Origin of the sequence: Actinacidiphila yeochonensis CN732 (assembly GCF_000745345.1) — a bacterium.
GTDB classification, from domain to species: Bacteria; Actinomycetota; Actinomycetes; order Streptomycetales; family Streptomycetaceae; genus Actinacidiphila; species Actinacidiphila yeochonensis.
In genome coordinates this window covers 170,932-286,274 of the sequence record NZ_JQNR01000003.1, presented here as the reverse complement: position 1 = coordinate 286,274, position 115,343 = coordinate 170,932, and the positions used below count along the sequence as shown (strand labels likewise).

The window sequence follows — 115,343 nt, the reverse complement described above, 5'->3', positions numbered from 1 at the left end:
TCCAGCACCGGAACGGCGCCCGTCCCGCCGCGGATCGGCTCCGACAACCTCCGGCCCACCCCGTCGTTCAGCGGCATCGGCAGCGTGCCCGCCGCCCCTGTCGAGCGCGACCCCGAACCGGCCGCCGAGAACCGCGGCACCCAGGTCCCGCCGCCGATCGTGCCCCCCGCCCGCCCCTACCCGGAGTCCGTCGAAGAGCTCGACGTACCCGACTTCCTGAAGTGACCGCCCGGCAGTGATAGGGCACCGCACTTCTCTGGACGGCGCGCACTTCGCCTTCACCGACCGGTGGGGCGGGGTGAGCGCCGTTCCGTACGCCAGTCTCAACCTCGGCGGTGCGGTGGGCGACGATCCCGCCGCCGTGCTCGCCAACCGCGAGCGCGCCGCCCGCGCACTCGGCCGCGACCCCGGCCGGGTGGTGTGGATGCGCCAGGTCCACGGCCGCGAGGTGGCCCCGGTCGACGGCCCCTGGGGCGACCGCCCGGTGCCGAAGGCCGACGCGCTGGTCACCCGCCGTCCGGACGTCACCCTCGCCGTGCTCACCGCCGACTGCGTGCCGGTGCTGCTGGCCGACCCCGTCGCCGGGGTGGCCGCCGCCGCGCACGCCGGACGGCCCGGACTGGTCGCGGGCGTGGTGCCCGCGGCGGTGGCCGCGATGGAGGCGGCCGGCGCGGACCCGGCGCGGACCACCGCCGTCATCGGCCCCTCCGTCTGCGGCAAGTGCTACGAGGTCCCCGAGGCCATGCGGGCCGAGGTGGCCGCCGTGGTGCCCGAGGCGTACGCGGAGACCCGGCAGGGCACCCCGGCGGTCGACGTGGCTGCCGGAGTGCGGGCGCAACTCGCGCGCTGCGGCGTCCGGGTGGCCGAGGCGCCGACGGTGTGCACGCTGGAGTCGCACGACCACTTCTCGTACCGCCGTGAGCAGACCACCGGCCGGCTGGCCGGCTACGTGTGGCTGGACCCCCGGCCGGACGCGGAGCCCGACGGCGGGCCGGGAGCCGGCGCCGCCGGCCCCGCGGACGAGGGAGGCGACGCGTGACCGGGCCCTCCCACGCCCCGTCCGGCGCCGCGCCGGACCCGGAGCGGGCCGCCGAGCTGGCGGCCAACCTGGCCAGGGTCGAGGAGCGGATCGCCGCCGCCTGCGCGGCGGCGGGCCGCCCCCGCGAGGAGGTCACCCTGGTCGTGGTGACCAAGACCTACCCGGCCGAGGACGTCCGCGCGCTGGCCGCCCTGGGCGTGCGGCAGGTCGCCGAGAACCGCGACCAGGAGGCCGCGGCCAAGGCAGAGGCGTGCGCCGATCTCCCGCTCAGCTGGCACTTCGTGGGCCAGTTGCAGACGAACAAGGCCCGCCACGTGGTCCGTTACGCCGACCACGTGCACTCCGTCGACCGGGACCGGCTGGTCACCGCGCTGTCCGCGGCGGCGACCGCGGCCGGCCGCACGCTGGGCTGCCTCGTCCAAGTCGCCTTCGACGCCGAAGCCGCGGGCCGTGGAGAGCGCGGCGGCGTCGCCCCCGAAAGGGTCGGCGCGCTGGCCGACGCCATCGCGGCCGCCGACGGGCTGCGCATGGACGGCCTGATGACCGTAGCCCCTCTGACCGGGCGGTATGCCGGTCAACCGCGAATGGCATTCGATCGGTTGACGGAAATCTCATCCCGCCTGCGCGAGACACATCCTGCTGCGACCATGGTATCGGCAGGGATGAGCCAGGACCTTGAGGACGCCGTGGCCGCCGGAGCGACACATGTACGCGTCGGAACGGCGGTACTCGGAGTCCGTCCGCGGCTCCGGTAACGTCACCAACAAGTCGGACCACAGCATAAATATGGTGTGGCGGCCGCCAGGAGCGGCGGCCGTGGACCGCAACCCCGCTGAGAGGACGCAGAGCATGGCCGGCGCGATGCGCAAAATGGCGGTCTACCTCGGCCTCGTGGAGGACGACGGATACGACGGCCCGGGGTTCGACCCCGACGACGAGTTCGAGCCCGAGCTGGCCTCGCCGCCCCCTGGCCGGACCGTTCCGGAGCCCGAGCGGGTGGAGCCCCGCCGGCCGCTCGCCCAGCACGTCCCGCCCGGGCGGCTCCAGCCGCCCCAGGACGAGCCGCCCCGGCTCGTCCATGCCCCGGCCCCCCGCGAACCGCGGATCGCGCCAGTGGCATCCATCACACCCGAACGCCAGATTCCGGAGAAGAACGCAGCGGTGATCATGCCCAAGGTCGTGTCAGAACGGGAGCCGTACCGCATCACCACGTTGCACCCTCGGACCTACAACGAGGCCCGTACCATCGGGGAACACTTCCGCGAGGGCACGCCGGTGATCATGAATCTGACGGAGATGGACGACACCGACGCAAAGCGCCTGGTGGACTTCGCCGCCGGACTGGTGTTCGGCCTGCACGGAAGCATCGAGCGGGTGACACAGAAGGTCTTTCTGCTCTCGCCTGCTAACGTCGATGTCACGGCGGAGGACAAGGCCCGGATTGCCGAGGGCGGGTTCTTCAACCAGAGCTAGCCTTATGGCTGGTTCGACGCTGGACCAAGCTTAACAAGTCATACGAAACAGACCGTAAAAGATCGCAATAGACCGAAAACGGACACAGTTGCCGTCGCCGGCACTGGGCAGCCGCACGACAGTTGGACCCGGCCGACAGGCTGCGGGCGGACAGGGGAGAGGGAAGCGCGATGGGTATCGCACTCCAGGTGCTGTACATCGTGCTGTACGTGTTCCTGTTCGTGCTGATTTTCCGATTGGTGATGGACTACGTCTTCCAGTTCGCCCGTTCGTGGCACCCTGGCAAGGCGATGGTGGTCCTCCTGGAGGGCACCTACACTGTCACCGATCCGCCACTTAAGCTTCTGCGGCGTTTCATCCCGCCGCTACGTCTCGGGGGCGTGGCGCTCGACCTGTCCTTCTTCGTATTGATGATCATCGTGTACATCCTGATCTCCGTCGTCGGGGGTTTGATGTGAACGGTGCGGGCTCCCGATATGTCGACGATCACGTTGAGGTGAAGAGATGCCGCTGACTCCCGAGGACGTTCGGAACAAGCAGTTCACGACCGTCCGCCTCCGAGAGGGCTACGACGAGGACGAGGTCGACGCCTTCCTCGACGAGGTGGAGGCGGAACTGACCCGTCTGCACCGCGAGAACGAGGATCTGCGGGCCAAGTTGGCCGCTGCGACCCGTGCCGCGGCACAGAGCCAGCAGCAGCAGAACATGCGCAAGCCCGAGCAGCAGGACCGTCCGGTACCCGCCGCCATATCGGGTCCCCAGCCGGTGCAGCAGCAGATGCCGCAGCAGCAGGTGGGCCCGCCCCAGCTGCCTGGCGGTGCTCCGCAGCTGCCGGCTGGTCCGAGCGCTCAGGGGCAGCACGGCCCCGGCCCGGGCGGCCCCGGCGGCCCGATGGGTCAGCACCCGATGCAGCAGGGCGGCCCCGGCCCCATGGGTATGGGCGGGCAGCACCCGATGCAGCAGGGCGGCCCCGGCCCCATGGGTATGGGCGGGCAGCACCCGATGCAGCAGCAGATGCAGCCGCAGCAGCAACAGCAGCCCCACCACCCCATGCAGCAGCAGGGTCCCGGCGGCGACAGTGCCGCGCGCGTCCTGTCGCTGGCTCAGCAGACCGCCGACCAGGCGATCGCCGAGGCCCGTTCCGAGGCCAACAAGATCGTCGGTGAGGCCCGCAGCCGCGCCGAGGGTCTGGAGCGGGACGCCCGCGCCAAGGCGGACGCGCTGGAGCGGGACGCCCAGGAGAAGCACCGCGTCGCGATGGGCTCCCTGGAGTCCGCCCGCGCGACGCTGGAGCGCAAGGTCGAGGACCTGCGCGGCTTCGAGCGGGAGTACCGCACCCGGCTGCAGGCGTACCTGCGGTCGCAGCTGGACCAGCTGGAGAACCAGGCGAGCGACTCACTCGCCCCGACTCGGGCCTCCGCGTCCACGCCGTCCCTGCCCTCCGGCCCCTCCATGGGCGCCGGGACGATGGGGAGCGGTGCCATGGGCGGCATGGCCGGTATCGGCTCCGGCGCCGGTGCGATGGGCCACGGCTCCTCCGGACCGTCCTACGCGGGCAGCCCGGCCGGCCAGGGTGGTTCGATGGGCAGCGGCCACACGCCCGGCCCGACGTTCGGCGGCCAGCAGCAGATGTCCCCCGCGATGACCCAGCCGATGGCTCCGGTCCGTCCGCAGGGCGGCCCCCAGCCGCTCCAGCAGGCGCCGACGCCGATGCGCGGCTTCCTCATCGACGAGGACGACAACTAGGAACCAGCCCTGGGCAACCAGGCAGGACGCGGAAGCGGCCCCATCCGGCGCCGTCCACCCGCCCGCACGACTGAGGCCGGCCCCCGGAGTTCCGGGGGCCGGCCTCGTTGTGCCGCCTGACGCCCGCGGGCTGACCGGAGGTTCACCCCGGGGCGCGGGAGGCGGGGCCCGAGGTCCGTGGAGCGCCGAGCCCGCCCGCGCGCTGCTCCCGGACCGGCGCGGCGGCGAGAAGCGCGGGGCGGGTGGCCGCCGAAGCCGGCGGCCACCCGCCCCGGGTGCGTCAGGTCAGACGGTCCTGCGCAGGTGGAAGGTCAGGCCGAGCACCTCGTCGGTGAAGGCCGGGCCGAAGCCGTCCTCCGGGCCGCCCTCCGCGAGGTCGACCGCCAGCACCTCCTCCGCGATCAGCGCGGCATGCACGATGACCGCCTCGGACAGCTCCGGGTCGGTGGCGCTCCACCGCACGGCGATCCGGTCGCTGACGTCGAACCCGGAGTTCTTGCGGGCCTCCTGGACCAGCCGGACCACGTCCCGGGCCGCACCGGCCCGGCGCAGCTCCGGGGTGATCTCCAGGTCGAGGGCCACGGTCGCGCCCGCGTCGGAGGCCACCGACCAGCCCTCGCGGGGGGTCTCGGTGACGATGACCTCCTCCGGCGCCAGCTCGACCGGCTCCCCGTCCACGGTGACGGACGTGGTGCCCTTCTCCCGCAGCTCCGCCGAGAGCACGGCGGCGTCCGCCGCGGCCACCGCCTTGGCGACCGCCTGCACGCCCTTGCCGAACCGCTTGCCCAGCGCCCGGAAGTTGGCCTTCGCGGTGGTGTCCACCAGCGAACCGCCCACCTCCGTGAGCGAGGCCAGCTCGGCGACGTTCAACTCCTCGGCGACCTGGGCCCGCAGCTCGGGCGACAGCTCCTCGAAGCCCGCGGCGGCGACCAGCGCCCGCGACAGCGGCTGCCGGGTCTTCACCCCGGACTCGGCGCGGGTGGCCCGGCCCAGCTCCACCAGCCGCCGCACCAGCCGCATCCGCTCCGACAGCGCCGGGTCGATCCACGCCTCGTCGGCCACCGGCCACCGCGCCAGGTGCACCGAGTCCGGGGCGTCCGGCGCCACCGGCACCACCAGGTCCTGCCACACCCGCTCGGTGATGAACGGCACCAGCGGCGCCATCAGCCGGGTGAAGGTCTCCAGCACGTCGTGCAGGGTGCGCAGCGCCGCCGCGTCGCCCTGCCAGAAGCGCCGGCGGGAGCGCCGCACGTACCAGTTGGACAGGTCGTCCACGAAGGACGACAGCAGCTTGCCGGCGCGCTGGGTGTCGTAGGACTCCAGCGCCGCGGTGGTGTCGCGCACCAGCGTGTTCAGTTCGCCGAGCAGCCAGCGGTCCAGCAGCGGCCGGTCGGCGGGCGCCGGGTCGGCGGCCGAGGGGGCCCAGTCGGAGGTGCGCGCGTAGAGGGCCTGGAAGGCGACGGTGTTCCAGTAGGTGAGCAGCGTCTTGCGCACCACCTCCTGGATGGTGCCGTGGCCCACCCGGCGGGCCGCCCACGGGGAGCCGCCGGCGGCCATGAACCACCGCACCGCGTCCGCCCCGTGCTGGTCCATCAGCGGGATCGGCTCAAGGATGTTGCCCAGGTGCTTGGACATCTTCCGGCCGTCCTCGGCGAGGATGTGGCCGAGGCAGACGACGTTCTCGTACGCGGACCGGTCGAAGACGAGCGTGCCGACCGCCATCAGCGTGTAGAACCAGCCGCGGGTCTGGTCGATGGCCTCGGAGATGAACTGAGCCGGGTAGCTCCGCTCGAAGACCTCCTTGTTGCGGTACGGGTAGCCCCACTGCGCGAACGGCATCGAGCCGGAGTCGTACCATCCGTCGATCACCTCGGGGACGCGCGTCTTCGTGCCGCCGCACTCGCGGCAGGGGAACACCACGTCGTCCACGTACGGGCGGTGCGGGTCCAGGCCCGACTGGTCCTCACCCGTCAGCTCCGACAGCTCCGCGAGGGAGCCGACGCAGGTCAGGTGGCCCTCCTCGCAGGTCCAGATGGGCAGCGGGGTGCCCCAGTAGCGCTTCCGGGACAGGGCCCAGTCGACGTTGTTGTTCAGCCAGTCGCCGTAGCGGCCGTGCTTGACGCTCGCGGGGTGCCAGGTGGTGCGCTCGTTCTCCCGCAGCAGCTCGTCCTTGACGGCGGTGGTGCGGATGTACCAGGACGGCTGGGCGTAGTACATCAGCGCGGTGTGGCAGCGCCAGCAGTGCGGGTAGCTGTGCTCGTACGGGAGGTGCCGGAACAGCAGCCCGGCCGCGTCCAGTTCGGCCACCAGCGCCTCGTCGGCCTTCTTGAAGAAGACGCCGCCGACCAGCGGCAGGTCCTCCTCGAAGGTGCCGTCCGGGCGGACCGGGTTGACCACCGGCAGGCCGTAGCCGCGGCAGGTCAGCAGGTCGTCCTCGCCGAAGGCGGGGGACTGGTGGACCAGCCCGGTGCCGTCCTCGGTGGTGACGTACCCGGCGTTGACGACGTAGTGGGCGTCGGGGATCTCGACCAGGTCGAAGGGCCGCTTGTAGGTCCAGCGCTCCATCTCACGGCCGGTGAAGGTCTGGCCGGTGGCGTGCCAGCCGCCGCCCTCCTCGCCGTCCGTCCCGTCCTCGCCGCCACCGTTCGCGGCACCACCGTTCGCGGCGCCGAGGGCCTTGGCCAGCAGCGGCTCGGCCACCACCAGCTTCTCCCGGCCGTCGGTGGCCACCACGTAGGTGACGTCCGGGTGGGCGGCGACCGCCGTGTTGGACACCAGCGTCCACGGCGTGGTCGTCCACACCAGCAGCGACGCCTCGCCGGCCAGCGGCCCGGAGGTGAGCGGGAAGCGGACGTAGACCGACGGGTCCACGATCGTCTCGTAGCCCTGGGCCAGCTCGTGGTCGGACAGGCCGGTCTGGTCGCGCGGGCACCAGGGGGCGACGCGGTAGTCCTGCACCAGCAGGCCCTTGTCGAAGATCTGCTTGAGCGACCACCACACCGACTCGACGTACTCCGGGTCCATCGTCCGGTAGGCGTTGTCGAGGTCCACCCAGTAGCCCATACGGGTGGTCAGCTCGGTGAACGCGTCGGTGTGCCGGGTGACGGAGGCGCGGCAGCGGGCGTTGAACTCGGCGATGCCGTACCGCTCGATGTCCTGCTTGCCGGTGAAGCCCAGCTCCTTCTCCACGGCCAGCTCCACGGGCAGGCCGTGGCAGTCCCAGCCGGCCTTGCGGGTCACGTGGTGGCCCTGCATGGTCTTGAAGCGCGGGAAGACGTCCTTGAAGACGCGGGCCTCGATGTGGTGGGCGCCGGGCATGCCGTTGGCGGTGGGCGGGCCCTCGTAGAAGACCCACTCGGGGCGCCCCTCGGACTGCCGCACCGAGCGGCCGAACGTGTCGCGCTCCCGCCACAGGTCCAGCACCTCGTGGTCGAGGGTGGGCAGGTCCACCTGCGCGGGTACGGACCGGTACCGCGGCGGGGCGGGCTGGTCGGGCTGGGCTGGCTGGCTCATCAGGGTCTTCCTCCGGCGGACGTTCGGCGCTTTCGCGTACTTCCGTCGGAGGGACGAGAGCGAGCGCTCCCGCGGTACCACCCTCCTTGGCGGTGGACGGCCCGCTGACCGCGCGGGCCCACCGCCCCCTCGTTAGGGCTGCGAGGCCGGTTCTACTGGCCCGACGGGTCCTCCCCGCGGGTGTTCTTCCGACGGCTCCGGGGTGATCTTCACACCGCGCACGCCCCCGGGCTTCCACCGTCCCCGGATCGCTCATGGCTGCGTGCGGCGCTACTCGTCCCATCCACGCCTTTCGCTGCGCCCAGTGTACGGGGCGGGGCGGGTGGCGGCGGCCGGGTTTTCCGCCGCCGGGCGCCGCCGGGCGCCGCCGGGCTGACCCGTATGGCGGCGTCACCGGCACCCGGGGGCATGGCGCGCGGCCCCGTCCGGAATACCTCACGCCGGGCTGGGCACAACCGATGCAGGCCGGTCGCCCGCCGAGGGGGGCACGGGCCGGCCGTGGCAGCACCCCCGGTTGCCGCGGATCGGTGTCCGTTTTACCGTTTCCGGCACGATCCGCGTACGGGATCGCCGAGGTGAAGGGGTCGCGGCCATGGTCGTGAGGAGAGCCGCCGCCGACGAGGCCACGGCGGAGCGGACGCCTGCCGCCGCGACGACGGGGAGTCCGGCGGGCACGGGGAAGACGGTGGGCGCCGGGGGCACGGGGGAGAGGACGGCGAAGACGACGAAGGCGATGAAGGCGACGAAGGCGGCGAGGAAGAAGACGGCCGTGAAGACGGTTGCGAAGACGGCCGCCGTGAAGAAGACGGCCGCCGGGAAGGCCGCGCCCGCCGGGCGCGCGGAGGGCGCGGAGGGCTCGGAGGCCGGGACGGACACGGAGCAGGGCACGGCCGGGACACCGGCCGCAGGGGCGGTGGCCGCAGCGGCCGTCGCGGAGAAGCCGGCCGGGAAGCGCGCGGCTGCGAGGAAGACGGGAGCCCGCACAGTGGGAGCTGAGAAGACCGCGGCCGGCACGGCCGCTCCGGAGCCGGCGTCGGCCGTGCCCGCGGCGAGGAACGGCGTGGAGCCGGAGACGCTCGCGGTGCTGTCGGGGGAGGACCCCTGGACGGCCGAGGAGGTCGAGGAGGCCCGCACCATCCTGCTGACGGACGTCGAGCGGCTGCGGGTGGAGATCGCCTCCTCCGAGGCGGCCGTCGCGGGCCTGCTGCGGGACTCCGGGGACGGCGCGGGGGACGAGGCGGACACCGGCAGCAAGAACATCACCCGGGAGTCGGAGCTCGCGCTCGCGGCGAACACCCGGGAGACCCTGGAGCAGGCCGACCACGCGCTGCGCCGGCTGGACGAGGGCACGTACGGGTTGTGCGAGGTGTGCGGGAAGCCGATCGGGAAGGCGCGGATGCAGGCGTTCCCCCGGGCGACGCTGTGCATCGACGACAAGCAGAAGCAGGAGCGCAGGTAGCGGCCCGGGTTCCGCCGGCCGGGGTGCGCGTTCCCGGGGCGGCAGCCGTCCGCCCTCCCGGGCGCGGCGCCGCGTCGGGGCCGCTCGGTGCCGCTCGGGGGCCGGGGTCCTCGCGCCCCCGGGCGGCGGTCGCGCGGTCGGCCGCCGGCCGGGGAGTGGGGCATCTCGCCTGACTCTCCCGGGGCGGCGTGCCGTACCCTCGTCGGAAGGCCAGGAACCAGCGCTGAGGGACTCACGTGACGGAAGCGGAGCGCACCATCACCACACCGGAGCCGGCGGAGGACGCGAGCGCGTCCACCGAGGGGCGCCCCGACGAGCACGCCGCCGGTACGGAGGCGGAGCCCGCCGCGCCCCGGAGCCGCCGCATCCCCGTGCTCATAGGCTTCGCCGCCCTCGCCTACGTGCTGGACGTGCTGTCCAAGCTGTGGGTCGTGCACAGCCTCGAAGGACACCAGCCGATCGACATCCTCGGCCACTACCTGCGCCTGGACGCGACCCGGAACCCCGGTGCTGCCTTCGGTATGGGCGCCGGTATGACCGTCGTCTTCACCCTGATCGCCGTCGGCGTCGTCGCCGTCATCGCCCGGCTGTCCCGGCGGCTCTACAGCCTGCCCTGGGCCATCGCGCTGGGCCTGCTGCTGGGCGGGGCCGTGGGAAACCTCACGGACCGGGTCCTCCGGTCGCCCGGGAGCTTCCAGGGCCGCGTGGTCGACTTCGTCCACCCCGAGCACTTCGCCATCTTCAACCTCGCGGACTCCGCGATCACCTGCGGCGGCGTGCTGATCGTCCTGCTCACCTTCCTCGGCATCGACCCGGACGGCAGCCGCCACCGCGACTGACCTCCCGGAAGGTGCGCGGTCCGGCGGGCGCGCGGCGTCCGGCATACTCGGACGGGTGAGTACGCTTCCCGAGGTCCGCTCCCTGCCCGTTCCCGATGGGCTCGAAGGTGAGCGCGTCGACGCCGCCATCGCCCGCATGTTCGGTTTCTCGCGGACCAAAGCCGCGGAACTGGCCGCCGCCGGGAAGGTCTCCATCGACGGGGCGGCCGCCGGAAAGTCCGAGCGGGTGCGCGGCGGCGCCTGGCTCGAAGTGGAGATGCCCGCCCCCGCCGCCCCGGTGCGGGTCGTGGCGGAGCCGGTCGAGGGCATGGTGATCGTCCACGACGACGCCGACGTGGTCGTCGTCGTCAAGCCCGTCGGTGTCGCCGCCCACCCCAGCCCCGGCTGGACCGGCACCACCGTGATCGGCGGCCTGGCCGCCGCCGGCTACCGGGTGTCCACCTCCGGCGCCGCCGAGCGCCAGGGCATCGTCCACCGGCTGGACGTCGGCACCTCCGGGCTGATGGTGGTGGCCAAGTCGGAGCGCGCCTACACCTCGCTCAAGCAGCAGTTCCGCGAGCGCACCGTCGAGAAGCGGTACCACGCCCTGGTCCAGGGCCACCCGGACCCGCTCAGCGGCACCATCGACGCGCCCATCGGCCGCCACCCCCAGCACGACTACAAGTGGGCGGTCACCGCCGAGGGCAAGCCCTCCGTCACCCACTACGACCTGGAGGAGGCGTTCCGCTCGGCCAGCCTGCTCGACATCAAGCTGGAGACCGGCCGCACCCACCAGATCCGGGTGCACATGTCCGCGCACCGCCACCCCTGCGTCGGCGACCTCACCTACGGCGCCGACCCGACGCTCGCCCGCCGCCTCGGCCTGACCCGGCAGTGGCTGCACGCCGTCCGCCTCGGCTTCCAGCACCCGGGAGACGGCGAGTGGGTCGAGTTCACCAGCGAGTACCCGGACGATCTCCAGCACGCCCTGGACGCCGTCCGCGAGGAGAGCCGGTGACCGCCGCCGTCCCGCCCTCCTCGACGGTGCGCGTGGTCGACCCCGCCGACGAGGCCGGCATGGCGCAGGTGCACGCCATCCGCCACCGCGTCTTCGTCGTCGAGCAGCGGGTCCCCGCGGAGCTGGAGTTCGACGAGAAGGACGTCCGGGCCGTGCACGTCCTGGCCGAGGGCGCGGGCACCGGGCGGCTGCTGACCGGCGCCGACGCCGCGGCCAAGAACGGCGGCGACCCCGAGCTGGCCGTCCTCGGCCGGCTGGCCGTGCTGCCGGAGGGCCGGCGGAACGGTACCGGCAGCCGGCTGGTGCGCGCCCTGGAGGACGAGGCACGCCGACGGGGCCTGCGCGGCGTCCACCTGGAGGCCCAGACCCACGCGATCCCCTTCTACGAGCGGCTCGGCTACACCGCGCACGGCCCGGAGTTCCTGGACGTCGGTATCCCGCACCAGGCGATGACCCACCGGTTCTGACCGGTTCCGACCGTCTCCGACTCGGCCCTGGTCCCTTCCGGCCCGGTTCCGATCGGGGCTGGTCCGGGCCGGCTGGGCTGGGCTGTGGTGATCGGTACTGATCGGGTGCGGAGCTGCTTCCTGCCCGCCTCCGGCCCGCCCGCCCTGCTGCCGGCCCGCCTCCGCCCCCCGTGCCGTGTTCCCGTCCGCGCGGGGCCCTCCGGCCGCCCGTTCGGACCGGCGGGGGCCGGGGCACCGCCCGCCGTGGCGATCCCCGGGACGGCCGGGATGGTCTGACACCCTGGCGCTTGTGGATCAGCTCGCCTTGTTCTTCGCGCTGCTGCTGGCCGCCATCGTCATGGTGCCGGTGGGCGACCGGATCGGGCTGCCCGCGCCGGTGCTCATGACGATCTTCGGTGCCGTCCTCGCGCTCATCCCGCAGGTGCCGGACATCCAGATCGACCCGGACCTGATCCTTCCGCTGCTCCTGCCGCCGCTGCTGTACGCCGCCGTCCAGCGCACCTCCTGGCGGCAGTTCGCCGCCAACTGGCGGCCGATCTTCCTGCTCGCGGTGGCCCTGGTCTTCGTCACCACCATCGCGGTGGCCTTCGTCGCCCACACGGTCGTACCCGCCGTCACGCTGGCCGCGGCGTTCTCGCTCGGCGCCCTCGTCGCGCCGCCGGACCCGGTCGCCGCCACCGCCGTGGCGGGCAGCCTCGGCCTCCCCCGGCGGATGATCTCCATCCTGGAGGGCGAGGGGCTCTTCAACGACGTCACCGCCATCGTCATCTACCACGTGGCGATCGCCGCCGCCGTCTCCGGGCACTTCTCGGTGCCGCACGCGCTGCTGGAGTTCGTGCTCTCCGCCGTCGTCGCGGTGGCCATCGGACTGCTCCTCGGCTGGGGCGCCAACAAGCTGATGGGCGTGGTCGGCGACGCCACCCTCCAGGTCGGCCTGTCGCTGCTGGTGCCGTTCGCCTCGTACGTCATCGCCGAGGAACTGCACGGCTCCGGCGTGCTCGCGGTGCTCACCTCGGCGCTGTTCCTGGCCGAGCACGCCTTCGAGGCCGACGACGTCACGGCCCGGCTGGCCGGGAACACCTTCTGGGAGATCGTCGACACCCTCGTCACCGGGGTCGCGTTCGGCCTGATCGGCCTGGAGGTGCACACCGTCTTCGACGTCGGCAGCGGCCACTGGGGGGCGATGCTGGGGCACGCCTGGCTGGTGGTCGCCGTGGTCGTCGGGGTGCGGCTGGTCTACCTGCTGCCGGCCGCGTGGGTGGCCCGGCGGCTGCACCGGCTGCGCGACATCGACGAGGACATCCCGATGACGTGGCGGGAGACCGTCACCATGTGGTGGGCCGGGATGCGCGGCGTGGCCTCGGTGGCGCTGGCGCTGGCGATCCCGCTCCACACCGACTCCGGAGCCGACTTCCCGGCCCGCTCCGAGCTCCTCTTCATCGCCTTCGTGGTGGTGCTGGTCACCCTGGTGATACAGGGCCTCACGCTGCCCTGGCTGGTCCTGCGGCTCGGCGTGACCGGCGACACCGACCACGAGCACGCGCAGGAACGGTCCCTCGCGCTGCGGGCGATGAAGGCGGCCCGGCAGCGGCTGCGGGAGATCGAGTCCGAGCAGGAGGTGGACGAGGAGCTGGCCGAGATGCTGCACCTGCGGGCGGTCGACCTCGGCGCGCGCATCTCGCCGGACATCATGGACGACGAGCGGCGGCAGAGCCTGGCCCGGCGCTCCCACCGGCTGAGCGAACTGCGCCGCATCCAGGAGGACATGCTCTCCGCCGCCCGCCACGAGATCCTGTCCGCGCGCAGCGAGCCCGGCGCCGACCCGGAGATCGTCGACCGCGTGCTGCGCCACCTCGACCTGCGCTCCCTGCGCCAGGTGTGAACGCCCTCGGGCGAGCCCCGGGCCCGGGCACCGGAGCGGCCCGCCCCGGGGGAGCCGGTCAGCGGCCGCGCCTCAGCGGCCGCCCGGGTCCCCGGTGGTCAGGCCGTCCGCGCCGGACGCCGTGCCGCCGCCCGCGTGGTGGCCGCGCTGCCCCTGGTGGCTCGCGTGGTGGCCGCGGTGGCCGGGCCCGGGGCCGAGGTGCTGGCGCTGCGGGGGCGCCTGCGGCACCCGGTCGGGTTCCTCGCCCTGGCCGGGCGCCGGCGCGGTGGGGATGCGGGGGAGCGCGTACGGGTGCTCGCAGCGCAGCCAGTCGATCAGCTGCTCCCGGACGATGCAGCGCAGGTTGAAGATGTCCCCGGAGTCCTTGGCGGTGGCCAGCGCGCGCACCTGGATGGTGGTCGGGGTGGAGTCGAACACCACCAGGCCCCACGCCCGGTGGTCCCACTCGCTGCTCTGCTCCAGGATCTCCAGCAGCCGCTTGCGCATCAGGTCCACCGGCGCGGAGTGGTCGAGGTGCAGCAGCACCGTGCCGGTCATCCGCGGATCGCCGCGCGACCAGTTCTCGAACGGCTTGCTGGTGAAGTACGACACCGGCATCGTGATCCGCCGTTCGTCCCAGGTGCGCACGCTCAGGTACGTGAGGGTGATCTCCTCGACCTCGCCCCACTCGCCGTCGACCACGACCGTGTCGCCGATCCGCACCACGTCGCCGAACGCGATCTGGAGCCCCGCGAAGAGGTTGCTGAGGGTGGCCTGGGCGGCCACACCGGCGACGATGCCGATCAGGCCGGCCGAGGCCAGCATCGAGGCGCCCACCGCCCGCATCTCCGGGAAGGTGAAGAGCATGGAGGCGACCGAGATCACCCCGATGATCGCGGTGAACACCCGCTGGATCAGCGTCAGCTGGGTGCGCAGCCGGCGGATCTTCGGCACGCTGTGCGAGGTCGCGGCGTAGCGGGCGTAGGACGAGTCGATGACCGCGGCGGCCACCCGCACCACCAGCCACGCGGACGCGGCGATGAGCACCAGCGTGAGCAGCCGGCCGAGGGCGACCGTGTGCTCGTTCTCGACGTGCGCGGTCCGGTAGGCGCCGCGCAGCAGCGCCGAGCAGAGCACCACCTGTGCGGGCAGCCGGCACCGGCGCAGCTGGTCCCAGAGCGGTGTCTCGGGATGGCGGGCGTCGGCCGAGCGCAGCGTCCGGTCGCCGATCCAGCCGAGGAGGACCGTCAGCAGGACGGAACCGCCGATCACGACAGCCGGACGCAGTACGTCCTCCATGCTCACGCGGACTCCTTCCACTTCCCACTTCCTGGTGACGCCCCGGGCACTCGTCGTGCTCCGGGGCTCTCGTCGCGCATACCCCCGCCCTCTGCCGGGGACGCGTGGCCGGCGCCCGCGCCTGCCACTGCCGCCACGGCGGGGAGCACACGGCGGACGAGGGGCCCGCACGGCCGGCGGGCGCTCCCTGGACGTCCCTGAACTCCCTGGACTCCCCGGGCACCCCTTGGCCGCGTGGCCGCTGGTCCGCCGCTTCCGCTGCGCGGGACCAGCCTTCCAGCCTGGCACCATGGACGGGTAATCCGAGCCCCGCGACCGAAGGCCCACCTGTGACTCTTCCGACAATCCTGCTGCTGCACTCCGCCTACGGCCTGCGGCCCGCCGTGCACTCCGCCGCCGACCGGCTGCGCGGGGCGGGGTACGAGGTGCACGTCCCGGACCTGTACGACGGGCGGACGGCGGAGACCATCGAGGAGGGCCTGGCCATCCGCGAGGAGATCGGGCGGGACGAGCTGCTGCGCCGGGGCGTGACCGCGGCCGCGCCGCACTCCGAGGCGGGGCTGGTCTACGCCGGCTTCTCGCTGGGCGGCTCGATCGCCCAGAACCTGGCCCTGGGCGACGAGAAGGCCCGCGGCCTGCTGCTGCTCCACGGCACGTCGGACATCGCCGACGACGCCGCCACCGAGATCCCCGTCCAGCTGCACGTGGCCGAGCCCGACCCCTTCGAGCCCGACGACTGGCTGAACGCCTGGTACCTGCGGATGCGCAGGGCCGGCGCCGAGGTCGAGGTGCACCGCTACCGCGGCGCCGGGCACCTGTACACCGACCCCGAGCTGCCCGACTACGACGCCCAGGCCGCCGAGCGGACGTGGGCGGTCGCGCTGGACTTCCTCCAGGAGCTGTAGCCCGTGGCACGGCGCGGCCCCTCCCAGGAGCGGGAGGGGCCGCGCCGTTCCGCCGCTACTTCGTGAGGCCGGCCTCGATCGTGGACATGACCGTCGCCGAGGGGACGCTGACGACGCTCAGGTCCTTGCCGTTGAGCTTGACCGTCGGCGTCTGGTTGACGCCGCTGCTGTTGAACGCGTTCGACATGGTCAGCGCCCACTTGTCGAAGGTGCCCTTCTTCACCGCGTCGGAGAACTTGGTGTTCCCCTTCAGCGCGGGCACCTGGTCGGCGACCTTGAGCAGGTAGCTGACGTCGTCGAGCTTGTCGACGTTCTCGTCCGGGTGGTACTTCTTCGAGTAGATCAGCGTGTGGAACTGCTCGAACGCCTCCGTGGAGACGTTGAGCGCCGCACCCGCCGCGCTGAGCGCCTTCTTCGAGCCGTCACCCGGGTTGGCGTCGTCGAGGAAGGTGCCGAGGGTGTAGTCGATCTGGTACTTGCCGTCCTGGGCGCCCTTGAGCACCGCCGCGCCGGACTCCTGCTCGTACGCGGCGCAGACCGGGCAGCGCAGGTCCTCGTACTCGTGGAGGACGTTCTTGTTCTTCGCGTCGCCGACGATGATCGTCGTGCCGTTCTTGCCGGACGCGTGGGCCGGCACCACGAGCTTGTCCTTGGCCGCGGCCGACCAGTAGCTGGGCTTGTTGGCGTTGTTGACGGCCACCGCTATGCCCGCGGCGGCGGCCAGGACCACCACCACGCCGACGCCGACGAACACCTGGCGGCGGACCTTGGCGCGCTTCTGCTCCTTCTCGCGCTGGGCGCGCAGCCGCTCGCGGGCGGCCGCCTTGGCGGTCTTGCTGTTCCTGCTGCTCATGAGGTGGGTCTCCGTGATGGGTACGTGCGCACGCACGTGGTCTGCGGGGGCGGGGGAGGAGCCGCGGCGCCATGGCACGGCCGGGCGGGGGGCGCCGCGAGGCGGCGGCCCGGCGAGCCGGCAGGGGTGTCAGGCGGCGGCGAGCCCCGCGGGCGGCCCGCGGCGTACGACGGAGTGCAGCAGCGGCAGCGCGGCCAGGGCGCCCGCCGCCGGGTGGGCGGTGGCCGGCCGGACCCCGCGGGCGACGCCGTCGAGGGCGGCCCGGGCGGCCGCGGCGGCGAGCAGCAGCGGCCGGAAGGCGACGGCGGCGACGGCCCGCAGCACGCGGTGCAGGGCGGCCTCGCCGCGGCGCAGCCACCAGGAGGCCAGCAGCCCCACCACCACGTGGGCGGCGAGCAGCAGCCACGGCTGGGCGGAGACGGTGGCCTGGGTCACCTGCGCGGTGACGTGCCGGGTCGCGTCCGACGTGGAGAGGGCCGGCAGCCGCCCGCCGACCTGGCCGCCGTGGCAGACCACGGCCTCGTGCAGCGAGCGCCAGGAGCCGGTGACCGGACCGCCGGACGGTCCGTAGCAGGACCGCTGGCCGGAGGTGAAGACGGTGTCCACCGCCAGCTCCGTGGGCACCAGCGTCCCGGCGATGGACCAGAAGCCGCGCTCCCGGCGGCCGCCGAGCGCGTAGGCCACGGCGAACACCGCGACCAGGGCGGTGGCCACCACCGGCAGCGGCAGCGGCCGGTGCGCCATGAGCACGTGGGAGGTGGAGGAGAGCGTGACGCAGACAGCGGCGAACAGGGCGGCGCGCACCGCCCTCAGCCGCGGGCGTATTCCACCCATGCTCTCCATGGGGACAGAGTGTGCCACGAACGGGTGTATCAGTGGGCTAAAGATCCGGCCGGGATATCGCGGGCGCGGGCCGGCGAAACCCTCCCACGTGTCCTTCCCGCCCGTGCGGCGGGCTTCCGGCGACCGGGTCGGCGGGTGCCGTGGGCGGCGGGTGCCGGTGAGGGTCCACCGCACCGCTCCGCAGGGGCTCCGCCTCGCCGCCGGGGGTCGTCCACAGGCTCCAGGCGCAGGTCACGCGCTGTCGGAGCCCGGTCGTAGACTTCACGACGCCGCCCATTCGACCCGAGCAAGCCGGAGGTGTCGCTCCCGTGACCGACCAGCCGTTCGCCCACCTGCACGTCCACACCCAGTACTCGCTGCTGGACGGAGCGGCACGGCTGAAGGACATGTTCAAGGCGTGCAACGAGATGGACATGTCACACGTGGCGATCACCGACCACGGCAACCTGCACGGCTCGTACGACTTCTTCCACCAGGCCAAGGCCGCCGGTGTGACCCCCGTCATGGGCATCGAGGCGTACCTGGCGCCGGAGTCGCGGCGGTACAACAAGCCGGTCAAGTGGGGTGCCCCGCACCAGAAGAACGACGACGTCTCCGGCGCCGGCGCCTACACCCACATGACGATCTGGGCCCGGAACAACACCGGCCTGCACAACCTCTTCCGCGCCCAGTCCCGCGCCTCCTTCGAGGGCTACTTCCGCAAGCCCCGCATGGACCGCGAGCTGCTCAGCGAGTACGCCGAGGGCCTGATGGGCACCACCGGCTGCCCGTCCGGCGAGATCTCCACCCGCATCCGCCTGGGGCAGATGGACGAGGCGCTCAAGGCCGCCTCGGAGTACCAGGACATCTTCGGCAAGGAGAACTTCTTCGTCGAGATCATGGACCACGGCATCGACATCGACCGCCGTGCCCGCGACGGCCTGATGGAGATCTCCCGCAAGCTGGACGCGCCCTTCGTCGTCACCAACGACTCGCACTACACGTACGCGCAGGAGGCGTCGGCGCACGACACCCTGCTGTGCATCCAGACCGGCTCCAACATGTCGGACCCGGACCGGTTCAAGTTCGACGGCTCCGGCTACTACCTGAAGTCGGCCGCCGAGATGTACGCGATCGACTCCTCCGACGCCTGGCAGCAGGGCTGCCGCAACTCCCAGCTGCTGATCGCCGACCGGGTCGACATCTCGGGCATGTTCGAGCCGAAGAACCTGATGCCCAGGTTCGACGTGCCGGAGGGCTACACCGAGATCACCTGGTTCCGCGAGGAGGTCGCCCGCGGCATGGCCTTCCGGTACCCCGGCGGCGTCCCGGAGGACCGGCAGAAGCTCGCCGAGTACGAGATGGACACCATCATCCAGATGGGGTTCCCCGGCTACTTCCTCGTCGTCGCCGACTTCATCAAGTGGGCCAAGGACAACGGCATCGCGGTCGGCCCCGGCCGAGGCTCCGCGGCCGGCTCCATCGTCGCCTACGCGATGCGCATCACCGACCTCGACCCGGTGCCGCACGGCCTGATCTTCGAGCGGTTCCTCAACCCCGAGCGCGTCTCCATGCCCGACGTCGACATCGACTTCGACGAGCGCAGGCGCGGCGAGGTCATCCGGTACGTGACGGAGAAGTACGGCTCCGACAAGGTCGCCCAGATCGCCACCTACGGCACCATCAAGGCCAAGGCCGCGATCAAGGACTCCGCCCGGGTGCTGGGCTACCCGTTCTCCATGGGCGACCGGGTCACCAAGGCCATGCCCGCCGACGTGCTCGGCAAGGGCATCCCGCTGTCCGGCATCACCGACAAGGACCACCCCCGGTACAGCGAGGCCGCCGAGGTCCGGGCGATGTACGAGAACGAGCCGGACGTCACCAAGGTGATCGACTCCGCCCGCGGCATCGAGGGCCTGGTCCGGCAGATGGGCGTGCACGCTGCCGGTGTGATCATGTCCTCGGAGTCGCTCCTGGACCACGTGCCGATCTTCTCGCCGAAGAACGACGGCGCGGTCGTCACGCAGTGGGACTACCCGAGCTGCGAGTCGCTCGGCCTGCTGAAGATGGACTTCCTCGGCCTGCGCAACCTGACGATCATGGACGACGCGGTCAAGTCCATCAAGGCCAACAAGGACATCGACATCGACCTGCTGTCGCTGCCGCTGGACGACCCGGCCACCTACGCGCTGCTCAGCCGCGGCGACACCCTCGGCGTCTTCCAGTTCGACGGCGGCCCGATGCGCTCGCTGCTGCGGATGATGAAGCCCGACAACTTCGAGGACATCTCCGCCGTCTCCGCGCTGTACCGGCCCGGCCCGATGGGCATGAACTCCCACATCAACTACGCGCTGCGCAAGAACAAGCAGCAGGACATCACGCCCATCCACCCGGAGCTGGAGGAGCCGCTCCGGGAGGTCCTGGACATCACCTACGGCCTCATCGTGTACCAGGAGCAGGTGCAGAAGGCCGCCCAGGTGCTCGCCGGCTACTCGCTGGGCCAGGCCGACCTGCTCCGCCGCGCGATGGGCAAGAAGAAGAAGGAGGTCCTGGACAAGGAGTTCATCCCCTTCCAGGCCGGCATGCGCGAGCGCGGCTACTCCGACCAGGCCATCCAGGCCGTGTGGGACGTGCTGGTGCCCTTCGCCGGATACGCCTTCAACAAGGCCCACTCCGCCGCCTACGGCCTGGTCTCCTACTGGACCGCCTACCTCAAGGCCAACTACCCGGCCGAGTACATGGCGGGCCTGCTCACGTCCGTGAAGGACGACAAGGACAAGATGGCGCTCTACCTCAACGAGTGCCGCCGGATGGGCATCAAGGTGCTGCCCCCGGACGTGAACGAGTCCAACGCCAACTTCACCCCGCGCGGCGACGACACGATCGTCTTCGGCCTCACCGCGGTGCGCAACGTCGGCGCCAACGTCGTGGACTCCGTGGTCAAGTGCCGTCGTTCCAAGGGCCGCTACGGCTCCTTCCCGGACTTCCTGGACAAGGTCGAGGTGGTGGTCTGCAACAAGCGGACCGTCGAGTCGCTGATCAAGGCCGGCGCGTTCGACGCGATGAACCACACCCGGCGCGGTCTGACCGAGCACTTCGAGTCGATGATCGACAACGTGGTGCAGGTCAAGCGGAAGGAGGCCGAGGGGCAGTTCGACCTCTTCGGCGGCATGGGCGACGAGGACGCGGACACCCCGGCGTTCGGGATGGACGTGGTCTTCTCCGACATCGAGTGGGACAAGGCGTACCTGCTCGCCCAGGAGCGCGAGATGCTCGGCCTGTACGTCTCCGACCACCCGCTCTTCGGTATCGAGCACATCCTCAACGACAAGGCGGACGCCTCGATCGCGGCGCTCGCCAACGACTACTCCGACGGCTCCATCGTCACCATCGGCGGCATCATCTCCGGCCTCCAGCGCAAGATGACCAAGCAGGGCAACGCCTGGGCCATCGCCACCGTCGAGGACCTGGCGGGTTCGGTGGACTGCATGTTCTTCCCCGCCACCTACCAGCTGGTGTCCACCCAACTCGTCGAGGACGCGGTGGTCTTCGTCAAGGGCCGGCTGGACAAGCGGGAGGACGTGCCGCGGCTGGTCGCGATGGAGCTCCAGGCGCCCGACCTCTCGGACATGGGGGCCAACGCGCCGGTGATGATCTCCATCCCGACGGTGAAGGTCACCCCGCCGCTGGTGGCCCGGCTCGGCGAGGTCCTGGAGAGCCACAAGGGCAACACCGAGGTGCGGGTACGGCTCCAGGGCGCCCGCACCACCACGGTGCTGCGGCTGGACCGGCACCGCGTGAACGCCGACCCGTCCCTCTTCGGCGACCTCAAGGCGCTGCTCGGGCCGGCCTGCCTGGCCACCGCCTCCCAGCAGGCGAGCTGACGGCGTCGGCCGCCTGCCGGCACCGGGGTTCACCGGACGCGCCGGGTTCACCGGAGGCGGTCACCGACCCGCCGCGGTCGCCGTGAACGCGAAGCGGGGGCGCCCCGGAAGGGGCACCCCCGCCTCATGAACCACGCGCGCGGCGCGATCAGTTGTGGCCGAACTTCTTCTGCTGCTTGCGCGTGTGCTGGGTCGCGGACGGCATCACGCGCTCCTCGGCGATCGTGGCGGCGGAGCCGCGCTCGGGGGCCTCCGCGGCCGACTCCGAGCGGCGGTCGCGCTGGTCGCGCTGCTGCTGGCGGTTCTGGTTGCGGTTCTTAGCCACGATCGTGCCTTCCTAGTGGGGGGATTGTTGGCCGATGGGGGCCGAGATCAGAGTTGCACGGGAGGACGAAGCGCGCATTTCGGGCAGTTGGGGAAGTGCCGAGTGCCGGACCGTGAAAGATCGCCACGCCGAAGATCGCGTTCGGAGTCATAAACCCCCGCCCGTTCGGGCACACTCGGGAGGAACTCAGGGGGCGTCCGAGCCGGGGGGCGATCGGAAGAGGTGCATGATGGACCGCTGCGTCGTCCTGGTGGACGCCGGCTACCTGCTGGGCGCAGCGGCGAGCCTGCTCGCGGGTGAACCGTCCCGCTCCCGCATCATCGTCGACCACACCGCCGTGGTCGCCGGCCTGCGCGAACGCGCCGAACGGGAGACGGGCCAGCCGCTGCTGCGGATCTACTGGTTCGACGGAGCCCCCGACCGGGTTCCGCAACCCGAGCACCGCCGGCTGCGGGTGATGCCGAGGGTCACCGTACGGCTCGGCGCCCTCACCCGAACGGACGGCAGGTGGGCGCAGAAGGGCGTCGACGCGGCCATGCACGCCGAGCTGTCCGAGCTCGCCCGCAACCGGGCCTGCTCCGACATCGTGCTCGTCACCGGGGACGGCGACCTGCTGCCCGGGATGATGTCGGCCAAGGAGCACGGCGTCGCCGTCCACCTGTGGGCCGTGCAGGCCGCGGACGGCGACTACAACCAGTCCGAGGACCTGGTGGCCGAGGCCGACGAACGGCGGGTGCTGGACCGGGCCTGGATCACCGCCGCGATCAGCGCCCGGGAGCTGCCGGGGGCCTGCGCCCCGCACGAGCCGAAGCCGGAGATCGCGGCGATCCTCTCCGCCCCGCTGCCCGAACCGGCCGCGGCCGACCGCCCGGCCGCGCCCGACCGTCCCGCCGCGCCCGACCGCCAGGCCGAGCCCGACCGCGGCGACGGCACGGAGCAGCGGGAGCCCGCCGAGCCCGAACCGCACCCCGGCAAGGGGGTGCCCACCCCGAAGGACCTGGCCGACCTCGGCCGCAACCACGCGGTGCCGCCGCCCTCGCCGCCGCCCGCGCCGAGCACCCTGCGGTGGTCCTCCGACAAGGGGTGGAGCGACCGGCCCGGCGCCGACCAGGACGATGTCAGCGGGCTGCCGACGCTGGCCCAGGTCACCACGGCCGAGCAGCGCTGGGCCGACCGCGAGGCCGACATCACGGCCGTCAGCGGGGACCCGTTCGAGGTGGGACAGGTCTTCGCCCGCCGCTGGATCGCCCGGGTCGGCGACTCCGGCCTGCGCCAGCAGCTGTCGGCCCACTACCCGCGGGTGCCGCACCGGATCGACGGCGAGCTGCTGCGGTACGCCGCCCGTTTCGGGCTGCTGGCGCACAAGGACGACCAGATCGACGAGGACGACCGCTACGCCATCCGGGCGGGGTTCTGGCGGGAGTTCAGCTCGGCCCTCTCCGCCGACTGACCCCGGCCGGAAGCCGTGGGAGTCCGCGGGGGAGTCCGGCCGTGGCGGGGCCGGTGGCCGGGTCGGCTCGGGCCCCGGGCCTGCCGCGTACCGGCCGGCCCCGTCGCCGGGCCGCGCCCGCCCCCGCCGGAACCCGCCGGGAGCCCCGCCCGGAACCGCCGGAACCCGCCGTGCCGGACCGCCCGAACGGTCCGTCCCGCGGGCCCGCCCCCGGCCGTGCCCGGAGCAGGCGGGGCCAGCCGGGGAGAGCCAGGCAGGAGGGGTACTCTCAGGGGCTGTGAGTACGGGTAGAGAGGGAAGCGCGGCAACCGCCTGCCGCGTCCGCGGCCTCGTCCGCGCCTACCCCGCCACCCGCGGCCGACGCGGCGCCGGCACCCCGGCGGTCCGCGCCAACGACGGCATCGACCTCGATATCCGCGCCGGCGAGCTCTTCGGCATCCTCGGCCCCAACGGCGCCGGCAAGAGCACCCTGGTCCGCCAGCTCACCGGCCTGCTCCGCCCGGACGCCGGCACCATCGAGCTGCTCGGCCACGACCTCGTCCGCCACCCGGAGCGGGCCGCCCGGCTCATCGGCTACCTCGGCCAGGAGTCCACCGCGCTGGACGAGCTGACCGTCGCCCTCGCCGCCGAGACCACCGGCCTGCTGCGCGGCCTGGACCGGGCCGCCGCCCGCGCCGCCCGCGACGACGTCCTCGACGAGCTGGGCCTGGCCCCCATCGCCGGCCGCCCCCTCAAGCGCCTGTCCGGCGGCCAGCGCCGCCTCGCCTGCTTCGCCGCCGCGCTGACCGGCCCGCGACCGGTGCTCATCCTCGACGAGCCCACCACTGGCATGGACCCGGTGGCCCGCCGCGCGGTGTGGGCCGCCGTCGACCGCCGCCGGGCCGAACAGGGCGCCACCGTCATCCTGGTCACCCACAACGTCATCGAGGCCGAGACCGTGCTGGACCGGGTCGCCGTCCTCGACCGGGGCCGGGTGATCGCCTGCGACACCCCCGTCGGCCTGCGCGCCCTCGTCGCGGACGAGGTGCGGCTGGACCTGGTCTGGCGCGACGAGCCGCCGACCCACCTGCCGGGCATCGCCGCGCTGCGCCCCGACGCCGAGGTCTCCGGGCGCCGCTGGACGCTGCGGCTGCCGCAGGACCGGGCCCGCGCCGCCGTCGCCGAGGTCACCGGCGGCCCGGCCTTCGCCGCGCTGGACGACTTCACGCTGGCGACGCCCAGCCTGGAGGACGTCTACCTGGCACTCGGCGGCAGCGGCGAGGGCCTGGTGAAGGTGTGACCCGCGCGCTCCGCCGGAGCGGCGCCCCCGAGGGCGGTCCGCCCCCGCCCCGCGGTCCGCCCTCGTGCCCGCCACCGTTCCGGTGCCGGCCGGCGGGCCCCCGCGTACGCTGGCGGGGCCGGCATCCCCGGCGCGGACGGCCGGCGCGACCACGGCCGGGACGACCACGACGGGCGCGACCACGGCCGGGACGACCGGCACGGCCACCACGAGGACGACGGGCACAGCAGCCACCATGACCACTGCGAGCACCGCGGGGACCACCGCGAGCGCCGTCGGCGCCGCCGCCCCGACCGCGCCGGCGGCCGGCGCGCACCCCGGCCCGGCCCCGTCGTTCCCGGACCCGGCCGGCCTGTCCGGCCCGTCCGGTCCCGCGAGCCCGTCCGGTCCGGCGGCCCTCGCACCCCGCGCCCGCCTGCGGCCCGCCCTCGGCGCCGTCTACCGGGCGCAGCTCTCCCGGGCCCGGGTGGCCCGCATCCCGCTGCTGTTCGTGGCGACGTTCCAGTCGATCGGCATCATGGTGATGCTGCGCGGTGTGGTGCACGCCGGCGACGGGGAGGCCGCCCGCGCCGTCGTGGCCGGCTCCAGCGTGCTGGTCGTCGCCTTCGTCGCGCTCAACCTGCTCTCCCAGTACTTCGGCCAGCTGCGCGCCTCCGGAGGCCTGGACCACTACGCGACGCTGCCGGTGCCGCCGGCGGCCGTCGTCCTCGGCGCGGCCGGCGCCTACGCGTCCTTCACCGTGCCCGGCACGGTGGTCACGGCCGTCACCGGGTGCGTGCTGTTCCACCTCTCGGTCGCCAACCTGTGGGTGCTCGCGCTCGTGGTGCCGCTGGCCGGCGCGGCCATGTCCGGCCTGGGCGCCGCCATGGGGCTGCTCGCGCCACGCCAGGAGATCGCCACCCTGCTGGGCCAGCTCGGCATGTCCGCCGCGCTGCTGCTCGGCGTCCTCCCGGCCTCCCACATGCCCGCGCCGATCAGCTGGGCCCGGGACGTGCTGCCGTCCACCTACGGCGTCGAGGCGTTCGCCCGTACCTTCGACGGGGGCGGCACGGACTGGGCCGCCGTGGTCGGAGACCTGTCGGTCTGCGCGGCCGTGGGGGTGGCCTCACTCGCCGTCGCCACCTGGGCGTACCGACGGGCCGCCTGCCGCTGAACGGGTCCCCGTCCGGGCCCGATCCCGGGCGGGACCCCGGGCCCGCTCGGGCCTGCCCCGGGGCGCTGTCCGGGGCCCGATCCCGCTCCGATTCCGGTCCGATCCTGGTCCGGACCTGGTCCGATCCCGGTCCGGTTCGCGCCGGCTGCCGTCTCGCGCCCGCAGGCCCCCGGTAGGGCCTTGCCGGTGCCGCGCCTGACAGGGAGACCTGGCACGATGGGCGGGTGACCGCACCCCTGACGCCGCCCGAGCCCTCGCCGCACTCCGGAGCCACGAACGTGCCGCAGTACCCGGCCGCGGGCGCCACGATCTTCCCGGCCCCGCGGGAGGAGCACGCACCGGTCTCCGCGCGCCGGGAGATCCTCCGCGGGCTGCTGGTGTTCGTCCTGGTCGCGGTGGCCGGCGTGGCGCTGGGGCTGCTGTGGCTGTGGCTGTCGCCGCGGGTGCCGCTGGTCTCCGACGGCCAGGCGGTCTACCTCAAGGACACCGAGGGCGAGGAGGCGATCGGCAGCGACGGCACCTTCGTGCTGATCGCGCTGGTGCTGGGCGCGCTCTCGGCCGCGGCCGTCTTCTGGCGGCTTCGCCGCGGCAGCGTGGCCGTGGTGCTCGGGCTGGCGGCGGGCGGCGCGCTCGCGTCGGTGATCGGCTGGCGGATCGGCGTCTGGCTCGGACCGACCACGCACATCGTCGAGCACGCCAAGCAGGTCGGTCCGAAGGTGGTCTTCGACGCCCCGCTCCAGCTGCGGGCCAAGAGCGCGATCGTCGCCTGGCCGGCCGCGGCGATGCTCGTCCACACGGTGCTGACGTACGTGTTCGGCGAGCGTGACGAGGAGCGCGGCGGTGTGCTCGCCGTCGAGAACGGCCGGCAGCCCCAGGGCTGGGCGCCCGGCGCCTACGGGCGGCCCGAGCAGGGCACCACCCCGCCCGGCGGGGAGCAGGCGGCCGGCCAGGACCCGGCCTCCGGCGGGCGGGGCGGAACCGGGCAGCCCGGCACCGGGAGCGCCCCCGGCGGGTCGGGTACGGAGGCCGGGCCGACGCCCCCCGACCTCACCAAGGGACCCCGCGAGCCGGAGGACGGCGGCCCGGGCGGCACGCCCGACGGCGACTGACGGCGACTGCTGGCGACTGACGGCGGGCCGGACGCGGGGGCCGGGCGCCTCCGTACCCGGCCGGGCGCCGCCAACGCGCACTGACCGGCGGCCCGCCGCCGCTGCCACCCGGCGGCCGGCCCGGCAGGCCCGCTGAGCCGCCGGCCCGTTCGCACGGTGCTCCGGCGGCGGACGGCGTGGGCTCCCCGGTCCCCGGGCGCCCCGACTCCGGCCAGCGCACCGGCCGTTGCCGCTGGGGCCCTGCGAACCACCCGCCGGTCGGGCGGGAAGGCCGCGGCGAACGGGCGCGGCCCCTTCACAGCCGGCGTACGGCGCCTCCGACGCCCGCGGCCGGTTCACCGCCGGCCGCCCCGTCCAGCCGCCCCGTCCAGCCGCCGGAGACAACAGCCGGCCGGAGACAGCCGCCGGAGGACGAAGCCGCCTCCCGCCGGTCGCCCGCCGGACCTCCCGTCAGGCCGGGCGGCCCACCGGGGCCGTCACCGCGCGGGTCAGCTCGACCAGTGCCGCCGGGGCGAGTTCCACCTCAAGGCCGCGCTTGCCGGCCGAGACGAAGACCGTGGGGTGCGCGAGAGCCGTGGCGTCCACCACCGTCGGCAGCGCCTTGCGCTGGCCCAGCGGGGAGATGCCGCCGCGCACGTAGCCGGTGGTGCGCTCGGCCGCCGCCGGGTCGGCCATCGCCGCCCGCTTGCCGCCCGCCGCCGTGGCCAGCGCCTTCAGGTCCAGCGAGCCGGAGACGGGCACCACCGCGACGGTCAGCGCCCCGTCGACCTCGGCCACCAGCGTCTTGAACACCCGCCCCTCCACCTCGGCCGGGTCCACGCCCAGTACCGCGCCCAGCGCGGCCGCCGCCTCCAGGCCGTAGGACAGGTCCGAGGCGGCGTCGTGCGCGTAGGCGTGCACGCTGTAGGCCACCCCCGCCCGGTCCAGCGCCACCGTCGCCGGGGTACCGCCCCCGGCCGCCTTGGCCTTGCGCGCCATCTCCGCGCCCTTTCGTCTTCCGCTCCCCGCGGCCCCCGGCCGCCTTCCGTACGTCCTCGGGACGCCCCGGTACACCCCGGGACGCCCTGCGCTCAGGACCCCCACCGCCCCCGGCCGCCCGATCAGGACCGCGCGCCGTGCCTCAGCTCGCGGAGCTCCGCTCGCCGCGCCTCAGTTCACGCAGATCGCCTGCTGCGCCAGCTCGACCGCGGGCAGCGACGGCAGCTTGTCGATCAGCGCCGTCTCCCTGCGCAGCAGCCGCAGCTCCTCCGTGAGCCGGGCCGCCGAGTCGTCGGCCTCCAGCAGCCGCTGCTTGTCCGGCATCTCCATGATCATCGCCGCCGCCACCAGGTACGACATCACCGTCGGGTCGTCCGGGAACTCCTGCGAGGCCAGCGTGCGCTCCCGGGAGCCGGCCAGCTTCTTCTGGTAGGCCCGGAAGGCCCGGGTCACCTCCGGCACCAGCGCCGCGGCGCCCGCGCCCGGCTCGTCCGGCAGCTCCTCGACCTCCCCGGTCAGGTACTCGCCCGAGGCGTCGACCGACAGCAACCGGAAGCGGACCAGCCCGGTCCCCACCATGTCGTACCCGTCCTCGCCGCCCTCCCCGCGCTCGGAGATCCCCGTGGCGTCCGCCACACAGCCGACGCCGTACAGCGCGCCCAGCGGATCGTCGCCGAGCCCGGCGGCCGGACCGGTGTCGCGGCCGTCCTGGCCGGTGGGAGAGACCTCCTGGCCGTTGCGGATCGCCACCACCCCGAACCGCCGCGGCGCGCCCTCCGGCAGCGCCAGCAGGTCCCGGGCGAGGGCGCGGTACCGGTCCTCGAAGACGTTGAGGGGAAGCACCAGCCCCGGGAAGAGCGCCGAACTGAGCGGGAAGAGCGGAAGGCGATCGGTCACAGCCAGCAGCGTAAGGGCATATCGGCCGGGTGCGACGCCGGATGCGGGACACGTTTGCCGGACGGCCCGGCCCGCGCGCCCGCCGCCCGGACCGCCCCGACCCGCCCGGACCGCCCGGAGGCCCTGCCCCGCCCGGCCCGGCCCGAGGTCGCGCCCGCCGCGCCGCCGCCGCGCCGGGCCACGGCAGCCACCAGCAGCGTGTGACGTATCACTGAGTGGAACCGAGCGCCGGTTGCCCGATCCGGGTCTCTACACTTGGCACCGTGATCTCCCGAATCGATCTGCGCGGCGCCGCCTTCCCGGAGGGCGGCATCGACCGCGACCTGCTGCCCCGTGCCGAGTTCGACGTGGAGGCCGCGCTGGAGACGGTGCGGCCCATCTGCGAGGACGTGCGCCATCGCGGCTCGGCGGCGGTCATCGACTACGGGGAGCGGTTCGACGGCGTGCGGCTGGAGCGGCTGCGGGTGCCCGCCCAGGCTCTCAGGGACGCCCTCGCCCAGCTCGACCCGCGGGTCCGCGCCGCCCTGGAGGAGTCCATCCGGCGCGCCCGGGCGGTCCACCGCGACCAGCGCCGCACCGACACCACCACCCGCGTGGTCCCCGGCGGCACCGTCACCGAGCGCTGGGTGCCCGTCCAGCGCGTCGGCCTGTACGTGCCCGGCGGCCTCGCCGCGTACGCGTCCTCCGTGGTGATGAACGTCGTACCCGCCCAGGAGGCGGGCGTCGAGGGCATCGCCGTCGCCTCCCCGGCGCAGAAGGAGAACGGCGGCCTGCCCGCCTCCGCGATCCTCGCCGCCTGCGAGCTGCTCGGCGTCCAGGAGGTCTACGCCGCCGGCGGCGCCCAGGCCATCGCGATGTTCGCCTACGGCACCGACGAGTGCCGCCCGGTGAACCTCGTCACCGGCCCCGGCAACATCTACGTGGCCGCCGCGAAGCGCCTCCTCAAGGGGCGTATCGGCATCGACGCCGAGGCCGGCCCCACCGAGATCGCGATCCTCGCGGACGCCACCGCCGAGCCCGCCTACGTCGCCGCCGACCTGGTCAGCCAGGCCGAGCACGACACGCTCGCCGCAGCCGTCCTGGTCACCACCTCCGTCGAGCTGGCCGACGCCGTCGACCGCGAGCTGGACAAGCAGGTGGGCGCCGCCAAGCACCGGGAGCGGATCACCGCCGCGCTGAGCGGCCGGCAGTCCGCCACCGTCCTCGTGGACACCCTGGAGCAGGGCCTGGCCGTCGTCGACGCCTACGGCGCCGAGCACCTGGAGATCCAGACGGAGGACTCCGCCGGGACCGCCGCCCGGGTGCGCAACGCCGGCGCCGTCTTCGTCGGCCCGCACGCGCCCGTCTCGCTCGGCGACTACTGCGCCGGCTCCAACCACGTGCTGCCCACCGGCGGCTGCGCCTGCCACTCCTCGGGCCTGTCCGTGCAGTCGTTCCTGCGCGGCATCCACGTGATCGACTACGACCGCGACGCCCTCGCCGGGGTCGCCCACCACGTCGTCGCCCTCGCCGAGGCCGAGGACCTGCCCGCTCACGGCACCGCCGTCACCGTCCGCTTCGGGAGCGCCTCGTGACCGCCATCGACGACCTGCCGATCCGCGACGAGCTGCGCGGCCAGTCCCCGTACGGCGCGCCGCAGCTCGACGTGCCGGTCCGGCTGAACACCAACGAGAACCCGTACCCGCTGCCCGAGCCGCTGGTGGCCCGGATCGCGGAACGGGTCGCCGAGGCCGCGCGGAACCTCAACCGCTACCCCGACCGGGACGCCGTCGAGCTGCGCACCCGCCTCGCCGAGTACCTCACCCGCACCGCCGGCCACCGCGTCGGCACCGAGCAGGTGTGGGCGGCCAACGGCTCCAACGAGGTCATCCAGCAGCTGCTGCAGACCTTCGGCGGCCCCGGCCGCACCGCGATCGGCTTCGAGCCCTCGTACTCGATGCACGCGCTGATCTCCCGCGGCACCGGCACCGGCTGGATCTCCGGCCCGCGCAACGACGACTTCACCGTCGACGTCGCCGCCGCCACCCGGGAGATCGCCGAGCGGCGCCCCGACGTGGTCTTCATCTGCTCCCCGAACAACCCGACGGCCACCGCCGTGCCGGCCGGGACCGTGCTCGCGCTGTACGAGGCCGCGCAGGCCGCCCGGCCGTCGATGGTCGTGGTGGACGAGGCGTACGGCGAGTTCTCGCACCAGCCGTCGCTGCTGCCGCTCCTGGAGGGCCGGCCGAACCTCGTCATCACCCGCACGATGTCCAAGGCGTTCGGCGCCGCCGGGCTGCGGCTGGGCTACCTCGCCGCCGACCCGGCCGTGGTCGACGCCGTGCAGCTGGTGCGGCTGCCCTACCACCTCTCCTCGGTCACCCAGGCGACCGCGCTGGCCGCCCTGGAGCACACCGACACCCTCCTCGGCTACGTCGAGCAGCTCAAGGCCGAACGGGACCGGGTGGTCGAGGAGCTGACCGGCTTCGGCTACGAGGTCACCCCGTCCGACGCGAACTTCGTCCAGTTCGGCCGGTTCGCCGACAGCGCGGCCGCCTGGCGCGGCTTCCTCGACCGCGGCGTCCTGATCCGCGACCTCGGCGTCCCCGGCTGGCTGCGGGTGTCGGTCGGCACCCCGGAGGAGAACGCCGCCTTCCTCGACGCGGCCGCCGCGCTCGCCAAGGACCCGGACGTCCTCCTCGACGGCCCGGCCGACCCCGGCAGCACCGGCACCCCCGCACCAGGCAGCACCGCACCAGGCAGTACGAAGGAGTCCGCATGAGCCGCGTCGGCCGCGTGGAGCGCACCACCAAGGAGACATCCACCGTCGTGGAGATCGACCTCGACGGCACCGGGCAGGTCTCCGTGTCGACCGGCGTCGGCTTCTACGACCACATGCTCGACCAGCTCGGCCGGCACGGTCTGTTCGACCTCACCGTGAAGACCGAGGGCGACCTGCACATCGACACCCACCACACGATCGAGGACACCGCGCTCGCCCTGGGCGCGGCGTTCAAGCAGGCCCTCGGCGACAAGGTCGGCATCTACCGGTTCGGCAACTGCACGGTGCCGCTGGACGAGTCGCTGGCCCAGGTGACCGTCGACCTCTCCGGCCGGCCCTACCTCGTGCACACCGAGCCCGAGACCATGGCGCCGATGATCGGCTCGTACGACACCACGATGACCCGGCACATCCTGGAGTCCTTCGTGGCGCAGGCGCAGATCGCCCTGCACGTCCACGTGCCCTACGGCCGCAACGCCCACCACATCGTGGAGTGCCAGTTCAAGGCCCTGGCGCGGGCGCTGCGGTACGCCAGCGAACGCGACCCGAGGGCCGCCGGAATCCTGCCGTCGACGAAGGGCGCGCTGTGAACAAGGGGTCCACCCTCTTCATCCTCCTGGGGCTGTTCCTGGCCGGCGGGGTGTACTCCTTCTGGAAACAGGAGCAGTCCAAGAGCATCATCGCGGTGATCGCGATCGGCTCGGTGATGGCGCTCGCGGCCGGGCTGCTCTCGCTGTGACCCCTGCCCGTCCCGCTGCGACCAGCACCCCGCCCCCGCCGCCGGGCCCGTCCCGGCCGGCCCGCACCGACCGTCCCACCGAGGGCCCGTCCGAGGGATCACCGACATGAGCGGCAGCAAGAGCGTGGTCGTCCTCGACTACGGCTTCGGCAACGTGCGCTCCGCCGAGCGCGCGCTGGCCCGGGCCGGCGCCGAGGTGGAGATCACCGCCGACTACGACCGGGCGATGGCCGCCGACGGACTGCTGGTGCCCGGCGTCGGCGCCTTCGCCGCCTGCATGGAGGGCATCCGCAAGGTCCGCGGCGACTGGATCATCGGGCGCCGGCTGTCCGGCGGGCGCCCGGTCATGGGCATCTGCGTCGGCATGCAGGTGCTCTTCGCCCGCGGCATCGAGCACGGCGTGGAGACCGAGGGCCTCGACGAGTGGCCCGGCACCGTCGGCCCGCTGCGGGCCCCCGTCGTGCCGCACATGGGCTGGAACACCGTCGCCGCGCCCGAGGACTCCAGGCAGTTCGCCGCGCTCGACGCCGACGCGCGGTTCTACTTCGTCCACTCCTACGGGGTGGGCGACTGGGACCTGGAGACGCACAACGCGTCCATCCGCGCCCCGAAGGTCGCCTGGACCACCCACGGCGAGCCGTTCGTCGCCGCCGTGGAGAACGGGGCACTGTGGGCCACACAGTTCCATCCCGAGAAGTCCGGCGACGCGGGCGCGGTCCTGCTGGCCAACTGGCTGGACACGCTCTAGTGCCTCTCCCGGCAGGGTGTGCCCCGCTCGCCGAACTGGCGCGGGCCCTCGCGGCGTCGGCCGAAAGAGCCGCGTAGGCCCACCACGAGGCTTCCCGGCCACCTGGCGAGGGCCCGCGCCAGCGCACCTCGCCACCGGGCAGACCCTGCCGGTCGCGGCACCAGGCCGTCCGGACGCGGCTCCAAGCCGGGGGTTCCGCCTCCCGGCCCCGGTCCGCGCCGCTCCGACGTCTCCACCCGCATCCCGTACCGACCGAACCGACTGAGATCCCGCACCGACCCCGAGGACGCACCCCGATGAGCACGCTCGAACTCCTCCCCGCCGTCGACGTCCGCGACGGCCAGGCCGTCCGCCTCGTACACGGCGAGTCCGGCTCGGAGACGTCCTACGGCGACCCGCTGTCCGCCGCCCTGGCCTGGCAGCAGGCGGGAGCCGAGTGGCTGCACCTGGTCGACCTCGACGCGGCCTTCGGCACCGGCGACAACCGCACCCTCATCGCGGGCGTGGCGCGCAGCATGGACATCAAGGTCGAGCTCTCCGGCGGCATCCGCGACGACGACACCCTCGCCGCGGCCCTCGCCACCGGCTGCACCCGCGTCAACCTCGGCACCGCCGCGCTGGAGAGCCCGGAGTGGGTGGCGAAGGTGATCGGCCAGTACGGCGACCGCATCGCCGTCGGCTTGGACGTGCGCGGCACCACCCTGCGCGGCCGCGGCTGGACCCGCGACGGCGGCGACCTGTACGAGACGCTGGCCCGGCTGGACTCCGAGGGCTGCGCCCGCTACGTGGTCACCGACATCGCCAAGGACGGCACCCTCCAGGGCCCCAACCTGGAGCTGCTGAAGAACGTCTGCGCCGCCACCGACAAGCCCGTCGTGGCCTCCGGCGGCGTCTCCAGCCTCGACGACCTGCGCGCCATCGCCGGTCTGGTCCCCGAGGGTGTGGAAGGGGCCATTGTCGGTAAGGCGCTCTATGCGAAGGCTTTCACTCTTGAAGAGGCCCTGGCGGCCGTGAGGGGATGAATGGCGCGATGACGTCCGGAGCCGAGGTACGGCGGGAACTGTCCGGCACCCCCTGGGAGGAGGCGACCGGCTCGGCCGGCGCGGTCGCCGTCGGCGGCCTGGTCCTGGTCTCGGGCCGGATGCCGGTCCCCGAGGAAGGGGCCGTGGCCGGGGCCGGCGAGCCCTACGAGCAGACCGCGGGCGCCCTGCGCGACGCGGTGGCCGCGCTCGAACCGTTCGGGCTGGCCGCGGAGGACGTGGTCCGCACCCGCGTGTACCTCAGCCACGCCCGGGACGCCGACGAGGCCGGCCGGGCCCACCGCGAGGTCCTCGGCCACGTCCGCCCGGCGCTGACCATGGTCGTGGTGGCCGGCTTCACCGACTCCAGGGTGCTGGTGGAGGTCGAGATCGAGGCCCACGCGGGCGGCCGTGACGCCCGGGTGCACACCGCTCCCGCCGCGTCCGACGCCGCGGACTCCGACCAGTCGGACCAGCACACCCAGCCAGACCAGCCCGCAGCCGCCTCAGATCCAGCGGGTCCCGCGGACGCCGCGGATCCCGCAGCGCCAGGAGAGCCAGGAGCCCCCGCATGACCCTCGCAGTCCGAGTCATCCCCTGCCTCGACGTGGACGCCGGGCGGGTGGTCAAGGGCGTCAACTTCGAGAACCTGCGGGACGCCGGCGACCCGGTGGAGCTGGCCAAGCTCTACGACGCGGAAGGCGCCGACGAGCTGACCTTCCTCGACATCACCGCCTCCTCCGGCAACCGCGAGACCACCTACGACGTGGTGCGGCGCACCGCCGAGCAGGTCTTCATCCCGCTGACCGTCGGCGGCGGGGTGCGCAGCGCGGAGGACGTGGACCGGCTGCTGCGGGCCGGCGCCGACAAGGTCGGCGTGAACACCGCGGCCATCGACCGGCCCGAGCTGATCCGGGAGATCGCCGAGCGGTTCGGCCGGCAGGTGCTGGTGCTGTCGGTGGACGCCCGGCGCACCCTGTCCGGCTCGTTCGAGGTCACCACGCACGGCGGCCGGCGCGGCACCGGCATCGACGCGGTGGAGTGGGCGCACCGGGCGGCCGAACTGGGTGCCGGCGAGATCCTGCTCAACTCGATGGACGCCGACGGCACCAAGGACGGCTACGACACCGAGATGATCACCGCGGTCCGCAAGCACGTGACCGTGCCGGTGATCGCCTCCGGCGGCGCGGGGCGCGTCGAGGACTTCGCCCCCGCGGTGGACGCCGGCGCCGACGCGGTGCTGGCCGCGTCCGTCTTCCACTTCGGCGACCTGCGCATCGGCGAGGTCAAGTCGGCGCTGCGCGAGGCCGGCCACCCCGTCCGCTGAGCGGTGCCCTCCGGGGGTGCGGGCCGCCCGGCCCGCCCCCGGAGGCCTGACCGGCTCACGGCGCCGTCCGGGAACGGGCGTCGGCCTCGCCGGCCGGTCCGCTGAGCCGTCCGTCGGCCTGTCCGTCGTGGAGACCTGGCACGCGGAGTTGCGGATCGACGACGCCGACAGCGTTGACACCTACCCGCCCGCCTGGCGCACCCCGCGCGAGTCCACCGTCCACGGGGCCGGGGCCCAGCGGGTGGTCAGCGCGGCCCGGCAAGGCCGCCCGGGACGGCGGCTGAACCGCCGCCGTGCCGTCGTCAGGCCCGGCGGGTGGCCAGCAGGACCGCGAGGTCGGGGGCCAGCGGAACCTCCACGGTGCGGAGCAGCGGGTGGTCCAGCCAGTGCAGGCGTGCGCTGTCCGGGCCGCCCCCGAAGGCCGGCGTGCCGCCCCCGGACGGCGCGAAGTCGTCGATCACCAGCAGCCCGCCGGGGCGCAGCAGAGCAACCGGGTCGGCGGGTGCGCCGCCGTCCTTGCCCTGACCGCCGCCGTCGAGGACGAGCAGGTCGAAGGGGCCGTGGCCGCCGATCACGGTCCAGTCCGCGCACTCCACCCGGACCTGCGGCGCGAGGCCGGCGAAGAGAGCCGACGCCGCCTCGGCCCGGTCCGGGTCCCGTTCGACGCTGACCGCCGTGGCGTCCGGCCGCATGCCGGAGACGAGCCAGGCCAGCCCCACACCGCAGCCGGTGCCGGTCTCGCCGATCCGCCGGGCGCCGGCCGCGAGCACGCTGAGCAGGCGCCCCTGCTCGGGCCGGCAGGAGTACGCGAAGTCCAGGTGAAGTGCCGTCCGGGCGGCCCGCTCCACCAGAGGAGGCAGGTCGCCCGGCCCGCTGAGGTGGGCGCTGGTGCCGTTGAGGGACATGCCGGCCATCCTGCCGAGTCCGCCCCGGGGGCGGCGCGACGGTACCCGGATCGGTAGCGGACTGTTAGGAAAGAAAACTGCGCACATCTTATTGTGCAATGTTTCTTTCCTATCTAGCCTCGGAAGGGTGAGCGAACCCCCTGAGACCGGCCCCGAAGCCGACGCGTCCGACGGTGACGGTCGGCCCGCCCAGCAGCGGATCACCGAGCTGGACGCCCTGAAGGTCTTCACCCACCCGTTGCGCATCCGCCTCTACCGAGCGCTGTACACCGCAGGCGAGGCCACGGCTTCCCACCTGGCCGACCAGGTCGACGAGGCCGTCTCACTGGTCAGCTACCACCTGCGCAGACTCGCCGCGCACGGTTTCATCGCCGAGGCCCCCGGCCACGGCCGCGACGGCCGCGAACGCTGGTGGCGGCTCTCGGCGGAGCGCGGCTTCTCCTTCCGCACCACCGACTTCGGCGACCGGCCCGAGAGCCTGGCCGTGCTCTCCCAGGTCACCCGGCAACTGCTCGCCACCCGGTCCGAGCGGTACGAGCAGTACCTGGACGAGCAGGCCGCCTGGTCACGCGCCTGGACCGGCGCGGCCTTCAGCTCCGAGTACCTGCCCCGGCTGACCTCCGACGAGCTGCAAGGGCTCGCCGACGAACTGGCCGCGGTGATGGAGCGGTGGAGCGAGCGTGGCAGGGCCGCTGTCGCGGCGGGCGACACGGAGGGCCGCGAGCACGTATCCGTCCAGATGTACGGGTTCCCCGTCCGCGACTGAGCCCATGCCGCCGACGCGACCCGTGCCGCCCGGCCCGGCCCGGGCCACGTCGCGTACGTCCCGCCGATCCCCGCCAGGAAGGCCGGCCGATGGCCATCGAACCCACCGAGCCCAGGCCCACCGAGCCCACGAAACCCTCCGTACTCGGCGCGACGGCCCACCGCGCCGCCGCAGGTCCGTCAACCCCGCCGATCCCGCCCCAGGAGCGCTGGTCCCGAGGGGGGTTCGCCGAGCCGCCCGCCTACCGGGACCGGAACGCTCTGCGCTGGCTCACCGCCTACACGGCCTCGCTGGTCGGCGACTCGGTCTACTTCCTCGCCCTCGGCTTCGCCGCCGCCCGGACCGTCGGACCCGCGCAGGTCGGGCTGGTGATGGCGGCGGGGGCGGTGCCACGGGCCGTGCTGATGCTCGGCGGGGGAGTGGTCGCCGACCGCTTCGGGCCGCGACGGGTCGTCATCGGCAGCGACGCCACCCGCTGCGTCCTGGTGCTGGCCGCCGCTGCGGTGGTCGCGGTGGACAGTACCGGACTGCGGTTGCTGGTGGTGCTCGCGCTGGCCTTCGGCGTCGTGGACGCGCTCTTCATGCCGGCCGTTGGCGCCCTGCCGCCGCGTCTGGTCGGCGCCGGCCAACTCGCCCGCCTCCAGGGGCTGCGGACCCTGGCGATGCGGCTGGGCGAGGTCGGCGGCCCGCCGCTGGGCGGCCTGGCCATGGGGCTTGGCGGCGCCGGAGCCGCCCTCGGCACGGCCGGCGTCCTGTTCGCGATCTCGGTCCCGCTGCTCGTCACCACCCGCATGGACCGTCCGCCCGCCCGGCCCGCCGATGGGCCCGCTGCGCCGGCCACCGCCTGGCAGGAGCTGTGCGACGGGCTGCGCTACCTGCGGCGCCACCGGCTGCTCGGGGCCCTCGTACTGTCCGGCGCGATCAGCGAACTCGGCATGAACGGCCCGCTCAACGTCGGCCTGGTGCTGCTCTCCCAGTCCCGCGGCTGGGGGGCGGCCGGGTACGGCTGGATCGTCGCCGCGTTCGGCGCCGGCTCCACGTGCGGCGCGCTGCTGCTGACGGTACGCGGCCGGATGGAGCGGGCGGGGGCGGTGCAGATCGGCACGCTTTTCTCAAGCGGCGCCCTGCTCGGCGTGCTGCCCTTCCTGCCGGGCCTGTCGGGCGCCGTGCTGGCGGGGCTGACCGCGGGGGCGGTCTGCGGCCTCTGCGGAGGGCTCGCCAACTCGCTGATCCAGACCGCCGCCGACCCCGCCTACCTCGGCCGGGTGACGGCGGTCATGAGCCTGACGGGGGTCGGCCTGTCCCCGCTGGCCTACCCGCTCTTCGGCGCCGCCGTCGCCGCCTGGGGGGCGCCCTCCGTCTTCGTGGGCTCCGCCTGCCTTCCACGTTCGGCGGGGTCGTGGGCCTGGCCTCCCCGGCGGTGCGCGCTGCCCGCCTGGGGACGCCGCCGGTCCCGAGCCAGGGGCCGAAGCGGGCCCATGAGCCGCCCGGCCGCCCCGACACGGCCTGAGCCATCGCCGCCGACCGCCTCAACCGCCTTGCGGATAGGGCGCCTGGCGGTCCGTCAGACGCCGAGCTTCGCGCCGTACAGCTTCGCCACCGCGTCGTCGTCGCCATCGGCCTCCACCTTCGCGGCGGCCTGGCGGCCGAAGGTGAACATCACCAGCTCGGCCGGCTCCCCGGTCACCGTGACGACGGGCGCGCCCTTGCGGGCCACCGCCGTGCGGCCGTCCGGGAGACGCAGCACCAGGCCCACCGGCGAGCGGCGGCCCACCACGCGCGCCATCCGCTCCAGGCGGCTCCACAGGGCCTCGGCGAAGACCGGGTCGACCGGACGCGGCGTCCAGTCGTCGGCCGCCCGCCGGACATCCTCGGCGTGCACGTAGAACTCGACGGTGTTGGACACCTCGTCGAGCTGCTTGAGGGCGAACGGCGACAGCTTCGGCGGACCCGTGCGGATCAGCCGGATCAGCTCCTCGTACGGGCGGGCCGCGTACTCGGCCTGGACCCGGTCCAGGCGGTCGGCCAGCCGGGGGATGACGAGGCCGGCCGCCGCGTCGCCGCGCCGCTCCCTGACCACCACGTGCGCGGCAAGGTCCCGGGTGCTCCAGCCGGCGCAGAGCGTCGGGGCGTCCGGACCGGCGTTCTCCAGCAGGTCGGCGAGGAGGAGACGTTCACGCTGTGCATGGGTCGTCATACCGCCAGGCTAGCGCCGAGTGTCCCGCCGGGAGCCGTCGGCGCGCGCCCGGCGCATCCGGCGTACCCGGTTCGGGCCACGAAGTGGGACGTTCCGGTCGGCGGGAAGGCGGCCGCGGGCGTCCGGTGGGCGGTACGCGTTTCCCCGGGCCGTGCACCCGGCGGCAGAATGGGGGCATGTCCTCGCTCGATCCCGCCATCGCCGCCCGCCTCAAGCGCACCCCCGACGGGCTCGTCCCGGCCGTCGCCCAGCAGTACGACACCGGCGAGGTGCTCATGCTCGGCTGGATGGACGACGAGGCGCTGCACCGCACCCTCACCACCGGCCGCTGCACCTACTGGAGCCGCAGCCGCCAGGAGTACTGGGTCAAGGGCGACACCTCCGGCCACTTCCAGCACGTGAAGTCCGTCGCCCTGGACTGCGACGGCGACACCCTGCTGGTCCGCGTCGACCAGGTGGGCGCGGCCTGCCACACCGGAGCCCGCACCTGCTTCGACGAGGACGTCCTGCTCGGCTGAGCGTCCCCGGCCGGGTGCCCGGGTGTCCCGCTTCGCGGTCAAACCGTCGCGCCCGGCCCCCGTCCCGCTAGTCTCTGCGGCCATGAACGCCATGGACCTCCCCACCTTCCGCAAGCTGGCCGCCGATCGCCGGGTCATCCCCGTCTCCCGCAGGCTGCTCGCGGACGGTGACACGCCCGTCGGGCTGTACCGCAAGCTCGCCGGGGAGCGCGCGGGCACCTTCCTGCTGGAGTCCGCCGACATGGGCTCCGGCGAGGGCGGACGGTCGTGGTCCCGGTACTCCTTCGTCGGCGTCCGCTCCGCCGCCGCGCTCACCGAACGCGACGGCCAGGCCCACTGGCTCGGCGAACCGCCGGTCGGCGTGCCCGTCGACGGCGACCCGCTGGCCGCGCTGCGGGCCACCGTCCAGGCCCTGCACACCCCGCGCGACCTCGGCTCCGGGATGCCCCCCTTCACCGGCGGCATGGTCGGCTACCTCGGCTACGACGTCGTCCGCCGGCTGGAGCGGGTCGGCGACCACAGCGCCGACGAGCTCGGCCTGCCCGACCTGACGATGCTGCTCACCTCCGACCTCGCCGTGCTGGACCACTGGGACGGCTCCGTCCTGCTGATCGCCAACGCGATCAACCACAACGACCAGGACAGCGGCGTCGACGAGGCGTACGCCGACGCCGTGGCGCGGCTCGACGCCATGGAGGCCGACCTGGCCCGGCCGCTGGAGCACCCGCCGGTCACCCTGCCCCCGTCCGAACTGCCCGCGTACACCGAGCGGTGGGGCGGCGAGGCGTTCCGGGGGGCCGTCGAGGACATCAAGGAGCGCATCCGGGCCGGCGAGGCGTTCCAGGTGGTGCCCTCGCAGCGGTTCAGCACCCCCTGCGCCGCCTCCGCGCTGGACGTCTACCGGGTGCTGCGGGCCACCAACCCGAGCCCGTACATGTACCTGCTGCGCTTCCCCGGCGAGGGAGGCACCACCGAGGGCGGCTTCGACGTCGTGGGCTCCAGCCCCGAGGCGCTGGTGAAGGTCGAGGAGGGCCGGGCCATGGTCCACCCCATCGCCGGCACCCGCCCGCGCGGCACCACCCCGCAGGCCGACGCGGCGCTCGCCGACGAACTGCTGGCCGACCCCAAGGAGCGCGCCGAGCACCTGATGCTCGTCGACCTCGGCCGCAACGACCTGGGCCGGGTGTGCGAGCCGGGCAGCGTCGAGGTGGTCGACTTCATGTCCGTCGAGCGCTACTCGCACGTGATGCACATCGTCTCCACCGTCACCGGGCAGGTAGCGCCGGGCCGTACCGCGTTCGACGTGCTCACCGCCTGCTTCCCGGCCGGCACCCTCTCCGGCGCGCCCAAGCCGCGCGCGCTGCAGATCATCGAGGAGCTGGAGCCGGTCCGGCGCGGCCTGTACGGGGGCTGCGTCGGCTACCTCGACTTCGCCGGCGACTCCGACACCGCCATCGCCATCCGCACCGCGCTGCTGCGGGACGGCACCGCGTACGTGCAGGCCGGCGCCGGCATCGTGGCCGACTCCGACCCGGTCGCGGAGGACGAGGAGTGCCGCAACAAGGCGGCCGCCGTACTGCGGGCCGTCTCGGCGGCCAACCGCATGCACGGCTGACCGCCGCCGGCCGCCCCCGGGTGGGGAGTCCCGGGGCGGCGGCACCGGGTGGGCCGGCGTCCGGCGCGGGCCAGGTACGGGCCGGACGACGCCGCCACCGCGCGGGCCGGGCCCCTCCCGGGTGCGGGTACGGGAGGCACCTGGCACTGCGGCTCTTCGGGGACGGGCTCTTCGGGGGGACGGGTACCGGGACCTGACGACCGTAGATCCGCGGCCGACGCGTCAACAAGGCGGCGGGTGCCGATCTCCGTACGACCTTCACGCGCCCTTCGCGGGGGCCCCGAGGCTCCTGCGGGATCTCCACGGACGTGTGGGTTCCGCCACGGGGACGACGCCGGGACGGGGCCGGGACGGCGCCGGGACGACGGCCGGACGGCGCCGGGAGCGCGGCCTGCCCGGACGGCGGACCACGGCGGGCGACCGGGGCGGAGGGCCTGACGGAGCGGCACGGACGGGGAGGCGGCGGGGGACGGCGGGGGACAGCCGGGGCCGGTCGACGAGGCGGGGCCGGGGATGCGGGGCGGCGCCCCGCGCACCGGGGTCCGCGCCGGGCAGGGGATAGTGGAGGGGTGAACACGTCCCCGGCCGCGCACGAGCAGCCCGCCCCCGCCCCCGCCGCGGAAGCCGGCGTCCTCGCCCCGGAGGCCGCCGCGCCGGACGCGCCCGCCGTCGTCGGCCGCACCGACCCCGGCCGCCGCACCGCCCACCTGGCCCTCGCCGCGGCGCTGGCCTGCGGCGTCGTCGGCTCCACCGTCGTCCTCTACGCGGCGAGCCGGACGTGGTCGCACGGCGTGGCCGTCACCGGCGGCGGCTCCCTCCCGGTGCACGCCACCGGCAGCCAGACCACCGCCCTGCCCGGGGCGCTCGCCCTGGTCGGGCTGGCCGCGCTGGTCGCCGTCTTCGCCGTCCGCCGGATCGGCCGCTACGTCGTCTCCGCCCTCCTCGCGCTCAGCGGCCTCGGCGCGGCCGTCGTGGCCCTGTCGCGGCGCGGCGACCACGGCGCGCTGAACGCCGCCGCGGCCACCGCCACCAGCCTCGCGCACGCCACCGCCGCCCGCACCACCGTGACGTTCTGGCCCGTCGCCGCGGCCGTCGGCGGCCTGCTGCTGCTGGTCGCGGGCGTGCTTGCCCTCGTGTGGGGGTCGCGGTGGCCCGCGATGTCCGGCCGCTACGAGCGCGCGGGCGGCGCGGCGGGACCGCGTGGCCGGGCCCCCAAGCCGATCGACCCGGAGCGGTCCGAGGACCTCTGGAAGGCCCTCGACCGCGGCGAGGACCCCACCGGCGCGTAACCGCCGCCGGGCGGGGCGGGAGCCGCCCCATACCGGTGGCCCGCCCGCAGGGCAGCGGCCCCGCCCCCCGTACCCGTACCCCGTGCCCGCGCGGGTGCCGTCCTGGCCGAGCGGCCCTGCGGCGACCCGCCGGCCATCCGTCGGCGGACGCCGTACGGCCCTTCCCACGGCGCCCCGTACGGCCCTTCCCCTGGTCCGTCGTGGGGCCGTCGGCGGCCCGTCCGGTCCGACACCACCCGCCCGGCACCAACCCCCGTGCGCGAGCCTGCCCAGGTACGCGCAACAATGGGGGACGTAGCGGGAGGCCGAGGACGCCCCCACTGGACACGACAGGGAGCACCCATGGCGGAAGCGCACGGTCACGGACACACTCCGGCCGCGTGGACCGGCGTGATCATCGCCTTCATCGGATTCTGCGTGGGCGGCGCCTTCATGGTCGCCGACAACACCGTGGGATTCTGGGTCGGCATCGCCCTGATCGCCGTGGGCGCGCTGGTCGGCGGGATCATGAAGCTGATGGGTCTGGGCCAGAAGTACGAGCCGATCGAGACCTCGCCCGTTCGGGCCGGCTCCACCGAGGCCCGCGAGCACGCCCGCGCCTGAACCCCCGGTCGGCTCTCCGACCCCACCCGGGCCCCGATCACCTTGGGCAACCCCGTAACGGCACCCCAGCTGGGGTGCCGTTCTGCGTTGGCGCCCGACGGCCAGACCGCTCGCCCCCCGACCCAGGTGGGGGCGGTCCGGGGGCGGCGCGCGCCCGGGAGGCGCAGGATCGGGCCATGAGCAGCCGTAGCCGAGCGGTGGCCGACCCGGCCGGCGGGGTGCCCCCGAGGCCCGGGCCCGAGCCGGCGACCGAGCCCGCGACCGAGCGGAAGCCCCGGCCCGGGGCGGCGCGGCGGCTCGCGGTGCCCCTGGCGGTGCTGGGCGCCGTGGCCGCGGCGTTCGCGTACGTGGGGGCTGTCGACCCCGACCGGCCGGGCCACTACCCGCTGTGCCCGCTGCGGTACTACACCGGCCTGAACTGCCCCGCGTGCGGCGGGCTGCGCGGCGCCCACGCCCTCGTCCACGGGCAGCTGCGGGCCGGCCTCCGGTGCAACGCGCTGGCCGTCGCCGGATACGCCGCGTTCGCGGTGGTGTGGACGGTGTGGGCGGTCCGCTCGGCGCGCGGACTGCCCTACGCGCCGGTGCTGCGGCCGGGCGCCCGGCGGGCGCTGGTGGTGGTCGCGGTGGTCTTCACGGTTGTCCGGAACCTGCCGTTCGGACGGGCCCTGTCGCCCTGAGGAGAGCCCGTCGCGGGGCCGCGGGACAGGGCGGCGGTGGGTGCATACGTCCAGGTAGTGGGACTATGGGAGGTGCGATTCGGGCTCGGCGGGCGCTGCCGGATACCATCGGAGAGCCAGTGGTCCACCGACACTGGCGTGATCATTTCGCTGCTCGGCCGGCCGAAGGGAAGTTCTCGCGTGAGTGTGCTCGACGAGATCATCGACGGAGTACGTGCCGACCTCGCCGAGCGTCAGGCCAGGGTCACCCTCGACGAGCTGAAGGAGCGCGCGGCCCGCGCCCGCGACGCCCGCGACGGCGTCGCCGCGCTGCGCGGCGAGGGCGTCAAGGTGATCTGCGAGGTGAAGCGGTCCAGCCCCTCCAAGGGCCCGCTCGCCGCGATCGCCGACCCGGCCGCGCTGGCCGCCGAGTACGAGGCGGGTGGCGCCGCCGCCATCAGCGTCCTCACCGAGCAGCGCCGGTTCGGCGGCTCGCTCGCCGACCTGGAGGCCGTCCGCGCCAAGGTGGACACCGCGGTGCTGCGCAAGGACTTCGTCGTCACCTCCTACCAGCTGTGGGAGGCGCGCGCCTACGGCGCCGACCTGGTGCTGCTGATCGTGGCCGCGCTGGAGCAGCCGGTGCTGGAGTCGCTGGTGGAGCGGGCCGAGTCCATCGGGCTGACCCCGCTGGTCGAGGTGCACGACGAGGCCGAGGTCCAGCGGGCCGTGGACGCCGGCGCCCGGGTGATCGGCGTCAACGCGCGCAACCTCAAGACCCTTGAGGTCGACCGGGACACCTTCGCCCGGGTCGCCCCGGAGATCCCCGACCACATCGTCAAGGTCGCCGAGTCCGGTGTGCGCGGCCCGCACGACCTGATCGCGTACGCGCACGACGGCGCCGACGCGGTGCTGGTCGGCGAGTCCCTGGTCACCGGGCGGGACCCGCGTACCGCCGTCGCCGACCTGGTGGCCGCCGGCGCGCACCCCGCGCTGCGCAACGGCCGCTGAGGCCGCCGGCCGGCCCCGCCGCCGCTGCGGCCGGCAGTCGGACGTCCCTACGAGTCCCGGACGTCCCGGCGGGTGCCGGACGGCCTGCCGAGTCCCGGCGGCCTTCCCGAGGTCTCCGCGGTGTCTCCTCCGGCGCGCGTGCCCGGGGGAGCGCCCCGCGCGGCGGCGGTGACCTGGTGACCCCGGACGGACTCCGTCGGGCGAGGCACTAGACTGCCCGCATGTCCATCGCCTCCCGCCTGGCCCCCGGCTGCCGCCCCCGCGGCTGCCGCGCGCCCGCGCGCAAGGTGCTGGGCCGCCGGGTGCGGTACGTGATCGGCTGCGAACCCGGCCAGGTGAACGGAAGGCGATGGCGCCGCGGCTGAGGCCCCGGCTCCTGCCCGAGCACGCCCGTACGACGGCCCGCGGTACCTTCCGCCCGGCCGTCGGGAGGGCTCCCCGGACGCGGACCGCGTGGCTTCGGCCCGCCAGCATGCCGTGACGGCGCGTGTCCGCGCCGGTCTTCCACCACCTCACACGCACCGAGGTCCTGTCATGCCAGAACACGACGTGTCCCCCGACTCCGCCGACGCGGGGCGCTTCTTCCTGCCCGACCCGGAGGGCGCGCAGCCGTCCACGGAGGGCTACTTCGGGCCCTTCGGGGGGAAGTTCATCCCCGAGGCCCTGGTCGCCGCGGTCGACGAGGTCGCCACGGAGTACGAGAAGGCCAAGGCCGACCCGGCGTTCGCCGCCGAGCTCGACGGCCTGCTCGCCCACTACACCGGCCGGCCCAGCCCGCTGACCGAGGTGGCCCGGTTCGCCGAGCACGCCGGCGGCGCCCGGGTCTTCCTCAAGCGGGAGGACCTGAACCACACCGGCTCCCACAAGATCAACAACGTGCTGGGGCAGGCGCTGCTGACCCGCCGGATGGGCAAGACCCGGGTCATCGCCGAGACCGGCGCCGGACAGCACGGCGTGGCCACCGCCACCGCCTGCGCGCTGTTCGGCCTGGAGTGCACCATCTACATGGGTGAGGTCGACACCCGGCGGCAGGCGCTGAACGTCGCCCGGATGCGGATGCTGGGCGCCGAGGTGGTCTCCGTGACCTCCGGCAGCCGCACCCTCAAGGACGCCATCAACGAGGCGTTCCGCGACTGGGTGGCGAACGTCGACTCCACGCACTACCTGTTCGGCACCGTGGCCGGCCCGCACCCGTTCCCCGCGATGGTGCGCGACTTCCACCGGGTGATCGGTGTCGAGGCCCGCCGCCAGGTGCTGGAGCGCACCGGCCGGCTGCCGGACGCCGTGGTCGCCTGCGTCGGCGGCGGCTCCAACGCCATGGGCCTGTTCCACGCCTTCATCCCCGACACCGGGGTGCGGCTGGTGGGCTGCGAGCCGGCCGGCCACGGGGTGGACTCCGGTGAGCACGCGGCCACCCTGACCGTCGGCGAGCCCGGCATACTGCACGGCTCGCGCTCCTACGTCCTCCAGGACGACGAGGGCCAGATCATCGAGCCCTACTCGATCTCCGCCGGCCTCGACTACCCGGGCGTCGGCCCCGAGCACGCGTGGCTGAAGGACACCGGCCGGGCGCAGTACCGGGCGGTGACCGACGACGCGTCGATGCAGGCGCTGCGGCTGCTGTCGCGTACCGAGGGCATCATCCCGGCCATCGAGAGCGCCCACGCCCTCGCCGGCGCCCTGGAGCTCGGCCGCGAGCTGGGCCCGGAGGCGGTCATCGTGATCAACCTCTCCGGGCGCGGCGACAAGGACATGGACACCGCCGCCCGCTACTTCGGCCTCTACGACGGCGCGGACGGCGAGACCGGCGGCGAGAGCGGCAGCACCAGCGGCAACGGCATGCAGACGGGGGCGGGCAAGTGAGCACGAAGACGACGGGCACGACGGGCACGACGGGCGCCACCGGCACGACGGCGGTGGACGCGGGCACCGCGACCGGCACCGGCGCCGGCGAGGAGTTCTTCGGCGGGCAGGTCGCCCTGCTCGACGAGGTGCTGGCCGGCACCAGGAAGCAGGACCGGGCCGCCCTGGTGGCGTACCTGCCCGCCGGCTTCCCGACCCTGGACGGCGCCACCGAGGCGGTCAAGGCGGCCTTCGCGGGCGGCGCCGACATCGTCGAGGTCGGCCTGCCGCACAGCGACCCGGTGCTGGACGGCCCGGTCATCCAGACCGCCGACGACATCGCCCTCAACCACAACCACGTGCGCATCGCCGACGTCCTGCGCACCGTCCGGGAGGCGTTCGCCGCCTACCGCCGGCCGGTGCTGGTGATGACGTACTGGAACCCGGTGGACCGCTACGGCGCGGCGCGCTTCGCCAAGGAGCTGGCCGCGGCGGGCGGCGCCGGATGCATCCTGCCCGACCTGCCGGTGCAGGAGTCCGCGGCCTGGCGGGAGGCGGCCGCCGAGCACGGCCTGGCCACCGTCTTCGTGGTCGCCCCCTCCAGCCGTGACGAACGGCTGGCGGCGATCACCGCGGCCGGCAGCGGCTTCGTCTACGCGGCCTCCGTCATGGGCGTCACCGGCACCCGCACCCAGGTCGGCAGCCAGGCCGCCGACCTGGTGCGCCGCACCCGCGCCACCACGGACCTGCCGGTCTGCGTGGGCCTGGGCGTCTCCAACGCCGCCCAGGCCGCGGAGGTCGCCGCCTTCGCGGACGGCGTGATCGTGGGCTCCGCCTTCGTCAGCCGGCTGCTCCAGCACGAGGGCGACCTCCCGGCGGGCCTGACCGCCGTCAAGGAGCTGGCGGCCGAGCTGGCCGCCGCCGTCACCCGCTGAGGGAACTGCCCGCAGCGTTCCGCCGAGACCTCCGGGGGCCGTGACCGCCGCCCCCGGAGGCCGGCGCTCCCCGGCACGACGGGGGGCACGGGCGGGCGGAAAACTCACTCGGGAGAGGGGTTCGGGTCACTCCGGAGAGGGAAAAACGCGGCGGCGCACCCCACAAGGCGCCGCCGCGGACGTTTGCCGGACGTGATGAGCCACAAGAACCGCGAGGCGAAGCGCACCGCCCGGGAAGAGCTGTACGCCCAGCGGGAGCAAGAGAAGGCCCGCGCCAAACGCAAGCGCACCCTGATCGCGGCCGGCGGGGTCGTCGTCGTCCTCGCCGCGGCGGCCGGCATCGGCGTGGCCGTCGCCGACCACGACAGCGGCGGCGGCAGCGACTCCGCCGGTCCGGTGGTCGCCCCGCGCGGCGCCATCGGCAAGGACAACCTCGTCATCCCGGTCGGCGCCGCGGACGCGCCCTCCACGCTGACCGTCTACGAGGACTTCCGCTGCCCGGCCTGCGACGCCTTCGAGAAGGGCTTCACGCCGACCATCCACAGCCTGGAGGACGACGGCCAGATCCGTACCGAGTACCACCTCGTCACCCTGATCGACGGCAACCTCGGCGGCTCCGGCTCGCTGAACGCCGGGAACGCGGCGGCCTGCGCCCAGGACCAGGGAAAGTTCCGGGCGTTCCACGATGTCCTCTTCTCCAACCAGCCCGACGAGCAGGACGACGCCTTCAGCAAGAACGCCACCCTGCTCACGCTGGCCGCGAAGGTCCCCGGGCTCACGAGCGCCGCCTTCACCTCGTGCGTGGAGCGCGGCACCCACAAGGAGTGGGTGCGCAAGTCCGACGCCGCCTTCAACTCCGCCGGCTTCGACTCCACGCCCACGGTGCTGCTCAACGGCAAGAACATCTACGGCTCCGGCGCCGCGGTGCTGACCCCGGCCTCGCTGAAGAAGATGGTCGCCGACGCGAACAAGGGCAAGCAGCCGGGGACGGTGACCGCCTCGGCCAGCCCGTCCTGAGCGCACCCGTCCTGACCGCACTCCGGTCCTGACCACGGCTCGGTCCTGACCACGTCCTGGTCCCCGACCGTGCCCCGGTCCTGGCCCGCCCGCCGTCCCGTACCGGGCGCGGGGGGCGGATGTTATCCACACGTGGCCGGGCGGATCGCACAAGGATCCGCCCGGCTGCGGTAGCGTCGGCTCTGCCATGGAGCTCGCATACATCCCCAGCCCGTCCCGCGGCGTCGTCCACCTCGGACCGATCCCGCTGCGCGGTTACGCGTTCTGCATCATCCTCGGTGTCTTCGCAGCCGTCTGGCTCGGGAACCGGCGCTGGATCGCGCGCGGCGGCAAGGTCAACACCGTCGCCGACATCGCGGTGTGGGCGGTGCCCTTCGGCCTGGTCGGCGGCCGGCTCTACCACGTCATCACCGACTACGAGCTGTACTTCACCGACGGCAACGACTGGGTGAACGCCTTCAAGGTGTGGGACGGCGGCCTCGGCATCTGGGGCGCCATCGCCCTGGGCGCCCTGGGCGCGTGGATCGGCTGCCGGCGCCGCGGCATCGCGCTGCCCGCCTTCGCCGACGCCATCGCCCCCGGCATCGCCGTCGCCCAGGCCATGGGCCGCTGGGGGAACTGGTTCAACCAGGAGCTGTACGGCAACCCCACCCACCTGCCGTGGGGCCTGAAGATCACCAGCACCGCGGGGGACCGGGTGCCGGGCGTCTACCAGCCCACGTTCCTGTACGAGTGCCTGTGGTGTATCGGTGTCGCTCTCCTGGTGATCTGGGCCGACCGCCGCTTCCGGCTGGGCCACGGCCGTGTCTTCGCGCTCTACGTCGCCGCGTACTGCGTGGGCCGCTTCTGGATCGAGCACATGCGGGTGGACTACGCCCACCACATCCTCGGCCTGCGGCTCAACGACTGGACGGCGCTGATCGTCTTCCTCGGCGCGATCGCCTACATGGTGCTGTCCAGCCGGCTGCGGCCCGGCCGCGAGAGCGTGGTCGAGCCCGACGCCGAGCCGGCCACCGCCTCGGGCGTGGAGCCGGCCGAGAAGGCGGAGCAGGCCGGGCAGGCAGAGAAGGCCGAGAAGGACGAGCAGACCGAGCAGACCGAGAAGGCGGCGGAGCCGGAGAACTCCGGAAGCGCCGAGAGCCCGGAAGGCGCGGAGAGCGCCGGGACGGCCGCGGAGCGGCCCGGTGGCGAGGGCCGTCGGTCCGGCGAGGCGGCGGGCTCGGCGGACGCCCCGGCGGGCGACCCCGCGCGGGACGGCGACGCGGAGCCCGGCCCGGCCGAGAAGGCGGCCGCCGCGGCGGCCGGTGGCGACACCTCCGGCAGCGCCGCCGCCACCTCCTGAGCGCACGCCGAGCCGCCCGTTCCTTTCGGCTGTGCGGCTGGGGCGCCCTTTTCGGGTCCCTACTGGTCCCTTCCGGCTGTTCCCGGCTGTTCCCGGTCGATTTCCGGCCGTTCCCACGCCCGTGACGGCCACCCGGCTCCGCCACCCCTGACGGTGTGGGCACCGCGGGCCTGCGCGAACACCGTCGTGAAAGCGCAGGCCACGGCTCTCCCGGCCAGGGGGCGTCCCGTCGCAGGGGCACCGTCCTGGGCTCATCGCGCGGCGGTGTTTGCGCAGGTCAGGTCAGCCTTCCCTTGCTGGCGAAGCAGGCCGCGGGCCACGTAACGTCAAGGTATGACCACCGCTACCGTCGGCGAGATCGCCCGCCCCGAACAGCCGGACCACACCCACCGTGACGTCAACGGCGGCTGGCTGCGTCCGGCCGTCTTCGGCGCGATGGACGGCCTCGTGTCGAACTTCGCCCTCATGACGGGCGTGGCCGGCGGAGACGTCAGCAGCCGCACCGTGGTGGTCACCGGGCTGGCCGGGCTGGCCGCGGGCGCGTTCTCCATGGCGGCGGGGGAGTACACCTCGGTCGCCTCCCAGCGTGAGCTGGTCGAGGCCGAGCTGGCCGTCGAGCGCGTCGAGCTGCTCCGCAACCCGCAGGCCGAGCTGGACGAGCTGGCCGCGCTGTACGTGGCGCGCGGTGTCGAGCCGGGGCTCGCCCACGAGGTGGCCCGGCAGCTGTCGGCCGACCCGGAGCGGGCGCTGGAGGTGCACGCCCGCGAGGAGCTGGGCATCGACCCCGACGACCTGCCGTCGCCGCTGGTGGCCGCGGCCTCGTCGTTCGTGTCGTTCGCGCTGGGCGCCCTGCTGCCGCTGCTGCCGTACCTGCTGGGTGCCGAGCGGCTGTGGCCGGCGGCGGCGCTCGCGATGGCCGGGCTGTTCGGCTGCGGCGCCGCGGTGGCCCGGGTGACCGCGCGCTCGTGGTGGTTCAGCGGCCTGCGGCAGCTCGCGCTGGGCGCCGCGGCCGCGGGCATCACCTACGTCCTGGGCGACCTGATCGGCTCCGCCGTCGGCTGACCCCGGACCGGTGGAAGGGCCGCGCCGGACGGGTCCGGCGCGGCGGCACCAGAGGGCGCGGCCTTTCCCCAGGTCCGCGTGGTGACGGCGCCGCGTCCGGCGGATTCGGGACGGTTCCGGCAAGGTTCTGTTTCCCGCTCGTTTCAGCCTCCGCCGTACGGGGCATCACTCGGTAACGCACCCGGCGGAGCCCCCCGCTCCGGACGTCCCTGTGCGGCCACTCCGCCCAGGGTCCGGGACCGCGCCACCCCCGCGGTACGACGCTGGCCAGAACCGAACACCCACCCCGAAAAGCCACATCGCGCGTCCACATGCTGGAATCGGGTATCCGCTTCTCGAACACTCATCCATCATGTAACCTGCACGAAATCGCAGAGGGCCAACGTCGTCCCTGTTGCGCATGCCTGCGAACAGGCACTGCATCTCAGCCAAAGACGACGACGGGAGAGCCATGCGTTCGCGTTCCGCGTTCATGGACGGGCGCCCCGCCCCGCAGGGGATGTACGACCCCCGCAACGAGCACGACGCCTGCGGCGTCGGCTTTGTCGCCACCCTCACCGGCGAGGCCAGCCATGGACTCGTGGAGCAGGCGCTGACCGTCCTGCGCAACCTGGAGCACCGCGGCGCCACCGGCTCCGAACCGGACTCCGGCGACGGCGCCGGCATCCTCATGCAGGTCCCCGACGCGCTGCTGCGCGCCGTGGTCGACTTCGAGCTGCCGGCCGCCGGCCACTACGCCGCCGGCCTCGCCTTCCTGCCCGTCCAGGCCGACGACCGCGTCAAGGCCGTCGACGCCATCGAGCGGATCGCCGCCGAGGAGGGCCTCACGGTCCTGGGCTGGCGCGAGGTGCCGGTCGACCCGAGCACCCTCGGCGCCACCGCCCGCTCCACCATGCCGTTCTTCTCCCAGCTCTTCGTCGCCGACGCCGCCGCTGGCGACGCCGCCGGCCGCGCCGGCATCGAGCTGGACCGCCCCGCCTTCGTGCTGCGCAAGCGCGCCGAGCGCGAGGCCGAGGTCTACTTCCCGTCGCTGTCCGCGCGGACGATCGTCTACAAGGGCATGCTCACCACCGAGCAGCTGGAGCCGTTCTTCCCGGACCTGTCCGACCCGCGGATCGCCACCGCCATCGCGCTGGTCCACTCCCGGTTCTCCACCAACACCTTCCCGAGCTGGCCGCTGGCGCACCCGTACCGGTTCGTCGCCCACAACGGCGAGATCAACACCGTCAAGGGCAACCGCAACTGGATGCGTGCCCGCGAGTCGCAGCTGGCCAGCGAGGTCTTCGGCGGCGACATGGAGCGGATCTTCCCGATCTGCACCCCCGGCGCCTCCGACACCGCCTCCTTCGACGAGGTGCTGGAGCTGCTCCACCTCGGCGGCCGGTCGCTGCCGCACAGCGTGCTGATGATGATCCCCGAGGCGTGGGAGAACCACGACTCGATGGACCCCGCCCGGCGCGCGTTCTACCAGTACCACTCCACCCTCATGGAGCCCTGGGACGGCCCGGCCTGCGTCACCTTCAGCGACGGCTCCGTGGTCGGCGCCGTGCTCGACCGCAACGGTCTGCGCCCGGGCCGCTACTGGGTCACCGACGACGGCCTGGTGGTGCTCGCCTCCGAGTCCGGCGTGCTGGACTTCCCGCCGCAGAAGGTCGTCCGCAAGGGCCGCCTGCAGCCCGGCAAGATGTTTCTGGTCGACACCGTCTCCCACCGCATCGTGGAGGACGACGAGATCAAGGCCGGCATGGCCGCGCAGAACCCGTACGGCGAGTGGCTGGACGCCGGCCTGATCCACCTGGCCGACCTGCCCGAGCGCGAGCACATCGTGCACACCCACGCCTCCGTCACCCGCCGCCAGCAGACCTTCGGCTACACCGAGGAGGAGCTGCGGGTCCTGCTCGCGCCGATGGCGCGCACCGGCGCCGAGCCGATCGGCTCGATGGGCACCGACTCGCCGATCGCCGCCCTCTCCGACCGGCCGCGGCTGCTGTTCGACTACTTCACCCAGCTGTTCGCGCAGGTCACCAACCCGCCGCTGGACGCCATCCGCGAGGAGCTCGTCACCTCGCTGATCTCCACCATCGGTCCCTCCGGGAACCTGCTGGAGCCCAGCCCGGCGTCCTGCCGCAACATCACCCTGCCGTTCCCGGTCATCGACAACGACGACCTGGCCAAGCTCATCCACGTCAACGCCGACGGCGACCTGCCGGGCCTCAAGGCCGCGACGCTGTCCGGCCTGTACCGGGTGGCCGGCGGCGGCCAGGCGCTGGCCGCGCGGCTGACCGAGATCTGCGCCGAGGCCGACGCCGCCATAGAGGACGGCGCCCGGCTGATCGTGCTGTCCGACCGGCACTCCGACGCCGAGCACGCGCCGATCCCGTCGCTGCTGCTCACCTCCGCCGTGCACCACCACCTCATCCGCACCAAGCAGCGCACCCAGGTGGGCCTGCTGGTCGAGGCCGGCGACGTGCGCGAGGTCCACCACGTGGCGCTGCTGATCGGCTACGGCGCCGCCGCGGTCAACCCCTACCTGGCCATGGAGTCCGTGGAGGACCTGGCCCGGGCCGGCACGTTCCTGTCCGGCGTCGAGGCCGAGACCGCCATGCGGAACCTCATCAAGGCGCTCGGCAAGGGCGTCCTGAAGGTCATGTCCAAGATGGGCATCTCCACCGTGGCCTCCTACCGCGGTGCCCAGGTCTTCGAGGCCGTCGGCCTGGACGCCGAGTTCGTCGACACCTACTTCCACCTCACCGACACCAAGATCGGCGGCGCCGGCATCGACGTCGTGGCGAAGGAGGTCGCGGCCCGGCACGCCAAGGCGTACCCGGCGTCCGGCATCCCCGCCGCGCACCGCCGGCTGGAGATCGGCGGCGAGTACCAGTGGCGCCGTGAGGGCGAGCCGCACCTGTTCGACCCGGAGACCGTCTTCCGGCTCCAGCACTCCACCCGCACCCGCCGCTACGACGTCTTCAAGCAGTACACCTCCCGGGTGAACGAGCAGTCCGAGCGGCTGATGACGCTGCGCGGCCTCTTCGGCCTGAAGAGCGACCGGCCCGCGGTGCCGCTGGACGAGGTCGAGTCGGTCGGTGAGATCGTCAAGCGGTTCTCCACCGGCGCGATGTCGTACGGCTCGATCTCCCGCGAGGCGCACGAGACGCTCGCCATCGCGATGAACCAGCTCGGCGGCAAGTCCAACACCGGCGAGGGCGGCGAGGACCCGGAGCGGCTGTACGACCCGGCCCGGCGCAGCGCGATCAAGCAGGTCGCGTCCGGCCGGTTCGGCGTCACCTCCGAGTACCTGGTCAACGCCGACGACATCCAGATCAAGATGGCGCAGGGTGCCAAGCCCGGCGAGGGCGGCCAGCTGCCCGGCCACAAGGTCTACCCGTGGATCGCCGGCACCCGGCACTCCACCGCGGGCGTCGGCCTGATCTCCCCGCCGCCGCACCACGACATCTACTCCATCGAGGACCTCGCCCAGCTCATCCACGACCTGAAGAACGCCAACCCCAGGGCGCGGGTGCACGTGAAGCTGGTCTCCGAGGTCGGCGTCGGCACCGTCGCCGCGGGCGTGTCCAAGGCGCACGCGGACGTGGTGCTGATCTCCGGCCACGACGGCGGCACCGGCGCGTCCCCGCTGACCTCGCTCAAGCACGCGGGCGGCCCCTGGGAGCTGGGCCTGGCCGAGACGCAGCAGACGCTGCTGCTCAACGGGCTGCGCGACCGGATCGTGGTGCAGACCGACGGCCAGCTCAAGACCGGCCGCGACGTGGTGATCGCCGCGCTGCTCGGCGCCGAGGAGTTCGGCTTCGCCACCGCGCCGCTGGTGGTCTCCGGCTGCGTGATGATGCGCGTCTGCCACCTGGACACCTGTCCGGTCGGCGTCGCCACCCAGAACCCGGTGCTGCGCGACCGCTTCAACGGCAAGCCCGAGTTCGTCGTCAACTTCTTCGAGTTCATCGCCGAGGAGGTCCGCGAGCTCCTCGCCGAGCTGGGCTTCCGCTCCATCGACGAGGCCGTCGGCCACGCCGAGGTCATCGACGCCGGCCGCGCCGTGGACCACTGGAAGGCCCAGGGCCTGGACCTCGCGCCGCTGCTGTACGTGCCGGAGCTGCCCGAGGGCGCGGCCCTGCGCCGCACCACCGACCAGGACCACGGCCTGGAGAAGGCGCTCGACAACGAGCTGATCCGGCTCGCCGCCGACGCGCTGGAGACCGGCGCCCCGGTCCGCGCGCAGGTGCCGATCCGCAACGTCAACCGCACGGTGGGCACCATGCTCGGCCACGAGGTGACGAAGAAGTACGGCGGCGAGGGCCTGCCCGAGGGCACCATCGACATCACCTTCACCGGCTCCGCCGGCCAGTCGTTCGGCGCGTTCCTGCCCAAGGGCGTCACGCTGCGGCTGGAGGGCGACGCCAACGACTACGTCGGCAAGGGCCTGTCCGGCGGCCGGATCGTGGTCCGCCCGGACCGCGGCGCCGACCACCTCGCCGACGACTCGACCATCGCCGGCAACACCATCGCCTACGGCGCCACCGGCGGCGAGCTGTTCCTGCGCGGTCTGACCGGCGAGCGGTTCTGCGTCCGCAACTCCGGCGCCACCGTGGTCGCCGAGGGCGTCGGCGACCACGGCTGCGAGTACATGACCGGCGGCCGGGCCGTGGTGCTCGGCTCCACCGGACGGAACTTCGCGGCCGGTATGTCGGGCGGCATCGCCTTCGTCCTGGACCTGGACCCGAAGGCCGTCAACCCGGGCATGGTCGAGGTCGAGGCGCTCACCGCCGACGACATCGCGTGGCTGCACGACGTGGTGCGCCGCCACTTCGAGGAGACCGGCTCCACCGTCGCCGAGCGGCTGCTCGCCGACTGGGGCAGCGCCCTCACCCGCTTCGGCAAGGTCATGCCGAGGGACTACAAGGCAGTGCTCGCCGCCAAGAACGCCGCCGAGCAGGCCGGGCTCTCCGAGTCCGAGACCACCGCGAAGATGATGGAGGCGGCAAATGGCTGACCCCAAGGGCTTCCTCACCACCCCGCGTGAGAACAACCCCACCCGGGCGGTCGAGGAGCGCAAGCAGGACTGGCGCGAGGTGTACGTCCCCGGCGGCCTGCTGCCGATCATCACCAAGCAGGCCGGCCGCTGCATGGACTGCGGTATCCCGTTCTGCCACAACGGCTGTCCGCTCGGGAACCTCATCCCCGAGTGGAACGACTACGCCTACCGCGAGGACTGGACCGCCGCCTCCGAGCGGCTGCACGCCACCAACAACTTCCCGGAGTTCACCGGGCGGCTGTGCCCGGCGCCGTGCGAGTCCGCCTGCGTGCTCGGCATCAACCAGCCGGCGGTGACCATCAAGAACGTCGAGGTCACCATCATCGACCGGGCGTGGGACAGCGGTGACGTCCGCCCGCAGCCGCCGGAGCGGCTGTCCGGCAAGACCGTCGCCGTCATCGGCTCGGGCCCCGCCGGCCTGGCCGCCGCCCAGCAGCTCACCCGGGCCGGCCACACCGTCGCCGTCTACGAGCGGGCCGACCGCATCGGCGGCCTGCTGCGGTACGGCATCCCCGAGTTCAAGATGGAGAAGCGCCACATCAACCGCCGCATCGAGCAGATGCGCGCGGAGGGCACCAAGTTCCGCACCGGCGTGCAGATCGGCACCGACCTGGACGCGGCGAAGCTCGCCCAGCGCTACGACGCCGTCGTCATCGCGGCCGGCGCCACCACGGCCCGCGACCTGCCGGTCGAGGGCCGCGAGCTCAACGGCGTCTACCAGGCGATGGAGTACCTGCCGCTGGCCAACAAGGTGCAGGAGGGCGACTACGTCACCCCGCCGGTCAGCGCCGAGGGCAAGCACGTCGTGGTCATCGGCGGCGGCGACACCGGCGCGGACTGCGTCGGCACCGCGCACCGGCAGGGCGCGCTCTCCGTCACCCAGCTGGAGATCATGCCGCGCCCGACCGAGGAGCGCCCGGCGCACCAGCCGTGGCCGACCATGCCCATGGTCTACAAGGTCACCTCCGCCCACGAGGAGGGCGGCGAGCGGCTGTACGCGGTCAACACGATGCGGTTCACCGGCGACGAGGACGGCAACGTCCGCGAACTGCACCTGGTCGAGGTGGTCTTCGAGGACGGCAGGTTCGTCCCGCAGGAGGGCACCGAGCGGATCATCCCCGCCGACCTCGTCACCCTCGCGATGGGCTTCACCGGCACCGACCAGAAGAACGGCATGGTCGAGCAGCTCGGCCTGGAGCTGGACGCGCGCGGCAACATCGCGCGCAACCGCGACTACAAGACGAACGTCGAGGGCGTCTTCGCCGCCGGCGACGCCGGCCGCGGCCAGTCCCTCATCGTCTGGGCCATCGCCGAGGGCCGCTCGGCCGCGAAGGCGGTCGACGCCTACCTGACGGGCACCGCCTCGGCCCTGCCCGCGCCGATCCGGCCCACCGACCGGCCCCTCACCGTCTGACCCCCGGTCGGCCCGGCCCACCCCGGCCGGGCCGCCCGGTAGACGTCCCGCACAACGGAGTGCGGAACGCGCAACACCGCAGCGCTCGCCATTCCCCGACCAGGAGGCGAGCGCTGCGCCGTATCCCCGGACCGCTCACGGGTCGCAGGCGTGGACGGTGTGGCACAGGCCGCAGCGGGCGCGCAGGGGGCTGCCGCAGGGGACGCGGAGGCGCTGGAAGCACGTCGGGCAGGGGAAGGTGACGCGCCGGGCGGCGGCCGGGCCGTCGAAGGCGCGGTCCGGGCCGGAGACGCCCTGGTCCCGGTGGCGGGCGTACCGACGCCGGGCCGTCCAGGGCGCCGCGGCCAGCGGTGGCCGCCGCAGGTCCCGGCGGGCCAGCTCCAGCCCCGTCCGGTAGGCGTCGCGCGCGTACGGGCTGGTGAACCACGGCTCGATGTCGTCCCCGAGCGCCAGCGCCCGCTTGGCCAGCACGTACCCGTACTCCTGCGGCGTCAGGTAGCCCAGCGTGTACGCGGCCATGGTGATCCGCTCCCCGCGCATCGCCGGCTCGTGCCGGTACGCGTCCAGCAGCAGCCAGCCCACCCCCAGGTACGCCGCCACCGTGTCCGTGAGGATCTCGTCCTCCCACACCTCCGGCCCGCGCAGCCCCAGCCGGTGCAGGTACACGTGCGTCACCTCGTGGGCCAGCGCCGCGCCCACGTCCCGGCGGTCCTCCCTGAACCGGGAGTGCAGCTCCACGAAGTACTCCGGGCCCGCCGCCAGCTCCACCCGGCCCGCGTACGGCATGTCGCGGTACGACACCACCATCCGCGCGTCCGGCAGCCCCAGGTGCGCCACGATAGCCCCGGCGATCCGCTGCGCGCCCAGGTACGGGTCCTCGTCGCCCGGGAACTCCACGACCTCCGGCCGCACACTTGCCGCGAACCGGGCCACCCCGTCCCCCGACAGCCGCCGGTACAGCGTGGTCAACGCCCCCCGTACCGCCTCCAGATGCGGAAACCAGCCCGCGCCGCTCCCGTCACCCCCGCCGCCCCCGTCGTCCCGCACCGGCCGCGCCATGGGCACCTCCCGGTGGCCGAGTGTAGCCCCGCGCGCTCACGCGGCGGGTTGTCCGACAGACCGTCAAGAAGTCCCGAACACGCGGATGTTCCTCCGTCCGCACCGTCCCCGAACGGCTGGCACCCCTTCCGGCGCCGGCCGATCCCGGCCGTCCCGCCGACGGCACCCCACGCGGGAACTGCGACGTCCGTGGACGACTGCGGCCCAAGGGGCACCCACCGGATCCGGCCAACTCCCCACGCGACCTTGTCGAAGGGTTGACCGGCCCGTTCACCACCCGTACAAAGTGGTCTTGACCAATCTGCGCGAGTGGTCAAGACCACTCGGTTCGCCCACGGGCACAGTGGCCACCTCGCCGGTCCACCGGCTCAGTGAGGTGCCGCACATCGCAACACTCCTCTCATCCTTGGAGAGTTCATGCGAGTCGGAAATCGGATTCTGAGCAAGGCTCTCGTCGCCGGCTCGGCGCTCGGGCTGACGGTCGGCGGCCTGGCGTTCGCGGTGGCCGCGGCGCCCACCGCGCAGGCGGCCACCACATGCGCCGCGGCGTGGAGTTCCGGCACCGTCTACACAGCCGGCCAGCAGGCGAGCGAGAACGGCACCAACTACACCGCCAACTACTGGACCCAGGGCAACGACCCGGCGACCAGCAACGGCGGGAGCGGTTCCGGGCAGCCCTGGACGTCCAACGGCGCCTGTACCGGCGGCGGATCGTCGGGAGGGGGGACCGGCGGCACCGGCGGGACCGGCGGCACCGGCGGCACCGGTACGGGTTCGGTGAGCGGTCTGCTCTTCAGCCCGTACAAGGACGTCACGATCAACATGAACTGGAACACCTACCAGATGCAGTCGGCCGTGAGCGGGTCGACCCTGCCCGTGGTCGGCTCCGGCAGCGTGGTGTCGGGCTACGTGCCGAAGCTGCCCGCGCTCACCCTCGCGTTCGCCACCGGAGCCTGCGGCAGCGAGAACTGGGGCGGCGTCTCGGGCGCCAACTGGGCCGCCGAGAACGTGCCCCAGCTCCACTCCGCCAACCTCAACTACGTGGTGTCGACCGGCGGTGCGGCCGGAAGCTTCACCTGCGGCTCGACGGCCGGCATGGAATCGTTCATCGCCCGCTACGCCAGCCCGAACCTGGTCGGCATCGACTTCGACATCGAAGGCGGCCAGAGCCAGTCGGACATCCAGAACCTGGTCGCCGCGGCGGCGGGAGCACAGGCGCAGTACCCGAACCTGCAGTTCTCGTTCACCCTCGCCACGCTGGGAGCGTCCGACGGCTCTTACGGCGGCGTGAACTCGCTCGGCAACGAGGTCGTGCAGGCAGTGCTCGGGTCCAGCCTGAAGAAGTACGTCGTCAACCTGATGACCATGGACTACGGCAACGCGTCCAGCAGCGTGTGCGTCGTCTCCTCCGGCAGCTGCCAGATGGCGCAGTCGGCGATCCAGGCGGTGAAGAACCTGGAGCACACCTACGGGATCCCGGCGAGCAAGATCGCCGTCACCCCGATGATCGGCATGAACGACGCCACCAGCGAGACCTTCACCACCGCGGACGTGGACACGCTGACGTCCTACGCGGTCAGCAACGGCCTGGCCGGGCTGCACCACTGGTCACTTGACCGTGACACGCCCTGCTCGTACACGTACGCGTCCCCCACCTGCAACTCGGTCTCCAGCACGACACCGCTGCAGTACACCAAGAAGTTCCTGACCGACCTCGGGGACTGACACAGAACCCGGAGCGGGCCGCGCACCCACCACCGTGCGCGGCCCGCCCTCTGCGCGCGGGGGCGCGCTCGCGCCGCAACCCCCGCCGGCGCCCTTGCCTCACTACGCTGTCGGGGCGGACCATCCACGAGGAGCCGGGGAGACGATGACGCCCAGCAGCGACGGCATCCGCCAACTGCTGGAAGACGGTGTCCGCGACAAGGTGTATCCGGGCGCCGTCTGGGGCCTCGGCACCGCCGACGGCGCCCTGGCCGGCGGTGCCGTCGGCTGCCCCGACCCCGACCGGCCCGAGCAGAAGACGCGGCTCGACACCGTCTTCGACACCGCCTCCCTCACCAAGATCCTCGCCGTGTGGTCGTCGGTCGGCGCCCTGTGGACCGACGGCACGCTCCCCCTCGACGAACCCCTCGGCAGCTTCTGGCCCGAGGTGGAAGGCCACCCTCTCGGCCTGGTCACCGTCCGCAACCTGCTCACCCACACCGCCGGACTTCCCCTGCGGGCCCAGTTGCGGAACCTCTACGGCACCGACCCGGCCGCCGTCCGCGCCGGCGTGCTCCACGAGGCCCTGCACCGGCCGCCCGGCGAAGCCGTCGAGTACACCGACCGGGCCGCCCTCATCCTCGGCTACCTCGCCGAACACCTCTCCGGCCAACCACTGGACCGGCTTGCGCTGACCCGGACCTGGGGACCGCTCGGCATGACCGGCACCCGCTTCGGACCGCTGCCCGCCGACCTCGCCGCCCGATCCGCCCCCACCGAACTGGACGATGACACCGGCGTCCACCTCCAGGGCACCGCGCACGACTTCTCCGCCCGTCTTCTGGGCGGTGTGTGCGGCATCGCCGGTGTCTTCTCCGTCCTGGACGACCTCGCCGTCTTCCTCCGCTGCCTCCTCGACCCCGCCGCCTGCCGTCCCGGCTTCGGCCCCGCGTGGACGCGAGAGTCCCTGACCGTCCAGACCGGCGAACTGGAGCCCGTTCGCGGCCTGTTCTGGCACCCCGCCCCCGGCACCGACCCGGCCGAACAGGTCTGGGTGCACTACGGCTTCACCGGCACGGGCATGTGGCTTTCACCCCGGAGCGGGACGTGGGCCGTGCTCCTGACGAACAAGCTCTACTTCACCCGCGACCGCGAACCCCTCACCACGATCCGCAACCGCTTCCGCGAACTCGCCTTCGGCCGGTGAGTCGGGGCGAGGGGACCAGATTCGAGCTCGAGGAAGTGAGGCAGCCGGATGACGGGGTCGGTGTCAACCGGCTGTGATCGACTCTTTCGGGAGCGGCCTTCGGATCTGCGCCACAGGTTGGGGCTCCTGGGAGGGTTGCGGCGAACCCGTTTCCAAAGGAAGTGACCAGTCTGGTGTTTGGCGAGTGCGAAGTGCGATCTGATCGCTACAGTCTTCGCAAGCTCGTGAATTCGCGGTGGGGAGGTGGAGTTGGTTCGGAGATTCTTCATAGCGTTGGGGGACGGTCGATACCGCCACCTCCCCGAGGACGATCAGCTACGCTCTGTGCCCTCTGACGTTCGCGAGACGAGAGATCTTTTCGCTGGATTCGGGTACGAGTCGGTGCTGCCCGGGCTCGGCGAATACGACGGAGCCGAGCAAATCCGGCAAAAACTGTCGCATTGGTCGGAAGACGCCGCTCTCACCAGTGACGACGTGGTGGTCGTTTACTTCGCGGGCCACGGTTCGGTGGAAGAGCGTGACCGGCACTATCTGCTGTGCTGGGACTCACGTGACGGAGACCTCGCGACCACTGCGCTGGCCACCGAGGATCTGGTGCGTATCTTGTGCCGGGGCAACCTCCGGCACCTCCTGCTGATTCTCGACACCTGCGCTGGCAGTGTGGGGGGTGCGGAGGCATCGGCGGTCGCGCTGCGGACGATCGCCTATCGGAACGCGGATGCTGGCTCAACGGGCCTGTGGTTTCTTGCGTCCGCCCGAAGGAAGGACGTTGCCGAGGACGGCGCGTTCGTAGCAGCACTGACTGAGGCCGTTGAGACGACCACAGGGCGTACTGGCCAGCGGCAGCGGTATCTCGATCTCACAGAACTGGTCAAGGCGGTCAACGAGCGGTTCGAGGCCGATGGGCTGGGTCAGCGTGCGGAGTTAGCCTGCGGTCTGGTGACCGGCCTGGCGCCGTTTCTGCCGAACGGCGGGTACACGGATGAACTGCCGGCGATCGGAACCGACCTGGAAGTGCAGCGGAGGGTTGCCTTAAAAGACCTGACGGAGCACTTTGGGCCGCGCTCGCGTGGCGTCGAGTTCGAGTCGGAGCAGGGGCTTTACTTCAGCGGGCGGCTCCGAGTGCTGTCAGAACTGGTGGCCTGGCTGACCGCTGACGGTGGAGATGGCAGAGGCAGAGTCGTCACCGGAAGTCCCGGCTGCGGGAAGTCGGCAGTCCTGGGAAGGATCGTCGCACTGTCGGACAACTGGTACCGGGACCGCCTCGACCTTGCTGGCGTCGACCCCGCAACCGTGGTGCCTGCGGGGTGTGTCACGGCTTCAGTGCACGCCCGTCACAAGCGGCTCGAAGAGGTGGTGGAACGTCTCGCCACCGCTCTTGAGGTCGAAGCCGATGGTGCCGCTGCACTACTTCAGGAGTTGACCAAGAAGGGGCGCCAGGGGGTGCCGCTTGTCATCGTCGTGGATGCGGTGGACGAAGCGGGCTCGGATACCGCTGCGGATGCCGGCGGTCACGGCGAGCCCAGGCGGATCACCCGGGAACTGCTCCGCCCCATGTCGGAGATCCAGGGCGTACGGCTTCTGGTCGGAACCCGCCATGAGCTCGTCGGCCCCCTGGGGCCGACCTTTGTCTGCCTCGACCTGGACCAGCCCCAGTACCGCGCCAGCGTGGACGATGTGGCGGGCTACGTCACACGGGTTCTTCTCGCGAGCGAGGAGGCTGAGGTGCGCACTCCGTACCGTGGCCAGCGCGCTCTTGCACGGACGGTCGCCTGCGGAGTCGCAGAGAAGGCGGCCGGCGTCTACCTTTACGCAAGGACGACCGCGCGTACCCTGCGGTCGGATGTGACGCCTGTGGACGTCAGCCAACCCCGTTGGGCGGACAAACTCCCGAGTGAGGTCGGCGAGGCGTTTGACGACTACCTCGCGCGTTTCGGGCCGGACGAGCCACGGGTCCGCCGCATGCTGATCGCCCTCGCTTTTTCAGAAGGGAAGGGCCTGCCTCGCGGCCGGACGTGGACGGCGATGAGTACGGTCATCTCCGGCGTGCCCTGTACGGAGGAAGATGTCTCCTGGGCCTTGGACGTCGCGGAAGCGTACATCGCCGAAGTTCTTGACGAAGACCGGCGTTCGGCCTATCGGCTCTACCACAAAGCACTGGCCGAGCACCTGCGCGCGACGGCCGACCGACCCTCCGAGGAGATCCAGCGGTCGGTTGTCGAGGCACTGATGTCTCTCGTCCCCACCGTGCCCGGGGAGCGACTGGGGTGGTTCACTGCTGTCCCCTACGTCCGTCAGCATTTGTCCACCCACGCAGCGGCGGCCAGAGTGCTGACCGCTCTCATTGAGGACCCAGGATTCCTGCTCGCCAGCGAGCCGCTGGCCCTTTTAAGGGCGTTAGCCTCGATTGAAGGCGAAGGTCCCAGGCGGATACGCAGCTCCTACGAACAGGTCGCGCACCACCTCACGAGTGATCGCGCCGTCGGGGACCGGGCGGCCGACCTGCAACTGTCGGCCCGCCGTTGCGAGGCCAACGAACTCGCCGACCGAATCGACGTACTCGGGGTCAACCTTCCGTGGTCTGCTCGGTGGGCGTGGTGGTCAACCAGCGGAGTGCACCGACTGCTCCACGGTCACACGAAAAAGGTCGGATGTGTCGCGGTCGGGGAGCTCGACGGTCGTCCCATCGCGGTGACGGGAAGCACGGACGAAACGGCCCGCGTCTGGGACCTTGCCTCGCAGCGCCAAATCGGCGAACCATTAACCGTAGGCACGTCAGTGAGCGCTGTCGCCATAGGTGAACTGGGTGACTACACAGTGGTCCTCACCGGTGCGGCTGACGGCACGGTAAAGGTGTGGGATCTTTCAGCCGGTCAAGAGTACGGGGATGCCCTGACGGGTCACACCAACCGGGTTGAGAGCATCGCAATCGGAGCCTTTAACGGGCGGCCTGTCGTGTTGACCGCGAGTGCGGACGGCACCGCGCGCATCTGGGACCTTGACGGACGGAAGCAGCTCGGCGCGGAGTTGGCCGCTCACAAACGTACGGTGCGCGATGCCGACCTCGGACAGCTCGAAGGGCGCCCTGTCGCCATCACCGGAGGAGACGACAAGGCTGTCTACATCTGGGACCTGACTGACGTATTCAACGGCGGAGATGCCCGACTCGACGGGAGCCCTCTTATTGGGCCGGCCGACGCGGTCACCGCAGTGTGCGCAGCCCAACTCGACGGTCGAACCGTTGCTCTGGTTGGGGACGCAGCAGGGATGCTCAGCCGATGGGACCTCACCGACCGTCGGCAGATCGGCGAACCAGTTATGGCACATGTCTATTGGAGCAGCAGCGGTGTCCGCTCTGCTGTCACGGGTTGGCTGAAGGGCCGCCCAGTGGCGCTGACCTGCGGGCGGAACGAGGCACGGCTTTGGGATTTGCGAACGTTGCAGCAACTCGCTTCCCCGCTCCGAGGCCATGTGGAAGAGATCCGGGCAGCGACGCTCACTGGTGGTGACAGCTCCATCGGCGTCACGGTCAGCCATGACCGAACCGCCCGCATCTGGGACCTGACCGCTGACCAGCCGGACGAAGGTCATAGCCGGCCGGTGGGAAGTACGGCGGTTTGCGAGGATCGCGGCCGTACACTGCTGGTCACGGGGGGACAGGATACGACGGCCCGGCTGTGGGATCTGCGGACTCGTGTACAAGTCGGCGAACCGATGAAAGGACATTCTGGCGAGATCTCTGCCGTCGCCATAGCGGTTCTGGACGGACAGACAGTTGTTGCGACCGGTGGGGCCGACACCGAGGTAAGGCTTTGGGAGCCGTTTACGGGCTCGTTGTTGAAGCCGCCCTTGCTGGGGCATACGAATGCCGTGCGGTGTGCGGCCTTCTGCGTGCTCGGCGCCGTGTCGGTACTGGTTACCGGTGGCGAAGACGGGACTGTCCGGGTCTGGGATGTCGCCAGGGGAGCCGCGGCTGGTCCCCCTCTCGTCGGCCATATCGGCGGTATTGAGCAACTTGCCGTACGGTCTTTGGGACGCGGCGTAGAGATCATCCTCGCTACCTCGCTCGACCATGCCTACGTGTGGCAGGTGGATCTGACCGAGGGGAGTCAATGGCCAAGTACGCCTCGCGCACACTTCGACGCAGCGGAGCTTACGCAGTCCGCGCGGACGGTCGGAGTGGCGTTCCATGGCGGGCGGGCAGTCGCGGTGGTCACGTTCAAGGGCAACGAGATCTACGTCCACGATGTACTCGACGCCTCAAGGGTCGGGGGCCCGTACACCGGCCATACGGATATCGTGATTTCAGGCATGCTGGGCCGAATCAACTCAGCGACGGTCGTAGCGACCGCTTCCTTGGACAGTACCGTTCGCATCTGGGACTTGGAGACAGCAGTATCCGTGGGGCCACCGTTGGAGGGATACAACCGGTCTTGGGATGTGCTGAGATGTGCTGCTCCGGTGTTGACACACATCGACGGTGTTGCTCTGGCAGTGGTCGCCTCTTGGCGTGATGTGCGGGTCTGGGATGTTGCTTCGATGCGGCCAATTGGGGAGCCGTTGGGCGACTCGGCACGCGGGTTGGTCTCTGCCGATATCCTGCGCCCACCTGACGGCAAGGCAGTCGTCGTTACTGGCGCCATGGACGGTGTGGTGAGGACGCACGATCTAGGGACCGGACAGCAAGTTGCGGCTCATCTGACCACTACTTCGCAAGTGACATTCGGGATTGCTGCAGCCCAACTGGGCGGGGAGGGTGTGGTGGTTCGCAGCAGTTGGATGGACACGCGGGCATGGAGTTTGTCGTCTCGCAGGCAGATCGGCAAGCGTACTGGGACGTCCTATCGGTCGTGTTTGCTGATAACGAACAGCGGCGAAGTGGTGGTGGTGTCGATTGGGCCGGACTACACCCTCGAAGTCTGGGGCCTCCACAGCCAGGCGCCCGTCTGCGCACCGATGTCCGGCCACACGGCCGAGGTGATGGGGCTGTGTGCTGGGACGGTCGGCCGCATGCGAGTAGTGGCGAGTGCCTCAGCAGACGGCACGGTACGGCTCTGGGATCCGAGCCGGGGTGATCAGCTGGGGGAACCTCTTGGTGGCCACACCGAGGGGGCGTACGCCGTGGAAATCGCGCGTTGGGGCGGGCGTAGCTCGGTGATCACAGGGGCGGGCGATGGACGGCTCCGGGTCTGGGGCATGGAGAGCCGCCAGGACACCAGCGTCGATCTCGAACCGTTCCCATCCGCTGTGCGGGCTATTTGTGCCGCTGAGATTGACGGTGTTCCTCTTCTACTGGCGGCCGACCGGTATGGGCTCATGCGGGTCTGGGCGATGGACGGCCAATTGCGGACCGCGGAACTCGACATCGGTAGCGGTATCAATGGAATCGCGATCGATACGGGCGGACAGGTCTGCGTGGCAACAGACATGGGCGTGATCGCGTTGCGGCTCAATCTCGCCACCCATTGGGGCGGATCATGACCCGTGTTGTTCTCGTCCACGGCATCGCCCAGCAGAACAAAGGACCGCAGACATTGCTCGCCGACTGGTATCCGTCGTTGAAAGACGGTCTCATACTGGCGGCCGGTGTGGATCTTGCGCAGGACGAAGTCTCCATGGCTTTCTACGGCGATCTTTTCCGCCCCGCTGGACACCGTGCTCTTGGTGAGCCGGAACTCGACGCCTCCGACATACAGGAGGGCATCGAGCGTGATCTGCTCCACCAGTGGTGGATGTCCGCTGCTGAGCAGGAGAGGCGAGTTGCCGGCCCGGGCACAGCGACGCGGCTTCGGACACCCCTCCTGGTCCAGCGGGCCCTGGACGCGCTCAGCCACTCAGCTTTCTTCGCGGGTCTTAGTGAACGCGCCGTGATCGGCAGCGCCCGCCAGGTGCGGCGTTACTTCACCGAGCCGGAAATACGTACTGGTGTACAGTCCCGTCTGGCCCGTGCCATAAGCCAGGACACCGAAGTGATCGTCGCCCACTCCTTGGGCACTGTCGTTGCGTACGAGGTGCTGTGCGCCCATGCGGAGTGGTCCGATCTCACGCTGATCACCATGGGCTCCCCGCTTGCCGTTCGCAACCTTGTCTTCGAGCGTCTCACGCCTTCACCAGTCGTTGGTCACGCGAGATGGCCGGCTCCGGTGAAGCGCTGGACCAACATCGCCGACGCGGGTGATGTCGTCGCTCTGACCAAGGAACTGGCGCCATCCTTCGGGGACGATATCCGCGATCTCCTGGTTCACAATGGCGCCAAAGCACATGATGTACGCCCCTATCTCACTGCGAGAGAAACCGGCATGGCCATGGCCGAAGCGCTTCGCGACGGCGACACCGCTGGTTGGTGAGGCGCTACACGATGAACCTCCGTGGACCAACCCTTGGAGCAGCGGCGTGTCGGCCTGGTGTGGTGGGAACACGGTTTCAGCTACAGGAATGTTCGAATTTACCGAAGGAAGTGGGACTGAGCTGGGACTCGAGGAATGACTCGAGCCCGGCCTCATCCTGGCCGGGTCCCACCTCGCGCTCCTTGAGCCGGTGCCGCGGGTACGGGCTGCCCCCACCGCGCTTGCGCAAGCGTGCGGGCGGGTCCCGGGGCTGTGCCCCGGGACCCGCCCGCCCTACAGCCCGCCCGTCAGCTCACCGTCGCGGCGAACAGGTGCAGCCCTGGTACGTTCGGGAGGGTGAGGTAGGCGATCTGCTTGCCTGTCGTGACGGGTACTGAGGTCACGTAGAGGCTGACGTCGTGCGGGCCGGTGCCGTTGGGGCCCTGGTTCCAGTTGGTCGTGTTGACGAGGGTGGTGCCCGGGAGGGCGGAGTTGGCCCACCAGTCGTTGAGGGTGACGGTGGCCGTCGACGTGGTGCCGTCGGTGTAGGTGACGGTGACGTCGCCGCTCTGGCTGCCGGGGGCGCCGGCGCCGAGGACGTCGAGCGTGGTGCCGCTGCCGGAGAAGGGGATGACCTGGCCGGCGGTGGCGATGTTGTCGGCCTGGCCGGAGGGTACGTCAGGCCAGGTGAAGGTGGCGCCGCCCGCGGTGACGGTGCCGCCGGGGGTGATGCCCGCCGCGGCCAGGTTCTGCGCCGAGAAGGTGTACCCGGAGCCGTCGAAGTCGCCGACGGCCGGGGAGGCGTTGTCGGTGACCCCGATGTTGTTGAAGGCCGCCGTGAAGCTCGGGTAGGGGGTGCTGACGTTCTGGCTCGCCTGCGCGACCTTCGCCGTGCCCACGCCCTGTTCACGGAAGGTGGCGTCCAGGGTGACGGTCTGGGTGCCCGGTGTCGGGACGCTCGGCGGGGTCAGGGTGTACGTGACCGTGGTCCGCGCGTGCGGGCCCACCGCCTTGACCTCGGCGACCGCCGGGCTGACCTTCCAGCCGGCGGGCACGGTCGGCGTGACGGCCACGTCGGTGACCGGCACGTCCGCGTCGTTGATGAACGTCCCGGTGATCTTCGTGGGCCCGCTCGGCAGCACCGAGGGCGCCTTGAGGGTCACGCCCTGCGGCCCGTAGTCGCGCGTCACCCGCACCGAGCCCTGGAGCGGCAGGCGGTCGGAGGAGTCGCCGACCATCAGCTTGTACGTGCCGTCGGCGACCTTCCACGCCTGCGTGGTGGTGTCCCAGGTCTGGAACGCCGTCGCCGGCACCGTCAGGGTGACGTGCTTCGTCTGGCCGGGCTTGAGGGCGACCTTCTGGAACCCCTTCAGCTGCGAGGCGGGCTCCCCGGTGGACGCGGGGTCGCCGACGTAGAGCTGCACCACGTCGGAGCCGGCGCGCCTGCCGGTGTTCGTGACGTCGACGCCGACCTTCACACCGCCGAGCGAGGTCGTCGTCGGCGACGACACCTTCAGGTGGCTGAAGCCGAACGTCGTGTACGACAGCCCCGATCCGAACGCGAACTGCGGGGTGACGCCCTTCGCGTCGTACCACCGGTAGCCGACGTCCAGCCCCTCGGAGTAGTCGACCTTGCCGTCGACGCCGGGGAACTGCTGCGCGGTCGCGGCCGGCACGTCGGCCAGGCTCTTGGGGAAGGTCACCGGCAGTTTGCCCGACGGGTTCACGTCGCCGAACAGCAGCGAGGCGATCGCGGTGCCGTCGTCCTGCCCCGGGTACCACGCCTCCAGGACGCCCTTGACCGAGTCCAGCCACGGCGTCGTCACCGCGGAGCCGCTGTTGAGGACGACGATCGTGTTGGGGTTGGCCGCGGCGACCGCCTCGATCAGCGCGTTCTCGTCTGCGGGCAGGTCGATGTCCGACAGGTCGCTGCCCTCGCTCTCGGACTTGGCCGCGAAGACGATCGCGGTGTCGGACGCCTTGGCCGCGGCCACCGCCGCGTCGAGCGCGGTCGCCGGACCGCCCGGCGGCTGCCAGCCGAGCTGGAGCAGGGAGCCGCCGCCGTTCTGGTAGTAGTCCACCTCGATGGCGGCCTTCTGCCCGGCGGTCAGGGTGACGGTGCCGGTGGCGGCGGTGGTGCCGCCCTGGTCGGACCAGTTGCCGATGACCTGCCGGCCGTCGACGAACAGCCGGCTGCCGTCGTCGCTGTTGAGGGAGAAGGTGTACGTGCCGGTGCTCGGCGCCGTCAGGGTGCCGGTGTACTTCGCCGACCAGCCGGTGCCGGGCACCCCGGCCACCGGGGAGCCGCCGTTCCAGTTGAACGCCAGCTGCTCGGCGCTGCCCGTCGCGACCGGTGAGCCGGACAGGTCCATGCCGTCGTAGTACTGCGCGGTGAGTCCGGTGCCCGTGCCGGAGTCGGGGGTGAGCACGTTCGAAGGCACCAGCGGCAGGCCGCCGTTGGCGCTGTTGCCCTGGGAGTAGGTGACCGTGACGTCCTTGCCGGCGCGCTTGGCGATGCCCTCGTACGGTGTGACGACCGAGTCGGCCCGCACCGCCGCCGAACCGCCGCCCGCGGTCAGCGCGCCCGCGCCCGCGTCGTCGCCGATGACGGCGATCGAGGACTTCCCGGCCGACGAGAGCGGGAGGACGCCGCCGGCGTTCTTCAGCAGCACCGTCCCGTCCTCGGCGACCTGCCGCCCCACCGCCTGGTGCGCGGACGTGGTGACCACCGAGTCCGCGGTGCCGGTCGGCACCTTCGTGAACAGGCCGAAGCGGAACATCTGCGTCAGCACCGGACGCAGCAGGCCGTCGAGGTCGGCCTCGGTCACCTGCCCGTCGGCCACCGCCTGTGCCAGCGCGGCACCGTAGTACTGGCCGCTCGGCATCTCCATGTCCATACCGGCCTTGACCGACGGCACGGTGGAGTGGTTGGCACCCCAGTCGGAGGTGGTGTAGCCGTCGTAGCCCCACTGCTTCCGCAGCACCTGCTGCATGATGTACGGGTCCTGGCAGGCGGGTTGGCCGTTGATGAAGCTGTAGGAGCACATCACCGAGGCCGGTGCCGACTCCTTGATGATGTCGGCGAACTGCGACAGGTAGATCTCCTGCTCGGTCCGCTGGTCGATGATCGCGTCGTCGGAGGAGTTGTTGCGGTTGGTCTCCTGGTTGTAGACGGCGAAGTGCTTCACCTGCGCCATGTCGCCGGTGCTCTGGATGCCGTCGACGTCCGCGGCGCCCATCTTCCCGGTGAGGTAGGGGTCCTCGCCGTACGCCTCGAAGGCGCGGCCCCACCGGGGGTCGCGGACGATGTTGACGGTCGGGCCGAGGTCGACGTCGTCGCCCTTGCCCCACTGCTCGCTGCCGACGACCTTGCCGTACTCGGCGCTGAGGCCGGTGTCCCAGGTGGCGGCGGCGGAGACCGGCGCGGGCAGCTGGGTGACGCCGGACATGCCGTGGCCGACGCCGGCCGGGGAGTCGTCGAGGGTCAGCGCGGGTACGCACAGCTCCGGGATGGCGGGCACGGTACCGGCGTAGGTGCCGCTGCCGTCGCCGTGCGCCTCCTGGAGCTTCTGCGCCAGGGTCATCCGGGACAGCAGCTGGTCGACGCGGTCGGCGATCGGCGCGTGGGAGGTGACCCACGGGCACGCCCCGCCGGTCCCGCCGGTCCTGCCGGCCGTCGCGGCGGAGACCGGCGGGCCGGCCGCCAGCGCCGACCCCGCCATGGCGGCCACCGCCACCAGGACCACGGGGAGCGCGCGTGTGCGGCGCGGATGGAGTCGGGACAAGGTGGGTCTCCCTTCGAGGACGGAAGACGGGTGTCTTCCGTGTCCGGAGCCGCGTCAGGCCCTTCACGCCAAGGAGTCGTTCGTGTCCTCCGGGTTATGACAAGGTTGTCGGGGTGTGGCCGGTGCAGGGCCTTCGACGGCGGGGGGAACGGCGCACAGTGTGTTGGCGCGCCGACGCGGCGGTCAAGGCTCGTGCAGGAAGTCACCTGAGCGAACAGGGGGGATTCCGCCGCTCGTCGGAGGCCGCCAGGCCGGGCCGCAGCAAGGCCGGAGGACGGGTCCCGCGAGGCGACACGGGACATCCGCCCCCGGTTCGGCGTACCGCACAGGTGTCCTCATGAGGCAGCATGACCAGCATGCCTGCCCTCAACCGCAAAGAAGCCGAGACCCGCGCCCGCGACATCACCGTCGAGCACTACACGATCGACCTCGACCTGACCCGGGGGGAGGAGGTCTTCGGCTCCACGACCGTGATCCGGTTCACCGCCCAGCGCGCCTGCGACACCTTCGCCGAGGTCAAGCCGGCCGTCCTGCGCCGGGTCCGGCTCGACGGCGCCGACCTCGACCCCGCCGCCCTCGACGACAACCGGCTGCCACTGGCCGGCCTGACCGCCGGCCCGCACGAACTGCGCGTCGAGGCCGACATGCGCTACTCCAGCACCGGCGAGGGCATGCACCGCTTCACCGACCCCGCCGACGGCGAGGTCTACGTCTACACCCAGCTCTTCCTCGACGACGTCCAGCGCATCGCCGCCGCCTTCGACCAGCCGGACCTCAAGGCCCGGTTCGACGTCGCGGTCACCGCGCCCGAGGAGTGGACCGTCCTCAGCAACTCCACCACCACCCGCACCGCCCCCGGCCGCTGGCAGGCGGCCACCACCCCGCCGCTGTCCACCTACGTGATCGCCGTCGCGGCCGGCCCGTTCCACTCGGTCCGCTCCGAGCACGCCGGGCTGCCGTTCGGCCTGCACTGCCGCCGCTCGCTCGCCGAGCACCTCGACCGGGACGCCGAGGAGCTGCTCGCCTTCACCCGCCGCTGCTTCGACCGCTACCACGAGATGTTCGACGAGCCGTACCCGTTCGACTCCTACGACCAGGCGTTCGTCCCGGAGTTCAACGCCGGCGCCATGGAGAACCCCGGACTGGTCACCCTCCGGGACGAGTACGTGTACCGCTCGGCCGCCACGCCCACCCAACTGGTCTGGCGGGCCGTGGTGATCGCGCACGAGATGGCCCACATGTGGTTCGGCGACCTCGTCACCCTGCGGTGGTGGGACGACATATGGCTCAACGAGTCCTTCGCCGAGTACATGGGCTACCGGGTCGCCGCCGAGGACCCCGAGTTCAGCGGCGTGTGGAACGAGTTCGCCATCCACCGCAAGCCCTGGGGCGTCGTCGCCGACCAGCGCCCCTCCACCCACCCCGTCGCCCCGGACCCGGCCGACGTCCCCGACACGGCCTCGGCGCTCAACAACTTCGACGGCATCTCCTACGCCAAGGGCGCCGCGGCCCTGCGCCAGCTCGCCATCTGGCTCGGCGAGGACTTCCTGGCCGGCATCAACACCCACTTCGCCCGGCACCGCTTCGGCAACGCCTCCCTCGCCGACTTCCTCGACTCCCTCTCCTCCGCCACCGACCGCGACGTCCAGGCCTGGGCGGAGGCGTGGCTGCGCACCACCGGCGCCGACACCCTCACCGCCACCGCCTCCCCGGCCCCCAACGGCTGGCGGCTGGAGGTCGGCCACACCGGCGGCCGCCCGCACCGGATCGGCGTCGGCCTCTACGACCGGGCCGCCGACGACCCCGGCGTCCTGGTGCCGCGCGAGCGGATCACCCTGGACCTGACGGCCACCTCCACCGTCGAGCGCCGCGAACTGCCCGGCCCGCGCCCGGACCTGGTGCTGCTCAACGACGGCGACCTCAGCTACGTCAAGACCCGCTTCGACGACCACTCCTGGGAGACCGTCGAGGACACCCTCGGCGGCCTGCCCGACCCGCTCTCGCGTGCCGTGGTGTGGAGCGCCGCCCGCGACCTCGTGCGCGACGCCCGGCTCGCCCCCGCGCGGTACCTCGCGCTGGTCGGCCGCCACCTGCCGGCCGAGACCGACCCGGGCATCGTCGACTCCGTCCTCACCTTCGCCCGCGCCTTCGTCGTCGACCGCTACCTGGCGCCCGAACACCGCCAGGCCGCGCTCACCGGCCTGGCCGCCACCGCCCGCGGCCTGCTCGCCGCCGGCCACGAGCCGAGCCGGCTGACCGCCACCCGCGCGCTGATCGACAACAGCACCGCCGAGGAGGCCGCCGAACTGCGCGGCTGGTACGAGGACGGCGCGATCCCCGGCGGCAGCGAGGCCGATCCGGAGCTGCGCTGGCGGATGCTGCTGCGGCTGTGCGTGCTGGGCGCGGGCACCCCGGCCGACATCGACGCCGAACTCGCCCGCGACACCAGCGCCTTCGGCCTGGAGAGCGCCGCCTCCTGCCGCGCCGCCCGGCCCGACGCGGAGGCGAAGGCGGCCGCCTGGCAGGCGATGTTCGGCGAGGCCGACACCCTCAGCAACTACCTGTTCAAGGCCACCGCCCAGGGGTTCTGGCAGCCCGAGCAGCAGGAGCTGCTGGCCGGCTACCCGGCCCGCTACTACCAGGACGCGGCCGCCATGGCGGCGCGGCGCGGCCCCGCGCTGGCCTCGGCGGCCGGCCAGGGCGCCTTCCCGCACGCCACGGTCACGGCGGAGTCGCTGGCGCTCGGCCGGGCGGCGCTGGAGGCCGACGACATCCAGCCCGCCTTCCGCCGCGACCTGGCCGACGCCGTCGACGACCTCGCCCGCGCCCTCCGGGTCCGCGCCGCCCACGCCTGACCCCCGTCCCTACCCCTCCCCACCCGTCCCCACCCGTCCCCACCGTCCCCACCCGTCCGCCCTCGTGCCGCCTCTCGCGGCCGGGGGCGGACGCGGTCGCGGCGGCCGCCGGTCGAACACGTAGGTGGGTTCAGGCGCCGTCGACCGCGGGGACCACGGCCCACACGGCCTTCCCGACGCCGTCCCGGCCCGCGACGCCCCAGCGGCCCCCGCTCAGGGCGTCCACGAGGGACAGGCCGCGGCCGCCTTCGGCGTCGTCAGGAGCCTCACGGGAGATCGGGACGGAGTCTCCGGCGTCGTGGACCTGGATGCGGACGCCGTCCGGCAGCTGCTCGAAGTGCGTCTCGATCAGGCGGTCCGAAGGGGCTTTCGAGTGCCGCAGGGCATTGGTGAACAGCTCGGAGAGCACCAGTTCGGCGACATCCGCCGAGTCGGCGAGGCCCCAGACCCCCATGCGTTCCCGCAGGGCGTGCCGCGCCTCTCCGGCCGATCGGGGGTCCATGACCCAGCGCTGGACCGAACTCGCCAGCACCTTGGTCTCGAAGATCGGAGAGAGCGTCATCGGCTGTCCCCATTGAAGCTCTGGGACAGCGGTCCCCCGTGAACGGCCTGGGCCGTTGTGATCTCAGCGCTCACCTTGCACCACTCTTCGCAATCCTGTCTGTACGGCCCTCAGCGCATCGGAGTTCAGCTCGACGCAGCGAAGCGCGGTACCCGACTCGGAGCCGGTCGCCAGCCCCACCGTCCGTGGGCTCGCGCTCTCCAAGCCGCGCGCTTCTACCGGCCCGGAGTCCTTGTCCATGGCCGCGGGTCCCTCGTCATGTGTCCCTCGCGTGGGGCTGGCCGGATGTCTCCGGCATCTCCACCATCGTTGAAAGAACGAATCAGGTACACAGTCCGCATGTGACCAAATACCCTCAGTGGACAGGCGCCTGAGAGAGGATCAGCCGGTGGAGCTGGAGCTGGACGACGACGAGATGCCTGCGACGCCTGCGGGGATGCTGGCCAAGCGTGTCAGGCGAGCCCGCAAGAACGCCGACCTGTCGCTACGGGGGCTCGCGGACAAGATGGGATACCCACACACCTACCTCAGCCGGGTGGAGCGGGGAGAGCAGCTGCCGTCCGAAGCTCTCGCGGAAGATCTTGACGACTTCTACGGGACGGACGGGCTCATCGTTGAGCTGCTGGCCGTGGCTGTTGCAGCTGAGGTCCCCACGTATGGGCGGAGGGTGCTGGAGCAGGAGAAACGGGCGGCCCGAATCCAGACGTTCAACAGCAGTGTGGTGCCGGGCTTGCTTCAGACGGAGCCGTACACGTCAGCCCTTTTCATCGAGTCGATGCCGGGCAAGGACGCTGAGAAGGTGGCCCTGCAAGTGGCCACGCGTGTGCACCGCCGGGCCGTTCTGGACTCAGCCGCCCCGCCGCTCTACTGGGCGATCATGGACGAATCGGCCTTGCGTCGTCCTGTGGGTGGTGCGGCGATCATGGCGGAGCAGATCCGTCACATACTCGGCATGATCGAGAACATCAGTGGCGTTCAGGTGCAGGTACTGCCGTTCGCGCGTGGAGTGCACCCTCTGTTGGGCGGTAGCTTGAGCCTGCTCACCCTTCGGGACGGCACGTCCTTCGCGTACGTTGAGTCGTTCGCGTCTGGTGTGTCCGTGGACAGCCCGGTCGACGTCCTGGAACTGACGACGCTTCTGGATATCGTTCGCTCTAAGGCCCTTGACAGTGGGGAGAGCGTGGCCATCTTCCATAAGTACCTGAAAGAGTATGAGAATGACGAAACTGACTCCTGACGCGAACACGCTGTCCCCGGTCTGGGTGAAGAGCAGCTACAGCAACGGCCAGGGCGCCGAGTGCGTGGAGTGGGCACCGGAGTACGCCCGCGCCACTGGTGACGTCCTGGTCCGTGACAGCAAGGACCCGTACGGGCCCAGCCTCACCCTGACTCGTGAGCAGTGGGTCGGACTCGTGGAGTTCGCGAGGACGCACGGCTGAAGCTGGGGCCCGCCCGCGCCGCCCCGATCCCGCTGCCCCGGCGCGGGCCGGTACACCGCCGGCCCGCGCTGGGACGGGGCCCGGTAGGCGGCGGTCGGCGCGTGGCACGCGGCCATCTCCGCCAGGGCGCCCGGGCGTCGGCGCGGGGCGGTGGCTGTGGAATGGCCGAACCGCACGATCCGACGGCCGGTCGGTGTGGGGGATTCCGTTTCCGTCGCGGGCGCCGGAGGTGTCCTGAGGGGAATCGGGGAGGCGGACGGCGGCTCGTGGCGGCCTCATGGGCGGTCAGGCGCGCTGCACCGGCTGGGGCTCAGGTACGGGCTCGGGCTCCCGGCCGGTTGCGGAACGCAGGATGCCGGCGGTCGCGGTGGCGACCGCCAGGAGCAGCGCCGGCAGCAGGAAGGTGTGGTTGAGCGCTGTCAGGCGGGTCATCCAGCCGATCACCGCCGGACCCGCGAGCATCCCGAGGTAGCCGAGGCTGGCGACCCTGGAGACGTTGGTGCCGGCGGCGGCGGGGTCGGCGTGCCCGGCGGCGCTGAACAGCTGGGGGACGCAGCCGGACAGGCCCAGCCCGAACAGCGCCCATCCGGCCAGGGCCGTCCAGATCCACGGCGAGAGGGCCACGACGGTGATTCCGACGGCGCCCGCGGCAGCGCCGTAGCGGAGGACGGCCGCCGATCCGAAGCGCCGGGAGACGCGGTCGGCGAGCAGCCGGCCGGCGGTCATCGTCACCGCGTAGGTGCCGTAGGCGAAGGTGGCGGTACTCGCCGGCGCGCCGAGCACCGTCTTCAGGTCCAGGGTGCTCCAGTCGTTGGCGACCCCCTCGCACAGCATGCACATGAGGGCCAGGGCGGCGAGGACCCAGATCCGGGCCGGCGCTCCGGGCCGCTTCCCGCCGTCGTCCGCCGGGAGCTCCCCGGCGGCGGGGGACGCCAGCTCGGCGGTGACCGGGGAGGTCGGCTCGGCGGTGACCGGGGAGGTCGGCGCCGTCGCCAGCAGGCTGCGGGCCGGCAGCAGGGCGATCACGACGCCCGCGGCTCCGGCGGCACCGAGCGTCGTGGCGGGACTCGCGCCGGCGCCGGTGGCCCTCGCTCCGACGATCGCCGCGATGACCCCGCCGACGGAGAACGTGGCGTGGAAGGCGGACATGACGGGCCTGCCGTAGGCCTTCTCCACGTGCACGGCGTGGGTGTTCATGCTCACGTCGAGGCAGCCGTTGCCGATGCCCAGGACGACCAGCCCGCCTGCCAGCGCCCAGGGATCGCGGGCGAGGCCGGGCAGTACCAGGGCCGCGGCGCACAGCGCGCCGGCGGCGGGGACGACGACGCGGGTGCCGAAACGGTCGGCCAGCCGGCCCGCGACCCGCATGCCGACGAAGGCCCCCAGGCCCAGTACCACCAGCAGGCTTCCCAGCGTCGCGTCGCTGATTCCCACGCGCTGCTTGACGGCGGGGATCTGCACCAGCCACATGCCCATCAGGGTGCCGTTGAGGACGAAGTAGACGAAGGTCGCCGCACGGGCGGCGCGCAGGGAAGAGCTCACGCAAACCACCGTAACGAACATGATTAGTGTTTGAAAAGCTCGTATTCGAACGGCTTGATGGTCCGTTCTGGGTGGTGTTCAATCGCGGTATGAGCAACGCAGACCGGCACCGGCTGATCGCCCAGGCCGTCAGGGAGTCGGGCAGCGCCACGGTCCCGGAACTCGCCGAGCTGACCGGCGCCTCGGAGATGACGATCCGGCGCGACCTGGACGCGCTGGCCGCGCAGGGTGCCCTTGAGCGCGTCCGCGGCGGGGCACGCACCCTGCTGCTCAGGGGCGAGGAGCCGCCCTTCGCGCTGCGGGCCCACGAGGCTCCCGAGGAGAAGCGCCGGATCGCCTCCGAGGTGTCCCGGCTCATCGCCGACGGCGAGACCGTGCTGCTCGACAGCGGCACCACCTGCCTGGAGGTGGCCCGCCTGCTGCGCGGCCGGCACGTGACCGTGATGCCCCTGTCGCTCCAGGCCATCCACGTCCTCAGCGACGCTCCCGGCCCGACCGCGTTGATGGTGCCGGGCGGACGGCCCCGCGCCGCCGAGGGCGCGCTGACCGGCCCCCTCACGCTCGCCTCGCTGGCGGCACTGCGCTTCGACACCGCGATCGTCGGCTGCTGCGGCCTGAGCGCCGCCGAGGGCCTGACCGCCTACGACCTCGACGACGCGGCGGTGAAGAAGGCGGCCATCGCCTCCACGCGCCGCGTCGTCGCCGCCGCCGACGGCGGCAAGCTCGGCCGCACCGCGCACGCCTACGTCGGCCCCGCCGCGCTCGTGCACACCCTCGTCACCGACGCCACCGCGCCCGCCGACGAAGTGGCGGCACTCGAAGGCGGCGGCACGATCGTCGTCACCGCCTGACCCCGATCGGTGCCCCAGGCCGTCCCCAGGCCGTCCCAGGTCGTCCCCGGGCCGGCGGCGTGGCCGTCCTCGGGTCGTCCCCGGGCTGTCCTCGGGGCACCGCTCTGCCGGGAGGGCGGCCCACGAACGCGGCGGCGTCGGTGCGCTGTTGCCCCGGACGCCGGGCGGTCCGGCGGCGGCGTCAGCCCACGGCGTGGCGGGAGCGGCTCATGACGGCGATACCGGCGGTCGCCACCAGGCCGTAGAGGGCCGGGGCGAGGAACACGTGCGGCAGCCCCAGCAGGCCCACGCCGAGGCCGCCGGTCAGCCCGCCGAGGGCGCCGGCGATCGCGGTCGAGCTCATGAAGACGGCCGAGGCGGTCGCGACGGCCTCGGGCAGCAGGCGCTGGGCGACGATGATGCCCAGGCCGGCGAACACCCCCCACACCGCGCCCATCAGAACCTGTCCGGCGAACATGCCCGCCGTGCTGCCGGTCAGCGCGAAGCACAGGTTCGCGCCGACGCCGCAGGCGGCGCCGAGGACCATCAGGCGCATCATCCCGGTCCGGCGCGCGACCACCATCGCCACCGGCATCAGGACCAGCTCGACCAGGGGTTGGATGCCGATGACCGCGCCGCTGACCGCCGTCGGCACGCGCAGGTCGTCGTGCATGTAGATCGTCAGGTAGCCGTACTTGATCGGCTCTCCCGCGTAGACGAGCACGTACAGGCCGGTGAAGGCGAGCAGGGGCAGCATGCGCCGCACCCCCACGCGCGGCCCGGCCGGCGCCCCGGGCGCCTCCTCGGCCCGCGCTCCGGCCGAGCGGGCTCGCGCGAAGCCCATAGGGACGACCTGCGCCAGGGTGCACAGTCCGGTGGCCGCGAGCATCGCGCGCGGTCCGGCGGCGGTGGCCAGCAGCGAGCCCGCCACCGGGCCCACGATCCACCCGGCGGTCAGCGCCATGCGCACGACCGAGACGACGCCGTCGCCGACCGGGCCGGCGGCGGTCTCCAGATCGTCGTGGACCGCGGCGAAAAGCTGGGACCCGGCGCCGCCGGCGAAGGCCAGGACCACGGCGCTGATCACGAACGGCATCCACGCCCGGTCCGCCAGGGCCATGGCGCACCAGCCGAGGAACCCTGCCACGGCGCACAGCCGGAACAGTCCGAGCCGTCTGCCGGTGCGGTCCGAACGGGCACCGATGAGGTATCCGGCGACCGGGGCGGTGACGTTCGTGAGGTAGTACAGCCCGGCCGTGGTCAGTGAGACGTGCAGGTCGTCCACGAGGAACAGGGTGATCTGGGGGGCGGCGGCGGAGGCACCGAGCCCGGACAGGAACAGCGCGACGGTCGCGCCGCGGTACAGCGGCGAGTCCCACACCGTGCGCAGCACGGACGGTGCGGGCGCGGCCTCCGCCGCGGCGAGTACAGGCGACAAGGTGGGCCCCCGGAAGGTCGGACGCAACAGATAGCAAACGTAATATCGAACAAAAAGAACATCAATAGTGTTCGCTATGAGGGCTCTGGAGCGGCACGGATGTTTGGTACGCCGACTGTGGTCGGTACGGGTCGAGGGCACCGAACGGCAGCGGGCGCCGAGCCCTCCTGCGCTCGCCCTCCCCGCCCTCCCCGGCTCCGCGACCGCGTCGCGCCGCGAGGTCACCGACCGCAGCGCGCGGACAGGGGCGGGACATACGCGCCTGCGGCGGAGGCGCGGGGACGGCGCGCGGAACGGCATGGGGACGGCCCGGGGGGACGGCACGGGGAACCCCGATGGTCCGCCGGAGCCGGTCGGCGGGGGAGCCGTCCTCCCGGACGGGGCGCGGAGCGCGAGGTGCGCGCCCCCACGTACCCCTTCGGGGTCACGGTCGTTGAGCAGAGCGTCCGTTTTCGTGAGCGCTGGTCTGTGAGGAACGCCCATGCCGATGCCCGTACTCGCCGCAGGACGTGCGGGCGGCCAGGCGCTGCGGCCGCTGCTGGAGACCGTCTGCGCGGCGCTGGACAGCGGCGGCCGGGAGCGGCGCGGTCCGCTGCCGGCCGGGGGCCGGGAGCGGTCGCCGAGCGGATCGGCGAGGTACTGCCCGAGGTGCTGCCGCGCAGCGGCAGCGGCGACCACGAGGCGCTGTCCACGCTCGTGCACGCCATGGCGGTGGGTTCGGCCGATCCGGCCGAGCCGCTGTGCGCGGCCCACCTGCACTGCCCGCCGCTGGCCGTGGCCGCCGCGGCGGACCTGGCCGCGTCCGCGCTCAACCCGTCGCTGGACTCCTGGGACCAGGCCCCGGCGGCCAGCGCCCTGGAGGCGCGGGTGACGGCCGCGCTCGCCGCCCTCGTCTACCCCGACCTGCCCGCGCCCGACGCGCTGATCACCACCGGCGGCACCGAGTCCAACCAGCTCGCGCTGCTGCTGGCCCGCGAGCGCGCGGCCGGCGGCCCCCGCGTCCAGGTGGTGTGCGGGGCCAACGCCCACCACAGCGTGCTGCGGGCCGCCTGGCTGCTCGGCCTGCCCCAGCCGATCGTGCTCGACACCCCAGGGGGCGTGCTGGACCCGGGCCGGCTGGCCGGCACCCTCGACGGGCTGCCCGGCCGGCCGCTGGTCGTGGCCACCGCGGGCACCACCGACAGCGGCGCGATCGACCCGCTGCTCGCGATCGCGCAGGTCACCGGGGCGCGGGGGGCCGAACTCCACGTCGACGCGGCCTACGGCGGGCCGCTGCTGTTCAGCAGCCGCGAGGCGGCGAAGCTCGACGGCGTGCAGTCGGCCGTCTCCGTCGGCTTCGACCTGCACAAGCTGGGCTGGCAGCCGGTGGCCGCCGGAGTGCTCGCGGTGCCCGACCACACCGCGCTCCGCCCCCTGGAGCACACCGCCGACTACCTCAACGCCGACGACGACACCGACGCCGGGCTGCCCGACCTGCTCGGGCGGTCCCTGCGCACCAGCCGCCGCCCCGACGTGCTGAAGATCGCCGTCACGCTGCGGGCGCTGGGCCGCGACGGGATCGCCGCCCTCGTCGACGCCGTCTGCGACCTGGCCGTCGACCTGGCCGTCCGGGTGGACGCGCACCCGGCGCTGGAGCTGCACGGGCCGCCCACGATCAGCACGGTGCTCTTCCGCCCGGCCGGCGCCACCGACGAGCAGACCGCCGAACTGCGCCGCCGCCTGATGCACGAGGGACGGGCCGTGCTGGGCCGGGCCGGCGCCGGCGGCCGGCTCTGGCTCAAGGCCACCGTGCTCAACCCGCACCTGCGCCCGGACGACCTCGACATGTTGCTGAAGCTCACCACGGAAGGCACCACGTCCCGATGAACGAAGAGCCCCACCCGTACCCGCCGCACCCCGCCGCCGGACCGCTCCAGCCGCAGCCCGCGTACGGGCCGGGTGCCGCTCACCCCGCGCCGCCGCAGCCGCCCGACCCCCGCCTCGCCCCGCCGCAGCCGCCCGACCCCCGCCTTGCCCCGCCGCTGAGCCCGCCGCGGGCCGAGCCGGTGCCCGTACTCGCGCCGGTGCCGGTCCCCGTGCCGGCGGCCGGGCCCATGCCCGTGCCCGTCCCCGTACTCGCGCCCATGCCCGTGCCCGTCCCCGTACTCGCGCCCGTGCCCGTGCCCGCGCTGGGCCCCGGCCCGGGAGCACCTGCGCCCCTCCCGGCCGTCGTCCCGCCCGTGCCGGCCACCCCGCCGTACGTCCCCCCGCCCGCCGCCCTCGTTCCCGCGCAGGGCGGGGCGGTCGCCGAGCTCGCCGCGGCCGTGCCGGAGCCGCAGGCACCGGGAGCCCCGGGGACTCCCGCCACCGGGGCGCCCGCCGCCCGGGTGCCGGGCCCGCGCGACGCCGCCGCACCGGTATCCGCGCCCGGGACGGCCGGGCCAGCGCCCGCCCCCGGCCAGGACGCGCCCCCCGCGCCGGCGGGGGAGGAGCCGTTCGACCTGATCGGGGTCGGCGTCGGGCCGTTCAACCTCTCGCTCGCCGCCCTCGCCGACGGCGTCCCCGGGCTGACGGCCGCCTTCTACGACCAGCGGGCCGCCTTCCACTGGCACCCCGGGCTGCTGGTGGAGGGCGCCACCCTCCAGGTGCCGTTCCTTGCCGACCTGGTCACGCTCGTCGACCCGGCCAGCCCCTGGACGTTCCTGAACTGGCTGAAGTCCCGGGAGCGGCTCTTCCCCTTCTACTTCGCCGAGCGCTTCCACATCCACCGCGCCGAGTACGACGCCTACTGCCGCTGGGTCGCCGAGTCGCTGCCCAGCACCCACTTCGGGCAGCAGGTCGACGCGGTGCGCTGGAACGCCGCGCGCGGCTGCTTCGAGGTCGACCACACCCACGTCGACGCGCACGGCCAGGCCGAGGCGCTGGCCCGCAGCTACGCCCGGAACCTGGTCCTCGGCGTCGGCACCGAACCGTACGTGCCCGAGCCGCTGCGCCCGCTCGCCGAGACGCCGACCGTGCCGGTGGTGCACTCCGCGCACTACCTGGGCGAGCGGGAGCGGCTGCTGGCCGCCGAGCACGTCACCGTCGTCGGCTCCGGACAGTCCGGCGCCGAGGTCTTCCTCGACCTGCTGCGCAACCGCCCGCCCGGCCGGGAGCGGATCACCTGGATCACCCGCAGCCCCGCGTTCGCGCCCATGGAGTACAGCAAGCTCGGCCTGGAGCACTTCACCCCCGACTACACCCGCTACTTCCACGGCCTGGCCGAGCCGGTGCGGGACCGGCTGCTGCCCGCCCAGTGGCAGTTGTACAAGGGGATCGACGCCGAGACCATCGCCGCCGTCCACGACGAGCTCTACCGCCGCACCCTGGACGGAGGCTGGCCCGACGCCGTGCTCACCCCCGGGGTGTCGGTGCGCACCGCCGGGCGGCTGGGCACCCAGAGCATCGAGCTGCACCTGGAGCACGCCGACCAGAGCACCCGTACCCGGCTGACCACCTCCGCGGTGGTGCTGGCCACCGGCTACCGGGAGCGGCCGCTGGACCGGCTGCTCGGCCCGCTCGACACCCTGCTGCGGCGGGACGACGCCGGCCGGCCCCTGGTCGACAGCCGGCACCGGCTGCGGCTGGACCGCTCGGTGACGGGCCGGATCTACGTGCAGAACGCCGAGCGGCACACCCACGGGGTGGGCACCCCCGACCTGGGGCTGGCCGCCTGGCGCTCCGCGGTCGTGCTCAACGACCTGACGGCGGCGCTGACCGGCACGGAGCACTATCCGCTGCCGGCCAGGACCGCCTTCACGACGTTCGGGCTCACCGGCGGCCCCCAGGGGCCGGGCCCCGGGGGAGGCGCCGCCGGCCAGGTCCCTACGCGAACAGCGGAACTCCGTCACGGGTGAGCCGCCACACGTCGCCGCCGAAGGTGGAGGGGTCGATCGTGCCGTGCGCCTGCACCCAGGCGATGATCGTGTTGCGGATCTCGTCGGAGTTGGACCACACCGACTTCGCCGTCGCCACGTGCGGGTAGTTGCTGCCGCCGCTGGACCGGTAGTTGTTCACCGCCAGCACGAACTGCGCGTCCGGGTCGACCGGCTGGCCGCCGTGCGTGAGGTTGGTGATCCGCGAGCCGGCCGGCTGGGCGATGTCGATGTCGTAGGAGACGCCGCTGAGCACGTCGTAGCTGTAGTCCGGCGTGTTGTTCGCGTTGGTGATCGCCGACAGGTCCACCGGGGCGTCCGGCGCGGTCTGGTTGAAGTACGTCGCGGACCACTCCAGGTAGTCCTTGACCTGCGCGCCCGTCAGCAGCTTGGCGTCCAGGGTGTTCTCGTAGACGTACAGGCCCGCCACGTCGCGCAGGCTGACCTGTCCGGCCGGGATGGAGGCGGTACGGGAGAACGGCGACGCCTCGGACAGCACCGGCAGGTCCGCGTACGCGGTGCCGGCCAGCGCGGCGGACACCGTGTCGGACTGCACCAGGTTGAGGAAGTCGATGATCGGGGTGTCCTTGTACGTCGACTCCGCCGCGCTCATCTCCTCCGCGCAGGTGCCGATGACCTGGTTGACGTAGGAGACGACCTTCTGGTGCTCGGTGCGCACCAGGCGGGCGACCTCCGGGTCCTCCGCGACGGTGTTGGCGTTGCGCACGCCCGCCGTGACCGAGGTGACCTCCCAGCGGCCGTGGCGCAGCTCCAGGTCGATGTCGAAGACGCTCAGCCGCATGCCCCACATCAGCGGCTCGGACAGCACCACCGTCTTGCCGGTCTCCTCGTTGACCACCAGCGTCTGCGGGCGCTCGACGTGGGTGTGGCCGACCAGGATCGCGTCGATTCCGGGCACCTGGGCGGCCACCAGGGAGGAGGCGTTCTCCGGGTAGGGGATCGCGTCGCCGTACGAGGTGGAGCCGTCCAGGCCGGAGTGGTCGGTGCAGAAGACCACGTCGCAGCCCATCGCGCGCAGCTTCGGCACGTAGTGCTTCGCCTGCTCGACCAGGCCGGGGAAGGCCAGCTGCCCCTGCACGTTGGCCTTGTCCCACACCGCGATGCCGGGGTTGGTCAGGCCGAGGATGCCGATCTTGACGCTCGGGCCGCCCGGCACCTTCACCTCCTTGACCAGGTAGGGCGGGAAGGCCGGCTTGAGGGTGGTGGCGTCCACCGCGTTGGCGGCCAGCAGCGGGAAGTCGCACTGCTCCTGGAAGGCGCGCAGCAGCGGGATGCCGTAGTTGAACTCGTGGTTGCCCAGGGCCGCCGCGTCGTAGCGCATGTGGTTCATGGCCAGCGCCATCGGGTGCTGCGGGCCGCCGCGGCGGCCGCTGATCGGCTCCACCCGCGCGTAGTAGTAGGAGAGCTGGGTGCCCTGGATGATGTCGCCGGCGTCGACGAGGAGGGTGCGGTCGTGGCCCTTCTCGGCGCGGGCCTGCTCCACCAGAGTGGCGATCTTGGCCAGGCCGACGTCGTTGTGGGTGGCGTCGTCGTACTCGGCGTCGGTGAAGTAGTCCCAGTTCAGAGCGTGTCCGTGCAGGTCCGTGGTGCCCAGCACGCGCAGGCTGAAGGTGGTCGGGCCGTGCTCGTGGCCGTGGCCGCCACCGCGGTGCCGGTCGTCGGCCTGCGCCTGCGGCGCGAGCGCCGCGCCGGCGCCGCCGGCCAGTGCCACGCCGGCGCCGGTGGCCGCCGAGCGGTTGATGAAGTCCCTGCGGTTGAGCGGCATTCCAAACTCCTGGGATCGGTGTCGCGTGTGCCCGTGCATGACAACGCGCGTAGATCATGGCCCAAGAGGGGGGTCCGAGGCCACCCCGGCGGTCGGCGGCGGACCGCGCGGCCTGGTCCGATGGCTCACCTCGGCACCCCCTCCGGCCTGCGGCGGAGCAGTCTGGCGCGGCGTGGCGGGTGCGGCGGGGGCGCCGCGGGGTGCGGCCCGGCGGGGCGCCGCGGGGTCCTTCGGTGGCCGGGTCCGGGCGGGCGGCCGGACGCTGTCCGGGTGGCGCGGAGTCACCCGACCGCGCCGGATGCGCTCATCCGAGCGGATTAGCGCCCACATCTGCGTTTGTCAACAAGCTTTAATCCAGACGTCGTTGGACTGTTGCCGTCATCGCCATCCCTACCAACCGGTAAGTCATACGCTCGACACATGCGCCGAGCCAAAATTGTCTGCACCCTGGGCCCCGCCACCGACTCGTACGACCAGATCAAGGCACTGGTCGAGGCCGGAATGGACGTAGCCCGGCTGAACCTGAGCCATGGCAGCTACGCCGAGCACGAGGACCGCTACCGACGGGTCCGGAAGGCGGCCGACGAGAGCGGCCGCAGCGTCGGGGTGCTCGCGGACCTCCAGGGCCCGAAGATCAGGCTGGGGCACTTCGGCGAGGGCCCCGTACTCCTCGAACGCGGCGACGAGTTCACCATCAGCGTCGACGACATCGAGGGCGACCAGCGCGCCTGCGGCACCACGTACAAGGGCCTGGCCGCCGACGTGGCGCGCGGCGAGCGGATCCTGGTCGACGACGGCCGGGTCACCCTGGAGGTGACCGGCGTCGAGGGCCCCCGGGTCCACACCCTGGTCATCGAGGGCGGCTGGATCTCCGACCACAAGGGCCTCAACCTGCCCGGCGTCGCCGTGTCGGTGCCCGCCCTGTCCGACAAGGACGTGCGCGACCTGCGCTGGGCGCTGCGCACCGGCGCCGACGTGATCGCGCTGTCGTTCGTGCGCAGCGCGCGCGACATGGACGACGTGGTGCGCGTCATGGAGGAGGAGGGCCGCCGGGTCCCGGTCATCGCCAAGGTGGAGAAGCCGCAGGCGGTGGAGAACCTGGAGGAGATCGTCGACGCCTTCGACGGCATCATGGTCGCCCGCGGCGACCTGGGCGTGGAGATGCCGCTGGAGGCCGTGCCGATGGTGCAGAAGCGCGCCGTCGCGCTCGCCCGGCGCAACGCCAAGCCGGTCATCGTCGCCACCCAGATGCTCGACTCGATGATCGACAACTCCCGCCCCACCCGCGCCGAGGCGTCCGACGTGGCCAACGCCGTCATCGACGGCACCGACGCGGTGATGCTCTCCGGTGAGACCAGCGTCGGCAAGCACGCCGTCGAGACGGTCAAGACCATGTCCCGGATCGTCGCCGCGGCGGAGGAGGACGTGCTGGCGGCCGGGCTGCCGCCGCTGACCGAGGACGGCAAGCCGCGCACCCAGGGCGGCGCCGTGGCCCGGGCCGCCGCGGAGATGGGCGACTTCCTCGGCGCCACCTACCTGGTGGCGTTCACCCAGTCCGGTGACACCGCGCGCCGGCTGTCCCGCTACCGCTCGCCGATCCCGGTGCTCGCCTTCACCCCCGAGCCGGCCACCCGCTCGCAGCTCAGCCTCACCTGGGGCGTGGAGACCTTCCTCGGCCCGACCGTGCAGACCACCGACGAGATGGTCCAGCAGGTCGACGAGGAGCTGCTGCGCATCGGCCGCTGCAAGAAGGGCGACATGGTCGTCATCACCGCCGGTTCGCCGCCCGCCATGTCCGGGACCACCAACATGGTGCGTGTCCACCACATCGGCGAGGACGACGCGCCCCGCCCCCGGCGGGACTGACCCGCTCCGCCGCTCCCACCCGAGGGCCCCGTCCGGTATCAGCCGGGCGGGGGCCCTCGGCATGGGACCGCGTTGTCCGGTGTGCCGAACCGCCGGGCGGCGGCCCCCGGTGCTGCCGGGCCCGCCCGGACGCGCCATCGCCGTGCGATGCCCTCGCACCGGGTTCGTGATCACGCATAGGGCCCGGGCCGAGGCGAAGCATCCCGGAAACACGGAATATCCCGAACAACCACATGTCGCGCGCACGCGGCGGCGACGCGACCTCCACAATTAACGCCCCGTAACAAAGGGGCAATATTGCCTCGGGGGTTACTCTCCGAAAACGCGGCCGTCCTCCCGTGGTCCGGCCGGTGTTCCATGAGTGGCTCGAACCCCCCTTGCGCGGAGAGGAGTTGAGCCCACCGGCGGATGCGGGGGCGAGTGCCCGGGCGGCCGGACGGAAGTGCGGATTTCCCTGGATGCGCCGTCCGCCGGGAATCCGCGGAGGACCCGAATCGCGATCACCGCGCGGCCGAACCTCAAATGAAGCTCAAGATTACCCGTTTGGCATAACAAGACAGTCACACTCTTCCTCTGGTCTCTGTCTGGGGCATTGCAACCCCCTTAGAGTCACGGCCAGTCACCGCGCCGCTGGATATCGGCGTTCCGATGAAGCGCGCGGTTCCGGCCCCTCAGCAGATCGGCCGGAACCGGGGAAAGGACAAACCGTGCGACACCGTTCCTTGCTACTGCTGACCACTGCCGTCACCGCAGGAGCCCTCACCCTGAGCGCCTGCGGCTCGCGCAGCGACGACAGCAAGAAGAGCGACGGAGGAAGCAGCGGCGGAGGCAACATCACGCTCACCATCGGCGTCGACGCCCCACTGACCGGTGAGAACTCCGCCACCGGCCTCGGCCTGGAGTACGGCACGAAGATCGCGGTCGACGACGCGAACGCCAAGAAGCTCGTCCCCGGCGTCACCTTCAAGGTGGAGGCCCTCGACGACAAGACGCTGCCGGCCACCGGCCAGCAGAACGCCACCCAGCTCGTCCAGGACGACAACGTCATCGGCGCGATCGGCCCGCTGAACTCCAACGTCGCCACCTCGATGCAGCAGGTGTTCGCCAACGCCAACCTGGTCGAGATCTCCCCGGCCAACACCAACCCGGCCCTGACCCAGGGCAGCGACTGGGCCAGCGGCAAGAAGGTCCGCCCCTTCAAGACCTACTTCCGCACCGCCACCACCGACGCCAACCAGGGCGGCTTCGCGGCGGACTACGCCTTCAACACGCTGAAGAAGGCGACCGCGTTCGTCGTCGACGACAAGCAGTCGTACGGCGCCGGCCTCGCGGGCGTCTTCAAGCAGCGCTACGCCCAGCTCGGCGGCAAGGTCGTCGGCACCGACCACGTCAACACCGCCGACACCGACTTCTCGACCCTGGTCACCAAGATCAAGAACTCGCACGCCGACATGGTGTACTACGGCGGCCAGTACGACGAGGCGGAGCTGATCACCAAGCAGCTCAAGGCGGCCGGCGACCACATCCCGCTGATGGGCGGCGACGGCGTCTTCTCCGACACCTACATCAAGGTGGCCGGCGCCGCGTCCGAGGGCGACCTCGTCACCTCCGTCGGCCAGCCCGTCGCCACCCTCCCCGCGGCCCAGAACTTCATCAAGGAGTACAAGGAGAAGGGCTACCCGGGCGACTACGGCACCTACGGCGGCTACTCCTACGACGCCGCCACCGCCATCATCAACGCCGTCAAGACGGTCATGGACGGCAACGGCGGCAAGCTGCCGGCCATGGCCGACGCCCGCGCCAAGCTCGTCGACGCCGTCCAGAAGGCCGACTTCGACGGCATCGCCGGCCATGTCTCGTTCGACCAGTACGGGGACACCACCAACAAGCAGCTGACGGTGTACCAGGTCAAGGGCGGCAAGTGGACGGCCGTGAAGAGCGGCCTCTACCAGGGCTGATCCGGCCCCCCAGGCCGGATCGGCGCGCTCCCCGGGCCGCGCGGACGGACCACCGACCGCGCGGCCCGCGCGCATCCGGCCCGGGACACGACCGGGACCCGGCACCCCAGCCGGGCCCGGTCCCCGAACCGGTCCCCGAACCACCCATCCGTCCCGCCCACACCCGCCCACACCCGCTCCCCAAAGCGACATGGAGGCCATGCGGTGCACACCCTGCCGCAACAGCTGGCCAACGGGCTGTTCCTCGGCTCGATGTACGGGCTCATCGCCATCGGCTACACGATGGTGTACGGCATCGTCCAGCTCATCAACTTCGCCCATGGCGAGATCTTCATGACCGGCGCGTTCGGCGCGCTCGCCGTCTGGACCAACCTCCCGCACGGCACGTCCATATGGGTCGGCCTGCCCCTGATGCTGGTCGGCGGCGCGCTCGTCTCCGTCCTCATCGCCGTCGGCGCCGAGCGCTTCGCCTACCGGCCGTTGCGCAACGCCCCGCGGCTGGCCCCGCTGATCACCGCGATCGGCATCTCGCTGACCCTCCAGCAGATCGTCTTCGTGGCGTACCCGGGCGCCGACAGCGCCAAGAACTTCCCGCAGCTGGGCACCCACCCGTACCACGTCGGCTCCGTCGACATCCAGCCCAACGACATCTTCCTCGTCGTCGCCGCCGTCGTGTGCATGGTCGGCCTGGCCTTCTTCGTCCGCACCAGCCGCACCGGCCGCGCCATGCAGGCCACCGCGCAGGACCCGGACACCGCGCAGCTGATGGGCATCGACACCAACCGCATCATCGTCGTCGCCTTCGCCATCGGCGGCCTGTTCGCCGCCGTCGCCGGCGTCGCCTCCGGCCTCAAGTACGGCCAGGTCAGCTACAACATGGGCTTCCAGGCCGGCCTCAAGGCGTTCACCGCCGCCGTCCTCGGCGGCATCGGCAACATCTACGGCGCCATGCTCGGCGGCCTCGTCCTCGGCGTCGCCGAATCCTGCGCGTCCGCGTACATCTCCAATATCCCCGGCATGGAGCAGCTCGGCGGCCAGGGATGGTCCAACGTGTGGGCGTTCGTGCTCCTCATCGTCGTGCTGCTGGTCCGGCCCCAGGGCCTGCTCGGCGAGCGCGTCGCGGACAGGGCGTGAGAGCGATGACCGACATCCCCACCACGCCGCTGACCGCCGGACCCGCCCTGGGCACCACCGACCCGTCCGCGCCCCGCAAGGACTCCTTCGTCACCCTGCCGCCGCTCGCCGCCCGGGTGCTCACCCTCCTCGGCGTCGCCGGCACCGTCGCGTCCACCCTCATGTCGTGGACGTACACCGACGCCTTCCCCGGCGACCTGACCGTCTACGGCTACCCCGGCGGCCTCCAGGTCCTCACCCTGGTCGGCGCCCTCCTCACCGGCCTGCTCGCGCTGGGCTGCTTCGGCGTCAGGGGCCTGCGCTGGCTGGTGCCCAACCGGTCCGCCAACCCCGTGATGCTGCTGGCGGCCGGCACCTTCGGCACCACCTGGTACACCGTGCTGGCCATCGCCAAGGAGCTCGGCGGCCTGGCCAACCTCGACCCGGGCGGCTTCGTCGCCGCCGTCGCCTCCCTGCTGCTGCTCGTCGGCACCCTCGCGCTGCCGCTGGACCGCCACCCGCTGGAGGACCCCGAGGCCGAGTACTACGAACTCGGCCGGTTCAGCGAGAACGGCGCCGCCCGCGGCGGCTACCGGACGCTGCGCCAGGCCCGGCTGCGGCACGGCGCGCTGCCGGTGCCCGACCCGCGCGGGCTGCCCGCCGCACTGCAGTACCTGGTGATCGCCGTCGTCGCCGCGGCCGGCCTGAAGGTCCTCACCTACGGCCTGGCCACCGGCTACACCGAGATCTTCGTCGGCTACCTCATCCTCGTCGCCTTCGCCCTGTGGGCGTTCGCCGCGGCCGGCCTGACCCGGCAGTTCTCCCAGCTCACGGCCGACCACCGGCCGTTCGCGATGACGGTGGGCGTCATCGCGGCCATCGCCTACCCCTTCGCGCAGAACAACGAGCACTTCGCGAACCTGGGCGTCAACATCCTCATCTTCGGCACCGTCGCCCTCGGCCTGAACATCGTCGTCGGCCTCACCGGCCTGCTCGACCTCGGCTACGTCGCCTTCCTCGGCGTCGGCGCCTACGCGGCCGCCCTCGTGTCCGGCTCGCCGTACTCCATATGGTCCGGCACCCAGTTCCCGTTCTGGGCCGCCGCGCTGGTCGGCATGGGCGCCTCGCTGGTCTTCGGCGTCCTCATCGGCGCCCCCACGCTGCGGCTGCGCGGCGACTACCTGGCCATCGTCACCCTCGGCTTCGGTGAGATCTTCCGCATCGCCGTCAACAACCTCGACGGTGTCTCCGGCCCGAAGGTCACCGGCGGCCCCAACGGCATCGCGCAGATCCCCGACCTGTCGATCTTCGGCTACAACCTCGGCGACTCGCACGACGTCGGCTCCTTCACCCTGGGCCGGTTCGCCAACTACTACCTGCTGATGCTCGTCATCACCATCATCGTGGTGACGGTCTTCACCCGGGCCGCCGACTCCCGCATCGGCCGGTCCTGGATCGCCATCCGCGAGGACGAGACGGCCGCCACCGCCATGGGCATCAACGGCTTCCGCGTCAAGCTGGTCGCCTTTGCCCTCGGCGCCGCCCTGGCCGGCCTGGCCGGCACCGTCAGCGCCCACGTCACCTACAGCGTGGTGCCCAGCCCCTACCAGTTCTCCGGCGCCGCGCCGCCGAACTCCGCGTTCCTGCTGGCCGCCGTCGTACTGGGCGGCATGGGCACGGTCAGCGGCCCGGTGCTGGGCGCCGCCCTGCTGTACCTGGTGCCGGAGAAGCTCGCCTTCCTCCAGCGCTACGAACTCCTCGCCTTCGGCGTCACCCTGGTGCTGATCATGCGCTTCCGGCCCGAGGGGCTCATCCCCAACCGCCGCCGCCAGCTGGAGTTCCACTCCAAGGACGCCGCCGACGCCCCGGCTGCCGGGGCCGTACCCGCGCCACGTCCGGCAGGCGGGGACGGCGTCGCCGCCACCGGCCAGGCAGGGGCGTGAAGGACACCATGACCACGACCACCACCAGCACGGCCCCGGCCGCGTCCGCCGGGGCCGGCGAGCCCCTGCTCCAGGCCCGCGGCGTCGTCATGCGGTTCGGCGGCCTCACCGCCGTCCGCGACGTCGACCTCACCGTCAACACCGGCGAGATCGTCGGCCTGATCGGCCCCAACGGCGCCGGCAAGACCACCTTCTTCAACTGCCTGACCGGGCTGTACGTCCCCACCGAGGGATCGGTCAGCTACCGCGGCACGGTGCTGCCGCCCAAGCCGCACCTGGTCACCAAGGCCGGCATCGCCCGCACCTTCCAGAACATCCGGCTGTTCTCCAACATGACGGTGCTGGAGAACGTCCTCGTCGGCCGGCACACCCGCACCCGCGAAGGGCTGCTCTCCGCCCTGGTGCGCGGCCCGCGCTACCACCGGGCGGAGGCCCGCTCCCGGGAACGGGCCATGGAGCTGCTGGCGTTCACCGGCCTCGCCGGCAAGGCCGAGCACCTGGCGCGCAACCTGCCCTACGGCGAGCAGCGCAAGCTGGAGATCGCCCGGGCCATGGCCAGCGAACCCGGCCTGCTGCTGCTCGACGAGCCGACCGCCGGCATGAACCCGCAGGAGACCCGGGCCACCGAGGAACTGGTCTTCGCCATCCGCGACCAGGGCATAGCCGTCCTCGTCATCGAGCACGACATGCGCTTCATCTTCAACCTGTCCGACCGGGTGGCCGTCCTGGTGCAGGGCCAGAAGCTCGTCGAGGGGACCTCGGAGGTGGTGCGGGGGGACGACCGCGTCATCGCCGCCTACCTCGGCGAACCCGTCGAGGCGGGCCCGGCCGGGGGAGAGCCCCCCGCGACGGCGCCCACCCCCGAGCCCACTTCCGAGCCCGACGCCGAGCCCGAGCGCACTCCCGAGCCCGAAACCGACGCCGCGCCCGAGTCCGACGCCGACGCCGACGCCGAGTCCGCGGGCGGGCCCGCCGGGAGCACCACCGACGGCGCCACGGACACCACCGGCACCGACGGCACCGACAGCGCCCGCGGGCAGGAGAACGACCGATGACCGCACTGCTCGAAGTCGAGGACCTCCGGGTCGCCTACGGCAAGATCGAGGCCGTCAAGGGCATCTCGTTCACCGTGGAGGCGGGCCAGATCGTCACCCTGGTCGGCACCAACGGCGCCGGCAAGACCACCACCCTGCGCACCCTGTCCGGGCTGCTGCGGCCGGTGGGCGGCCGGATCGTCTTCGACGGCAAACCGCTCACCCGGGTCCCGGCGCACAGGATCGTGTCGCTGGGCCTGGCGCACTCCCCGGAGGGGCGGCACATCTTCCCCCGGCTCACCATCGAGCAGAACCTCCAACTGGGGGCCTACCTGCGCAAGGACGCCGCGGGCATCGCCAAGGACATCCAGCGGGCCTACGACCTCTTCCCGATCCTGGGGGAGCGGCGCAGGCAGGCCGCGGGCACGCTGTCCGGCGGTGAGCAGCAGATGCTCGCCATGGGCCGCGCGCTGATGTCGCAGCCCAAGCTGCTGATGCTCGACGAGCCCTCCATGGGCCTGTCACCGATCATGATGCGGAAGATCATGGAGACCATCAGCGAGCTGAAGGAGCAGGGCACCACCATCCTGCTGGTCGAGCAGAACGCGCAGGCCGCGCTCTCCCTCGCCGACCAGGCCCACGTCATGGAGATCGGCACCATCAGGCTCTCCGGGACCGGCCAGGACCTCCTGCACGACGAAGGTGTCCGCAAGACCTACCTCGGCGAGGACTGAGGACCGGGAAGCGGCGACAGGAGCCCGAACCGGCGGGGCCGGGCTCCACACCGTCGCGGAGAAGGGCCGGGCCCGCGCCCTCCAGGGGGCGCGGGCCCGGCCCTTCGCGCGCCGCCCCGGAGTACGGGGCGGCGCACCCCGGCGGTGTCAGGGCCGCCGGAGAACCGTGAACGAGGCGAGCCGCTGCGCCCCGTCGAGGACCAGGTGCAGGTCGTGCACTCCGGCCGGCACCCCGGCCAGCGGCGCCGTCACCTCCGACCAGGCGTAGCGGTGGCCCGTCGACGGCACGTCCAGCCGGGCCAGCAGGATGCCGTCGCCGGGCGCGCCGGCCCACACCGCGAGCCGCGCCCCGCCCGGTTCGGTGCGCGACACCGACGCGGCGATCGCCACCGCGCCGTCCAGGTCCGCCCGGCGGAAGACCAGCGACGCCGCCCCGCCCCGGACCTCGACCGCGTCACCGCCGGCCGGATCGGCGTCCACCACGTCGACGCCCGCGCAGGCGTCGAAGTCCACTGCCGCCGTGACCCGCCCCACGACCGCGCGCGGCCCCGGCGCCGCCCCGGTGACCTCCAGCCGCGCCACGAGCGGGGTGCGCGCCGAACTCGGGCCGGCCAGCACCTCGTAGCCGCCCGGGTCGACGGCGAACGCCCCCGTCCCGACGTCCCAGTGGGCCAGCCTCTCCGCCGGCACGGTGAAACGCACCTCCCGCTCCTGACCGGGCTCCAGCGCCACCCTCGCGAAGCCGGCCAGCCTCAGCAGCGGCGCGTCGTAGCGGGCGTCCAACGCGCGGGTGTAGAGCTGCACCACCTCGGTGCCGGCCCGCGACCCGGTGTTGGCCACCGTCACCACGGCCTCCACCGTGCCGTCCGGCCCGATCCGCGACCGCGACAGCCGCAGCCCGGTGTGGGCGAACTCCGTGTACGACAGACCGTGCCCGAAGGCGTAGAGCGGCGCCGCCCGGTGGTACTGATAGGTCCAGCCGGCGGAGATGATGTCGTAGTCCAGCGGATCGGGCAGCTCGTCGGCGGCCCGGTACCAGGTCTGGGCCAGCCGGCCGCCGGGCTCGGCCGCGCCGAGCAGCACCGAGGCCAGCGCGTTGCCCGTCTCCTGGCCGGCGTGCGAGGTCCACACCACCGCGGGCAGGTTCGCCTCCGCCCAGTCCACCGCGTACGGGTAGCTGCTCATCACCACCAGCGCGGTGCGCGGCCGGGCCGCGGCGACGGCCCGCAGCAGGTCCTCCTGGGCGGCGGGCAGCGTGACGGCCTCGCGGTCCTGCGTCTCGCGGCCGTTGATGTGCGGGTCGTTGCCGAGGACGACCACGGCCGCGTCGGCGCCGGACGCGGCGGCCACCGCCGCCGCGGTGCCGTCGCGCACCACCCGCCGCTGCCACCGCTCGGCGTCCTCGGGGGCTTCGGCGGTCAGCCGCACCAGGCCGGCGGCGGCGTCCACGGCCGCGTACCGGCCGGTCAGGACGGAGCGCAGCAGCAGCGCCCCGTCCGCCGCCGGCTCCAGCCGGAACGTCTCGTGGACCTCCCAGCCGCCGGGCTGCGCCTGGTCGGCGGCGAGTGAGGCGTCCCCGTCCTTGAGGCTGACGTAGCGGCCGTTCGCGGCGGCGCGCAGGGTCAGCACCCCGCCGCCCCAGTCGAAGACGTCGAAGGCGGAGGCGTCCTCGTCCGCCGCCGACCCCGCCGCCGCGGCCGTGAGCGGCCCGCCGGCCGCGCCGTCCGGCACGGTGAGCAGGCCGCCGGTGGACACGGCCCGCAGCTCGACCCGGTCGACGCCCTCCGCGGTGACGACCTCGCCGCCGAAGGCCGCCAGCGCCTCGCGCAGGCCCGCGGCCACCGTGGAGCGGTAGGGCAGCGAACCGCTGTACCAGTCCTCGAAGAGGCTGTCGGCCAGCGGCCCGACCACCGCGATCCGCCGGGTCCGCGCCCCGTCCAGCGGCAGCATCCCGTCGTTCCCCAGCAGCACCACCTGCGCCGTCGCGGCCCGCCGGGCCAGCGCGCGGTGCTCGGCGCAGTCCACGACCTCCCAGCCCACCGACGCCCACGGGTCCAGATCCGGGTCGAACTCGCCGAGCCGGAAGCGCAGTTCGAGCTGGCGGGCGACGGCCCGGTCCACGTCCGTCTCGTCCAGCAGCCCGCGGGCCAGCGCGTCGGTGATCCGCGCCACCGTCACCGAACTGTCCTCGCCGTGGTCGGTGAAGCTGTCGATACCGGCCCGCAGCGCCGCCGCGTGCGAGACGGCGTGGTCGTCGAAGTACCCCTGCGGGTCGACCAGGTTGGACGGCGCCTCCGCGTCGCTGACCACGAACAGCTCGTGCCCGGTCGGCCGCGCCCATTGCCGCACCTGCGCCTCGATCAGCGGACTGACGTGGCAGGGGCGGCCGTTGACCAGGTTGTACCCGGCCATCACACCGGTCGCCGACCCGGAGGCCAGCGGCGGCCGGAACGGCGCCAGGTCGTACTCGTGCAGCACCCGGGGACGGACCCCCGAAGAGGTGGTGCAGCGGTCGTCCTCGTTGTTGTAGGCCAGGAAGTGCTTCAGCAGCGGAGCCGTGCGCAGGTACACCGGGTGGTCGCCCGCCATGCCGCGGCAGAACGCGTCGCCGAGCCGGCCCGACAGCAGCGGGTCCTCGGAGTAGCCCTCCTCGTTGCGGCCCCAGCGCGGGTCGCGCAGCAGGTTCAGCACCGGCGCCCACGCCTGGAGGCTGATCGGCGCGGTGCCCGGCGGCGTCGCGTGGTGGTGGTGGAAGGCCCGCTGCTCGGTCGCGGTGGCGGTCGCCACCTCGTGCAGCAGCTCCTCGTCCCAGGTCGCGCCCAACCCCACGGCCTGCGGGAACACCGTCGCGGTACCCAGCCAGCCCACGCCGTGCAGCGCCTCGGTGCCGGTCCGGAACGGGCCGAGGCCCAGCCGCGGCACCCCCGGCGCGTACTGGTGCAGCATCGCGACGCGCTCGTCGAGGGTGAGCCGCCGCAGCAGATCCTCGACGCGCTCGCGCAACGGCAGCGCCGGATCGCGGAACGGCAGCCGGTCCACGGGAAGTTCGGCGGGCACAGGCGTGGAGCTCACGTGGCAGACCCCTTGGAGGTGGCAGGGAGAAGGGACGGAGGAGAGCGCGGAGAACGGGGGCCGGCAGGCGGAGCGGAGCAGCGGCAGGAGCGGCGCGGAACAGCGGAGCCTGCCCAACGGGCCTGGCACGGCCGGATGGTGAAGCGCTTCGAAAGTGACACGCGCCCGAAGCCCTGTCAACAGCCGTGCGCACACCGGATTCAGGAGCCCGACCAGCAGCGGCAGGGCCGCCCGCGCGGCGGCGCCAAGCGGTTTGAAGTGTTGCGTTTCAACCTCTTGTCGGATCGGCAACACGCCGTTAATCTCGCCGCATCTTCGAAGCGCTTCGACATGACGGAACGCGTCTCCCAGCGTTCCCTGCTTCCCCCCACATCACCGCCCCGGGGCCCCGGGCAGCGCGGTGACGACGCCCAACTCCCGCATCCCGACGGCGAAGGGGCCGCCCACCATGAGCATCGAGATCAACCGCAGAACCCTCCTCGGCACGGCCGCGGCCGTAGCCGGCACCGTCGCCACGGGCCCGCTGCTGGCCGCGTGCGGCGGCGGCAGCGGGCCGGGCAACGGCGGTGGCGCCAGCACCAAGAAGGGCCTGAAGGCCGCACTGCCCGACTACCTGCCCAGCTCCTCGGTGAAGCCGGACATCCCGTCCGTGAACGGCGCCGCCGACATCCTCACCGACCCCGGGTTCCTCACCTACCCGGCCGGCGGCGCCAGGACCGTCGACGGCGTCCCCGGCAAGGGCGGCACCTACAGCGCGGTCACCCCCCTGTGGGGCACCGTGCCCACCGCCGGCAACTCCTTCTACCAGGCCATGACCAAGGCCCTCGGCGTCAAGCTGACGATGAAGCCCGCCGACGGCAACAACTACGCCACCATCGTGCCCACGATGACCGCGGCCCGGAAGCTGCCCGACTGGATACAGCTGCCCACCTGGTGGAACTCCAACTTCAACGTGGGCCGCCTGGCCGGCACCCAGCTCGCCGACCTCACCCCCTACCTGGCCGGCGACAAGATCAAGCAGTACCCCAACCTCGCCGCCATCCCCAGCGGCGGCTGGCAGGCCGGCGCCTGGGACAACAAGATCTACGGCATCCCCTCGTTCGTCAGCGGCTTCATCGTCGCCGGCACCACCTTCTACCGAGGCGACGTCCTCGACGCCAAGGGCATCACCAAGGACCAGGTCACCTCCGTCGCGGACCTGTTCGCCCTGGGCAAGGAGCTCACCGACGCCAAGCGCGGCGTGTGGGCCTTCGACGACGTGTGGACGTACCTCTACCCCTTCTGGGACGTCCCCAACAAGTGGAAGGTCGTCGACGGCAAGCTCGTCCACAAGTACGAGACGCCCGAACTCCTCGACGCCCTCGACTGGCACTACAAGCTCGCCAAGTCCGGCTACATGCACCCCGACGCGCTCGCCGGGCAGGACGCCGGCGGCCTGACCCGCTTCTACGGCGGCAAGACCCTCATCGCCGGCGGCGGCACCGGCACCTGGAACCTCGCCGACCAGCAGTCCGGCGCCGCGGCCGACAAGAGCTACCGGCGGGAGTCGTTCGACATCTTCGCCGCCGACGGCAAGGCCACCCCCAGCGTCTTCCTCGGCAACTCCACCAGCACCATGAGCTACCTCAACACCAAGCTCAAGCCGGCCCAGATCGAGGAGCTGCTCGCCGTCGCCAACTACCTGGCGGCGCCCTACGGTTCGGCCGAGTACACGTTGGTCAACTTCGGCGTCGAAGGCGTCCACCACACCATGAAGAACGGTGTCCCCACCTTCACCAGCGACGGCCAGAAGTTCGTCCAGGCACAGACCTACCCCTTCCTCGCCTCGCCGGCCACCGTGATCAGCAACCCCGGCGCCGACCAGGTCACCAAGGACTACTCCGCCTGGCAGGCCGCCAACGTCAAGTACCTGTACAAGCCGGTGTTCTGGAACATGAACATCTCCCTGCCGACGTCACTGGCCACCGCCGACGCCGCCCAGCAGGTCGAGGACACCATCAAGGACTGCTACCACGGCAAGCAGAAGGTCTCCGACGTCCAGGCCGCCATCGCCTCCTGGAAGAGCAGCAGCGGCAACCGCCTCAAGCAGTGGATGACCGAGAACGTCCTGCACAAGTACGGCACCGGGCAGTGAACCCGGCACCCGAGGGCCCGGGCGGCACCCCCGCCCGGCCCCGGGGCGGCCCCGACCAGCGCCGACAGCAAGGAGGAGCCGTGGCCGGCGCAGCACCCACCCACACGTCCGACACCCCCGCGGCCCCCGCCGCCGAGGACCGCCGCACCCCGCGCGCCCGGCGGAGGAAGAACAGGGAGCAGGGGCACCCCACCCTCGACTGGCGCACCAGACTGCGCCGCGACAAGACCCTCATTCTGATGACGCTGCCGGCCGTCGCGCTGCTCCTCGTCTTCAACTACGCGCCCCTGGTCGGCCTGGTCACCGCCTTCCAGTACTACGACCCGCTGGACGGCATCCGCAACAGCCAGTGGGCCGGCCTGGCCCAGTTCACCGCGCTCTTCCACGACCCCCTGTTCTGGGGCGCGTTGAAGAACACGCTCGTCCTCAGCTTCGTGCAGCTGATCCTCTTCTTCCCGGTCCCGATCGCGCTGGCCGTACTCCTCAACAGCGTGCTCAGCGAACGGCTGCGCAACCTCATCCAGTCGATCGTCTACCTGCCGCACTTCTTCTCGTGGGTGCTGACCATCACGATCTTCCAGCAGATGCTGGGCGGCGCAGGCGTCCTCAACCAGGCCCTGCGCAGCCACTCCGTCGGCACCTGGGACATCATGACCAACCCGCACACCTTCGCACTGCTGGTCACCGGCCAGGCCGTGTGGAAGGAGGCCGGCTGGGGCATCATCGTCTTCCTCGCCGCGCTGGCCGCCATCGACCCCGCCCTCTACGAGGCCGCCGCCGTCGACGGCTCCGGCCCCTGGCGCCGCATGTGGCACATCACCCTGCCCGGCATGCGCGGCGTGGTCGTCCTCATGCTCGTCCTGCGGCTGGGCAACGCGCTGTCCGTCGGCTTCGAGCAGTTCCTCGTCCAACGTGTCGCCGTCGGCCACAACGCCGCCGACGTCCTCGACACCTTTTCCTTCTACTACGGCATCGCCACCGACAACTACGGCTACGGAGCAGCGGCCGGCCTCTTCAAGAGCGTCATCTCCCTGCTGCTCATCTGGGGCGCCAACAAACTCGCGCACGCCTTCGGGGAGGACGGGCTGTACCGCCGATGACCACCACCACCGTCCCGCTGCCACGGCGCCGCCGCCGCAACCCCAACCGCCCGGTGTGGGCCGAACAGCCCACCGTCCTCGGACAGACCGGCAAGGGCGCCGTCCTCACCCTCGTCGTCGCCGCCGTCGTGGTGCCGCTGTGGATCATCGTCGTCACCAGCTTCTCCACCCAGGCCGCCACCAACCGGGCCGGCGGCATGGTGATCTGGCCCGACGGCCTGACCACCGCCGCCTACCGCGAGATGCTCGGCGACCCCACCGTCCGCACCTCACTGCTGGTCAGCCTCGGGATCACCGTGGTCGGCACCGCGGTGTCCATGGCAGTATCGATCCTGTGCGCCTACGGCCTGTCCCGGTCGCGTTCCCTCGGCCACCGGCTCATCCTCACCCTGCTGGTCGTCACCATGTTCGTCAGCGGCGGCCTCATCCCCACCTTCCTGGTGGTCACCGGCCTCGGCGGCTACGGCAGGTACTGGGCGCTGATCCTGCCCAGCGCCGTGTCGGTCTTCAACATCCTGGTGCTGCGCGCCTTCTACTCCAGCACCGCCGCCGACCTCATCGACGCCGCCCGCATCGACGGCGCCGGCGACTGGCGCACCCTGTGGTCCGTGGTGCTGCCCACCTCCCGCGCCGTCACCGCCGTCATCACCCTCTTCTACGCGGTCAGCTACTGGAACGCGTTCTTCAACGTGATGCTGTACATGCCCACCGACAGCCAGAAGTGGCCCCTGCAGTACGTGCTGCTGACCTACGTCAACCGCGGCAACGGCCTGCCCGGCTCGCTCAACAGCGGATTCGGCAGCGCCCACGCGGAGACAGCGCCACTGGCCCTGCAGATGGCCGTCGTCGTCCTCACCCTCGTACCGCTGCTGCTCGCCTACCCGTTCATGCAGAAGCACTTCAGAACCGGCGTGCTCACCGGCGCCATCAAGGGTTGAGCACGCGCCGGCGGGGGCACCACCCCCGCCGGGCACCACCGCCCGGTGCCCGCGCACACCCGGACCCACCAGCACCAGCACACGACAGACGAGGGGCAGGGCAACACCCATGGCGACCATAGCGGAAGTGGCCAAGCGCGCGGGCGTCTCGTCGAGCACCGTCAGCTACGTCATCAGCGGCAAGCGCTCCATCTCCGCCGCGACCCGGACCCGCGTCGAAGCGGCCATCCGCGACCTCGGCTACCACCCCAACGCCGGAGCCCGCGCGCTGGCCGGCAAACGCAGCTACATCGTGGCCCTCGTCGTCCCCCTGCACACCGACGTCTACGTGCCGATCATGATGGAGATCGCCATCGCCGTCACCATGGCCGCCCGCCAGCACGGCTACGACGTCCTGCTCATCACCAACGACGAGGGCCCCGACGGGGTCCGCCGCGTCGCCGCCAGCGGCCTGGCCGACGGCGTCATCCTCATGGACGTCACCCTCGACGACGACCGCGTCCCCGTCCTGCGCGCCACCGGCGTCCACGCCGCCCTCATCGGGGTCCCCGACGACCCCGCCGGACTCGCCTGCGTCGACCACGACTTCGCCGCCGCCGGCGCGCTGTGCGCCGACCACCTCGCCGACCTCGGCCACCGCGACGTCGCCTTCATCGGCTACAGCTCCCAGGTCTACCGGCGCCACCCCGGATACGCCGAACGCGCCCTCGCCGGCTTCCGCGACCGCGCCGCCGCGCGGGACCTGCGCTTCCTGCACCGCCCCTGCGACGGCACGTACGAGGGCACCGCCGGCGCCGTCGCCCGCGTCTTCGCCGACCGGCCCGAGACCACCGGATTCGTCGTCCAGAACGAGGGCGCCCTCGGCCACCTGCTCAGCGTGCTGCGCAGCACCGGCCGCACCGTCCCCGAGGACGCCTCCGTCATCGCCCTGTGCCCGCCCGCCCTCGCCGAGGAGTACTCGCCCCGGCTCACCGGCGTCAGCGGCCCGGCCGGCGAACTCGGCACCCTCGCCGTCGAGCTGATGATGCGCCGGATCAAGGGCGACACCACCGACGGGGTCCTCCTGCTCGACCCCGTACTCACCGCCCGCGAGAGCACCGGACCCGCGCCGCTGCCGCGTTGAGCCCCCGGCTACCGGCTACCGGCTACCGGCTACCGGCTACCGGCTACCGGCCACCGGCCACGGGCCCGGCCACGGCCCGTCGGCCTGCCCCCGCGACGGCTCCCCGCCCCGTCGGCGGCGGCCGCTCGCCCTCCCCCCACCGGCGGCCGCCCCGCCGTACCCGCCGGCCGCAGCTTCGCACCCGCCGCCGACCCCGGCCCGCTACCGCCCGACACCCGCCCCGACCGTCCGAGGACACCACCATGCCGCAGCACGGCACCCCCAGCACCCCCGCCGGCACCGGCTCCTCAGCCCCACCAGCCCCCCGGCCGCCCTCGCCCGGCGCACCCGACCCCGGACCGCACCCCGCCGCGACCCGGCTCACCCACCGCCTCGGCGGCCTCGCCTACGGCGGCGACTACAACCCCGAGCAGTGGCCCCCGCCCGTCTGGGACGAGGACGAACAGCTCATGCGGCACGCTCGCGTCAACCTCGCCACCCTCGGCGTCTTCTCCTGGGCCCTGCTCGAACCAGAGGAAGGCCGCTACGACTTCACCTGGCTCGACCAGCACCTCGACCGGCTGCACGCCGCCGGCACCGCCGTCGACCTCGCCACCCCCACCGCCTCACCACCCCCTGGTTCACCCTCGCCCACCCCGACGCCATGCCCGTCACCCCCGACGGCACCCGCCTCACCCACGGCAGCCGCGACACCTACTGCCTGGCCGCACCCGCCTACCGCCAGGCCGCCACCCGCATCGCCACCGCCCTCGCCGACCGCTACGGCGACCACCCCGCCGTCGCCCTCTGGCACGTCCACAACGAATACGCCACCGTCTGCCACTGCGACCACGCCGCCACCGCCTTCCGCACCTGGCTGCGCACCCGCCACACCACCCTCGACGCCCTCAACGACGCCTGGGGCACCGCCTTCTGGAGCCAGCACTACACCACCTGGGACCAGATCCAACCGCCCCGCGCCACCCAATGGCACCACAACCCCGCCCACACCCTCGACTACCGCCGCTTCTGGTCCGACGAGGCCCTCGCCGCCTACCGCGAACAACGCGACTCCATCCGCGCCCGCAGCGACCGCCCCGTCACCACCAACCTCATGCTCCCCGACTACCAGGTCCTCGACCTGTGGGCCTTCGGCCGCGAAGTCGACCTCGTCGGTATCGACCACTACCCGGCCGCCCCCGGCCTCGACGCCGCCGCCGACACCGCCTATGGCGCCGACCGCGCCCGCTCCCTCGGCGGCGGCCGCCCCTGGCTCCTCATCGAACAGGGCACCAGCACCGTGTACAGCGCCGGCCGCACCCTGGCCAAGAACCCCGGCGACATGCTCCGCCACACCCTCGGCCACATCGCCCGCGGCTCCGAAGGCGCCCTCTTCTTCCAATGGCGCCAGTCCCGCGCCGGCGCCGAGATGTGGCACTCCGCGATCGTCCCGCACGCCGGACCCGACTCCCGGATCTTCCGCGAAGCCACCGCCACCGGCCACGCCGTCGCCCGCCTCGCCGAACTCGCCGGCTCCACCGTCCACGCCCAGGCCGCCGTCCTGCACGACCCCGACTGCTGGTGGGCCCTGGACAACCAGGGCCTGCCCGCCACCGACCTCGACTACCCCGGCACCCTCCGCCGCGCCCACCGCGCCCTGTGGGACGCCGGCACCACCGCCGACCTCGCCCACCCCGGCCAGGACCTCAGCCGCTACCGGCTCGTCCTCGCCCCCGCCCTGCCCCTGCTGTCCGACGCCGACGCCGAGAACCTCCGCGGCTACGTCGAGAACGGCGGCACCCTCCTCGTCCAGCACTTCGCCGGCGTCATCGACGAACGCCACCACGCCCGCCTCGGCGGCTACCCCGCCACCCCGCTGCGCACCGCCCTCGGCATCCGCGTCGAGGAACACCGGCCGCTCACCCCCGCACAGACCGCACCCCTCTCCGACGGCACCCACGGCACCCGCTGGAGCGAGAGCCTGACCAGCCAGGGCGCCGAACCGATCGCCACCTACACCGACGGCACGCCCGCCGGCCAACCCGCCCTCACCCGCAACCGCCACGGCCGCGGCACCGCCTGGTACCTCTCCACCCGCCTCGACGACACCGGATACGCCGCCCTCACCACCCGGCTGCTCGCCGAATCCGGCACCACCCCCGAACAACCCGGCCTGCCACCCGGCGTCGAAGCCGTCCGCCGACACGCCCCCGACGGCCGCAGCTGGCTGTTCCTCCTCAACCACACCCCACACGAGATCCCCACCACCGCCACCGGCCACGACCTGCTCACCGACACCCCCACCGCCCCCGCCGGACTGCGCCTGCCCCCCGGCGGCGCGGCCGTCCTGCGCGAGCCCTGACCGCACCCCACCTCCCACCCGCACCCAGCGCCCCACCCGCGCCCCGCCCACCGCCGCACCACCCGACCCGCCCGCCCCGACCACCACGGAAGGACCCCATGAAGTTCACCGACGGCTACTGGAAGATGCGGGACGGCGTCACCGCCCACTACGCCACCTCCACCGCCGACCACACCACCGAAGACCACCGCATCACCCTCCACGCCCCCGTCCGCACCGTCCGCCACCGCGGCGACACCCTCAACAGCCCCCTGCTCACCGTCGAATGCTGGTCACCCGCCGAGGACGTCATCGGCATCCGCGTCACCCACCACGCAGGCCACCTCGACCCCGGCCCCCACTTCACCCTCACCACCAGCCCCGACAACCCGGCCAGAACCACCCGCGACGGCACCGTCCTCGAACTCACCTCAGGCGGCCTCACCCTCCGCACCGACACCGCCCAACCCTGGAACCTCGAATTCCGCAACGCCCAACGCACCCTCACCACCATCGGAGCGGGCTCCCTCGGCTTCGCCACCGACGCCGACGGCCGCCACCACATGATCGCCAAACACGCCCTCGGCATCGGCGAACTCGTCTACGGCCTCGGCGAACGCTTCACCCCCCTCACCCGCAACGGCCAGACCGTCGACATCTGGCAGGCCGACGGCGGCACCAGCAGCGAACAGGCCTACAAGAACATCCCCTTCCACCTCACCAACCGCGGCTACGGCGTCCTCGTCGACCACCCCGGACACGTCGCCTACGAAATCGGCTCCGAAGCCGTCAGCCGCCTCCAACTCAGCGTCGAGGACCAGACCCTCCAGTTCTTCGTCATCAACGGCCCCACCCCCAAGGACGTCCTCAACCGCTACACCGCCCTCACCGGCCGCCCCGCCCTGCCCCCCGCCTGGTCCTTCGGCCTGTGGCTGTCCACCTCCTTCACCACCGACTACGACGAAGCCACCGTCACCCGCTTCGTCCAGGGCATGGCCGAACGCGACATCCCACTCAGCGTCTTCCACTTCGACTGCTTCTGGATGCGCGCCTACCAGTGGACCGACTTCCAGTGGGACCCCGACGTCTTCCCCGACCCCCAGGGCATGCTCACCCGCCTCAAAGAACAGGGCCTGCGCATCTGCGTCTGGATCAACCCCTACATCGCCCAGAAATCCCCCCTCTTCGCCGAAGGCGCCCGCCACGGCTACCTCGTCAAACGCACCGACGGCTCCATCTGGCAATGGGACGAGTGGCAGGCCGGCATGGCCCTCGTCGACTTCACCAACCCCGACGCCCGCACCTGGTACGCCGACAAACTCCGCACCCTCCTCGGCCAAGGCGTCGACTGCTTCAAAACCGACTTCGGCGAACGCATCCCCACCGACGTCACCTGGCACGACGGCTCAGACCCCGCCCGCATGCACAACTACTACACCCACCTCTACAACCAGACCGTCTTCGACGTCCTCACCACCGAACGCCCCCCAGGCGACGCCGTCGTCTTCGCCCGCTCCGCCACAACCGGCGGCCAGCGCCTCCCCGTCCACTGGGGCGGCGACTGCGAATCCACCTTCAGCGCCATGGCCGAATCCCTCCGCGGCGGCCTCTCCCTCGGCCTGACCGGCTTCGGCTTCTGGAGCCACGACATCGGCGGCTTCGAAGGCACCCCCACCCCCGCCCTCTTCGCCCGCTGGGCCCAGTTCGGCCTGCTCTCCTCCCACAGCCGGCTCCACGGCAGCCACTCCTACCGCGTCCCCTGGCAGTACGACGACACCGCCGTCGCCGTCACCCGCGACTACACCCGCCTCAAGCACCGCCTCATGCCGTACCTCTACCACGCCGCCCTCCAGGCCCACACCCACGGCACACCCGTCCTGCGCGCCATGCTCCTGGAATTCCCCGACGACCCCGCCTGCCACCAGCTCGACCGCCAGTACATGCTCGGCGACGACCTCCTCGTCGCCCCCGTCCTCAGCGAGGACGGCGACGTCGACTACTACCTCCCCGCCGGCGAATGGACCCACCTCCTCACCGGCGAACGCCTCACCGGCCCCGGCTGGCGCCACGAGAACCACCCCACCACCAGCCTCCCCCTCCTCGCCCGCCCCGGCGCCGTCATCCCCTTCGGAGCCCACGACGACCACCCCGCCCACGACTGGGCCGACGGCGTCACCCTCCGCGTCCACACCCCCGCCGACGGCACCGACACCACCACCGCCGTCCCCGCCCCGACGGCACCACCGCCGCCGTCTTCCGCACCCGCCGCACCGGCGACACCATCACTGTCGAAGCCCAGGAACCCGCCCCCGCGACCTGGCACGTCCTCCTCGTCGGCGCCACCGCGACCGACACCCCCGACGGCGCCACCGCCCACCCCGCACCCGCCACCCCCCACCAGCCCGCCGGCATCCTCCTCACCCCCGACCCCGGCACCACCACCATCACCACCCGCTGGGCCTGACACCCGCAGGACCCTCGCGGCACCCCACGGCCCCGCACGGCCCGCACAGCCCCCACAGCACGACGCCGCCCGCCCGCACCCAGCGGACGGGCGGCGCCCCACAACGGAAGACCCGGACCGGAGCAGCCCCGGAAACCCAGCCGCACAGCGGCCCCCGAAGCCCCGCGGCCCCGCGGCTCAGCCCTCCGCGACCTCCTCGATCACGGCCTGCGCCACCGCCTGCATCGACATCCGCCGATCCATCGACGTCTTCTGAATCCACCGGAACGCCGCCGGCTCCGACAACCCGTACTTCGTCTGCAGCACGCTCTTCGCCCGATCCACCAGCTTGCGCGTCTCCAGCCGCTGCGTCAGATCCGCGACCTCCGCCTCCAACGCCCGCAGCTCCTGGAAACGGCTCACCGCCATCTCGATCGCCGGCACCAGATCCGACTTCGAGAACGGCTTCACCAGATACGCCATCGCACCCGCGTCCCGCGCCCGCTCCACCAGCTCACGCTGGGAGAACGCCGTCAGCATCAGGACCGGCGCCAACTTCCCCCCGACGATCCGCTCCGCCGCGCTGATCCCGTCCAGCACCGGCATCTTCACGTCCAGGATCACCAGATCCGGCGTCAGCTCCTCAGCGAGCTTCACCGCCGTCTCCCCGTCCCCGGCCTCACCGACGACGGCGTACCCCTCCTCCTCCAGCATCTCCTTCAGGTCCAGCCGGATCAGCGCCTCGTCCTCCGCGATGACGACCCGCGTCGTCGTCGGAGACGGCTGCTCGGCCTCCTGCGACGGCTGCTCATCCTGGGGACGCGGTGACTCTTCGGGGGCGCTCACGGTGCGATGCTCCTCGTCTGCGGCGGGATACTGCCCCCACGAGCCTACCCAGCTCCGGTAGAGTTTGAGTACGGCAGAGGTACGCTATCCTCTGAATCGAAGGCCCCGGTAGCCCAACTGGCAGTAGGCAATGGATTCAAAACCCATACAGTGTCGGTTCGAATCCGACCCGGGGCACTCAGCCTTCAAATCAAAAGCCCATGTTGCTTTTGACTGATCACTGGATCGGGTGAAGCGCGTCCGATTCGCCGAATCGGTCGGTCGCGGCGCCGAGAGTCGTCCACATGTACGACATCGAAACCCGCCGCCACGCCCTCCGACTGCTCACCACCGGGCGCAGCCTGAACAGCGTGAGCCGCGAGACCCGTATCTCCCGGTCCGCGCTGCGCGACTGGCGTGACGGCGGCGTCCTTCCCAACCGCCGCGCCACCGAACCCCTGTGCACGGACGGTCCCGCCTACCCCTACCTGCTCGGCCTGTACCTGGGCGACGGCTGCCTCAGCGCCGCCCGGCGCGGTGTCCACGTGCTGCGGATCACCTGCGGCAACGCCTGGCCGGGGCTGGCCGACGCGTGCGAGAAGGCGATACGGCAGGTCCGGCCGCACGGCTCCGTGTACCGCAACCCGCAGCGCGGGTGCGTCCAGGTGACCGCGTCGAGCAAGCGGTGGCCCGAGGTCTTCCCCCAGCACGGCCCCGGCAAGAAGCACGAGCGGAAGATCGCCCTCGAACCCTGGCAGCAGGACATCGTCGACGCGTACCCGTGGGAGTTCGTCCGGGGCCTGGTGCACTCCGACGGCTGCCGGATCACCAACTGGACGGAGAAGACGGTCGGCGGGGTGCGCAAACGCTACGAGTATCCGCGGTACTTCTTCACCAACACCTCCACCGACATTCTCGGCCTCTACACCGCCACCCTGGACGCCCTCGGTATTCCGTGGACGCGCGCCCGCCACGCCAGGGCGTACAACATCTCCGTGGCCCGGCGGGAGTCGGTGGCGCTGATGGACGCGCACGTGGGCGCGAAGTTCTGAGCCCTGGCCGCTGGTCCCGGGAGGGCGCGGGGTCAGGGGGTGGGCGGGGTGGGGGTGGAGGGGCGGAGCACGCAGGTCAGGCGGGCGGTGCAGACGCGCTTGCCGGTGGCGTCGTCGGTGATGGCGACCTCGTAGGTGGCGGAGGAGCGGCCGCGGTGGACGGGGACGGCGGTGCCGGTGACGGTGCCGGAGCGCAGGCCGCGGTGGTGGGTGGCGTTGAGGTCGACGCCGACGGCGATCTTGTTGGGGCCGCCGTGGAGCATGGCGCCGATGGAGGCGAGGGTTTCGGCGAGGACGGCGGAGGCGCCGCCGTGGAGGAGGCCGTAGGGCTGGGTGTTGCCTTCGACGGGCATGGTGCCGACCACCTTCTCGGGGGTCGCCTCCAGGATCTGGATGCCCATGCGTTCGCCGAGGTGGCCGGCGGAGAAGAGGGCGGGCAGGTCGATGCCGAGGCCGGCGTACTGCTCCAGGGTCTCCGGGGAGAAGGTGGTGCTGGTCTGCTCGCCCATGCGGGTCGGCTCCGTTCTCGGGCTGGGGCTGGGGCTGGGGCTGGGGCTGGGGCTGGGGCTGGGGCTGGGACGGGGAGGGGGAGGGGACGGGGATGAGGTGGTGTGTCAGTGGGGCCGCGAGGCGGGTTCGAGGCGGATCAGGACGGACTTGGACGCGGGGGTGTTGCTGGTGTCGGCGGTGTGGTCGAGGGGGACCAGCACGTTCGTCTCGGGATAGTAGGCGGCTGCGCAGCCGCGGGGGGTGGCGTAGTGGACGACGCGGAAGCCTTCGGCGCGGCGTTCGGTGCCGTCGGTCCATTCGCTGACGATGTCGGTGCGGTCGCCGTCGGCGAGGCCCGCGGCGGTGGCGTCGTCGGGGTGCAGGAGGATGACGCGGCGGCCGTTCCTGATGCCGCGGTAGCGGTCGTCGAGGCCGTAGACGGTGGTGTTGTACTGGTCGTGGGAGCGGAGGGTCTGGAGGAGCAGCCGGCCGTCGGGGACGTGGGGGTATTCGACGGGCGCGGCGGTGAAGTTGGCCTTGCCGGTGGCGGTGGGGAAGGTGCGGCTGTCGCGGGGGGCGTGCGGGAGGGTGAAGCCGCCGGGGGCGCGGACGCGGGTGTTGAAGTCGTCGAAGCCGGGGACGACGCGGGCGATGCGGTCGCGGATGAGGTCGTAGTCGGCTTCGAAGCCGGTCCAGGGGATGCCGTGGCGGTCGCCGAGGGTGGCTTGGGCGAGGCGGCAGACGATGGCGGGTTCGGAGAGCAGGTGGGGGGAGGCCGGGGGGAGGTTGCCGCGGGAGGAGTGGACCATGCCCATGGAGTCCTCGACGGTGACGAACTGCCGTCCGGCGGCCTGGTGGTCGCGGTCGGTGCGGCCGAGGGTGGGGAGGATGAGGGCGCGGGCTCCGGTGACGGTGTGGGAGCGGTTGAGCTTGGTGGAGATGTGGACGGTGAGCCGGGCGCGGCGCATGGCGGCTTCGGTGACGGCGGTGTCGGGGGAGGCGGCGACGAAGTTGCCGCCCATGGCGAGGAAGACCTTGGCGTCGCCGTCGCGTAGGGCGCGGATGGCGCGGACGACGTCGTAGCCGTGGTGGCGGGGCGGGTCGAAGCCGAACTCGCCCTGGAGGGCGTCGAGGAAGGCGGGGGCGGGGCGTTCGAAGATGCCCATGGTGCGGTCGCCCTGGACGTTGGAGTGGCCGCGGACGGGGCAGACGCCGGCGCCGGGGCGGCCGATGTTGCCGCCGAGGAGCAGGACGTTGACGACTTCGCGGATGGTGGGGACGGCGTGTTTGTGCTGGGTGAGGCCCATGGCCCAGCAGATGACGATGCTTCCGGCGTCGCGGACGAGGTCGTGGAGGCGTTCGATCTCGGCGCGGGTGAGGCCGGTGGCGTGCTCGGTCTCGGTCCAGTCGGCGGCGCGGGCGGCGGTCTCGTAGCTGTCGAAGCCGTGGGTGTGGCGGGTGATGAAGTCGCGGTCGACGGTGCCGTTTTCGAGCATGAGGCGGCCGAGGGCGCGGAAGAGGGCCTGGTCGCCGCCGAGCCGGACGGGCAGGTGGAGGTCGGACAGGGGGGTGCCGGGGCCGGCGAGGCCGGTGGTGGTCTGGGGGTTCCTGAACCGTTCGGTGCCGGCTTCGGGCAGCGGGTTGATGGTGGCGATGCGGGCGCCGGCCTTCTTGGCCCTCTCCAGGGCGGAGAGCATGCGGGGGTGGTTGGTGCCGGGGTTCTGGCCGGCGACGATGATCAGGTCGGCGCGGTGGAGGTCGTCGAGGAGGACGCTGCCCTTGCCGATGCCGATGGTCTCGGTGAGTGCGGTGCCGGAGGACTCGTGGCACATGTTGGAGCAGTCGGGCAGGTTGTTGGTGCCGTAGGCGCGGGCGAAGAGCTGGAGGAGGAAGGCGGCTTCGTTGCTGGTGCGCCCTGAGGTGTAGAAGACGGCCTGGTCGGGGCTGTCGAGGGCGGTGAGTTCGTCGGCGATGATCTGGAAGGCGCGGTCCCAGGTGACGGGTTCGTAGGTGTCGGAGCCTTCGGCGAGGTGGACGGGCTGGGTGATGCGGCCCTGCTGGCCGAGCCAGTAGCCGCTGCGTTCGGCGAGGGCGCTGACGGGGTGGGCGGCGAAGAAGTCGGGGGTGACGCGGCGCAGGGTGGCTTCTTCGGCGACGGCTTTGGCGCCGTTCTCGCAGAACTCGAAGGTGTGCCGGTGGTCGCCTTCGGGCCAGGCGCAGCCGGGGCAGTCGAAGCCCTTTTTCTGGTTGACGCGCAGGAGGGTGGCGGCGGTGCGGCGCGCGCCCATCTGTTCGTTGGCGATCTTCAGGCTGTGGCCGACGGCGGGTAGTCCCGCGGCGGCGTGCTGCGGCGCGCTGACGTTCGGCGTGTCCTGGACCGGGTCTTCCGCGGGGGGCTTCTTCGCCATGGGTTCCACTGTATTGCCGCTGGTTCGGGTGGTGCCCCTGGTCGCGGTACCTCGGGCCCCGGTGCGGGCGCCGGTGCGGGCGCGGGCCTGGGTGCAGTGGCCTGGGCGCAGTGGCCTGGGTGTGTGCGTGGCCGTGGCCGGCGCGGGTGATCGTGGCCGGCGCGGGTGGCCGGTCCGGGTGCGGCGTGGCGGCGGGGTGTCGGCCGGTTGGCGGCGGTCGACGGGGCTGTCCGTCCCGCGTGGGAGGATCGGGGGGTGGCTGAGAAAGTGACGAAGACGGACTCCGACCGCCCCCGGCTGATGCTGCTCGACGGGCACTCGCTGGCGTACCGGGCGTTCTACGCGCTGCCCGTGGAGAATTTCAGTACGGTCACCGGGCAGCCGACGAACGCGGTGTACGGTTTCACGTCCATGCTGTCGAACACGTTGCGTGACGAGGCGCCCACGCATCTGGCGGTGGCGTTCGACGTGTCGCGCAAGACGTGGCGGTTCGACGAGTTCCCGGAGTACAAGGCGACGCGGTCGAAGACGCCGGACGAGTTCCGTTCGCAGGTGCCGCTGATCGGCGAGCTGCTGGACACGATGCGGGTGCCGCGGTTCGCGGTGGACGGCTTCGAGGCGGACGACGTGATCGCCACGCTGGCCACGCAGGCGGAGGCGCTGGGGTACGAGGTGCTGATCGTCACCGGTGACCGGGACGCCTTCCAGCTGGTGTCGCCGAACGTGACGGTGCTGTATCCGACGAAGGGCGTGTCGGAGCTGACCCGGTACACCCCGGAGAAGGTGGAGGAGCGGTACGGGCTGACACCGCGGCAGTATCCGGACTTCGCGGCGCTGCGCGGCGACCCGTCGGACAACCTGCCGGGGATTCCGGGGGTGGGGGAGAAGACCGCGGCGAAGTGGATCATCCAGTTCGGGTCGTTCGCCGAGCTGTGCGAGCGGGTGGCCGAGGTCAAGGGCAAGGCGGGGGAGAACCTGCGGGCCCATCTGGACGCGGTGAAGCTGAACCGGCGGCTGACGGAGATGGTGCGGGAGGTCCCGCTGCCGGCGGGTGCGGTGGACCTGGGGCGTGAGCCGTACGACCGGGAGGCGCTCGGCACGCTGCTGGATTCGCTGGAGTTCCGCAACCCGAACTTCCGGGAGCGGCTGTTCGCCGCCGACCCGGCGGGCCGGGAGGAGGAGCCGCAGGTCGCCGAGGGCGTGGCGGTGGATGGCGTGGTGCTGGCGGCGGGGAGCTGCCGGGGTGGCTGGCGGCCCGGTCGGGCGTCGAGGTGGCGTTGGCGACGGTGGACACGTGGTCGCTGGGCTCGGGCTCGGTGACGCAGGTGGCGCTGGCGGCTGGGGAGGACGCGGCGTGGTTCGACCCGTCGCGGCTGGACGAGGCGGAGGACGGGGCCTTCGCGGCGTGGCTGGCCGACGAGGCCGCGGTGAAGGTGCTGCACAACGCGAAGAACGTGGAGCGGGTCTTCGCCGAGCAGGGCTGGCGGGTCGCGGGTGTGGCGATGGACACGGCGCTGGCGGCGTACCTGATCAAGCCGGGCCGGCGGTCGTTCGCGCTGGACGTGCTGTCGGTGGAGTACCTGGGCCGGGAGCTGTCGGCGGGCGACACCGCCAGCGGGCAGCTGGCGTTCGGCGAGGAGGAGGACGGCGAGGCGGCCGCGGCGGAGTCGCTGATGGGGCAGGCGCGCACGGTGCTGGACCTGGGCGCGGTGTTCCGGGAGCGGCTGCCGGAGGTGGGGGCGGCGGAGCTGCTGCGGGACGTGGAGCTGCCGGTGTCGTCGCTGCTGGCCCGGATGGAGCGGGCGGGTGTCGCCGCGGACCGGGCGCATCTTGAGGGGCTGGAGGCGCAGTTCGCGGCGGCGGTCGCGCACGCGGTGGGGGAGGCGCACGCCTCGGTGGGGCACGAGTTCAACCTGGGCTCGCCCAAGCAGCTCCAGGAGGTGCTGTTCGGGGAGCTGGGCCTGCCGAAGACGAAGAAGACGAAGACGGGCTACACCACGGACGCGGACGCGCTGGCGTGGCTGGCGGCGCAGACCGAGCACGCGCTGCCGGTGATCATGCTGCGCCACCGGGAGCAGGCGAAGCTGCGGGTGACCGTGGAGGGCCTGGTGAAGTCGGTGGCGCCGGACGGGCGGGTGCACACCACGTTCAGCCAGACCGTGGCGGCCACGGGCCGGCTGTCGTCGACGGACCCGAACCTGCAGAACGTGCCGGTGCGCACGGACGAGGGGCGGGCGATCCGCCGCGGCTTCGTCGTCGGCGAGGGGTACGAGACGCTGCTGACGGCGGACTACAGCCAGATCGAGCTGCGCGTGATGGCGCACCTGTCGGAGGACGAGGGCCTCATCGCGGCGTTCACCTCCGGTGAGGACCTGCACACCACGGTGGGCGCGCAGGTGTTCTCGGTGCCGCGGGAGGGGGTGGACGCGGAGATGCGCCGGAAGATCAAGGCGATGTCGTACGGCCTGGCCTACGGGTTGTCGGCGTTCGGCCTGTCGCAGCAGCTGGGGATCGAGGCGGCCGAGGCGCGGGCGTTGATGGAGACGTACTTCGAGCGGTTCGGCGGAGTGCGGGAGTATCTGCGGCGGGTGGTGGACGAGGCGCGGATCACCGGCTACACGGAGACGCTGCTGGGCCGCCGCCGGTATCTGCCGGACCTGACGAGCGACAACCGGCAGCGGCGGGAGATGGCCGAGCGGATGGCGTTGAACGCGCCGATCCAGGGGTCGGCGGCCGACATCGTCAAGATCGCGATGCTGCGGGTGGACGAGGCGCTGGTGAAGGAGGGGCTGGAGACGCGGATGCTGCTCCAGGTGCACGACGAGATCGTGCTGGAGGTGGCTCCCGGAGAGCGGGAGGCGGTGGAGGCGCTGGTGCGGCGGGAGATGGCCGGCGCCTATCCGCTGCTGGCCCCGCTGGACGTGTCGGTGGGTGTCGGCCGCGACTGGGAGTCGGCGGCGCACTGACGGTCCTCGGACCCGCCCGAGCCCGGCGCCGGCCCGCCCTTCCTTCCGCGGAGGGCGGGCCGGCGTGCGTGCGCCGGGCTGTGCGCGGGGGCGGGGTCGGCGATGAAGCGGGCAAGCGGGCAAGCGGGCAAGCGGGCAAGCGGGCAAGCGGGCAAGCGGGCAGCCGGGAAACGACAAGGCGGTCGGCGGCTATCGGCTAACGGTGAACCGCGAACCGCGAGCCGCTTTACGGAAATCG

At 72.6% G+C, this 115,343-nt stretch carries 80 protein-coding genes, 1 tRNA gene and 5 pseudogenes (1 of these 86 running past the window's edge); 67 read left to right on the top strand and 19 right to left on the bottom strand.

Annotated elements, in window-relative coordinates; genetic code table 11:
- The 6 genes from ftsZ to BS72_RS02845 form a co-directional block, all read left to right on the top strand.
- On the top strand, positions 1-225 hold the 3' portion of the coding sequence (gene ftsZ / locus BS72_RS02870) for a cell division protein FtsZ (protein WP_037906114.1). 1,032 nt of this gene lie to the left of the window's left edge; 225 of the gene's 1,257 nt are visible here — the last part of the coding sequence; its start codon lies off the left edge, out of view; it ends in the stop codon at positions 223-225.
- A 10-nt stretch (positions 226-235) separates the two neighbouring features.
- Positions 236-1,039, top strand: a complete 804-nt coding sequence (pgeF, locus tag BS72_RS02865; protein WP_078900965.1) for a peptidoglycan editing factor PgeF — start codon at positions 236-238, stop codon at positions 1,037-1,039.
- Complete coding sequence (locus BS72_RS02860) at positions 1,036-1,794, top strand: YggS family pyridoxal phosphate-dependent enzyme (RefSeq protein ID WP_051950580.1); 759 nt, start codon at positions 1,036-1,038, stop codon at positions 1,792-1,794. The genes pgeF and BS72_RS02860 overlap by 4 nt, the downstream gene beginning before the upstream one ends.
- A gap of 94 nt (positions 1,795-1,888) precedes the next feature.
- Positions 1,889-2,512 carry a cell division protein SepF gene (locus BS72_RS02855; RefSeq protein ID WP_037907370.1) on the top strand — a complete coding sequence of 208 codons (624 nt, stop codon included), beginning with the start codon at positions 1,889-1,891 and terminating at the stop codon, positions 2,510-2,512.
- A 170-nt stretch (positions 2,513-2,682) separates the two neighbouring features.
- Positions 2,683-2,970: a YggT family protein gene (locus BS72_RS02850; RefSeq protein WP_037906112.1), complete on the top strand. Its 288-nt coding sequence runs from the start codon at positions 2,683-2,685 to the stop codon at positions 2,968-2,970.
- A gap of 46 nt (positions 2,971-3,016) precedes the next feature.
- Positions 3,017-4,258, top strand: a complete 1,242-nt coding sequence (locus BS72_RS02845; RefSeq protein ID WP_037906110.1) for a DivIVA domain-containing protein — start codon at positions 3,017-3,019, stop codon at positions 4,256-4,258.
- Positions 4,259-4,543: 285 nt separating this feature from the next.
- Here BS72_RS02845 and ileS read toward each other — a convergent pair whose 3' ends face one another.
- The gene (gene ileS / locus BS72_RS02840; RefSeq protein WP_037906107.1) at positions 4,544-7,771 is read right to left on the bottom strand and encodes an isoleucine--tRNA ligase; all 3,228 of its coding nucleotides are present in this window, start codon (positions 7,769-7,771) and stop codon (positions 4,544-4,546) included.
- Between the two features lie 592 nt (positions 7,772-8,363).
- Between ileS and BS72_RS02835 the strand changes: the two genes are divergently transcribed.
- The 5 genes from BS72_RS02835 to BS72_RS02815 all read left to right on the top strand — a co-directional run bounded on the left by BS72_RS02835 (position 8,364) and on the right by BS72_RS02815 (position 13,415).
- The gene (locus BS72_RS02835) at positions 8,364-9,230 is read left to right on the top strand and encodes a TraR/DksA family transcriptional regulator (protein WP_078900964.1); all 867 of its coding nucleotides are present in this window, start codon (positions 8,364-8,366) and stop codon (positions 9,228-9,230) included.
- Between the two features lie 236 nt (positions 9,231-9,466).
- Entirely contained in the window at positions 9,467-10,069 is a 603-nt protein-coding gene (lspA, locus tag BS72_RS02830) for a signal peptidase II (RefSeq protein ID WP_037906104.1), read from the top strand.
- Positions 10,070-10,124: 55 nt separating this feature from the next.
- Entirely contained in the window at positions 10,125-11,066 is a 942-nt protein-coding gene (locus BS72_RS02825) for an RluA family pseudouridine synthase (RefSeq protein ID WP_037906102.1), read from the top strand.
- On the top strand, positions 11,063-11,533 hold the full coding sequence (locus BS72_RS02820) for a GNAT family N-acetyltransferase (RefSeq protein ID WP_037906100.1): 471 nt from the start codon (positions 11,063-11,065) through the stop codon (positions 11,531-11,533). Before BS72_RS02825 ends, BS72_RS02820 begins: the two co-directional genes overlap by 4 nt.
- A gap of 289 nt (positions 11,534-11,822) precedes the next feature.
- On the top strand, positions 11,823-13,415 hold the full coding sequence (locus BS72_RS02815; protein WP_037906099.1) for a Na+/H+ antiporter: 1,593 nt from the start codon (positions 11,823-11,825) through the stop codon (positions 13,413-13,415).
- Positions 13,416-13,487: 72 nt separating this feature from the next.
- On the opposite strand, the gene BS72_RS02810 is transcribed toward BS72_RS02815, so the two are convergent.
- Positions 13,488-14,693, bottom strand: coding sequence for a mechanosensitive ion channel family protein (locus tag BS72_RS02810; RefSeq protein ID WP_078901074.1), 1,206 nt, complete (start codon positions 14,691-14,693; stop codon positions 13,488-13,490).
- A gap of 329 nt (positions 14,694-15,022) precedes the next feature.
- Here BS72_RS02810 and BS72_RS02805 point away from each other — a divergent pair, with 329 nt between their 5' ends.
- Complete coding sequence (locus tag BS72_RS02805; protein ID WP_037906097.1) at positions 15,023-15,598, top strand: dienelactone hydrolase family protein; 576 nt, start codon at positions 15,023-15,025, stop codon at positions 15,596-15,598.
- A gap of 55 nt (positions 15,599-15,653) precedes the next feature.
- On the opposite strand, the gene BS72_RS02800 is transcribed toward BS72_RS02805, so the two are convergent.
- Both BS72_RS02800 and BS72_RS02795 read right to left on the bottom strand, forming a co-directional pair.
- On the bottom strand, positions 15,654-16,451 hold the full coding sequence (locus tag BS72_RS02800; protein WP_037906096.1) for a thioredoxin domain-containing protein: 798 nt from the start codon (positions 16,449-16,451) through the stop codon (positions 15,654-15,656).
- Positions 16,452-16,580: 129 nt separating this feature from the next.
- The gene (locus BS72_RS02795) at positions 16,581-17,285 is read right to left on the bottom strand and encodes a hypothetical protein (protein WP_037906095.1); all 705 of its coding nucleotides are present in this window, start codon (positions 17,283-17,285) and stop codon (positions 16,581-16,583) included.
- A 317-nt stretch (positions 17,286-17,602) separates the two neighbouring features.
- Here BS72_RS02795 and dnaE point away from each other — a divergent pair, with 317 nt between their 5' ends.
- The gene (gene dnaE / locus BS72_RS02790) at positions 17,603-21,157 is read left to right on the top strand and encodes a DNA polymerase III subunit alpha (protein ID WP_037906094.1); all 3,555 of its coding nucleotides are present in this window, start codon (positions 17,603-17,605) and stop codon (positions 21,155-21,157) included.
- A gap of 148 nt (positions 21,158-21,305) precedes the next feature.
- Here the strand turns inward: dnaE and BS72_RS36250 are convergent, their stop codons facing one another.
- Positions 21,306-21,482 carry a hypothetical protein gene (locus BS72_RS36250; RefSeq protein WP_157856134.1) on the bottom strand — a complete coding sequence of 59 codons (177 nt, stop codon included), beginning with the start codon at positions 21,480-21,482 and terminating at the stop codon, positions 21,306-21,308.
- Positions 21,483-21,711: 229 nt separating this feature from the next.
- On the opposite strand from BS72_RS36250, the gene BS72_RS02785 reads away from it, so the two are divergent.
- The 4 genes from BS72_RS02785 to BS72_RS02770 all read left to right on the top strand — a co-directional run bounded on the left by BS72_RS02785 (position 21,712) and on the right by BS72_RS02770 (position 26,473).
- The gene (locus BS72_RS02785) at positions 21,712-22,932 is read left to right on the top strand and encodes an NYN domain-containing protein (RefSeq protein ID WP_037906093.1); all 1,221 of its coding nucleotides are present in this window, start codon (positions 21,712-21,714) and stop codon (positions 22,930-22,932) included.
- 277 nt (positions 22,933-23,209) lie between these two features.
- Positions 23,210-24,211, top strand: a complete 1,002-nt coding sequence (locus BS72_RS02780; RefSeq protein ID WP_037906092.1) for an ABC transporter ATP-binding protein — start codon at positions 23,210-23,212, stop codon at positions 24,209-24,211.
- Between the two features lie 235 nt (positions 24,212-24,446).
- Positions 24,447-25,364: an ABC transporter permease gene (locus tag BS72_RS02775; RefSeq protein WP_078900963.1), complete on the top strand. Its 918-nt coding sequence runs from the start codon at positions 24,447-24,449 to the stop codon at positions 25,362-25,364.
- Between the two features lie 224 nt (positions 25,365-25,588).
- Positions 25,589-26,473, top strand: a complete 885-nt coding sequence (locus BS72_RS02770) for a hypothetical protein (protein ID WP_063835948.1) — start codon at positions 25,589-25,591, stop codon at positions 26,471-26,473.
- Positions 26,474-26,923: 450 nt separating this feature from the next.
- On the opposite strand, the gene ybaK is transcribed toward BS72_RS02770, so the two are convergent.
- Both ybaK and BS72_RS02760 read right to left on the bottom strand, forming a co-directional pair.
- Positions 26,924-27,451: a Cys-tRNA(Pro) deacylase gene (gene ybaK, locus BS72_RS02765; RefSeq protein ID WP_037906091.1), complete on the bottom strand. Its 528-nt coding sequence runs from the start codon at positions 27,449-27,451 to the stop codon at positions 26,924-26,926.
- Between the two features lie 171 nt (positions 27,452-27,622).
- Positions 27,623-28,348, bottom strand: coding sequence for an LON peptidase substrate-binding domain-containing protein (locus BS72_RS02760; RefSeq protein WP_037906090.1), 726 nt, complete (start codon positions 28,346-28,348; stop codon positions 27,623-27,625).
- 263 nt (positions 28,349-28,611) lie between these two features.
- Here BS72_RS02760 and hisD point away from each other — a divergent pair, with 263 nt between their 5' ends.
- From hisD to hisF, 8 genes are all read left to right on the top strand, one after another.
- The gene (hisD, locus tag BS72_RS02755; protein WP_037906089.1) at positions 28,612-29,922 is read left to right on the top strand and encodes a histidinol dehydrogenase; all 1,311 of its coding nucleotides are present in this window, start codon (positions 28,612-28,614) and stop codon (positions 29,920-29,922) included.
- On the top strand, positions 29,919-31,109 hold the full coding sequence (locus BS72_RS02750; RefSeq protein WP_078900962.1) for a histidinol-phosphate transaminase: 1,191 nt from the start codon (positions 29,919-29,921) through the stop codon (positions 31,107-31,109). The genes hisD and BS72_RS02750 overlap by 4 nt, the downstream gene beginning before the upstream one ends.
- Complete coding sequence (gene hisB, locus BS72_RS02745; RefSeq protein WP_037906088.1) at positions 31,106-31,699, top strand: imidazoleglycerol-phosphate dehydratase HisB; 594 nt, start codon at positions 31,106-31,108, stop codon at positions 31,697-31,699. The genes BS72_RS02750 and hisB overlap by 4 nt, the downstream gene beginning before the upstream one ends.
- Positions 31,696-31,848: a hypothetical protein gene (locus tag BS72_RS37030; protein ID WP_037906086.1), complete on the top strand. Its 153-nt coding sequence runs from the start codon at positions 31,696-31,698 to the stop codon at positions 31,846-31,848. Before hisB ends, BS72_RS37030 begins: the two co-directional genes overlap by 4 nt.
- 106 nt (positions 31,849-31,954) lie before the next feature.
- A complete protein-coding gene (hisH, locus tag BS72_RS02735) occupies positions 31,955-32,596 on the top strand; it encodes an imidazole glycerol phosphate synthase subunit HisH (protein WP_037906084.1) in 642 nt (213 codons plus the stop codon).
- Positions 32,597-32,892: 296 nt separating this feature from the next.
- Complete coding sequence (priA, locus tag BS72_RS02730) at positions 32,893-33,618, top strand: bifunctional 1-(5-phosphoribosyl)-5-((5-phosphoribosylamino)methylideneamino)imidazole-4-carboxamide isomerase/phosphoribosylanthranilate isomerase PriA (RefSeq protein WP_037906082.1); 726 nt, start codon at positions 32,893-32,895, stop codon at positions 33,616-33,618.
- Between the two features lie 8 nt (positions 33,619-33,626).
- Positions 33,627-34,190 (top strand): Rid family hydrolase, encoded by a 564-nt coding sequence (locus BS72_RS02725; protein WP_063835947.1) that lies wholly within the window; start codon positions 33,627-33,629, stop codon positions 34,188-34,190.
- Positions 34,187-34,942 (top strand): imidazole glycerol phosphate synthase subunit HisF, encoded by a 756-nt coding sequence (hisF, locus tag BS72_RS02720; RefSeq protein WP_037906080.1) that lies wholly within the window; start codon positions 34,187-34,189, stop codon positions 34,940-34,942. The genes BS72_RS02725 and hisF overlap by 4 nt, the downstream gene beginning before the upstream one ends.
- A 302-nt stretch (positions 34,943-35,244) precedes the next feature.
- Here the strand turns inward: hisF and BS72_RS02715 are convergent, their stop codons facing one another.
- Complete coding sequence (locus BS72_RS02715; protein WP_037907359.1) at positions 35,245-35,847, bottom strand: O-methyltransferase; 603 nt, start codon at positions 35,845-35,847, stop codon at positions 35,245-35,247.
- Positions 35,848-36,046: 199 nt separating this feature from the next.
- On the opposite strand from BS72_RS02715, the gene BS72_RS02710 reads away from it, so the two are divergent.
- On the top strand, positions 36,047-36,613 hold the full coding sequence (locus tag BS72_RS02710) for a helix-turn-helix domain-containing protein (protein ID WP_037907357.1): 567 nt from the start codon (positions 36,047-36,049) through the stop codon (positions 36,611-36,613).
- Positions 36,614-36,804: 191 nt separating this feature from the next.
- Positions 36,805-38,123, top strand: a pseudogene (locus BS72_RS02705) (MFS transporter).
- A gap of 54 nt (positions 38,124-38,177) precedes the next feature.
- Here BS72_RS02705 and BS72_RS02700 read toward each other — a convergent pair.
- A complete protein-coding gene (locus BS72_RS02700) occupies positions 38,178-38,810 on the bottom strand; it encodes a TIGR03085 family metal-binding protein (RefSeq protein WP_037906078.1) in 633 nt (210 codons plus the stop codon).
- Positions 38,811-38,986: 176 nt separating this feature from the next.
- Between BS72_RS02700 and hisI the strand changes: the two genes are divergently transcribed.
- The 14 genes from hisI (at position 38,987) to BS72_RS02635 (ending at position 57,161) form a co-directional block, all read left to right on the top strand.
- Positions 38,987-39,328 carry a phosphoribosyl-AMP cyclohydrolase gene (hisI, locus tag BS72_RS02695; protein ID WP_037906076.1) on the top strand — a complete coding sequence of 114 codons (342 nt, stop codon included), beginning with the start codon at positions 38,987-38,989 and terminating at the stop codon, positions 39,326-39,328.
- A 91-nt stretch (positions 39,329-39,419) separates the two neighbouring features.
- Positions 39,420-40,943 (top strand): anthranilate synthase component I, encoded by a 1,524-nt coding sequence (locus BS72_RS02690; protein WP_037906074.1) that lies wholly within the window; start codon positions 39,420-39,422, stop codon positions 40,941-40,943.
- Positions 40,944-41,512: 569 nt separating this feature from the next.
- Positions 41,513-42,232 carry a TIGR02234 family membrane protein gene (locus tag BS72_RS02685; RefSeq protein WP_037906072.1) on the top strand — a complete coding sequence of 240 codons (720 nt, stop codon included), beginning with the start codon at positions 41,513-41,515 and terminating at the stop codon, positions 42,230-42,232.
- A gap of 342 nt (positions 42,233-42,574) precedes the next feature.
- Positions 42,575-42,835 carry an HGxxPAAW family protein gene (locus BS72_RS02680; protein WP_037906070.1) on the top strand — a complete coding sequence of 87 codons (261 nt, stop codon included), beginning with the start codon at positions 42,575-42,577 and terminating at the stop codon, positions 42,833-42,835.
- Positions 42,836-43,011: 176 nt separating this feature from the next.
- On the top strand, positions 43,012-43,512 hold the full coding sequence (locus BS72_RS02675) for a DUF2752 domain-containing protein (protein WP_078900960.1): 501 nt from the start codon (positions 43,012-43,014) through the stop codon (positions 43,510-43,512).
- Between the two features lie 180 nt (positions 43,513-43,692).
- Positions 43,693-44,499: an indole-3-glycerol phosphate synthase TrpC gene (gene trpC / locus BS72_RS02670; RefSeq protein ID WP_037906067.1), complete on the top strand. Its 807-nt coding sequence runs from the start codon at positions 43,693-43,695 to the stop codon at positions 44,497-44,499.
- 221 nt (positions 44,500-44,720) lie between these two features.
- Positions 44,721-44,864, top strand: a complete 144-nt coding sequence (gene trpM, locus BS72_RS37025) for a tryptophan biosynthesis modulator TrpM (protein WP_198545739.1) — start codon at positions 44,721-44,723, stop codon at positions 44,862-44,864.
- 169 nt (positions 44,865-45,033) lie between these two features.
- Entirely contained in the window at positions 45,034-46,362 is a 1,329-nt protein-coding gene (trpB, locus tag BS72_RS02665) for a tryptophan synthase subunit beta (protein ID WP_051950577.1), read from the top strand.
- Between the two features lie 116 nt (positions 46,363-46,478).
- A complete protein-coding gene (gene trpA / locus BS72_RS02660) occupies positions 46,479-47,276 on the top strand; it encodes a tryptophan synthase subunit alpha (protein ID WP_037907348.1) in 798 nt (265 codons plus the stop codon).
- 195 nt (positions 47,277-47,471) lie between these two features.
- Positions 47,472-48,293, top strand: coding sequence for a DsbA family protein (locus tag BS72_RS02655; protein ID WP_037906065.1), 822 nt, complete (start codon positions 47,472-47,474; stop codon positions 48,291-48,293).
- 187 nt (positions 48,294-48,480) lie between these two features.
- Positions 48,481-49,635, top strand: coding sequence for a prolipoprotein diacylglyceryl transferase (lgt, locus tag BS72_RS02650; protein ID WP_078900959.1), 1,155 nt, complete (start codon positions 48,481-48,483; stop codon positions 49,633-49,635).
- A gap of 333 nt (positions 49,636-49,968) precedes the next feature.
- The gene (locus BS72_RS02645) at positions 49,969-50,697 is read left to right on the top strand and encodes a VIT1/CCC1 transporter family protein (RefSeq protein ID WP_051950576.1); all 729 of its coding nucleotides are present in this window, start codon (positions 49,969-49,971) and stop codon (positions 50,695-50,697) included.
- A 451-nt stretch (positions 50,698-51,148) separates the two neighbouring features.
- A complete protein-coding gene (gene gltB, locus BS72_RS02640; RefSeq protein ID WP_037906063.1) occupies positions 51,149-55,705 on the top strand; it encodes a glutamate synthase large subunit in 4,557 nt (1,518 codons plus the stop codon).
- Entirely contained in the window at positions 55,698-57,161 is a 1,464-nt protein-coding gene (locus BS72_RS02635) for a glutamate synthase subunit beta (RefSeq protein WP_037906061.1), read from the top strand. The genes gltB and BS72_RS02635 overlap by 8 nt, the downstream gene beginning before the upstream one ends.
- 135 nt (positions 57,162-57,296) lie before the next feature.
- Here BS72_RS02635 and BS72_RS02630 read toward each other — a convergent pair whose 3' ends face one another.
- Positions 57,297-58,220 (bottom strand): hypothetical protein, encoded by a 924-nt coding sequence (locus BS72_RS02630; protein ID WP_037906059.1) that lies wholly within the window; start codon positions 58,218-58,220, stop codon positions 57,297-57,299.
- Positions 58,221-58,637: 417 nt separating this feature from the next.
- Here BS72_RS02630 and BS72_RS02625 point away from each other — a divergent pair, with 417 nt between their 5' ends.
- The 4 genes from BS72_RS02625 (at position 58,638) to BS72_RS02610 (ending at position 67,478) form a co-directional block, all read left to right on the top strand.
- On the top strand, positions 58,638-59,945 hold the full coding sequence (locus tag BS72_RS02625) for a carbohydrate-binding protein (protein WP_037906057.1): 1,308 nt from the start codon (positions 58,638-58,640) through the stop codon (positions 59,943-59,945).
- Between the two features lie 145 nt (positions 59,946-60,090).
- The gene (locus BS72_RS02620) at positions 60,091-61,131 is read left to right on the top strand and encodes a serine hydrolase domain-containing protein (RefSeq protein WP_037906055.1); all 1,041 of its coding nucleotides are present in this window, start codon (positions 60,091-60,093) and stop codon (positions 61,129-61,131) included.
- 243 nt (positions 61,132-61,374) lie between these two features.
- Positions 61,375-66,612, top strand: coding sequence for a caspase family protein (locus BS72_RS02615; RefSeq protein WP_107498655.1), 5,238 nt, complete (start codon positions 61,375-61,377; stop codon positions 66,610-66,612).
- Entirely contained in the window at positions 66,609-67,478 is an 870-nt protein-coding gene (locus BS72_RS02610; RefSeq protein WP_037906053.1) for a hypothetical protein, read from the top strand. The genes BS72_RS02615 and BS72_RS02610 overlap by 4 nt, the downstream gene beginning before the upstream one ends.
- A 287-nt stretch (positions 67,479-67,765) precedes the next feature.
- Here the strand turns inward: BS72_RS02610 and BS72_RS02605 are convergent, their stop codons facing one another.
- The gene (locus tag BS72_RS02605; protein WP_157856133.1) at positions 67,766-71,242 is read right to left on the bottom strand and encodes a glycoside hydrolase family 3 C-terminal domain-containing protein; all 3,477 of its coding nucleotides are present in this window, start codon (positions 71,240-71,242) and stop codon (positions 67,766-67,768) included.
- A 356-nt stretch (positions 71,243-71,598) separates the two neighbouring features.
- On the opposite strand from BS72_RS02605, the gene pepN reads away from it, so the two are divergent.
- The gene (gene pepN / locus BS72_RS02600) at positions 71,599-74,097 is read left to right on the top strand and encodes an aminopeptidase N (protein WP_037907335.1); all 2,499 of its coding nucleotides are present in this window, start codon (positions 71,599-71,601) and stop codon (positions 74,095-74,097) included.
- Positions 74,098-74,227: 130 nt separating this feature from the next.
- On the opposite strand, the gene BS72_RS02595 is transcribed toward pepN, so the two are convergent.
- Positions 74,228-74,659 (bottom strand): ATP-binding protein, encoded by a 432-nt coding sequence (locus BS72_RS02595; protein WP_232792191.1) that lies wholly within the window; start codon positions 74,657-74,659, stop codon positions 74,228-74,230.
- 388 nt (positions 74,660-75,047) lie between these two features.
- On the opposite strand from BS72_RS02595, the gene BS72_RS02590 reads away from it, so the two are divergent.
- A complete protein-coding gene (locus BS72_RS02590; RefSeq protein ID WP_037907331.1) occupies positions 75,048-75,896 on the top strand; it encodes a helix-turn-helix domain-containing protein in 849 nt (282 codons plus the stop codon).
- Entirely contained in the window at positions 75,877-76,098 is a 222-nt protein-coding gene (locus BS72_RS02585; protein ID WP_037906051.1) for a DUF397 domain-containing protein, read from the top strand. The genes BS72_RS02590 and BS72_RS02585 overlap by 20 nt, the downstream gene beginning before the upstream one ends.
- 285 nt (positions 76,099-76,383) lie before the next feature.
- Here the strand turns inward: BS72_RS02585 and BS72_RS02580 are convergent, their stop codons facing one another.
- Positions 76,384-77,661 (bottom strand): MFS transporter, encoded by a 1,278-nt coding sequence (locus BS72_RS02580; RefSeq protein ID WP_051950572.1) that lies wholly within the window; start codon positions 77,659-77,661, stop codon positions 76,384-76,386.
- A 68-nt stretch (positions 77,662-77,729) separates the two neighbouring features.
- Between BS72_RS02580 and BS72_RS02575 the strand changes: the two genes are divergently transcribed.
- Positions 77,730-78,491: a DeoR/GlpR family DNA-binding transcription regulator gene (locus BS72_RS02575; RefSeq protein WP_037906049.1), complete on the top strand. Its 762-nt coding sequence runs from the start codon at positions 77,730-77,732 to the stop codon at positions 78,489-78,491.
- Positions 78,492-78,672: 181 nt separating this feature from the next.
- On the opposite strand, the gene BS72_RS02570 is transcribed toward BS72_RS02575, so the two are convergent.
- Positions 78,673-79,908, bottom strand: coding sequence for an MFS transporter (locus tag BS72_RS02570; RefSeq protein ID WP_198545738.1), 1,236 nt, complete (start codon positions 79,906-79,908; stop codon positions 78,673-78,675).
- Positions 79,909-80,389: 481 nt separating this feature from the next.
- On the opposite strand from BS72_RS02570, the pseudogene BS72_RS02565 reads away from it, so the two are divergent.
- A pseudogene (locus tag BS72_RS02565) lies at positions 80,390-81,774 on the top strand (pyridoxal phosphate-dependent decarboxylase family protein).
- 614 nt (positions 81,775-82,388) lie between these two features.
- Positions 82,389-83,783, top strand: coding sequence for a lysine N(6)-hydroxylase/L-ornithine N(5)-oxygenase family protein (locus BS72_RS02560; protein WP_051950724.1), 1,395 nt, complete (start codon positions 82,389-82,391; stop codon positions 83,781-83,783).
- Here BS72_RS02560 and BS72_RS02555 read toward each other — a convergent pair.
- On the bottom strand, positions 83,752-85,587 hold the full coding sequence (locus BS72_RS02555) for a bifunctional metallophosphatase/5'-nucleotidase (RefSeq protein WP_037906046.1): 1,836 nt from the start codon (positions 85,585-85,587) through the stop codon (positions 83,752-83,754). The genes BS72_RS02560 and BS72_RS02555 overlap by 32 nt on opposite strands.
- A 420-nt stretch (positions 85,588-86,007) precedes the next feature.
- On the opposite strand from BS72_RS02555, the gene pyk reads away from it, so the two are divergent.
- From pyk to BS72_RS02525, 6 genes are all read left to right on the top strand, one after another.
- Positions 86,008-87,453, top strand: a complete 1,446-nt coding sequence (gene pyk / locus BS72_RS02550) for a pyruvate kinase (RefSeq protein ID WP_037906044.1) — start codon at positions 86,008-86,010, stop codon at positions 87,451-87,453.
- Between the two features lie 707 nt (positions 87,454-88,160).
- A complete protein-coding gene (locus BS72_RS02545; RefSeq protein ID WP_232792190.1) occupies positions 88,161-89,411 on the top strand; it encodes a branched-chain amino acid ABC transporter substrate-binding protein in 1,251 nt (416 codons plus the stop codon).
- A gap of 204 nt (positions 89,412-89,615) precedes the next feature.
- Entirely contained in the window at positions 89,616-90,545 is a 930-nt protein-coding gene (locus BS72_RS02540) for a branched-chain amino acid ABC transporter permease (RefSeq protein ID WP_037906040.1), read from the top strand.
- A 5-nt stretch (positions 90,546-90,550) separates the two neighbouring features.
- Positions 90,551-92,467: a branched-chain amino acid ABC transporter permease gene (locus tag BS72_RS33550; RefSeq protein ID WP_051950571.1), complete on the top strand. Its 1,917-nt coding sequence runs from the start codon at positions 90,551-90,553 to the stop codon at positions 92,465-92,467.
- An 8-nt stretch (positions 92,468-92,475) separates the two neighbouring features.
- Positions 92,476-93,522, top strand: a complete 1,047-nt coding sequence (locus tag BS72_RS02530) for an ABC transporter ATP-binding protein (RefSeq protein ID WP_037906038.1) — start codon at positions 92,476-92,478, stop codon at positions 93,520-93,522.
- A complete protein-coding gene (locus BS72_RS02525) occupies positions 93,519-94,235 on the top strand; it encodes an ABC transporter ATP-binding protein (RefSeq protein ID WP_037906036.1) in 717 nt (238 codons plus the stop codon). The genes BS72_RS02530 and BS72_RS02525 overlap by 4 nt, the downstream gene beginning before the upstream one ends.
- A 147-nt stretch (positions 94,236-94,382) precedes the next feature.
- On the opposite strand, the gene BS72_RS02520 is transcribed toward BS72_RS02525, so the two are convergent.
- Positions 94,383-97,307 (bottom strand): glycoside hydrolase family 3 protein, encoded by a 2,925-nt coding sequence (locus BS72_RS02520; protein WP_232792189.1) that lies wholly within the window; start codon positions 97,305-97,307, stop codon positions 94,383-94,385.
- A gap of 448 nt (positions 97,308-97,755) precedes the next feature.
- On the opposite strand from BS72_RS02520, the gene BS72_RS37020 reads away from it, so the two are divergent.
- From BS72_RS37020 to yicI, 7 genes and pseudogenes are all read left to right on the top strand, one after another.
- The gene (locus tag BS72_RS37020; RefSeq protein ID WP_051950570.1) at positions 97,756-99,441 is read left to right on the top strand and encodes a type 2 periplasmic-binding domain-containing protein; all 1,686 of its coding nucleotides are present in this window, start codon (positions 97,756-97,758) and stop codon (positions 99,439-99,441) included.
- A gap of 80 nt (positions 99,442-99,521) precedes the next feature.
- Positions 99,522-100,541 carry an ABC transporter permease gene (locus BS72_RS37015; RefSeq protein WP_037906030.1) on the top strand — a complete coding sequence of 340 codons (1,020 nt, stop codon included), beginning with the start codon at positions 99,522-99,524 and terminating at the stop codon, positions 100,539-100,541.
- Positions 100,538-101,479 (top strand): carbohydrate ABC transporter permease, encoded by a 942-nt coding sequence (locus BS72_RS02505; RefSeq protein ID WP_037906028.1) that lies wholly within the window; start codon positions 100,538-100,540, stop codon positions 101,477-101,479. Before BS72_RS37015 ends, BS72_RS02505 begins: the two co-directional genes overlap by 4 nt.
- A 109-nt stretch (positions 101,480-101,588) precedes the next feature.
- A complete protein-coding gene (locus BS72_RS02500) occupies positions 101,589-102,602 on the top strand; it encodes a LacI family DNA-binding transcriptional regulator (RefSeq protein ID WP_037906026.1) in 1,014 nt (337 codons plus the stop codon).
- Between the two features lie 242 nt (positions 102,603-102,844).
- Positions 102,845-104,037, top strand: a pseudogene (locus BS72_RS39730) (beta-galactosidase); the annotation flags it as partial.
- Positions 104,011-104,943, top strand: coding sequence for a beta-galactosidase (locus tag BS72_RS39725; protein ID WP_407638935.1), 933 nt, complete (start codon positions 104,011-104,013; stop codon positions 104,941-104,943). The pseudogene BS72_RS39730 and the gene BS72_RS39725, both read left to right, overlap by 27 nt.
- A 98-nt stretch (positions 104,944-105,041) precedes the next feature.
- Positions 105,042-107,386, top strand: a pseudogene (gene yicI / locus BS72_RS02490) (alpha-xylosidase).
- A 177-nt stretch (positions 107,387-107,563) separates the two neighbouring features.
- On the opposite strand, the gene BS72_RS02485 reads toward yicI, so the two are convergent.
- Positions 107,564-108,211 (bottom strand): ANTAR domain-containing response regulator, encoded by a 648-nt coding sequence (locus BS72_RS02485; RefSeq protein ID WP_037906024.1) that lies wholly within the window; start codon positions 108,209-108,211, stop codon positions 107,564-107,566.
- 102 nt (positions 108,212-108,313) lie between these two features.
- Between BS72_RS02485 and BS72_RS02480 the strand changes: the two genes are divergently transcribed.
- Together BS72_RS02480 and BS72_RS02475 are read left to right on the top strand one after the other, a co-directional pair.
- Positions 108,314-108,388 (top strand) — tRNA-Leu (locus tag BS72_RS02480).
- A 107-nt stretch (positions 108,389-108,495) separates the two neighbouring features.
- Complete coding sequence (locus BS72_RS02475; RefSeq protein WP_037906022.1) at positions 108,496-109,242, top strand: hypothetical protein; 747 nt, start codon at positions 108,496-108,498, stop codon at positions 109,240-109,242.
- 32 nt (positions 109,243-109,274) lie between these two features.
- Here BS72_RS02475 and BS72_RS02470 read toward each other — a convergent pair whose 3' ends face one another.
- Together BS72_RS02470 and BS72_RS02465 are read right to left on the bottom strand one after the other, a co-directional pair.
- Positions 109,275-109,751: a PaaI family thioesterase gene (locus BS72_RS02470; protein WP_037906020.1), complete on the bottom strand. Its 477-nt coding sequence runs from the start codon at positions 109,749-109,751 to the stop codon at positions 109,275-109,277.
- A 105-nt stretch (positions 109,752-109,856) separates the two neighbouring features.
- Positions 109,857-112,139, bottom strand: coding sequence for an FdhF/YdeP family oxidoreductase (locus BS72_RS02465; RefSeq protein WP_037906017.1), 2,283 nt, complete (start codon positions 112,137-112,139; stop codon positions 109,857-109,859).
- 300 nt (positions 112,140-112,439) lie between these two features.
- Here BS72_RS02465 and polA point away from each other — a divergent pair.
- Positions 112,440-115,105 (top strand): annotated as a pseudogene (gene polA, locus BS72_RS02460) (DNA polymerase I).
- Positions 115,106-115,343 lie beyond the last annotated feature (238 nt).

What these genes read in the sequence shown, in the direction of transcription:
- BS72_RS02620 (WP_037906055.1), top strand. Translation starts at nt 60,091, where the DNA reads ATGACGCCCAGCAGCGACGGCATCCGCCAACTGCTGGAAGACGGTGTC.
- BS72_RS02500 (WP_037906026.1), top strand. Translation starts at nt 101,589, where the DNA reads ATGGCGACCATAGCGGAAGTGGCCAAGCGCGCGGGCGTCTCGTCGAGC.
- BS72_RS02775 (WP_078900963.1), top strand. Translation starts at nt 24,447, where the DNA reads ATGACCACTGCGAGCACCGCGGGGACCACCGCGAGCGCCGTCGGCGCC.
- pyk (WP_037906044.1), top strand. Translation starts at nt 86,008, where the DNA reads ATGCGCCGAGCCAAAATTGTCTGCACCCTGGGCCCCGCCACCGACTCG.
- BS72_RS37020 (WP_051950570.1), top strand. Translation starts at nt 97,756, where the DNA reads ATGAGCATCGAGATCAACCGCAGAACCCTCCTCGGCACGGCCGCGGCC.
- BS72_RS02475 (WP_037906022.1), top strand. Translation starts at nt 108,496, where the DNA reads ATGTACGACATCGAAACCCGCCGCCACGCCCTCCGACTGCTCACCACC.
- hisF (WP_037906080.1), top strand. Translation starts at nt 34,187, where the DNA reads ATGACCCTCGCAGTCCGAGTCATCCCCTGCCTCGACGTGGACGCCGGG.
- BS72_RS02700 (WP_037906078.1), bottom strand. Translation starts at nt 38,810, where the DNA reads ATGACGACCCATGCACAGCGTGAACGTCTCCTCCTCGCCGACCTGCTG.
- BS72_RS02625 (WP_037906057.1), top strand. Translation starts at nt 58,638, where the DNA reads ATGCGAGTCGGAAATCGGATTCTGAGCAAGGCTCTCGTCGCCGGCTCG.
- BS72_RS02585 (WP_037906051.1), top strand. Translation starts at nt 75,877, where the DNA reads ATGACGAAACTGACTCCTGACGCGAACACGCTGTCCCCGGTCTGGGTG.
- BS72_RS02555 (WP_037906046.1), bottom strand. Translation starts at nt 85,587, where the DNA reads ATGCCGCTCAACCGCAGGGACTTCATCAACCGCTCGGCGGCCACCGGC.
- BS72_RS02715 (WP_037907359.1), bottom strand. Translation starts at nt 35,847, where the DNA reads ATGTCCCTCAACGGCACCAGCGCCCACCTCAGCGGGCCGGGCGACCTG.
- ileS (WP_037906107.1), bottom strand. Translation starts at nt 7,771, where the DNA reads ATGAGCCAGCCAGCCCAGCCCGACCAGCCCGCCCCGCCGCGGTACCGG.
- trpB (WP_051950577.1), top strand. Translation starts at nt 45,034, where the DNA reads ATGCCAGAACACGACGTGTCCCCCGACTCCGCCGACGCGGGGCGCTTC.
- BS72_RS02465 (WP_037906017.1), bottom strand. Translation starts at nt 112,139, where the DNA reads ATGGCGAAGAAGCCCCCCGCGGAAGACCCGGTCCAGGACACGCCGAAC.
- BS72_RS02800 (WP_037906096.1), bottom strand. Translation starts at nt 16,451, where the DNA reads ATGAGCAGCAGGAACAGCAAGACCGCCAAGGCGGCCGCCCGCGAGCGG.
- BS72_RS02470 (WP_037906020.1), bottom strand. Translation starts at nt 109,751, where the DNA reads ATGGGCGAGCAGACCAGCACCACCTTCTCCCCGGAGACCCTGGAGCAG.
- BS72_RS02845 (WP_037906110.1), top strand. Translation starts at nt 3,017, where the DNA reads ATGCCGCTGACTCCCGAGGACGTTCGGAACAAGCAGTTCACGACCGTC.
- BS72_RS02635 (WP_037906061.1), top strand. Translation starts at nt 55,698, where the DNA reads ATGGCTGACCCCAAGGGCTTCCTCACCACCCCGCGTGAGAACAACCCC.
- BS72_RS02810 (WP_078901074.1), bottom strand. Translation starts at nt 14,693, where the DNA reads ATGGAGGACGTACTGCGTCCGGCTGTCGTGATCGGCGGTTCCGTCCTG.
- BS72_RS02795 (WP_037906095.1), bottom strand. Translation starts at nt 17,285, where the DNA reads ATGGGTGGAATACGCCCGCGGCTGAGGGCGGTGCGCGCCGCCCTGTTC.
- ybaK (WP_037906091.1), bottom strand. Translation starts at nt 27,451, where the DNA reads ATGGCGCGCAAGGCCAAGGCGGCCGGGGGCGGTACCCCGGCGACGGTG.
- BS72_RS02785 (WP_037906093.1), top strand. Translation starts at nt 21,712, where the DNA reads ATGGACCGCTGCGTCGTCCTGGTGGACGCCGGCTACCTGCTGGGCGCA.
- BS72_RS02630 (WP_037906059.1), bottom strand. Translation starts at nt 58,220, where the DNA reads ATGGCGCGGCCGGTGCGGGACGACGGGGGCGGCGGGGGTGACGGGAGC.
- BS72_RS02680 (WP_037906070.1), top strand. Translation starts at nt 42,575, where the DNA reads ATGGCGGAAGCGCACGGTCACGGACACACTCCGGCCGCGTGGACCGGC.
- BS72_RS02690 (WP_037906074.1), top strand. Translation starts at nt 39,420, where the DNA reads ATGGACCTCCCCACCTTCCGCAAGCTGGCCGCCGATCGCCGGGTCATC.
- hisB (WP_037906088.1), top strand. Translation starts at nt 31,106, where the DNA reads ATGAGCCGCGTCGGCCGCGTGGAGCGCACCACCAAGGAGACATCCACC.
- BS72_RS39725 (WP_407638935.1), top strand. Translation starts at nt 104,011, where the DNA reads ATGTGGCACTCCGCGATCGTCCCGCACGCCGGACCCGACTCCCGGATC.
- BS72_RS02525 (WP_037906036.1), top strand. Translation starts at nt 93,519, where the DNA reads ATGACCGCACTGCTCGAAGTCGAGGACCTCCGGGTCGCCTACGGCAAG.
- lgt (WP_078900959.1), top strand. Translation starts at nt 48,481, where the DNA reads ATGGAGCTCGCATACATCCCCAGCCCGTCCCGCGGCGTCGTCCACCTC.
- BS72_RS02530 (WP_037906038.1), top strand. Translation starts at nt 92,476, where the DNA reads ATGACCACGACCACCACCAGCACGGCCCCGGCCGCGTCCGCCGGGGCC.
- gltB (WP_037906063.1), top strand. Translation starts at nt 51,149, where the DNA reads ATGCGTTCGCGTTCCGCGTTCATGGACGGGCGCCCCGCCCCGCAGGGG.
- hisI (WP_037906076.1), top strand. Translation starts at nt 38,987, where the DNA reads ATGTCCTCGCTCGATCCCGCCATCGCCGCCCGCCTCAAGCGCACCCCC.
- BS72_RS02595 (WP_232792191.1), bottom strand. Translation starts at nt 74,659, where the DNA reads ATGACGCTCTCTCCGATCTTCGAGACCAAGGTGCTGGCGAGTTCGGTC.
- priA (WP_037906082.1), top strand. Translation starts at nt 32,893, where the DNA reads ATGAGCACGCTCGAACTCCTCCCCGCCGTCGACGTCCGCGACGGCCAG.
- BS72_RS33550 (WP_051950571.1), top strand. Translation starts at nt 90,551, where the DNA reads ATGACCGACATCCCCACCACGCCGCTGACCGCCGGACCCGCCCTGGGC.
- BS72_RS02655 (WP_037906065.1), top strand. Translation starts at nt 47,472, where the DNA reads ATGAGCCACAAGAACCGCGAGGCGAAGCGCACCGCCCGGGAAGAGCTG.
- pepN (WP_037907335.1), top strand. Translation starts at nt 71,599, where the DNA reads ATGCCTGCCCTCAACCGCAAAGAAGCCGAGACCCGCGCCCGCGACATC.
- BS72_RS02725 (WP_063835947.1), top strand. Translation starts at nt 33,627, where the DNA reads ATGACGTCCGGAGCCGAGGTACGGCGGGAACTGTCCGGCACCCCCTGG.
- hisH (WP_037906084.1), top strand. Translation starts at nt 31,955, where the DNA reads ATGAGCGGCAGCAAGAGCGTGGTCGTCCTCGACTACGGCTTCGGCAAC.
- BS72_RS02675 (WP_078900960.1), top strand. Translation starts at nt 43,012, where the DNA reads ATGAGCAGCCGTAGCCGAGCGGTGGCCGACCCGGCCGGCGGGGTGCCC.
- BS72_RS02580 (WP_051950572.1), bottom strand. Translation starts at nt 77,661, where the DNA reads ATGTTCGTTACGGTGGTTTGCGTGAGCTCTTCCCTGCGCGCCGCCCGT.
- BS72_RS02855 (WP_037907370.1), top strand. Translation starts at nt 1,889, where the DNA reads ATGGCCGGCGCGATGCGCAAAATGGCGGTCTACCTCGGCCTCGTGGAG.
- BS72_RS02835 (WP_078900964.1), top strand. Translation starts at nt 8,364, where the DNA reads ATGGTCGTGAGGAGAGCCGCCGCCGACGAGGCCACGGCGGAGCGGACG.
- BS72_RS02575 (WP_037906049.1), top strand. Translation starts at nt 77,730, where the DNA reads ATGAGCAACGCAGACCGGCACCGGCTGATCGCCCAGGCCGTCAGGGAG.
- trpM (WP_198545739.1), top strand. Translation starts at nt 44,721, where the DNA reads ATGTCCATCGCCTCCCGCCTGGCCCCCGGCTGCCGCCCCCGCGGCTGC.
- BS72_RS02850 (WP_037906112.1), top strand. Translation starts at nt 2,683, where the DNA reads ATGGGTATCGCACTCCAGGTGCTGTACATCGTGCTGTACGTGTTCCTG.
- BS72_RS02505 (WP_037906028.1), top strand. Translation starts at nt 100,538, where the DNA reads ATGACCACCACCACCGTCCCGCTGCCACGGCGCCGCCGCCGCAACCCC.
- BS72_RS02645 (WP_051950576.1), top strand. Translation starts at nt 49,969, where the DNA reads ATGACCACCGCTACCGTCGGCGAGATCGCCCGCCCCGAACAGCCGGAC.
- BS72_RS02610 (WP_037906053.1), top strand. Translation starts at nt 66,609, where the DNA reads ATGACCCGTGTTGTTCTCGTCCACGGCATCGCCCAGCAGAACAAAGGA.